At 71.5% G+C, this 115,343-nt stretch carries 92 protein-coding genes and 1 pseudogene; 35 read left to right on the top strand and 58 right to left on the bottom strand.

Annotated elements, in window-relative coordinates; all coding sequences use genetic code 11:
- The first annotated feature begins 128 nt into the window (after positions 1-128).
- The 3 genes from ACLQ29_RS19645 (at position 129) to ACLQ29_RS19635 (ending at position 4,326) form a co-directional block, all read left to right on the top strand.
- Positions 129-1,487: a hypothetical protein gene (locus tag ACLQ29_RS19645; protein ID WP_425772957.1), complete on the top strand. Its 1,359-nt coding sequence runs from the start codon at positions 129-131 to the stop codon at positions 1,485-1,487.
- 41 nt (positions 1,488-1,528) lie between these two features.
- Positions 1,529-2,065, top strand: coding sequence for an NUDIX domain-containing protein (locus tag ACLQ29_RS19640; protein ID WP_425772956.1), 537 nt, complete (start codon positions 1,529-1,531; stop codon positions 2,063-2,065).
- A gap of 446 nt (positions 2,066-2,511) precedes the next feature.
- Positions 2,512-4,326: a hypothetical protein gene (locus tag ACLQ29_RS19635; RefSeq protein WP_425772955.1), complete on the top strand. Its 1,815-nt coding sequence runs from the start codon at positions 2,512-2,514 to the stop codon at positions 4,324-4,326.
- A 511-nt stretch (positions 4,327-4,837) separates the two neighbouring features.
- On the opposite strand, the gene ACLQ29_RS19630 is transcribed toward ACLQ29_RS19635, so the two are convergent.
- The 4 genes from ACLQ29_RS19630 to ACLQ29_RS19615 all read right to left on the bottom strand — a co-directional run bounded on the left by ACLQ29_RS19630 (position 4,838) and on the right by ACLQ29_RS19615 (position 10,973).
- On the bottom strand, positions 4,838-7,225 hold the full coding sequence (locus ACLQ29_RS19630; protein ID WP_425772954.1) for a discoidin domain-containing protein: 2,388 nt from the start codon (positions 7,223-7,225) through the stop codon (positions 4,838-4,840).
- Between the two features lie 159 nt (positions 7,226-7,384).
- On the bottom strand, positions 7,385-8,626 hold the full coding sequence (locus ACLQ29_RS19625; RefSeq protein ID WP_425772953.1) for a YeiH family protein: 1,242 nt from the start codon (positions 8,624-8,626) through the stop codon (positions 7,385-7,387).
- Positions 8,626-8,772, bottom strand: a complete 147-nt coding sequence (locus ACLQ29_RS19620; protein ID WP_354822298.1) for a hypothetical protein — start codon at positions 8,770-8,772, stop codon at positions 8,626-8,628. The genes ACLQ29_RS19625 and ACLQ29_RS19620 overlap by 1 nt, the downstream gene beginning before the upstream one ends.
- Positions 8,773-9,119: 347 nt before the next feature.
- The gene (locus ACLQ29_RS19615; RefSeq protein ID WP_425772952.1) at positions 9,120-10,973 is read right to left on the bottom strand and encodes an adenylyl cyclase; all 1,854 of its coding nucleotides are present in this window, start codon (positions 10,971-10,973) and stop codon (positions 9,120-9,122) included.
- A 230-nt stretch (positions 10,974-11,203) separates the two neighbouring features.
- Between ACLQ29_RS19615 and ACLQ29_RS19610 the strand changes: the two genes are divergently transcribed.
- Positions 11,204-12,154 (top strand): hypothetical protein, encoded by a 951-nt coding sequence (locus tag ACLQ29_RS19610; RefSeq protein WP_425772951.1) that lies wholly within the window; start codon positions 11,204-11,206, stop codon positions 12,152-12,154.
- A 39-nt stretch (positions 12,155-12,193) separates the two neighbouring features.
- Positions 12,194-12,751 (top strand): hypothetical protein, encoded by a 558-nt coding sequence (locus ACLQ29_RS19605; RefSeq protein ID WP_425772950.1) that lies wholly within the window; start codon positions 12,194-12,196, stop codon positions 12,749-12,751.
- A 46-nt stretch (positions 12,752-12,797) separates the two neighbouring features.
- On the opposite strand, the gene ACLQ29_RS19600 is transcribed toward ACLQ29_RS19605, so the two are convergent.
- Entirely contained in the window at positions 12,798-13,532 is a 735-nt protein-coding gene (locus ACLQ29_RS19600; protein WP_425772949.1) for an AfsR/SARP family transcriptional regulator, read from the bottom strand.
- A 190-nt stretch (positions 13,533-13,722) separates the two neighbouring features.
- Here ACLQ29_RS19600 and ACLQ29_RS19595 point away from each other — a divergent pair, with 190 nt between their 5' ends.
- On the top strand, positions 13,723-16,791 hold the full coding sequence (locus ACLQ29_RS19595) for a BTAD domain-containing putative transcriptional regulator (RefSeq protein ID WP_425772948.1): 3,069 nt from the start codon (positions 13,723-13,725) through the stop codon (positions 16,789-16,791).
- A gap of 26 nt (positions 16,792-16,817) precedes the next feature.
- Here ACLQ29_RS19595 and ACLQ29_RS19590 read toward each other — a convergent pair whose 3' ends face one another.
- Positions 16,818-17,087 carry a hypothetical protein gene (locus tag ACLQ29_RS19590; protein ID WP_425772947.1) on the bottom strand — a complete coding sequence of 90 codons (270 nt, stop codon included), beginning with the start codon at positions 17,085-17,087 and terminating at the stop codon, positions 16,818-16,820.
- Between the two features lie 154 nt (positions 17,088-17,241).
- Positions 17,242-18,009: an alpha/beta fold hydrolase gene (locus tag ACLQ29_RS19585; protein ID WP_425772946.1), complete on the bottom strand. Its 768-nt coding sequence runs from the start codon at positions 18,007-18,009 to the stop codon at positions 17,242-17,244.
- A 59-nt stretch (positions 18,010-18,068) separates the two neighbouring features.
- Between ACLQ29_RS19585 and ACLQ29_RS19580 the strand changes: the two genes are divergently transcribed.
- Positions 18,069-21,110 (top strand): BTAD domain-containing putative transcriptional regulator, encoded by a 3,042-nt coding sequence (locus ACLQ29_RS19580; protein WP_425772945.1) that lies wholly within the window; start codon positions 18,069-18,071, stop codon positions 21,108-21,110.
- A 7-nt stretch (positions 21,111-21,117) separates the two neighbouring features.
- On the opposite strand, the gene ACLQ29_RS19575 is transcribed toward ACLQ29_RS19580, so the two are convergent.
- The 5 genes from ACLQ29_RS19575 to ACLQ29_RS19555 all read right to left on the bottom strand — a co-directional run bounded on the left by ACLQ29_RS19575 (position 21,118) and on the right by ACLQ29_RS19555 (position 28,750).
- On the bottom strand, positions 21,118-21,672 hold the full coding sequence (locus ACLQ29_RS19575; protein WP_425772944.1) for a dihydrofolate reductase family protein: 555 nt from the start codon (positions 21,670-21,672) through the stop codon (positions 21,118-21,120).
- Between the two features lie 73 nt (positions 21,673-21,745).
- On the bottom strand, positions 21,746-22,300 hold the full coding sequence (locus tag ACLQ29_RS19570) for a hypothetical protein (protein ID WP_425772943.1): 555 nt from the start codon (positions 22,298-22,300) through the stop codon (positions 21,746-21,748).
- A 60-nt stretch (positions 22,301-22,360) separates the two neighbouring features.
- Positions 22,361-24,202 carry a S9 family peptidase gene (locus ACLQ29_RS19565; protein WP_425772942.1) on the bottom strand — a complete coding sequence of 614 codons (1,842 nt, stop codon included), beginning with the start codon at positions 24,200-24,202 and terminating at the stop codon, positions 22,361-22,363.
- Complete coding sequence (locus ACLQ29_RS19560; protein ID WP_425772941.1) at positions 24,203-25,981, bottom strand: N-acetylglutaminylglutamine amidotransferase; 1,779 nt, start codon at positions 25,979-25,981, stop codon at positions 24,203-24,205. It abuts the gene before it with no gap.
- Positions 25,982-26,080: 99 nt separating this feature from the next.
- Positions 26,081-28,750 carry a glutamate--cysteine ligase gene (locus ACLQ29_RS19555; RefSeq protein WP_425772940.1) on the bottom strand — a complete coding sequence of 890 codons (2,670 nt, stop codon included), beginning with the start codon at positions 28,748-28,750 and terminating at the stop codon, positions 26,081-26,083.
- A gap of 154 nt (positions 28,751-28,904) precedes the next feature.
- On the opposite strand from ACLQ29_RS19555, the gene ACLQ29_RS19550 reads away from it, so the two are divergent.
- Positions 28,905-29,744 carry a DUF4253 domain-containing protein gene (locus ACLQ29_RS19550; protein ID WP_425772939.1) on the top strand — a complete coding sequence of 280 codons (840 nt, stop codon included), beginning with the start codon at positions 28,905-28,907 and terminating at the stop codon, positions 29,742-29,744.
- A 128-nt stretch (positions 29,745-29,872) separates the two neighbouring features.
- Here the strand turns inward: ACLQ29_RS19550 and ACLQ29_RS19545 are convergent, their stop codons facing one another.
- The 6 genes from ACLQ29_RS19545 to ACLQ29_RS19520 form a co-directional block, all read right to left on the bottom strand.
- Entirely contained in the window at positions 29,873-31,252 is a 1,380-nt protein-coding gene (locus ACLQ29_RS19545; protein WP_425772938.1) for a cellulase family glycosylhydrolase, read from the bottom strand.
- 172 nt (positions 31,253-31,424) lie between these two features.
- Positions 31,425-32,657, bottom strand: a complete 1,233-nt coding sequence (locus ACLQ29_RS19540; RefSeq protein ID WP_425772937.1) for a DUF2201 family putative metallopeptidase — start codon at positions 32,655-32,657, stop codon at positions 31,425-31,427.
- Positions 32,654-33,880 carry an AAA family ATPase gene (locus tag ACLQ29_RS19535; protein ID WP_425772936.1) on the bottom strand — a complete coding sequence of 409 codons (1,227 nt, stop codon included), beginning with the start codon at positions 33,878-33,880 and terminating at the stop codon, positions 32,654-32,656. The genes ACLQ29_RS19540 and ACLQ29_RS19535 overlap by 4 nt, the downstream gene beginning before the upstream one ends.
- A gap of 57 nt (positions 33,881-33,937) precedes the next feature.
- A complete protein-coding gene (locus ACLQ29_RS19530; protein ID WP_425772935.1) occupies positions 33,938-35,329 on the bottom strand; it encodes a hypothetical protein in 1,392 nt (463 codons plus the stop codon).
- Positions 35,330-35,504: 175 nt separating this feature from the next.
- Complete coding sequence (locus ACLQ29_RS19525) at positions 35,505-36,107, bottom strand: dihydrofolate reductase family protein (protein ID WP_425772934.1); 603 nt, start codon at positions 36,105-36,107, stop codon at positions 35,505-35,507.
- Between the two features lie 163 nt (positions 36,108-36,270).
- A complete protein-coding gene (locus tag ACLQ29_RS19520) occupies positions 36,271-37,536 on the bottom strand; it encodes a GDSL-type esterase/lipase family protein (protein WP_425772933.1) in 1,266 nt (421 codons plus the stop codon).
- Positions 37,537-37,722: 186 nt separating this feature from the next.
- Here ACLQ29_RS19520 and ACLQ29_RS19515 point away from each other — a divergent pair, with 186 nt between their 5' ends.
- Entirely contained in the window at positions 37,723-38,700 is a 978-nt protein-coding gene (locus ACLQ29_RS19515) for an aldo/keto reductase (RefSeq protein ID WP_425772932.1), read from the top strand.
- Here ACLQ29_RS19515 and ACLQ29_RS19510 read toward each other — a convergent pair.
- The 3 genes from ACLQ29_RS19510 to ACLQ29_RS19500 are packed head-to-tail and all read right to left on the bottom strand — an operon-like array spanning position 38,694 to position 41,783.
- Entirely contained in the window at positions 38,694-39,458 is a 765-nt protein-coding gene (locus tag ACLQ29_RS19510) for a YqjF family protein (RefSeq protein ID WP_425772931.1), read from the bottom strand. The two genes, ACLQ29_RS19515 and ACLQ29_RS19510, sit on opposite strands and share 7 nt — an antisense overlap.
- A gap of 37 nt (positions 39,459-39,495) precedes the next feature.
- Complete coding sequence (locus ACLQ29_RS19505) at positions 39,496-40,653, bottom strand: winged helix DNA-binding domain-containing protein (RefSeq protein WP_425772930.1); 1,158 nt, start codon at positions 40,651-40,653, stop codon at positions 39,496-39,498.
- Complete coding sequence (locus ACLQ29_RS19500) at positions 40,650-41,783, bottom strand: epoxide hydrolase family protein (protein WP_425772929.1); 1,134 nt, start codon at positions 41,781-41,783, stop codon at positions 40,650-40,652. Before ACLQ29_RS19500 ends, ACLQ29_RS19505 begins: the two co-directional genes overlap by 4 nt.
- A gap of 62 nt (positions 41,784-41,845) precedes the next feature.
- Here ACLQ29_RS19500 and ACLQ29_RS19495 point away from each other — a divergent pair, with 62 nt between their 5' ends.
- From ACLQ29_RS19495 to ACLQ29_RS19480, 4 genes are all read left to right on the top strand, one after another.
- Positions 41,846-42,814: a helix-turn-helix transcriptional regulator gene (locus tag ACLQ29_RS19495; RefSeq protein ID WP_425772928.1), complete on the top strand. Its 969-nt coding sequence runs from the start codon at positions 41,846-41,848 to the stop codon at positions 42,812-42,814.
- A gap of 94 nt (positions 42,815-42,908) precedes the next feature.
- Positions 42,909-43,832 (top strand): RNA polymerase sigma factor, encoded by a 924-nt coding sequence (locus tag ACLQ29_RS19490; RefSeq protein ID WP_425772927.1) that lies wholly within the window; start codon positions 42,909-42,911, stop codon positions 43,830-43,832.
- A 113-nt stretch (positions 43,833-43,945) separates the two neighbouring features.
- A complete protein-coding gene (locus tag ACLQ29_RS19485; RefSeq protein ID WP_425772926.1) occupies positions 43,946-44,830 on the top strand; it encodes an alpha/beta fold hydrolase in 885 nt (294 codons plus the stop codon).
- A 111-nt stretch (positions 44,831-44,941) separates the two neighbouring features.
- Positions 44,942-45,403, top strand: a complete 462-nt coding sequence (locus tag ACLQ29_RS19480) for a DUF5709 domain-containing protein (protein ID WP_425772925.1) — start codon at positions 44,942-44,944, stop codon at positions 45,401-45,403.
- 60 nt (positions 45,404-45,463) lie between these two features.
- On the opposite strand, the gene ACLQ29_RS19475 is transcribed toward ACLQ29_RS19480, so the two are convergent.
- A complete protein-coding gene (locus tag ACLQ29_RS19475) occupies positions 45,464-47,044 on the bottom strand; it encodes a DHA2 family efflux MFS transporter permease subunit (RefSeq protein ID WP_425772924.1) in 1,581 nt (526 codons plus the stop codon).
- A gap of 517 nt (positions 47,045-47,561) precedes the next feature.
- On the opposite strand from ACLQ29_RS19475, the gene ACLQ29_RS19470 reads away from it, so the two are divergent.
- Together ACLQ29_RS19470 and ACLQ29_RS19465 are read left to right on the top strand one after the other, a co-directional pair.
- Positions 47,562-48,200 (top strand): SDR family NAD(P)-dependent oxidoreductase, encoded by a 639-nt coding sequence (locus ACLQ29_RS19470; RefSeq protein ID WP_425772923.1) that lies wholly within the window; start codon positions 47,562-47,564, stop codon positions 48,198-48,200.
- Positions 48,098-48,904, top strand: coding sequence for a helix-turn-helix transcriptional regulator (locus ACLQ29_RS19465; RefSeq protein WP_425773094.1), 807 nt, complete (start codon positions 48,098-48,100; stop codon positions 48,902-48,904). The genes ACLQ29_RS19470 and ACLQ29_RS19465 overlap by 103 nt, the downstream gene beginning before the upstream one ends.
- A gap of 5 nt (positions 48,905-48,909) precedes the next feature.
- On the opposite strand, the gene ACLQ29_RS19460 is transcribed toward ACLQ29_RS19465, so the two are convergent.
- Positions 48,910-49,740, bottom strand: a complete 831-nt coding sequence (locus tag ACLQ29_RS19460; RefSeq protein WP_425772922.1) for an AraC family ligand binding domain-containing protein — start codon at positions 49,738-49,740, stop codon at positions 48,910-48,912.
- A gap of 50 nt (positions 49,741-49,790) precedes the next feature.
- Here ACLQ29_RS19460 and ACLQ29_RS19455 point away from each other — a divergent pair, with 50 nt between their 5' ends.
- Together ACLQ29_RS19455 and ACLQ29_RS19450 are read left to right on the top strand one after the other, a co-directional pair.
- A complete protein-coding gene (locus ACLQ29_RS19455; RefSeq protein WP_425772921.1) occupies positions 49,791-50,213 on the top strand; it encodes a DUF2000 family protein in 423 nt (140 codons plus the stop codon).
- Positions 50,214-50,355: 142 nt separating this feature from the next.
- On the top strand, positions 50,356-51,969 hold the full coding sequence (locus tag ACLQ29_RS19450) for a ricin-type beta-trefoil lectin domain protein (RefSeq protein WP_425772920.1): 1,614 nt from the start codon (positions 50,356-50,358) through the stop codon (positions 51,967-51,969).
- A gap of 51 nt (positions 51,970-52,020) precedes the next feature.
- Here the strand turns inward: ACLQ29_RS19450 and ACLQ29_RS19445 are convergent, their stop codons facing one another.
- Entirely contained in the window at positions 52,021-54,552 is a 2,532-nt protein-coding gene (locus tag ACLQ29_RS19445) for an FtsX-like permease family protein (protein WP_425772919.1), read from the bottom strand.
- Positions 54,549-55,307 (bottom strand): ABC transporter ATP-binding protein, encoded by a 759-nt coding sequence (locus ACLQ29_RS19440; protein WP_425772918.1) that lies wholly within the window; start codon positions 55,305-55,307, stop codon positions 54,549-54,551. The genes ACLQ29_RS19445 and ACLQ29_RS19440 overlap by 4 nt, the downstream gene beginning before the upstream one ends.
- Positions 55,308-55,453: 146 nt before the next feature.
- Between ACLQ29_RS19440 and ACLQ29_RS19435 the strand changes: the two genes are divergently transcribed.
- From ACLQ29_RS19435 to sthA, 4 genes are all read left to right on the top strand, one after another.
- Complete coding sequence (locus tag ACLQ29_RS19435; RefSeq protein ID WP_425772917.1) at positions 55,454-56,647, top strand: sensor histidine kinase; 1,194 nt, start codon at positions 55,454-55,456, stop codon at positions 56,645-56,647.
- Positions 56,644-57,282, top strand: a complete 639-nt coding sequence (locus tag ACLQ29_RS19430; protein WP_425772916.1) for a response regulator — start codon at positions 56,644-56,646, stop codon at positions 57,280-57,282. Before ACLQ29_RS19435 ends, ACLQ29_RS19430 begins: the two co-directional genes overlap by 4 nt.
- A gap of 90 nt (positions 57,283-57,372) precedes the next feature.
- Positions 57,373-58,398 carry a fibronectin type III domain-containing protein gene (locus ACLQ29_RS19425; RefSeq protein WP_425772915.1) on the top strand — a complete coding sequence of 342 codons (1,026 nt, stop codon included), beginning with the start codon at positions 57,373-57,375 and terminating at the stop codon, positions 58,396-58,398.
- Between the two features lie 53 nt (positions 58,399-58,451).
- Positions 58,452-59,855: a Si-specific NAD(P)(+) transhydrogenase gene (gene sthA, locus ACLQ29_RS19420; RefSeq protein WP_393371468.1), complete on the top strand. Its 1,404-nt coding sequence runs from the start codon at positions 58,452-58,454 to the stop codon at positions 59,853-59,855.
- Positions 59,856-59,861: 6 nt separating this feature from the next.
- Here the strand turns inward: sthA and ACLQ29_RS19415 are convergent, their stop codons facing one another.
- The 5 genes from ACLQ29_RS19415 to ACLQ29_RS19395 all read right to left on the bottom strand — a co-directional run bounded on the left by ACLQ29_RS19415 (position 59,862) and on the right by ACLQ29_RS19395 (position 64,855).
- Entirely contained in the window at positions 59,862-60,893 is a 1,032-nt protein-coding gene (locus ACLQ29_RS19415) for a CU044_5270 family protein (protein ID WP_425772914.1), read from the bottom strand.
- A 1-nt stretch (position 60,894) separates the two neighbouring features.
- Entirely contained in the window at positions 60,895-61,440 is a 546-nt protein-coding gene (locus ACLQ29_RS19410; RefSeq protein ID WP_425772913.1) for an RNA polymerase sigma factor, read from the bottom strand.
- A 197-nt stretch (positions 61,441-61,637) separates the two neighbouring features.
- The gene (locus ACLQ29_RS19405) at positions 61,638-61,901 is read right to left on the bottom strand and encodes a MerR family DNA-binding protein (RefSeq protein ID WP_425772912.1); all 264 of its coding nucleotides are present in this window, start codon (positions 61,899-61,901) and stop codon (positions 61,638-61,640) included.
- A 136-nt stretch (positions 61,902-62,037) separates the two neighbouring features.
- Positions 62,038-63,435, bottom strand: coding sequence for an endo-1,4-beta-xylanase (locus ACLQ29_RS19400; protein ID WP_425772911.1), 1,398 nt, complete (start codon positions 63,433-63,435; stop codon positions 62,038-62,040).
- 34 nt (positions 63,436-63,469) lie between these two features.
- On the bottom strand, positions 63,470-64,855 hold the full coding sequence (locus tag ACLQ29_RS19395) for an extracellular catalytic domain type 1 short-chain-length polyhydroxyalkanoate depolymerase (protein WP_425772910.1): 1,386 nt from the start codon (positions 64,853-64,855) through the stop codon (positions 63,470-63,472).
- Positions 64,856-65,171: 316 nt separating this feature from the next.
- Between ACLQ29_RS19395 and manD the strand changes: the two genes are divergently transcribed.
- Positions 65,172-66,380 (top strand): D-mannonate dehydratase ManD, encoded by a 1,209-nt coding sequence (manD, locus tag ACLQ29_RS19390; RefSeq protein WP_425772909.1) that lies wholly within the window; start codon positions 65,172-65,174, stop codon positions 66,378-66,380.
- Positions 66,381-66,416: 36 nt separating this feature from the next.
- On the opposite strand, the gene ACLQ29_RS19385 is transcribed toward manD, so the two are convergent.
- From ACLQ29_RS19385 to ACLQ29_RS19360, 6 genes are all read right to left on the bottom strand, one after another.
- Positions 66,417-68,531 (bottom strand): alpha-glucuronidase, encoded by a 2,115-nt coding sequence (locus ACLQ29_RS19385; protein WP_425772908.1) that lies wholly within the window; start codon positions 68,529-68,531, stop codon positions 66,417-66,419.
- Positions 68,532-68,624: 93 nt separating this feature from the next.
- Positions 68,625-69,311, bottom strand: a complete 687-nt coding sequence (locus ACLQ29_RS19380) for a DUF624 domain-containing protein (RefSeq protein ID WP_425772907.1) — start codon at positions 69,309-69,311, stop codon at positions 68,625-68,627.
- 148 nt (positions 69,312-69,459) lie between these two features.
- Positions 69,460-71,097 carry an extracellular solute-binding protein gene (locus tag ACLQ29_RS19375; protein WP_425772906.1) on the bottom strand — a complete coding sequence of 546 codons (1,638 nt, stop codon included), beginning with the start codon at positions 71,095-71,097 and terminating at the stop codon, positions 69,460-69,462.
- 53 nt (positions 71,098-71,150) lie between these two features.
- The gene (locus tag ACLQ29_RS19370) at positions 71,151-72,059 is read right to left on the bottom strand and encodes a carbohydrate ABC transporter permease (protein ID WP_425772905.1); all 909 of its coding nucleotides are present in this window, start codon (positions 72,057-72,059) and stop codon (positions 71,151-71,153) included.
- A complete protein-coding gene (locus ACLQ29_RS19365; protein ID WP_425772904.1) occupies positions 72,056-73,045 on the bottom strand; it encodes an ABC transporter permease in 990 nt (329 codons plus the stop codon). Before ACLQ29_RS19365 ends, ACLQ29_RS19370 begins: the two co-directional genes overlap by 4 nt.
- Before the next feature lie 12 nt (positions 73,046-73,057).
- On the bottom strand, positions 73,058-75,433 hold the full coding sequence (locus ACLQ29_RS19360) for a glycoside hydrolase family 3 N-terminal domain-containing protein (protein ID WP_425772903.1): 2,376 nt from the start codon (positions 75,431-75,433) through the stop codon (positions 73,058-73,060).
- 317 nt (positions 75,434-75,750) lie between these two features.
- Between ACLQ29_RS19360 and ACLQ29_RS19355 the strand changes: the two genes are divergently transcribed.
- The 5 genes from ACLQ29_RS19355 to ACLQ29_RS19335 all read left to right on the top strand — a co-directional run bounded on the left by ACLQ29_RS19355 (position 75,751) and on the right by ACLQ29_RS19335 (position 81,053).
- Positions 75,751-76,788 (top strand): LacI family DNA-binding transcriptional regulator, encoded by a 1,038-nt coding sequence (locus tag ACLQ29_RS19355; protein ID WP_425772902.1) that lies wholly within the window; start codon positions 75,751-75,753, stop codon positions 76,786-76,788.
- 21 nt (positions 76,789-76,809) lie between these two features.
- Positions 76,810-77,826 (top strand): acetylxylan esterase, encoded by a 1,017-nt coding sequence (locus tag ACLQ29_RS19350; RefSeq protein WP_425772901.1) that lies wholly within the window; start codon positions 76,810-76,812, stop codon positions 77,824-77,826.
- 256 nt (positions 77,827-78,082) lie between these two features.
- Positions 78,083-79,267: a cellulose binding domain-containing protein gene (locus tag ACLQ29_RS19345; RefSeq protein ID WP_425772900.1), complete on the top strand. Its 1,185-nt coding sequence runs from the start codon at positions 78,083-78,085 to the stop codon at positions 79,265-79,267.
- Positions 79,268-79,419: 152 nt separating this feature from the next.
- Complete coding sequence (locus ACLQ29_RS19340; protein WP_425772899.1) at positions 79,420-79,833, top strand: YciI family protein; 414 nt, start codon at positions 79,420-79,422, stop codon at positions 79,831-79,833.
- Positions 79,833-81,053, top strand: a complete 1,221-nt coding sequence (locus tag ACLQ29_RS19335; protein ID WP_425772898.1) for an RNA polymerase sigma factor — start codon at positions 79,833-79,835, stop codon at positions 81,051-81,053. The genes ACLQ29_RS19340 and ACLQ29_RS19335 overlap by 1 nt, the downstream gene beginning before the upstream one ends.
- Before the next feature lie 105 nt (positions 81,054-81,158).
- Here the strand turns inward: ACLQ29_RS19335 and ACLQ29_RS19330 are convergent, their stop codons facing one another.
- The 12 genes from ACLQ29_RS19330 to ACLQ29_RS19275 all read right to left on the bottom strand — a co-directional run bounded on the left by ACLQ29_RS19330 (position 81,159) and on the right by ACLQ29_RS19275 (position 94,493).
- The gene (locus ACLQ29_RS19330) at positions 81,159-82,601 is read right to left on the bottom strand and encodes an endo-1,4-beta-xylanase (RefSeq protein WP_425772897.1); all 1,443 of its coding nucleotides are present in this window, start codon (positions 82,599-82,601) and stop codon (positions 81,159-81,161) included.
- 368 nt (positions 82,602-82,969) lie between these two features.
- Positions 82,970-83,431, bottom strand: coding sequence for a MaoC family dehydratase (locus tag ACLQ29_RS19325; RefSeq protein ID WP_425772896.1), 462 nt, complete (start codon positions 83,429-83,431; stop codon positions 82,970-82,972).
- Positions 83,432-83,448: 17 nt separating this feature from the next.
- Entirely contained in the window at positions 83,449-84,597 is a 1,149-nt protein-coding gene (locus ACLQ29_RS19320) for an acyl-CoA dehydrogenase family protein (RefSeq protein ID WP_425772895.1), read from the bottom strand.
- A gap of 50 nt (positions 84,598-84,647) precedes the next feature.
- Complete coding sequence (locus ACLQ29_RS19315) at positions 84,648-87,434, bottom strand: AAA family ATPase (protein WP_425772894.1); 2,787 nt, start codon at positions 87,432-87,434, stop codon at positions 84,648-84,650.
- A 63-nt stretch (positions 87,435-87,497) separates the two neighbouring features.
- On the bottom strand, positions 87,498-88,109 hold the full coding sequence (locus ACLQ29_RS19310; protein ID WP_425773093.1) for a TetR/AcrR family transcriptional regulator: 612 nt from the start codon (positions 88,107-88,109) through the stop codon (positions 87,498-87,500).
- A gap of 94 nt (positions 88,110-88,203) precedes the next feature.
- Positions 88,204-88,338 carry a hypothetical protein gene (locus ACLQ29_RS19305; protein WP_425772893.1) on the bottom strand — a complete coding sequence of 45 codons (135 nt, stop codon included), beginning with the start codon at positions 88,336-88,338 and terminating at the stop codon, positions 88,204-88,206.
- Positions 88,339-88,589: 251 nt separating this feature from the next.
- The gene (locus ACLQ29_RS19300; protein WP_425772892.1) at positions 88,590-89,876 is read right to left on the bottom strand and encodes an ABC transporter substrate-binding protein; all 1,287 of its coding nucleotides are present in this window, start codon (positions 89,874-89,876) and stop codon (positions 88,590-88,592) included.
- Positions 89,877-89,958: 82 nt separating this feature from the next.
- Positions 89,959-91,056, bottom strand: coding sequence for a branched-chain amino acid ABC transporter permease (locus tag ACLQ29_RS19295; protein ID WP_425772891.1), 1,098 nt, complete (start codon positions 91,054-91,056; stop codon positions 89,959-89,961).
- Positions 91,053-91,931, bottom strand: coding sequence for a branched-chain amino acid ABC transporter permease (locus ACLQ29_RS19290; RefSeq protein ID WP_425772890.1), 879 nt, complete (start codon positions 91,929-91,931; stop codon positions 91,053-91,055). Before ACLQ29_RS19290 ends, ACLQ29_RS19295 begins: the two co-directional genes overlap by 4 nt.
- Positions 91,932-91,960: 29 nt before the next feature.
- Positions 91,961-92,683 carry an ABC transporter ATP-binding protein gene (locus tag ACLQ29_RS19285; protein WP_425772889.1) on the bottom strand — a complete coding sequence of 241 codons (723 nt, stop codon included), beginning with the start codon at positions 92,681-92,683 and terminating at the stop codon, positions 91,961-91,963.
- Positions 92,680-93,465 carry an ABC transporter ATP-binding protein gene (locus ACLQ29_RS19280; protein WP_425772888.1) on the bottom strand — a complete coding sequence of 262 codons (786 nt, stop codon included), beginning with the start codon at positions 93,463-93,465 and terminating at the stop codon, positions 92,680-92,682. Before ACLQ29_RS19280 ends, ACLQ29_RS19285 begins: the two co-directional genes overlap by 4 nt.
- Positions 93,466-93,602: 137 nt before the next feature.
- On the bottom strand, positions 93,603-94,493 hold the full coding sequence (locus tag ACLQ29_RS19275) for an alpha/beta hydrolase family protein (RefSeq protein WP_425772887.1): 891 nt from the start codon (positions 94,491-94,493) through the stop codon (positions 93,603-93,605).
- Between the two features lie 184 nt (positions 94,494-94,677).
- Between ACLQ29_RS19275 and ACLQ29_RS19270 the strand changes: the two genes are divergently transcribed.
- Positions 94,678-96,933: a catalase gene (locus tag ACLQ29_RS19270; RefSeq protein ID WP_425772886.1), complete on the top strand. Its 2,256-nt coding sequence runs from the start codon at positions 94,678-94,680 to the stop codon at positions 96,931-96,933.
- A 139-nt stretch (positions 96,934-97,072) separates the two neighbouring features.
- Here the strand turns inward: ACLQ29_RS19270 and ACLQ29_RS19265 are convergent, their stop codons facing one another.
- Positions 97,073-97,210 carry a hypothetical protein gene (locus ACLQ29_RS19265; protein WP_425772885.1) on the bottom strand — a complete coding sequence of 46 codons (138 nt, stop codon included), beginning with the start codon at positions 97,208-97,210 and terminating at the stop codon, positions 97,073-97,075.
- A gap of 198 nt (positions 97,211-97,408) precedes the next feature.
- Here ACLQ29_RS19265 and ACLQ29_RS19260 point away from each other — a divergent pair, with 198 nt between their 5' ends.
- Positions 97,409-97,801 (top strand): hypothetical protein, encoded by a 393-nt coding sequence (locus ACLQ29_RS19260; RefSeq protein WP_425772884.1) that lies wholly within the window; start codon positions 97,409-97,411, stop codon positions 97,799-97,801.
- Between the two features lie 301 nt (positions 97,802-98,102).
- Here the strand turns inward: ACLQ29_RS19260 and ACLQ29_RS19255 are convergent, their stop codons facing one another.
- Positions 98,103-98,975 carry an LLM class F420-dependent oxidoreductase gene (locus ACLQ29_RS19255; protein WP_425772883.1) on the bottom strand — a complete coding sequence of 291 codons (873 nt, stop codon included), beginning with the start codon at positions 98,973-98,975 and terminating at the stop codon, positions 98,103-98,105.
- Between the two features lie 112 nt (positions 98,976-99,087).
- Here ACLQ29_RS19255 and ACLQ29_RS19250 point away from each other — a divergent pair, with 112 nt between their 5' ends.
- From ACLQ29_RS19250 to ACLQ29_RS19240, 3 genes are read left to right on the top strand one after another with little or no spacing between them, the layout of a single operon-like run.
- A complete protein-coding gene (locus tag ACLQ29_RS19250; RefSeq protein ID WP_425772882.1) occupies positions 99,088-100,236 on the top strand; it encodes an acyltransferase family protein in 1,149 nt (382 codons plus the stop codon).
- Entirely contained in the window at positions 100,233-101,375 is a 1,143-nt protein-coding gene (alr, locus tag ACLQ29_RS19245) for an alanine racemase (protein WP_425772881.1), read from the top strand. Before ACLQ29_RS19250 ends, alr begins: the two co-directional genes overlap by 4 nt.
- Complete coding sequence (locus tag ACLQ29_RS19240) at positions 101,372-102,421, top strand: D-alanine--D-alanine ligase family protein (RefSeq protein WP_425772880.1); 1,050 nt, start codon at positions 101,372-101,374, stop codon at positions 102,419-102,421. The genes alr and ACLQ29_RS19240 overlap by 4 nt, the downstream gene beginning before the upstream one ends.
- Here the strand turns inward: ACLQ29_RS19240 and ACLQ29_RS19235 are convergent.
- From ACLQ29_RS19235 to ACLQ29_RS19220, 4 genes are read right to left on the bottom strand one after another with little or no spacing between them, the layout of a single operon-like run.
- Positions 102,414-102,908 carry a hypothetical protein gene (locus ACLQ29_RS19235; protein ID WP_425772879.1) on the bottom strand — a complete coding sequence of 165 codons (495 nt, stop codon included), beginning with the start codon at positions 102,906-102,908 and terminating at the stop codon, positions 102,414-102,416. The genes ACLQ29_RS19240 and ACLQ29_RS19235 overlap by 8 nt on opposite strands.
- On the bottom strand, positions 102,905-104,359 hold the full coding sequence (locus tag ACLQ29_RS19230; protein WP_425772878.1) for an ATP-binding protein: 1,455 nt from the start codon (positions 104,357-104,359) through the stop codon (positions 102,905-102,907). Before ACLQ29_RS19230 ends, ACLQ29_RS19235 begins: the two co-directional genes overlap by 4 nt.
- Positions 104,356-105,051 (bottom strand): response regulator, encoded by a 696-nt coding sequence (locus ACLQ29_RS19225; RefSeq protein WP_425760828.1) that lies wholly within the window; start codon positions 105,049-105,051, stop codon positions 104,356-104,358. Before ACLQ29_RS19225 ends, ACLQ29_RS19230 begins: the two co-directional genes overlap by 4 nt.
- Before the next feature lie 16 nt (positions 105,052-105,067).
- Entirely contained in the window at positions 105,068-106,039 is a 972-nt protein-coding gene (locus ACLQ29_RS19220) for a phosphatase PAP2 family protein (RefSeq protein WP_425772877.1), read from the bottom strand.
- Between the two features lie 251 nt (positions 106,040-106,290).
- Between ACLQ29_RS19220 and ACLQ29_RS19215 the strand changes: the two genes are divergently transcribed.
- Positions 106,291-106,797 (top strand): winged helix-turn-helix domain-containing protein, encoded by a 507-nt coding sequence (locus tag ACLQ29_RS19215; protein ID WP_425772876.1) that lies wholly within the window; start codon positions 106,291-106,293, stop codon positions 106,795-106,797.
- 71 nt (positions 106,798-106,868) lie between these two features.
- Here ACLQ29_RS19215 and ACLQ29_RS19210 read toward each other — a convergent pair whose 3' ends face one another.
- On the bottom strand, positions 106,869-111,191 hold the full coding sequence (locus ACLQ29_RS19210; protein WP_425772875.1) for a S8 family serine peptidase: 4,323 nt from the start codon (positions 111,189-111,191) through the stop codon (positions 106,869-106,871).
- 366 nt (positions 111,192-111,557) lie between these two features.
- Between ACLQ29_RS19210 and ACLQ29_RS19205 the strand changes: the two genes are divergently transcribed.
- Together ACLQ29_RS19205 and ACLQ29_RS19200 are read left to right on the top strand one after the other, a co-directional pair.
- Positions 111,558-112,094: a winged helix-turn-helix domain-containing protein gene (locus tag ACLQ29_RS19205; RefSeq protein WP_425760831.1), complete on the top strand. Its 537-nt coding sequence runs from the start codon at positions 111,558-111,560 to the stop codon at positions 112,092-112,094.
- Positions 112,095-112,243: 149 nt separating this feature from the next.
- Positions 112,244-112,747 (top strand): VOC family protein, encoded by a 504-nt coding sequence (locus ACLQ29_RS19200; RefSeq protein WP_425772874.1) that lies wholly within the window; start codon positions 112,244-112,246, stop codon positions 112,745-112,747.
- Positions 112,748-112,812: 65 nt separating this feature from the next.
- Here the strand turns inward: ACLQ29_RS19200 and ACLQ29_RS19195 are convergent, their stop codons facing one another.
- From ACLQ29_RS19195 to ACLQ29_RS19185, 3 genes and pseudogenes are all read right to left on the bottom strand, one after another.
- Entirely contained in the window at positions 112,813-114,096 is a 1,284-nt protein-coding gene (locus ACLQ29_RS19195) for an L-lactate MFS transporter (RefSeq protein ID WP_425772873.1), read from the bottom strand.
- Between the two features lie 50 nt (positions 114,097-114,146).
- The gene (gene nrfD / locus ACLQ29_RS19190) at positions 114,147-115,223 is read right to left on the bottom strand and encodes an NrfD/PsrC family molybdoenzyme membrane anchor subunit (RefSeq protein ID WP_425772872.1); all 1,077 of its coding nucleotides are present in this window, start codon (positions 115,221-115,223) and stop codon (positions 114,147-114,149) included.
- A pseudogene (locus tag ACLQ29_RS19185) lies at positions 115,220-115,343 on the bottom strand (4Fe-4S dicluster domain-containing protein); the annotation flags it as partial. The gene nrfD and the pseudogene ACLQ29_RS19185, both read right to left, overlap by 4 nt.

Genomic DNA, 115,343 nt, shown 5'->3' with positions numbered 1-115,343 from the left:
GGCAAGCGATGCGTGCCATTGCGCTGCTCAGGGCGTGGGTTGTGCCGGGTTGCGCCGGTCCCCAGAGGACCGAATCAACCCATAGGCTCGTCACCGGACGTAGTTGGCTGATGCTTGGAGGTGGAACCATGGCGCGACCGGTGAAGAACATGGCGTTCGAAGGGCTGCTGCTTGCCGCCTGCTACGGCAACGCCCACGCCGCATTCGCTCGCCAGCTCAATCACGCCGGTCGCGACCAGGGTGCTTGGCGGTACGACGCGGCCAGCGTCTACTGGTGGTTGCGCGGTCGCCGGCCCGGCGAGCACGTTCAGGCCGCCATGGCGGAAATACTTGCCCGCAAGCTCGGCCGCTCGGTCGCCACCACTGAGTTGGGCTTCGGGGCGTCCGACAACGTCGGAGCATACGTCTACCCCGCATCCGTCGATGGCGCGATCGACGCCGCCGAGCAGATCTGGACGACGCTGGCCAAGCACCTCAACCAGCAAGCCAACCGCCCGTTCGACAGCGGCAAGGCCCTACAGGCAGCGTTCGCTTGGCGATACGACCTGCGCGACGAGACGGTCGCCCGGAGCGGCCGACAAACAGTCAGCCCCACCGACGTTCAGTCGCTGTACGCGTTGGCCGATCACTTCACCGCACTCGACCGACGTCATGGCAGCGGCTCACCGCGCACCCGGACGCTCATGGCCGACTTCCTCGTACGTCAGGTCACTCTCATGATGCACGGCACCTACACCGAAGCCGTGGGCCGCGACCTCATGCGCGCGGCCGCGACGCTCTGCGGTCAACTCGCTTTCATGTCCTACGACGCGGGTGACCACGCCAGCGCCCAACAACACGTGACCATCGCCCTGCGGCTCGCAAAGGCCGCCGATGACCGCCTGTACGGCGCTCACCTACTGGCGAACCTCGCCACCCAGGCCGTGCACCTGGGCCACTCCCGGGACGCGGCCCGCCTCGCTGAAGCGGCCATCGACGGTGCAGGGCGTGCGCCAGCCGCCGTGTTCGCTCGGCTGCACGCGACCGCCGCCACCGCATACGGCCAGTTAGGTGAGCGACGTGCCTGCCAACTGGCGCTCGCCAGAGCCGAGCGTGCTCTCGACCGCACAGGGGCAGAACCTGGCCCACGCTGGGTCACCTACTTCAGCCCTGCCCACCTCGCCGGAGCCGCACTGAGGTGCCTGGGTGACCTACATCTGTATGCACAGGCCCTTGGCCACGCTCCGGACGCTCTGACCCTGGCCAGCGGGAACACCCGTACCCGTGCCCTGCACACCGCGCTAGTCGCCGTGACTCATGCCCGCGCTGGAGACACCGACGGCGCCTGCAAATGGGCCCGGGAGTTGGCACAGCACGCCGCGCGCATCCAGTCGGCGCGTGTTCAACAGCGTGTCCGCGAGATCACCACCATGCTCAGCCCGCAGCGGGCATCGCCCCAGGTCAACGAAGTCCTCCACATCCTCGCGACCATGCCAACGGCCGCATAGCGCGAGAGCCCCACCTCGGCCGATCCGCTAGCGTCAGGGAGGTGACCTGGACGGAGCCCGCCACCTGGTACGCCAACCTGGCTTCCTTCTACGCCGCTGCCGCAGCCTTCATCACCGATCCCGACGGCAACGTGCTGCTCGTCAAGCCCACGTACCGCGACCACTGGGCCTTTCCGGGCGGCTATGTCGACGAGGGCGAATACCCGCATGACGCCTGCGCCCGAGAGATCCGGGAGGAGCTGGGGATCTCGGCAGTGGTGGGCAACCTACTCCTTGTCGACTGGGCACCGCCTGCCGGGCAGCGGCCACGCGCGATCATCAGCTTCACGTTCGACTGCGGGTCGTTCGACAACCTCGACGGCTTCGATCTGCCGGGACAGGAGTTGGAGAACGTCGCCTTCTTCTCCCGCCGAGAGGCCGAGCAGCGCCTTCCCGACAACGTCGCCACACGTGTCCAAGCAGCGATGAGCGCGCGTGACCTTGACGCACCGCTGTACCTTGCTAGCGGCTCGGTCGTCCCACTGCCCACCGTCAACGGAGTGCAACACGAAGCAGGGCCTCGGTCACACACTACATAAACGCTAATCCGGCGTACGGGGACAATCCATCCGCCGCCTACCAACTCAGAAACCCACGGATGTCCGGCTTCACGCCCACAACGAGCGACTAATCGCCACGCTCAAGGCCCGGAAGCTCCTGGTCAAGCTGCGTTGCTAACTCCGCCGAACGATCGTGATCGCGCCGGCCATGATCGGCCCGCCCCACATCTAGGCCAGCTACTGCTCAGCACAAATGAATCAAGGGAACGGTCGACACCATCACCGGTGGAGGGCCCTCGTCGTAGTCAAGCTTCGTGCGGCCCGGAGTCAACCCGCAATGAGCTGACGTCGCTTGCCGCAACCGATGACCATGTCGGCTCAGCCGTCGCGAGCCATGCCTGCATACTGGCTGACATGCTGCCTTCAGAGGAGTCCCGTTTTCCCCGACTAGCGTTGACGAGCTTGCTGAGGCTGCGGAATGGGCGTTGCCTTCGGACGATGAAGCATGGAGCACCAAGGACGTTGTCGATCTTGTCCTTGCGGTGTCCGAAGCACACGCTTGGGTCTTGCGGCCGTACAATCATACGTTTCACAGACAGCCGTGGGAGTCAGCGTTCGAGGACCTTAAGATGGCGATCAGTCGTTGTGGTCCGAATCTCACGGCAGCGCTTGGCACGCACTTGAGCGATGTCGTGGCCGCAATTCACGGGACACCGCAGCAACTTGCTAACTCCCGCGTGGCGATCGACACCGCTTTAAAGAAGCTTCGGACCCAGTGGGCGGCCCCACCCATCACCGTCGCGGCATGGCTCGACTTGGCGGACGCTTGCCAAGATCTTGGAATTAGTTCAGCCGTGCTGGCATACCGCCGGGACCTTTTTATGGCTCTCGTGCGAACTGGCGGACGAAGTCCAAGAAGCACCGGGCAGAAACTCGCTTACATCCTCGCAGACAAGGCCGCGGGTGTCACTGAGGCTAAGATTACTGTCGGAGACATCGACCAGAACGATATCGAAACATGGCCGAGGTGGGGCGATGCCGCAGGGCTCAATGACCTGCAACGGCTCGCGTTGTGCAAACGCCTGCTAAGCGCGCCACCCCGCCATGGACACCACGTCGTGTGGCTCGCTTTCGATCAAGCACGCATTCACGCGCAACCTCAAGTCGTGGGTCCGATCACGTTCTACGAGTCGCAGTGGGTCAGCTCCGTCTTGACAAATGGCGGTCCATGGCGCCACGAGCTGCCGACGGAACTGACAAACCCAGCGTCTTGGTTAATCGACCTTCCAGAATCGCCCGACGTGGTCATCGCCCGGGTCGACCTTGGCGCCGGGGCTATTGCCGACCCCGTTGGCCGGGCGACGGATCTAGCATATGCTGCTGTGGCTTGGGCCAAGTTCCATACTAAGACGAAGAATTGGAAGGCGATGGATGGGTACTTGCAAGCAATTGACGGACGGGTGCTAGGTTTCATCCCATTTGCTCCCTCATTTAACATGCCCGGCGTGGCGGTCTACCTTGATGGCACCGGAGATGAGCTCGCACGGCTTGGCCCCGACCTAGGCTCACACCTACTGGCAGCCGACCGCGACCTCCATGAAGCGATCGAGATGCTGCACTGGTGGCACGAGGCGGGCAACCAATCCCCACTCCCCGCAATTCTTCTTGACGTCCGGATCATCGAATTTGTAGCCGCCCGGACAGGCGACAAGAGGTGGTACGAATATCTCGATAGAAACTGGAAGAACGCCTGGATTCGTAGCACCGCCATAAACCGCCTATTGAACACCTGCATAGATGCTGCGAGAAATTTTAATATTGCCACTGAAGGAGACAAAGAGGAGCTGAAATCGATTTATTACGCAATCGTTCGTCACGCCAGTAGAGGGAGGACCCTCCATGCTGACGAAGCCCTGAAGGCTCTTCCAATGCTGCGGATGATCTACCCGGTTCACAGCCGTCTGGGACGCCTTTTAGCGTCCACGAGCGACCAGCTCAGCAATTGCGCCAGTCTAGGGTCATGGTCGGATGAGTTAGAGCGTGAATGGAAGGCGCAGCGAGAGCGCCTTCAGCGCATCCGCAATGCGCTGGCGCACAGTTCGCCAGTCACCGAAGACGCTGCAAAGACCGTGGCCCCTTTCTGCCGACAAATGGCCTCGTGGGCACTAGACGCCGCCATGTGCGGCATCCTGGACCGTCGGGGAGTACAGGCAGCGCACGACGAGGTGCGAAGCAAAGCGCTCCATTGGCGGGCGAATTTGTCAGGCGGGTCAGATGTGGCGGTGGCATTGTTTCGATAGCGTCGCCTGGCTGCGCCCTGTCTAGCGTTGGATCATCTCATCCTAATTTGCGGGTGGCGCGGCTGTGATGTAGAAGAAGGATGGCCTGCACGATCACGCCTGCACGCGGGGTGGCAACCCAGTGACCAGGACCTTCGAGATCTTGAGCGTGGCGATTGCTCGCTCCGCGCGCAGCCGGGCATGATGGGCAGCCATATTCTCCGCCGAACGCGCCGAAGGGGATGCGCAAAGCTCGGCAGGTCAGCGCCTGCTGGCGCGGCTCGCACGCAGAACCGGTACGCAAACCGCGCCAGCAAATCGCCGCAACCCGCTCGCCAACTGACGCTCTTATCGACCAACACAACGCAACACTCTGTCGGCCCTAAAACTTGGCGCAACAGACAGTCACTGCGATCACGCCACCCGTCACACGAACAGTCTCAACACCTTCAGCTACGCGGCAGTGCCTGCCGGGCATCGATCACGCTGATGAATTTCCGAAAGTCCAGATTGGGCAGGTGCGGCCGGATCGTCAGCTCGCGTACACCTCCAGGCCCGACAACTGCCCGGCCGGCCAGCCGGTATTACCGGTCACGGTGATCCGCACGTACCGCGTCTGCGCGGCACTGAAGGTGACCGTCACCTGGTTGCCGGACGCCGGGTCGAACGTCCGCCCCGCCGAACCCGACAACGTCCCGAAGCTCCCCCCGTCCACACTCCCCTGCACGGCGATGGTCTGCGTCCGGCTTCCCCAGGCCGACGACGGCGGCAGCTTCAGCACCACCCGCCCGACCGTGCGCGAGGAACCCAGATCGACCTGCACCCACTGCGGAAACGCGCTGTTGGCGCTCTCCCAGTAGCTGTTCGCGTCGCCGTCGACCACGTTGCCCGACCCGTAGCTCTGGACGTGGCTGCTCTCCGAGGTGGAGCGGCCCCGCGCGAGGTCCGCGTTGGCCGGGGCGTCGGTGGTGACCGTGACCGCGGAGGACGCGCTGGAGCTGTTGCCGGCCGCGTCGCGCGCGGTCACCGTGAACGTGTACGCGGTGGACGCGCTCAGCCCACTCACGGTCGCCGTGGTGCCCGTGACAGTGGCGACCACGGTGCCGCCCTGCCGCACCTGGTAACCGGTCACCCCGTTGTCGTCAGTGGACGCCGTCCAGGCCAGGGACACGCTCGTCGACGTCTTGCCGGTCACGGTGAGGCCGCTCGGCGTGCTCGGCGGGTTGTCCGTGGTACCGCCTGAGGCGTACACCTCGACCTGGGCGAGTTGCGCGGCCGGCCAGCCGGTGTTGGCGCCGATGCTGAGACGGACGTAGCGGGTCGTGGTGGTCGGCAGCGTGCGGGTGACGGTGTTGCCGGTGGCCGGGTCGAAGGTGAACGCCGAGGCCCCGGCGATGGTGCTGAACGATCCGCCGTCGACGCTGCCCTGCACGGTGATGGTCTGGGTCCGCGCGCCCCAGCCGGCGGGCAGCCGTACGACGAGTTTGTTGACCTGGTGGCTGGCGCCGAGGTCGACCTGCCACCAGTGCGGGAATGCGCCGCCGCTGCTCTCCCAGTAGCTGCCGGCGTTGGAGTCCACCGCGTTGCCCGACGGGAACCCACTGCCCTGGCTGCTCGCCGAGGTTGACTTGCCGGCGGCCAGGTTCCCGGTGGCCGGCGGCGGGGTGCCGGTCGTCGGTGGTGTCGGACGGACCGCGGTGAGCGCGAGTTGACCCTTGAGCATCCGGCCGCCGTCGGCGGTGATCCGCAGGTAGTAGTCGGAGGAGCAGGCCACGCCGTCCTCGTCCAGGGCGCGGATGTTCGCGCCGGCCGGGGTGGTGGCCTGGGTCTCGGACGTCTTGGCGATCTGGTTGCCCTCGTTGTACTCGTCGAACATGGACACGTACAGGCCCTGGGAGCCGAGCCGGACCATGTTGTAGATGTGCCGCCAGTAGAAGTCGCCGTGGCGGCGGTGCCCACCGGCGAGGTCACCGGGCATCACGCAGGGCAGGTAGTCGATGCCGCGCGCCGCGCAGTCGGCCATGTCGCCGATGTTGACGTTGTTGTAGTACGAGTCGAGCCCCTCCAGGGTGTCGGTCCGGTAGACCATCCAGGGCGAGATCGCGTTGAAGGCGTGGTAGACGTCGAGGAAGCCGGGGCGGGAGTCCTCCCGGCCGAGTCGCCACCAGGTGGGCACGCCGCCGATCACGTAGCAGCCCTGGGCCTTGAACCAGTTGATGACCTCCAGGCAGGGCCCGGGGGTGAAGGGTCGACTCGATTCGCTGAAGCCGAAGCCCCAGATGCAGACGACCGGCTTGCCATTCTGCCGGGCGTACGCGCTGGACGCGGTGTGCGTGGACATCTTCGTCGTCCAGTCGGTCTTGATGTCCGACTGCATGGTCAGCCAGTCGGTGACGTCGTACATGATGTAGAACTTGCGGTTGTGGCGTTCGGCCGCCGAGCGGACCTTCAGCGTCATCGCGTCGCGGGTCGGCCCCTCGTCGCCGGTCGGGTTGAAGCGTTGCAGGGCGGCGGTGTCGCAGCCATACTCCTGCATCCACCGGAAGTGGGTGTCCACCGTCTGCTGGTCGTAGGAGGAGAAGAGGGTGGCCGGCGATCCGTTGCCCAGGTTGGGGTACGCGGTCGGGTAGCTGCGCGTGTACTCGCGCATGTCCGGCCAGGACACGATCGTGGTGTTCGCGGGCGAGGGCGGCTGGAACCGGTCGCGGCTCCAGTGCCACCAGCCGCCGATCGGCGCGGAGTCGCCGGGGGCGCTGAACCAGCCCTGGTAGCCGACGGTCACCTTGCCGACCACGTCCCCGGGGGGACTTGCGGCGGAGGCGGGGCTGGCCAGGGCGGTGAGCAGCTCGGTGGTGGAGGCGGCGGCGAGGGCGGACCCGCCCAGCACCGACGTGACGAACCTGCGGCGGGAGACCGCCATGAGGACCACTCCTTCGGGACGGAAGGCATTGACGGCCATCGTGGCAGGAGTGGTTGCCGCCCCGCAAGAGTACGACTGATCGATGAAATTCTTCGCCAGCGAAGCGGAAGTAGTTGAGCGCCCCGCCCCTGGGACGTCGAGGGGCGGGGCGCGAGCCGTTCAGGCCGAGAAGTTGCGGAACAACAGCGACGCCAGGCCGAGCGCCAACGCGAGGTTGAAGACTGTGGCACTGGCGAACACGGCCACCGGCCGCCACCCGGCCTCCCGCAGGGACGCGACCCGGACCTCCAGGCCGATGCTGACGAACGCCAGGATCAGGAACCAGACGCGCAGGTCGTTGACGATCGCGATGCTGGCCTTGCCATCCGCGCCGGCCCCGTCGAGATACCAGGTGGCGATGACCGAGGCGGCGATGAAACCCAGGACGAACTTCGGAAACCGGATCCACAGCTCGCGCAGGCCCGGCCGTTCCGCGCCGGGCCGCCGCTCCACCCGCAAGGTGAAGTACGCGGTGAGCGCGACCGCGACCACGCCCATCAGCGCGTTCTGGGTGACCTTGACGATGCTGGCGATCTGGAGCGCCTCCTCACCGGCGATCGCCCCGGCGGCGGTGACCGCGGCGGTGGTGTCGATGTTGCCGCCGATCCAGGCGCCGGCCACCGCGTCGGACAGCCCGAACACGTCGGCCAGCCAGGGCAGGATGAAGATCGACGGCAGCGCGAAGATGATGACCAGGCTCGCCGTGTAGGCCAACTGTTCCCGACGCGCCCGGACCGCGCCGGCGGCGGCGATCGCCGCGCTGACCCCGCAGATCGACACCGCCGACGCGAGCAACGCGCGCAGCTTGTCGTCGAGGCCGAACCGGCCGGCCAGCCACCAGGTGAAGAAGAAGACCCCGCTGATCAGCAGGATCGCCTGGGCGATGGCCGGGCCGGCGGCACTGGCGATGACGGCGAGGTTGATCGAGGCCCCGAGCAGCACGAGGCCGGTCTTGATGAAGAACTCGGTCCGGAACGCGGCGGCGATCCGGTCCCGCCACCCGAGCAGCGTGACGGCGACGTTGCCCAGCAGGCCCAGCAGGATGGCGTAGACCGGGTACTCGACCGCCGCCCCGACATCCTCGACCGCGGTGCCCTCGGCCCACCCGGGAACGTTCTGCTCCAGATAGCGGGTGAACGCCGCGAGACCGACCACGATCACCACGCCGAGTGCCGTCCAGGCCCAGAACGTGCCGTCCCGCGCCGTGCCGACGGGACCGGCCGGGTCGACGGTCGTCGGTGGCCCACTGACCGGCACGGGCTCCACCGTGCGGGTCTCGTCCACCGTGCGGGTCACGTCAGTCGTGCTGGGTTCGACAGGCGTCGCGGCCGGGTCGGCCGTGCGAGTCTCGTCTGCGGCCATCAGGGCACCAGCCCGGCAGGAATGGCACCGAGCAGGACCAGGGCGAGCAGGGCGAGGCCGAGAATCGTCGCCACCCAGTCCTCGTTGAACGCGAGCCGGGACTCCCCGGCGGTTGGCGGGGTGGGCGGTGGCTGATCGGTTGTCATGGCGTACCTCCATGGGGGTGGACCGATCCGGCCGGGCCGGATCGGTGGGACAGCGCGGTGACGGGTGTGCGGAGCGACGGCCGCGACCAGCTGGCTCGGGGGTCGGCGCGACACGCCAGCGGGCAAGCCGAGGGAGCGGGCGCTCAGCCGAGGGTCGGCGAACCCGGACAGAGCCCGGAGGCGACCCGCATCAGGTCCACGACCCGACGGGCCGTGAGGAGCGGACCAATCGACACAGGCCAAGTTTCCTACCCGGTCGATAGGAATTCAAGGGTGTACGCGTGGCGGGGACGGCAGCGGGGGCCGGAGCCTCTCGGCTCCGACCCCCGTCCGTCACGCCAGAGCCGTTACGGGATCGGGTACCGCTCGAGGTAGACCGGCGCGCCGACCTTTGTCATGTCGGCCGGCGCACCCACCCCGTTGACCACGTGGTCGATCGTGCCGGCACTGAGGTTGACGGTCATGATGTGGTGCAGCCGCACACCCGGACGGTTCGGGACCTCGAAGCCGTTCTCGGTGTGGATCGACGGGTTGTTCTGGTTGAAGACGTACACCCCGCCGCCGTGCAGGGTGTGGTGCCGCACCCGGTCACCCACCTTGTAACCGGCCCACCCCTCGACCGTGCCGTTCATCCAGTCGGCAGGCGTCGGCGGGTCGTACGGCAGCTCGTTCTGGTACAGGATCGTGGTGCCGTGCTCGCCGTTCCAGACCGTGTTGTACCGCTGGAAGTGCTCGACGAAGAGGCCGGTGGCGGTCACGTGGTCGCCGTTGATGACGGCGCCGTAGCGACCGGTGTTGGTGCGCCACCGGTCGGTGTCCCCGTTGACGCCCTCGGTGAAGCCCTCCACGCCGTGGTCCCCGCGCCAGACCCAGGTGTGGTCGATCAGCACGTTGTCGCTGTTGACCTCCAGCGCGGTGTTCGTCCGCCCGATGTGCGGGCCGCCGACCCGGAAGTACACGTCGGACAGGGTGGTCGGGTTGGTCGGGCTGCTGGCGTTGTGGCCGTGCTGGCGACCCACCCGCAACAGGACCGGCGACTCGACGAGGCCCGCGTCGATCGTGACGCCCGCGACGATCACGCCCGGGACGCCGGCGACGTCCAGCGGGATGGCGCCGTTGACCGCGGTGAGGGTGGCGTGCCCGATGCCGAGCACCACGGTGCCGGGCCGTCGGACCTCGATGCTGCGGGCGATGTCGTACGTGCCGGGCGTGAGCAGCAGGTGCTTGCCGCGCGCGAGCTGGCTGTTGATGACGCGCACCGAGTCGGTCGGCTTGGCGATGAAGAAGTCACCGATGTCGAGGGTCCGCCCCGGTGTCAGGCCGTCGGCCCAGGAGACGCCCCGACTGTCGCGCTGCGCGGCGGGCACCCGCACGTGGTAGCGACCCTTGCCGTCGACGAAGAGGTACGGCTTCTCCCGACTGAGCGGGGTCGTCTCCAGGGTGGTGTAGGGCGGGTCGGGGAACGTGGCGTCGTCCGGCGCGCCCTCGACGCCGGCGAAGACCTGGTTCCACACCGCGTTTGACCAGCCGCCGACCTCGCTGTTGCGGGTCAGCCACTGCTGTTGCGAGCCGTTCGTGGTGGCCGGCAACCGCGAGTCGGCGATGAACCCGCCACTGGCGTACTGCGGGCCGGCGGTGCAGTAGTCCATCAGCGACAGACCACCGCCACTGATGTTCAACCGGCGCATCGACACCGCCTGGGACACCGCCCAGAAGTTCGCCGTCGACCGGCAGTCGTCCTGGCCGGCGGCGTTGATGGTGAGCGACAGGTTGGACAGGGTGCGCCAGAAGTTGACAAGGGCGAGGCAGTTGCCCGTGCCGCCGTCGGCCAGGCAGCGGTTGTAGACCTCGAGTTTGCCGTTGACGGCGACGTCGGTGGGTGCGGCGCCCAGACCGGAGACCTCGGTGTAGTAGCCGACCCTGGCCTGTAACGGCTGCTCGGCAGTGCCGTACGTGCCCGGCTTGAACAGGTAGGCGTGCCGCTCGGCGCCCATCTCGTTGTCGACCTGTCGGGCGTGCGCCGCGTCCAGGGTCTGCTGGATCTCGCCGACCGGCAAGCTCGGGTCGAAGATCGTCACGTTGGGCCCGAAGTCGGGTGCGCCGTGCGTGGGGCGTCCGGCGGTGGCGGCCGTGCTCGTCGTCACGACCGCGGTGGTCACCACAAGGGCAAGCAGAAGGGTACGTCGGGACGGGTTGGTCATGCGGTTCGTCCTCTCCGCTGGCCGGAGGCGTGCTCCCGGCACAGCTGGGGCGGTGAGAGCGCTCTCTGACCCCTCCGGCCGAGGCTGGGGCCGGGACGCAGGGGTTGACATGTTTCTACCCGCTCAATCGACCGCATGCCATCAGCCGCGCACCGCGAATATCGACGCGGACCGTGCTCGCGGTACGTCGACGGTACGGAAAAGGAACACGGCGCTGGTCTGCTCGGGTCATGCGAGAACGCCTGACACCTGGAGCACTCCGGCCGCCACGGCGGGCAGTCGTCGCGGTCATCGCCGTCGTCGCCGTCGCACTGCCGCTGGCCGCGTCGTCGATCGCGGGAGCCTGGCCCGGCTCGACCCGGGCCGCACCGGTGTCGGCCCGCACGGCCCCGGGTGACCCGGCCCCGGCCAGACCCGTCACGGCCGAGGAACGACAGCTCCTGAGCCACGCCGAGTCGCTTCTCACCCGAGACTGCATGACCCGCGCGGGATTCCAGATGTGGCTGGACGCGTCACCGCCGGCCGACGAGCTGCGCACCTTCCCGTACATCGTCGACGACCTCGCCTGGGCGCGCCGGCACGGTTTCGGCTTGGACCTGGTGGACGCGGTGGACGCCCGCCGGCTCGCCGACCCCAACCAGCGCTACGTCAGTGGCCTCTCCCCCGAGCGCAGGGGAGCGCTGCTGGCGGCGCTCAACGGCCCCCGACCGGAGGGCCTGGAGGCACGGCTCCCCTCCGGCGGGGTGATGCGGCGCAGCGCCGAGGGGTGCACGTCCGAGGCGCAGCGTCAGCTCTACGGCGACCTCACCGAGTGGTACCGGGCGAACAAGGTGGTCGCCGACCTGACCTACCTGCGGCAACGCCGGGTCCTCGCCGATCCCGCCTGGACGGCCGCGCTGCGGCCGTGGGCGCGGTGCCTGCGGCAGCAGGGGTACGCCGCCGACAGCCCGCAACGACTGCGGGAGAGCGTCGGCGACCGCGACCGGGCGGCCGAGATCGCCGCCGCCGTCGCCGAGGCACGGTGCGCCGAGGACGGCCTCGCCGCGACGGTCCGGGAGCTGGACGCCCGCCACGGCGACGAGCTGGCGGCGGCGTACCACCAGGACGTGGCGACCAGGAACCGGCTGGAGCACGAGGCGATCCCTCGGGCCCGAGCCGTGGTCGCCGCCGAACAGGAATGAACGCCGAGGCGATGGTCGCCCGGCGAGAAGGAGGAAGAGATGAGACGTATCCACCTGGTCATGGCGGGGGGCGCGATGCTCGCCATGCTGCTGTCCGGCGCACCGGCGGCCGCATCCCCCGCGCAACCCGGCCCGGTCGGGTCGGCCGGTCAGGCCGCACCGGTCGACCGGGACGGCCGCGCCGAGCGGGTCGACCTGCCCCGGAGAGCCCCGGCGGACAACGCACGGACCGCCGCCGCGACGGGCAACGGTTACTTCTACGCCTACGAGCACGCCTACTGGGGCGGCGGCTGGTGCGCGTGGGCGGGCAACGCGAAGAACTGGATCAACCCGGGCGGCGCCGGGACGAGCGGTCAGTGGGGCTGCGGCGGTGACTACGGCTTCGACAACATCGCCACGTCGGTGTGGAACAACGGGGTCCAGCACACGTACGACTCGGTCCGGATGCACGTCGGGACGTTCTACAGCGGCGGCAGCATGTGCCTGTCCCGCGGCGACTCCTGGGCCGACTTCACCCTGGGGTGGCAGGTCTTCAACGACGGCACCGCCGCCGACAACCAGATCAGCTCGCACTACTGGGGCGTCTCCTGCCTGTGACGCCAGCCGGGCGGGGGCATCCAGCCCCCGCCCGGCACCACCACGCTCAGCAGGGGACATCCCCGGACAGCAGCGCGCGGTGCAGGTCACGCAGCTCCCGCCCCGGCTCGATGGCGAGCTGCGCCTTCAGCTCGGCCCGCCAGTCCCGATACACCCCCAGCCCGTCAGCGGTACGTCCACTGTGGTGCAGGGCCAGCATCAACTGACCACGTAGTCGCTCCCGGTACGGGTGCCGGCGTACCAGCGTGGCCAGCTCCCCGACAACCTGCGGGTGGTGGCCCAGCGCCAACCGCGCGGTCACCCGCTGCTCGACGGCGGCGAGCCGTGCCTCCTCCAGGCGCGGCGCCTCGGCCTCGGTCAGCTCTTCGGTGCCGTCGGCCAACGCCGGCCCGCGCCACCACGCGAGACCCGCGGTCAGCGCGGTCGATGCCTCGGCCGCCCGCCCCGCACCCAGCAGCAGGTCGGCTCGCCGCACCTCGTCGAGGAACCGGTCGAGGTCCAGCTCACCCGGTGCCACGCGCAGCGCGTATCCGTCCCGCCAGGACCGGATGCGGTCGGCACCGAGCACGGCGCGCAGCTCGCTGATCCGCTTGCGCAGCTGGGTACGCGCCGTCGCGGGCGGTTGCTCTGCCCAGAGCAGGCGTACCAGCCGATCCACCGACACCATCCGGCCGCGCGCGAGCAGCAGCGCGGCCAGTACCGAGCGCTGCTGCGGGCCAGCCAGACGCACCGGCCGACCCGCCCGGACGGCCCCGATCGGCCCCAGGATGCGAAAGTCCATCTGCGTCACCTGTTCCTCCTCGTCACCGAGCAAACGGTCGCAGCGGGCGTCGTCGAAGCGCTGTCATCGCGCTGTCACGGGCCCGCCCCCGGGCGATCACCGTGCGTCGCGGTCGCGCCGCCGTGTCGGACCGTCGTGTTACCGTCGCTCTCGGTCGGCGGCGTCTGGTCGTCCCGACGCTGGGGGCTTCGTGGAGTGGGATTTCGCCGTGCTCGGCACGCTTCGCGTCACCCGGCACGACCGCACGATCCCCGTCCCGGCCAACCGGCAGCGGGCACTGCTGGCCACGCTGCTGCTCAACCGGGGTGAGACGGTTGGCGTCCCCACCCTCGTCGACCGGGTCTGGGGCACGCGGGCACCCGCCCACGCGCGAGCCGCACTGCACTCACTGGTCCGGCGGCTGCGCAGCACCCTGACCATCGAGGACCATCCGGGCGAGCTGATCGCGACGCGGGTCAGCGGCTACGTCCTCGACCTGCCCCCGGCCGCCCTCGACCTCTCGCGCTTCGACACGCTCGTGGCGGCCGGTCTGGCCGCCGACCCGCAACGCCGTGCCGACCTGCTGCGCGACGCCCTGGCGCTGTGGCGCGGTGACCCGTTGGCAGACGTCGACTCCGAGGTGCTGCACCGCGAGGAGGTGCCGGCGCTGACCGAGCGGCGGGCGCGCGCCACCGAGGTCTTCTTCGACACCGAGCTGACCCTCGGCCGGCACACCGAGATCGTCGCGGAGCTGCGACAGGCGACCCGGCGCAGCCCGCTGCGCGAAGGGCTGTGGGCACAGCTGATGCTCGCGCTGTATCGCAGCGGGCGGCAGGCCGAAGCCCTCGACGCCTTCCACCGCCTCGCCGCGATCCTCGCCGAGGAGCTGGGCGTCGACCCGGGGCCTGCGGTGCGGCAACTGCGCGATGGCGTGCTCCGCGCTGACCCCGCGCTGAGCTGGCGACCACCGGCGGTGCCGCCCACGGTCACCCTCGCCGCGCCACCGATGTTCCAACTGCCGGCCGACGCCGGCGGGCTGCGCGGTCGCGCCGCGACGATCGCTGACATCCGGCGGTCCATCGGCGCCGCCGTCAGCGGGGGGCGTCTACCCCTGGTGTCCATCTCGGGCGCCCCGGGCGTCGGCAAGACCGCCCTCGCCGTCCACCTCGGCCACCAGCTCGCCGACGATTTCCCCGACGGCCAGTGGTATGTCCGGCTGCGCGGCCAGCAGCAGGACCATGCTCCTCCGCTCGACGTCCTCGCCGAGCTGCTCACCTACTCGGGCGTACGCGGTGCGGCCCAACCCGCCACGGCTGACGCGCGCGCCACCGCGCTGCGGGCGGCTCTCGCCGGCCGCCGCATCCTCATCGTCCTGGACGACGCCGCCTCGGCGGAACAGGTCGAGCCACTGCTGCCCGGCGCCGGCGGCTGCGCGGTGATCGTGACCAGCCGCAGCACGCTCGGCGCGCTGGTGGCGCTGCACGGTGGCCGGGCCATCGGTCTGGACCCGCTCAGTCCGCAGGACGCGGTCGACCTGCTCACCGCGGTGTTCCAGGAGCACGGGTTCACCGTGGCGCCGGACGTCGTACGCGAGCTGGCCGCGCTCTGCGACAATCTCCCGCTGGCACTGCGGATCGTGGCGGCCAACCTGGCCACGGCCGGCCCGACCGACGCGCACGCGTACGTGCGACGACTGCGCGACGGCGACCGACTCGGCGGCCTCTCGGTGCCCGGCGATCCGCGAGTGACGCTGCGCGCCGCGATCGCGCCGTCCTACCAGCGGCTCGGTAAAGCGGAGCGGCGGGCGCTGCGCCTGCTCGGGTCGACGCCCACCGACTGCTTCACCGTCGACGACCTCGCGGCTCTCACCGACGTCGACTGGCCCGTCGCGGACGCGCTGCTGCGCACCCTGACCAGCAGTCATCTGGTCCGCCCCACCCGGGGCGGTCGGTTCGCCACCCACGACCTGATCCGCCTGTACGCCGCCGAGCAGTCCCACCTCGAGGACACCGCCGACCAGCGCGCCGAAGCCCTCAGCCGGCTGTTCCACGGTTACCTGGCCACCGCCGACGCGCTGGCGCGGCACAGCTATCCCCGGATGGCGTTCCTCCCGCAACCCGCCGGGCCGGTCCGACGGACGGCGGCAGCGGCGCCCCCGGAGCAACCGGGTTGGTTCCGCGCCGAGTACGCCAACCTGCTCGCCGCGATCCGCCACCTGGCGCAGTACGGCCCGCGGGAGATCGCCTGGCACCTCGCCGACCGGATGCGCGGCTATCTCCAGGAGACCGGGGCGCATGGCGAGTGGCGGTCGGTCGCCGAGCTGGGTCTGGCCCAGGCCCACCATGAGGGCGACGACGCGGGGGTCGCCGCGATGCAGGCGAGCCTGGCGACGCTGAGCGCCAGCCGGGCTGACTACGCCGACGCGCGGCGGCGGTTCACCACGGCACTGACCATCCAGCTCCGTCTGGGCAACCGGGTCGGGCAGGCGTCCATCCTCAACAACCTCGGCATCGTGCACCGGGAGGAGGGCCAGCTGACCGAGGCCGGTGAGTGCTACGCGCAGGCGCTGCGGCTCTACCGCGAGCTGGGCAACCGGTACGCCGAGTGGAGTTGCCTGGGCAACCTCGGTGTCGTCCAGTTGGAGTTGGACCAGGTGCCCGAGGCGGTCCGGGCGCAGCAGGCGGCGCTCGACGGATACACGTCCCTGGCCGTCGCCGAGCAGCCGCTCAACGACATCGCCAACGTGCTGCACAATCTCGCCGTCGGCCTGCGCGCGCTCGGTCGGCCCAGCCTGGCGGTGCTGCACCTCACCCGCGCCCTGGTGATCCGTCGGCAGGTGGGCAACCACTACGGTGCCGCCACGGATCTGGATCAGCTCGCCGCCGCGTACGTCGACCTCGGCTACCACGCCAAGGCGCAGCGCCTCGCCGAGGAGTGCCTGCGCATCGCCCGTGCGATCGGTCGACGCCGCGTCGAGGCGGAGGCTCTGGCCACCCTGGGCACCGCCGCGCTCGGCCTGCACGACCCGGCGGCGGCGCTCGACCTGCTGCACCAGGCGTTGCGGCTGGGTCGCGAGATCGGTTACCGCCGCGCCGAGGTCAACGCCCATCTGGGCCTGGCCGGCGCGTACCGGGCGGCCGACCGGCACCAGGAGGCGGCGAGTCACGCCCGGATGGGCGAACAACTCGCCCACGCGGCCCAACACCACCTGCTGGCCCGGCAGGCCCGGGCGCTGCGCGGGCCGGGCGAGCCCGAGGCGCTGCTCCGGACGGCCTGCTGAGCGCCACCACCGCCGGGCTGCCAGCATCAGCATGATCGATCGAGCACGTAACCCTCGCTATGAGCAGTCGCAGAACCGGTCGCCTGGACGATGTCCGCGACTTTCACGGTGACCGTCGGCGTCTCCGCGACGAGTCCGACGGCCTTCGCCATGTCGTCGGACCAGACGATGAGGTCATCGGCTCCGGGCGTCGCCCGGACGGCGGAGGTCGTGAGAATCGCCTTGATCTGGAACGTAGCGTTGACGGGCGGCTTTTGGACGTAGGCCAGAGCGACCCAGTAAACAACCGCGGGCATGGTAAACGGTACGACCCGGCCACGGGATCTGCCGGTCGCGGGTCGGCCGGTGAGGCGCTGGCGTAAACGACGCTGGTACTGCCCGACGACTCTCCGCCGCCACCGCGGGCACCTCAACCCCGCCCAACTTCGGACAGCACTTTTGACACACGGCCTACGCGTCCGGCCCGGCCTCGGTCAGGAACTCGTCGATCATCGGGGCCAGCCAGTCGGCGCGCTGCGGGATCGAGGTGTGCGTGGTGCCGGGCAGGATGGCCAGCCGGCAGGCCGGCAGACCGGTCAGGTCACCGGGCACCGCGCCGCCGAGCAGTCGGAACATCAGCACCGCGTGCTCCGGCTGGACGATGTCCGAGTCGGCAAGCACGATCATTGTCGGTGCGGCCAGCGCACGGATCTGCTCGGGCGTCCACTGCGGCAGGTTCGCGTCCAGCGCCTTCATCTTGGTGACCAGGTTGGCCCACCCGGCCGGGTCCGGCGCGGTCCGCAGGTACTCCTCGTGGAACTCCGAGCCGTGCAGGTGCTCGGGTTGCAGGTCCTGGATTCCGTCCAGGAGCCCGGGGTGCAGGCCATCGTCGTCGAAGCTCACCGAGGCGAGCACCAGCCGCCCGACCCGGTCGGGGTGATCGGTGCCGAGGCGCAGGGCGACCGCCGCGCCCATGCTCCAGCCGAACACGTCGGCCCGCGCGATGCCCAGCCGGTCGAGCAGTGCCACCACGTCGGCGGCGAAGTGCTCCACGGTCAGCGGGCGGTCGAGGTCCGGAGTGCGGCCGTGGGCCTGCAACTCGACGGCGAGCACCTGTCGGGTCTTCGCCAGCAACGGCAGGATCGTGCCGAACGAGGTGCCGATGCCGGAGAGCGCTCCGTGGATCAGCACCAGGGGGCGACCGGGTCCATTGCCGTGTGCTTCGTGGTAGATGTCCATGGCCACACGGTGCGCCCACGCGCTTACGGTTGGCTTCCGGTCGCCTTACCAACGCTAGGATGTCCGCCGTGCAGTTCGGGGTGCTCGGGCCGCTCGCCGTGGCCACCGACGACGGCGAGCCGGTGGTGGTGCCCGGCGCGAAGGTGCGCGCGTTGTTGGCCGACCTGCTGGCCAACCGCAACCAGGTCGTCTCGGCGGACCGCCTCGTCGACGACCTGTGGGGTGAGGACTCCCCGGCCAACCCCCTGGGCGCCCTTCAGGTGCGGGTGTCCCAGTTACGCAAGGCGCTCAACGACGCCGAGCCGGGCGCCCGCGAGTTGGTCGAGTCCCGGCCCCCCGGCTACCTGCTGCGCACCGCCACCGTCGACGCCGACAGGTTCGCCGAGTTGGCCCGCAGCAACGACGCCGGCCGGTTGACCGAGGCGCTCGGGCTGTGGCGCGGCGAGGCGTACGCCGATGTGGCCGACGCCGAGTTCGTCCGCGCCGAGGCGACCCGTCTCACCGAGCAGCGCCTCGCCGTGCACGAGCGGCTGGCCGAGGCCCGCCTGGCCCGCGGTGAACACGACCTGGTCGCCGCCGACCTCGCCGAGTTGGTCGCCCGGCATCCGCTGCGCGAGGGCCTGCGGGCCGTGCAGCTACGCGCGCTGTACGCGGCCGGCCGCCAGTCCGAGGCGTTGGACAGCTACGCCGACCTGCGCGAGCGGCTCGCCGAGGAGTTGGGCCTCGACCCGGGCCCGGAGCTGGTCGCCCTGCACCGCCGGATCCTCGACCAGGACGCCGGCCTGAGCGCACCGCCGAAGGCCGCGCTCATCCGCAACAGCCTGCCGGCCCAGCTCGACGAACTGGTCGGCAGGGCCGAGGCGCTGGCCGAGCTGCGGGCGCTGCTGCCCCGGCAACGGCTTGTCACACTTGTCGGGCCGGGTGGGGTCGGCAAGACCCGACTGGCCACCGAGACGGCCCGCACCCAGTCCTTTCCGGACGGCGTCCAACTGGTGGAGCTGGCCCCGCTGTCGACCGGCGAGCCGCGCGTCGCCGAGCAGGTGCTCGCGGTGCTGGGTGCCCATGAGGTCGCCGGCACGAGTCTGTCGGCCAGCGACCGCCTGGTCACGGCCCTGCGACACCGGCACCTGCTCCTCGTACTGGACAACTGCGAACACGTGATCGAGCCGGCCGCCGAGCTGGTCGCCCGACTGCTGCGCGACGTGCCCGGGGTGAGCGTGCTGGCCACCAGCAGGGAGCCGCTCGGGTTGACCGGCGAGCTGCTCTGGGACGTACCCCCGCTGCCCGTGCCGGCCAACGGTGACCTGGACGCGGTCCGGCGCTCGGCGGCGGCCCGGTTGTTCGCCGCCCGCGCCGCCGCGCAGCAGCGCGGCTTCCGGCTCGACGAGCAGACCGCGCCGGCGGTGGCGCAGCTCTGCCGCCGCCTCGACGGGTTGCCGCTGGCCCTGGAGTTGGCCGCGACCCGGGTCCGCGCCCTCGGTGTGCGGGGCGTGGTGGACCGGCTCGACGACCGTTTCCGGTTGCTGACCACCGCGCAACGGGACGTGCCGACCCGGCAGCGGACACTGACCGCGGTGATCGGCTGGAGCTGGGACCTCCTCGACCCGGCCGACCGGGAGGTGCTGGCCCGGTTGGCGGTGTTCCCCGACGGCTGCACCCCGCAGGCCGCCGAGCACGTCTGCCGCACCGACCTGGACACCCTCGCGCGGCTGGTGGACCGGTCGCTCGTGGTGCTCGACGACTCCGGCGCCGAGCCGCGCTACCGGCTGCTCGAATCGGTCGCCGCGTTCGGCCTGGGCCGGCTGACCGACGCCGACGAGGTACGCGCGCGACACGCCACCTACTTCACCGAGCTGGCCGAACGCGCCGACCCCGAGCTGCGCGGCGCCGACCAGCAACGGTGGCTGGCGCTGCTGGACGCGGAGACGGCGAACCTGCGATCGGCGCTCGTCAACGGTGGCGGGCTGCGGTTGGCCGTCGCGCTGAGCTGGTACTGGTATCTGCGCGGCCGGCTCACCGAGGCGCGACAGGCCCTGGCCGTGCCCGGTGACCCGGGACAGGAGACCCGTGCGGCGCCCTGGCGGGTCGGTTTCGCCCTGTCGCAGGGCGAGGCGGTCGCACCTGACGACGTACGCGCCGCGGTGGCTGTCGACCCGGACGGCCACGCGGCCTGGTTCGCGGCCAACGCCGTGATCGAGCACGGTGACCTGGCCCTGGCCGCGGAGCTGCTGCCCACGAACGTCGTCGACGCCTGGACCGAGGCGGCGGTGCTCGCCTCCCGGGCACACCTCGCGCACGCCAACGGTGACCAGGCCACCCTGGAGCAAACCGCGACCCGCAGCGCGGCAATCTTCGCCGACCTCGGCGACCGGTGGGGACGGCTCCGGGCGACCGAGTGGGTGGGTGGGCTCGCCGACATGCGCGGCGAGCACGAGCGCGCCGTCGCGCTGCACCGGGAGGGCCTGCGCTGGGCCGAGGAGTTGGCGCTCTGGCCGCAGGTCTGCGCCGAGCTGTCCTGGTTGGCCTGGATCGCCGTGCAGACCCGCGACTACGCCCAGGGCCGGGAACTCGCCGAACGCGCGTACGACCTGGCGGTGGAGCAGGGCTCCCCCGGTGCGCTGATCTTCGCGGAGATGAGCCTCGGGTTGGCCGCCCGCCGCGACGGCAAGCTCGACCTGGCCGTCACCCACCTCACCCGTCTCGCCGACCTGGGCCGCGGCGAGAGCCAACCCGCGCTCTATCTGCCGATGGTCCTGGTGGAGCTGGGCTACGCGGTCGAGCAGGGTGGCGACCCGGACGCGGCGTTGGCCCTGCACGTCGAGGCGTTCGAGGCCGCCGAGGCGATGGCGACGATGCGCGACGCGGTCGGCCCCCTGGAGGGGATGGCGTCGGCGGTGCGCTCCCCCGAGGTGGCCGCCCGGCTGCTGGGCGCCGCGGCTGCCGCCCGACTCGCCACGCGGTCCCCCGCCGCGCCGGCCGAACGCGACGACACCGACCGGACGACCGCGCGACTGCGCGCCGAACTCGGGCCGGAACGGTTCGACGCGCTGCTCGCCGAGGGCGCGAAGCTGAGCCCGGGCGAGGCCCGGGCTCAGCTCTGACCGACGCTCAGGCGGTCGCTTTCGGCGCGTACGAGGCGACGATCACGCCGCTCTTGTGCACCCGGGTGTCGACCAGGTCGAACGAGGCCTTGAAATCGGTGAGCGCCGTCGTCAGGTTGGCGCCACCCTGCAACACCGGGTGGATCCAGAACCGGACCTCGTCCACCAGGCCCGCCTTGATCAGTTCGGCGGTGACCGTGCCGAAGCCGTACTGGATGATGTTCTTGCCCTCCTGGGCCTTGAGCGCGGTGACCGCCTCGACCAGGTCGCCCTGGAGCACCTCGGTGTTCTTCCAGGTGGGGTTGGCCAGGGTGGTCGAGGCGACGTACTTCTTGACGTTGTTGAAGAACGCGGCGCCCGTGGTCGGGTCGCTCTCGTCCATGTTCGGCCAGGCGGAGGAGAAGCCGTCGTAGGTGGCCCGTCCCATCAGCATCGCGTCGGCCTCGGTGGTCAGCGCCCCGGCGAGGCTGGCGGCCTCCTCGTCGAAGTACGGCATGGTCCACATCGGGTTCTCGATGACGCCGTCGAGGGTGAGGTAGGTCGAGTTGATGAGCTTGCGCATCGGAATCTCCTGGGTTTTCGTCGTGTTCTCCGGTGACACCCAGAACTCTGCCGGCACCCACTTACGATTCGCTTCAGACGCCCTTACCGTCGCCCGTGTCCGGGTCGGTCAGGGGGATGGGCAGCGCCTGCGCGGCCGCCGTGCCACCGCCCGTCGAGTGCGCCGGCGCGGGGAGGTCCCCGGTGCGGCTGTGCAGCCGCCCGCGCCCGGCGGGCCCGGCCCGCCGGGTCACCTCGACGGTCACCATCCGCACCGGTGGCGGCGGCGCGGTGAACCGCCCGACACCCCACCGCACCCAGAGTGGGATGCGACCGGCGTCCGCCTCGGCACGCAGCTTCTGCACCGTACGGGCCCGGTCGGTGTGGTCGACCTCCACCACGACCGGCGGGCCGTCCGGGCGGGCACACGCCACATCGAGGACCGAGTGCCGCTGCTCCATCGGCGGCGGCAACGGCAGCACGCTCGGCGCCCGCCGGTAGACCCGCCAGCCCCGCGCCTCGGCCCACCGCACCACCGAGTCGATCACCCGGGCGGTGACCGCGTCGGTGTCCAGGTCGACGAAGGTCAGCTCGGCCAACCAGCGACCCAGGTCCGCGGCCAACCGCTCGCCCTGCGTCGTGACCTCCACCGGCGCAGGATAACGCCTCAGCCGACGGAGGCCGCGGTCGCGGCGAGGTGCCGGGTCAGCTCAGCCGACGGAGGCCGCGGTCGCGGCGAGGTGCCGGGTCAGCCAGGCGGTGGTGGCCGTACGGGCCGCCTCCTGGTTGGCCCGCGCCAGGAAGTCGTGCCCCTCGCCGGTGAGCACCAGGTGCCCGTGCGGCACGCCCCGGGCGGCCAGGGCCCGCGCCACCTGCGCCGACTCGCCGGCCGGCACGTTCGTGTCGTTCGCGCCGTGGATGAGCAGCACCGGCACGTCCAGCCGGTCGATGTGGGTCAGCGGCGACAGGTCACGCAGCAGCTCCGCGTCCCGCTGCGGGTCGCCGTACTTGCTGACGGCGGCGGCGGCGATCCACGGCTCGGTGCCGGCGTAGAAGGTGTGGAAGTCGGAGATGCCGCACTCGGCGACCCCGGCGGCGAACAGCCCGGGGAAGTTCACGAGCACCGCGAGGACGAGGTAACCGCCGTAGGAACGGCCCAGACAGCCGAGCTGACCGGGCCGGGCGACACCGGCGTCGACGAGGTACTCGGCGCAGGCCGCCACGTCGGCGATCGCACCGTAGCGGCCGGCGAGGTTGTCGGCGGCGACGAAGGAGCGGCCGAACCCGGACGACCCGCGGACGTTCGGCGCGAACACCGCGACACCCTGCGCCACGAGGGCCTGGAACAGCGGGTTGTAGCCGGGGCGTTCCTGCGCCTCCGGGCCGCCGTGCAGGCTGATCGCGGTCGGCCAGGGGCCTGGCCCGGCCGGGCGGTAGAGCCAGCCGGAGAGCGGCAACCCGTCCGGGGCGCGCAGGTCGACAAGTTGTGGCGCGACGCCGTCGATCGTGGCGGTGGTCGGGGTGCTCGGCCGCAGCGGGCGCAGCGCGCCGGTCGGTGGGTCGACGAGCCAGACCTCCCGGGGCTGCACCGGCCCCTGCGCGGTCAGGCAGAGCAGGTCGCCACCGGCGGCGAAGACGGCGTCGTCGAGCACCTCCCCGGGGGCGGCGACGGCCCGCTGCACGCCGTCGGTGAGGTCGAGCAGGCTCAGCTCGCTGCGCCCGCCGTAGGTGTTCCACAGCAGCGCGGCACGACGCCCGTCCGCGCTCGGCGCCACCTGCTCCAACTCGGCGTCCGATCGCCCGGCCAGCCGCGTCGGCGTCCGCTCCGGTCGGGTCAGGTCGACACGTACCAGCGCGGCCAACTCCGAGAACGCGTCGGTGCGGGCCAGCACCGTCGTGCCGTCCGGGCCGAACCAGCCCTGGTCGGTGCTGCCCCGACCGGTGTCCGGCAACAACCGCCGCCGGACGCCCGTCGCCACGTCGAGCAGCTCCAGCCAGCGGGCGTTTCGGGGGCCCCGGCGCAGCAGCGCCGCGCCGGCGTCCGGGGTCACGTCCAGGAGCGTGAGCAGATCACCCTCGGCGAGGACCCGCCGGTGCCCGGTGCCCGCGTCGACCAGGACGGCCCGGCCCTGCTCGTCGGTCTCGGTGACCATCAGGACCGCGCCGTCGGGCAGCCAGCCGGCCAGCGCGGCGCTGCGCCTGCCGAACCCGGCGACCTGCCGGCGTCGTGAGCCGTCCGGGCGCAGCACCCACAGCTCGGTGCGGGGCGCGCCACCGGGGGCGACGACGCAGGCCAGCCACCGCCCGTCCGGGGACCAGCTCAGCGCCAGCACCGGCTCGTCGCCGGTGGGCAGCGCGACGGCCTCGGCGGCGTCGATGTCGCGAACCCAGACGCGCGGGCTGCCGCCCTGGTCGGAGAGGTACGCCACCCGGCGGCCGTCGGGCGACGGCGCTGGACGGTAGTCCTCGCCCACGGGCACCGGCAGCGCCGGCCGAGGGCTGGCGGGTCGGGTCCGCAGGACGGTACGCGGCACCTCGGTCCGTACGATCATCTAAACCCCGATCCGCTGCAACCAGAGCTCCAGCAGCCCGAGCTGCCAGAGCGCGTTGGAGCCCAGCGTGGTCCGCCGGGCGTTTGGCGCGTCCAGCAACTCCTCCAGGTAGTCCTTGCGGAACAGGCCCCGCTCGCGCGCCGGCTGGGCGGTCAGCGCGTCCCGGACGTCGTCGAGCAGTGGGCCGGAGAGGTGCCGGATGGCGGGCACCGGGAAGTAGCCCTTCGGCCGGTCGATCACCTCGTCCGGGACGATGCCCCGGCTCGCCGCCTTGAGCACGCCCTTGCCACCCTGGGCCAGCTTCAGCGCGGGTGGGCAGGCGGCGGCCAGCTCGACCACCTCGTGGTCGAGGAACGGCACGCGGGCCTCCAACCCCCAGGCCATCGTCATGTTGTCGACCCGTTTGACCGGGTCGTCGACGAGCATCACCAGGCTGTCCTGGCGCAGCGCCGCGTCCAGCGCGGTGTCCGCGCCGGGTGCGCCGAAGTGGGCGGCGACGAACTCCAGGCTGGCGTCGTGGTCGAGCATCCACTCGGGCGCCAGGTGCCCGGCGAGCGCGTCGTGCCGACGGTCGAAGAACACCCGGGCGTACGCCTCGACGGCGTCCGCGCGGGCCACGTTCGCCATCGGCGGGTACCAGTCGTAGCCGGCCAGGATCTCGTCGGCGCCCTGCCCGGACTGCACCACCGTGATGCGCTGCGAGACCTCCTCGGAGAGCAGGTGGAACGCGACGCAGTCGTGGCTGACCATCGGCTCGCTCATGGCCGCGATGGCCTCGTGCACGGCGGGGACGAACCGGCTGGCGCCGATGCGGATCTGCTGGTGGTCGGTGCCGTAGTGGCGGGCCACCAGGTCGGAGTAGTGGAACTCGTCGCCGCTCTCCCCCGCCGCCGCCTCGAACCCGATGCTGAAGGTGGCCAGCCCGGTCTGGCCCTGCTCGGCCAGCAGCGCGACGATCAGGCTGGAGTCGAGCCCGCCGGAGAGCAGCACCCCGACCGGCACGTCGGCGACCATCCGTCGGCGTACGGCGGTGCGCAACGCCGCCATGAGTCGCTCCTGCCACTCGTCGGCGGACATCGGGTCGGCCGCGGCACGGTTGAACTCCGGCTTCCAGTAGAGCGTGTCGGTGCTCCGGCCGTCCGCGGTGATCACCCGTACGGTGGCCGGTGGGAGCTTGCGGACTCCGGCGAGGATCGTGCGCGGCGGGGGCACCACCGAGTGGAAGGTCATGTAGTGGTGCAGGGCCACCGGGTCGAGGTCGGTGTCCACGTCACCGGCGGCGAGCAGCGCGGGCAGGGTCGAGGCGAAGCGGACCCGGCCCGGCCCCTCGGCCAGGTAGAGCGGCTTGATGCCGAGCCGGTCACGGGCCAGCACGAGGGTGTGCGTGGCCAGCTCGACCAGGGCGAACGCGAACATCCCGTAGAACCGTTCGACGCAGGCCGTCCCCCACCTGTGGTACGCCTTGAGGATCACCTCGGTGTCGGAGGTCGACCGGAAGGAGTAGCCGAGGCCGATCAGCTCGTCGCGCAGCTCCCGGTAGTTGTAGATGCAGCCGTTGAAGACCATCGCCAGGCCCAGCTCGGGGTCGACCATCGGCTGGGCGCCGGCGTCGGAGAGGTCGATGATGCGCAAGCGGCGGTGCACCAGGGCCACCGGGCCGTGCTGCCACCGCCCCTCACCGTCCGGGCCTCGGGAGTTCAGGGCGGGGAGCATCCGCTCGACGGCGGCCAGGTCCGATGGCGCCCCGTCGAGGCGTAACTCGCCTCCGATACCGCACATGGCACTCACCTCTCATCGGCTCGGATCCGCTCGGGCCGCTGACCGGTCCAGGTTTGGCGGACCGGGTTGCGTACCGATGACGGGTAGGTCAACCGTGCGTTACACCGAATTCTGCTCGCTTCCACCGAGTAGCCAGGTGTCCTTCGACCCACCGCCTCGCGACGAGTTGACGATCATGCTGCCGGCGGGCGCCACCCGGGTCAGCGCCACCGGCGCGACCTCGGCCCGCTCGCCGAGGAACACGAAGGCCCGCAGGTCGACGTGGCGGGGAGCGAGAGCCGTGCCGTCGAAGACCGGGTGGGTGGTGAGCGAGACCATCTCCTGGGCGATCCACCGGTGCGGGGCGGCGAGGATCTGCTCCCGGACGGCGTCCAACTCCTCCGCCTCGGCCCGCGGGCCGATCACCACGCGGTCGCCGCCGTACCCGTCGACGGGCTTGAGCACCAACTCGTCGAGCCGGTCCAGCACCTCGGCCCGCTGCTCGGGCAGCCCGCACAGGTACGTCGGCACATCCCCCAGCAGGGGCTTCTCGCCCAGGTAGTACTCGATGAGTCGGGGCACGTACGCGTACAGCGCCTTGTCGTCGCCGACGCCGTTGCCCAGCGCGTTGGCGAGCGTGAGCCGCCCGGCGTGCACCGCGGCGAGCAACGGCCAGCCCAGCGGCACCCCGTCGGCGCCGGGCGCGTGCAACAGCGCCTCCTCGTCCATCCGCAGGTAGATCACGTCGACCCGGCTGCGGGTGCCGGCCCGGACCAGCCAGACCCGCCCCTCCTCCACCAGCAGGTCGCTGGTCTCGGTCAGCGGCACCGCCATCTCGTCGGCGAGCAACCGGTGCTCGAACCACGCCGGGTCACCCGGACCGCTGCTGAGCACCACCACGGCGGGATCGTCGGCCGCGGGGGGCGCGGCGGCGATCAGCGCCCGGTGAAGCATCGCCGGCGTCTCGTCGGCGGGCAGCAGGTCGTCGGGCACCGGCAGCTCCGGGAGCACCGCCTGGGTCAGCCGGCGGTTCTGCACCGCGTAGCCGATCCCGGAGGGCACCCGCAGGTTGTCCTCCAGGACGTACCAGCCGCCGTCCGGGTCGCGGACGAGGTCGGTCCCGGACACCTGGGCGCGGGTGCCGCGCCGGCCCATCAGCGCGCCGGTCGGGCGCAACCCGGGTGAGGACTCCACCACCCACGCCGGCACCACACCGTCGGCCACCACGGCCCGGTCACCGTAGACGTCCCGCAGGAACGCGTCGAGGGCGCGGGCGCGTTGCACCAGGCCGGTGCGCAGGGTCCGCCAGTCGGCGGCGGGCACCACGCGGGGCACCAGGTCGACCGGGAAGAGCCGGGTGCTCGCCTCGCCGGCCACGCTGAACGTCACGCCTCGCGCGCGCTGCTCCTCGTCCCGGTCGTGCTCGCGCTGACGCAGGGCGCCGGCACCAAGGTGGCGCAGGGCCGCCAGGATCGGGGCGTACGCCGGATCCGGCCCGGCCGCTCCGAAGACCTCGTCGCCGGCATCGGCGTACGTGGGCAGCGCCGGCGGTGTGTGGGCACCGGCCAGCGTCTCGCGGACCCGGCCCCGGGTCTCGTCGAGGAGTAGGTCCACGACGTCGGCCAGCCGGCCACGACGCTCGAACGCCCGGCGCTGCCGCGCGGCGGAGCTGCCGCGCTCCAGGACGTGCCGGGTCAGCTCCCGGATCTGCTCCCAGTCACCTGTCGCCTCCAACTGGGGGCGTAGGTCGGTCACCAGGCGGCGGACCGCCTCGGCGGCCGGTACCGGCCGGGCCGAGCGGGGCAGGTCGAGCAGGTCGCCCTCCAGCCCGGAGCGGGCCGCCCGCCACACGGCGGCGCGCAGAACCGGGGGCCGCACGGCGGTGCGCTCCACCCCGGCGCGCAGGGCGGCGACCTCCCGCCGGACCAACCCCCGGAACAGCCCGGTGAGCAGGACGATGGTCTCCACGTCGGCGTTGGCGTCGGTGATCCGCAGTTCCACTGTGGGCACGTGCGCCGACGGCCGGACATCGAAGTAGATCATGGCAGGGTCGGTGATCGTGCCGGAGGAGATCAGCTCGGCCACCAGCGCCTCATGATCTGCCGCGCTGGTCACCTCGCCCGGGTCGCCGGCCGTGGGCCAGCGCTGCCAGACCAGCGACCGGACGCTCGCGTAGCCGCTGTCCTGACCCATCCAGTACGGCGAGCTCGTCGACAGGGCGAGCAGCACCGGCAGCCACGGCTGGACCCGGCGGGTGACCGCGACGGCCAGGTCCCGGTCGGACACCCCGACGTGCACCTGCGCACCGCAGATCAGCTGCTCCCGCGCGAGCAGTTGGTACTCGTCGAGCATCCGCCGGTAACGGGAGGTGGGGGTGACGCTCGGGTCGCCGTCGGCGCGCAACGGCACCGTGCCGGCCGCCACGATGCCCAGCCCGGCCCGGTCGGCGACCTGGACGGCAAGCTGGCGCAGCCGGGTCAGCTCGGCGCGGATCTCGTCCAGGGTGCGGCAGACCGCGGTGTTGGTCTCCACCACGCTGCGGTGCAACTCCGCGGTGAACGAGTCGGCCGGCAGCCGGTCGAGCAACTCCCCCGCCCGGGGCACCAGCTCCCGGGTGTGCAGGTCGACGACGTGGAACTCCTCCTCCACACCGATCGTGGCGAGATCCGCCGGGTCGCCGTCGTCGAGGGTCGCGGCCCCGTGGGCGCGTGGCGTGGGCACTGCCCGGCCGTTGCCCGACCGGCTGATCGGTCCGTCGAACGTCGGCGCGTTCGTGGTGTTGTCGGCCATGGTCACCCCGGTTCACGTGTCGGTGGTCGTGGCTGTCCGACGAGCGTTCCCAGGTTTGGTACCGGGCGTGTTTCCGGTGCGTTAAGGTGGCGGACCGTTCTCCCCAGGGCCGCGACTCTCCAGGTTGTCGGCCCATGGCGCTACTGTCGCTGCCGTGACCGAGCTGATGACCACCCCTCGGCTGATCGCGACGGCGTTACGGGGGACGGCGCTTGCGGGCCATCCGGTCGAGGAGGGCCTGGGAGGCACCATTCTCGTCGGCGACGTCGACCCGACGCGGTTGCGGGAGGCCTGGCAGGCCGCCCACTCGGTGCTACCGGTCACCGGGCGATGGCCGGTGTTCACCCTGCCCGGCGGCCTGGACCACGAGCCCGACGCCGCCGAGATCGACGAGCTGGACCGGGCGTCGCGCACTGTCGATCCGTGGTCGGTCTACCGGCGGTACGTCGACGAGGAGCCGTTGGACCGGAAGCGCGTCGAGTACAGCGTGCGGGCAGCGCCGGGTGACGAGTTCGTGGCAACGGCCCTCGATCAGCTCGGGGACACGATCACCGCGGCAGCGCTGGACCGGTGGACCTACGACGCCCTGCTGGCCGACCCGTCCCTCGCCGCGCGTGCCGCTCGCTACCACGAGAATCTGGCGGGAGTGGGGAGCTGGCACACCTTCGATCGGGTGCAACTGGTGCTGCTACCCACGGCGTCGCAGTGGCTGGCGCCGGCCTGGGTCGGCTACCACGGGGCGGGAGGCGACGGCTGGGACGCAGCCTGGGCGGCGGCGATGCGCGAGTGGGACCAGCGTTGGGGGGCTGGGCTCGTGGCAGCGTGGGGGACGATGCTGCAGTTCGTCGTCGACCGTCCGCCGAGGCCCGGCCAACAGGCGTGGGAGCTGGCCGGACAACTCCTGGCCGTCGGGGGCAGCCTGCAGTACCAGCAGTGGCAGTTGGCTCTGGCCGTGGCCGGCAGCGACGCGTGGTTCCTGCACGACCGCCCGTGACGGGTCGTCCGAGTGGCGTCGTCCATGCGTGCTCGACACCGGATCGGCGATGTCGGGGTGTCCCGTTGACCCGGACACCCCGACATCACTGAATCTTGAGGTGCGCAAGGCCGAGGATCGGCCGGGGGTCACCTCATGTTGGCCACCACGAACGGCGCGTGGCCGTGCAGGTAGTTGGTCCACCCGCCGGTCACCGGCGCGCCGGGGCTGAGCAGGTTCGTGGTGTCGGTGCCGACGTCGAGCTTCCACGCCGTCCAGGAGATGCCGTTCGCCCTCATCCAGTCGATCCAGGCCTGCGCCTCCGGCAGGCAGGACCGGCCGTCGAGGCCGCCGTCGGCGTTGCTGGCGCCCCACTCGGTGACGAAGAGCGCGAGGCCGGCACGGATCGCCGCGTCACCCTTGGCCCGCAGCGACGCGCCGTGGGTGCACGAGTAGAAGTGCAGGGTGTACATCAGGTTGGTGCCGGTCACCGGGCTGGCCGCCGCCGCGTCCACGTCCTGCGACCAGGTCGGGGTGCCGAGCACGACGATGTTGTCCGGGTCGGCGGCGCGGATCGCGGAGACCACCGCCTGGTGGTACGGCTTGATGACGCCGGTCCAGCTCACCTGCAACGGCTCGTTGTACGGCTCCCAGATGACGTTGGGCAGGTGGCCGTAGCGGCGGGCCAGGTCACCGAAGAACGCCACCGCCTGGGACGTGTTGTTCTGCGCCTCGTGCGCGTGCCAGTCGACGATCACGTACACCCCGGCGGTGACCGCGTTGTTGATGATGGTCTCCACCTGCGCCCGCGCCCTGTTCGGGTCACTCAGGTACGCCCCGGCCGGCTCCACGCCCATGGCCGCGCGGATCACCTGGAGGTTCCAGTTGTCCCGCATCCACCTCAGCGCGGACAGGTTCTCGGCGTACGGGGCGGTCTCCCAGTTGAGCCACATGCTGCTGACGCCGCGCAACTGCACCCGCGCGCCGGACCTGTCGCACATCGTGGTGCCGCAGACCCGGAGCTGCCCGTGCCGCTCGACGGGCGTGCCGGTGGTCGGTGGCGGGGTGGTGGGCGGTGGGGTGGTGGGCGGTGGAGTGGTCGGTTGCCCAGTGGTCGGGGGCGGGGACGTCGGTGGCGTGCCGCCGGTGCAGGACCCGCCGTTGACCGTGCAGTTGAGCGGAGTGCCGGAGCCGTTGACGAGGAAGCCGAACGAGGTCGACGCGCCGGCGGCAAGCGCCCCGTTCCAGGACACGTTCGTGAACGTGTAGTGGCTGCCGGACGTCGTCTGCTGCGCGTTCCACGACTGGCTGACGCTCGTGCCGGCCGGCAGGTCGAACTCGACGCGCCAACCGCTGATCTGGGTGGAGGTGTCGTTGGTGACGGTGACCTGCCCCTGGTAGCCACTGCCCCAGGTGTTGGTCACGGAGAACACGGCGGTCGCCGCGCTGGCCGGTGTGGCGAGCATCGCCACCGCACCGGCGAGCAGGCCGGCGACGGCCAGAGTCGTGACAAGTCTCAGTGCGCGCATGCTGAACCCGCTTCGGTCGATCGACGGTGATGGCCTGGGGCGGGGCGGCGCCTGCGGCAGACAATATCGATCATCCGCTATGCATTTCAAGGTCGGCCCGCCGATTTTCCCGCTGGCCGGGCGTCGGCCGTAGGGGCGGGGCGTCGGCCGTAGGGGCGGCCGCTCGTCGGACTCAGTGCGGCCCGATGGTCACCACCCGCGCCCACTCCGGTGGCCTGAGCGGCACGCGGTCCGCGTCCTCGCTCCACGACCCCCGGCCCCGGGGAAAGAGGCCCACCACCGTGCGCGCCACCGGACGGGCGCTCGGCCAGGGCGTCTGCCCGTCGGTAAGCGCCACGATGACGTCCGGCCGCACCCGCTGCGCACGGGTGAAGCCGGTCCGCAGATCCGTGCCTCCACCGCCGATCAGCGGGATCTCCTCCGCGCGACACAGGGCGTGGACGACTCGGGCCGCCGCGTCGCACGGCAACACACTGACCAGATCGCGTCGACCGCCCAGGGCCCGGGATATCGCCGCCACCTCGAGCAGCGCGCTGCCCAGCTCGGCGTCGCTGACCGACCCGGACGTGTCGACGATGACGCAGACCGTCGGAGGTCGGCGGCGCAGGCTGGGCAGAATCACGCCCGGCAGGCCGTGGGATCGCCGGGACGGCCGGCCGTAGGTGTGGTCCGTACCGGTCCCGGCCGCCACCGCCGCCGAGCGGACCGCCGCCCCCAGCAGGTCACGCCACGGCTGCGGTGGGTGGAACGCCTGCTCCGCCCACCGTCGCCACCCCCGGGGCACGGATCCCGGGTGGCCGGTGATGCCCTCCGCCACCCGGAACCGGACCGCGTCGCGCTCCTGCTCGCTGAGGCCGTGCGCGCCGTCCGGTCCCAGGTCCCACTCCCGCTCCAACCCGTCCGCGCCACTGCCGCAGTCCAACCAGACCAGACCCTGGGTACGTGGACCCAGCCCGAACTGACGCAGGTAGTCCTCCATCAACTCCCCGGGGGCGAGGCCCAGCGACGCCGGCTCGACGGCGCCCTCGGGCATCGTCAGCCCGTCACCGAAGGCGTCGTCGTTGATCTCGCAGTCCGCGGCGATGTTGATGCGCAGCCGCTCCCCCGGGCCGTTCAGCCCTCGATCCCGGGCGACCCGGTCACCGCGGCCATGGTGGTCGCGCAGCAGATGCGACACCTCGTGCACCCACACCCCGGCAAGCCGCTCCACAGGGGTGCGGTCCACGAACGTCGGCGAGACGTAGCAGCGCCAGTGCCGGTCCACCGCCATCGTCGGCACCTGCCGCGACGCCACCGGGTGCAGGGCGAACAACGCGGTCGCCAGGTAGGGGCGCACCCGGGCGGCGTGCAGGCGGGCGGAGTACAGCTTGTCGACGTCGAGCGTTGTCGGGAGGCCCCCGTTCATCGCCCGGCCCCGGCGGCGGCCGCGATCCGGGTCGCCGCCTCGTCGGCTCGCCGGGACAGCGACACCACCCCGGCGAGGCCTTCGATCATGGCGGGCACGTCCCAGTCCTCGCGGCGCAGGCTGGCGAGAGTGGTCGCGGGGACCACCACCAGATCCGGAGCGCCCGTCTCCACGGCCCGCGCCAACAACACCCACGCCGCGTCCCACCGGGACCGCTCCGGGCGGTTGCGGACCGCCGCCACCACGGCGTCCAACACGGCCTGCCGCAGATCACCCCGTTCGGGCAGCGTCGCCGCAGCCGGGTCAGCCAGCAGGTCTTCCGGGTCGGGCAGGTCCATCCGATCCATACTGGCCAGCAGTTCCAGCCCGGGGCCGTCGCCGACCGTGCCCCGGACCAGGAGCGACAGCACCTCCCGGGAGACACCCGCCGCCGTCGCGAAGGCGGTCAGGCGCAGCGCCATCTCCCAGCTCCGGGGGGACGGCCACGGCCCACCCCGGGCGGCGTCGGTGGTGGGCAGCCGGTGCACGAGATCCGGACGGACGGACAGCAGACCACACACCGCCCGGCGGGCGAAGGCGACGGCCTCCGGCAGCAGGTCCGGGTCGAGCCGGGGCAGCGCCGCCCGCGGCCAGGTGCCGCCGAGTCCGCGTACGACGATCCCGTGGTCGTGGGTCCACTGGAGATGGACGAAGCGGTTGGCCAGCGGCGGACTCAGCTCCCATCCCTCGGCGGCCGACGACCGTGGGTTGGCGGCGGCGACGATCCGTACGCCGGGTGGCAGCCGCAGGGCGCCGACGCGGCGCTCCAGGACCAGGCGCAGCAGGGCGGCCTGGACGGCGGGGGGCGCGGTGGACAACTCGTCGAGGAACAGCAGGCCGCGACCCGCCCGGACCAGGCGGACCGCCCAGTCCGGCGGGGCCATCGGGACACCCTGGGTCGCCGGGTCGTCGCCGACGATCGGCAGTCCGGAGAAGTCGGATGGCTCGTGGACGCTGGCGACGACAGTCGTCAGTGGCAGGTCCAGGGTTGCGGCCAGGTGGGTCAGGGCCGCCGTCTTGCCGATGCCGGGCGCCCCCCAGAGCAGGACGGGCAGGTCGGCCGCCACGGTCAGGGTCAGGGCCGACAACTGGGTGTCGGTGCGGGGTTCGGTGGTGGTCGCGCCGAGCAGGGCGAGCAGGTCGTCGGCGACGTCGAGCTGAGGACTGGACGTGGGCATGGTCATCACCTTTGGGTTCGCGTGGGGTGCGGCGGGAGCCGTACCGGGGGGAGGGGTCCTCGGTCAGCCGCTTGTCGCGTGCCGCGTGCGTTGGCGGCGGCCGCCCGAGCGGCGGGGTTTCTCGGCGGTGGGGCCACGCCCCGCCTCGATCAGTCCGGCCCGGAACAGGCCGTGGGTGAGCCGCCGCTCTACGGCGGCCTCGAGTTCGTCGCGCAGGGCACCGTCGCGCAGCAGCGCCTCGGGGCCGAGCAGGGCCTCGACGGTGGCCAGCGCGGCGGCGGTGTCGCCGTGGTCGAGCCGCGCCCGCACGTCGGGTAGGCACTCCGGTTGTCGGTGCGCCTCGTCGATGGCCCGCAGGCAGGGCAGCGGGGTCCCGGTGAGCGCGGCCAGCAGCTCCTCCCGCCGGATCTCGGCCGGGCCGTGGTCCAGCGCGGTGAGCACCCCGTCGACCAGGCCGACGCGATGGGCAGCGCCTCGGCAGGGCACCAGGCGCGCCGCCGGGGTCCGATCCGACGCCGCCGGGCGGGTGGGCGCCTGACCTTCGGGCACCAGTGCCGCCGCGACCAGGGGATGCAGTCCGGCGGGCTCGATCAGGCCGGCACGCAGCAGCGCCAGATCGGGAGGTACCCAGGTCGCCGCGTCGGGCAGCACCGGCGGACGCGTCCCGCCCGCCGGCGGGCCGACCCGCGCCACGACCGACCGGCTGCCGTCCCCGCCCGAGGTCACCCCCGCTCGATCGCCGACCCGCAGGACCAGCCGGCGTCCGGTGCCGAGCCGCACCGCGACGGCCCCGCTGGTCCGGCCCTCGGCCCCGAGCAGGAGCGCCGCCTCGGCCGGCCACCTGTCGGTCGCGTACCGGTCCCGGTGCGCGCCAACAGTCGTCCCCAGCTCGTCGGGTGGAGCGGGGGCGAAGGCCCGGCCCGCACCTGATCGCGCCCGCAACTCTCCGGTCCGGCGCGCGTCGAACAGGTGGCGGTGCAGGTCGAGGCGGAAGCGCTGGTCGGGGTGGGGATGCGGGCCGGACCCGCGACGGGACTCGTCCCACAGCCCGAGGCTGATCCGTTGCCCGGCGTCGGCCCAGGCCGGTGGAGTGCGGGCCACCAGGTGCACCGCGCCGGCGGTGGGCTGCTCCGGGTCGTACCGGATCAGTGAGATGGTCAGGCCCGGACGCAGCAGACCATCGGGGGCGACCCTTGGCAGGTGCCAGCGCAGCAGGTCAGGGGCCAGGTGACGGAGGTCGGCCCGCAGCCGTGCCGCCAGCTCTCGACCGTGGCGGTGGGCGACCGCGCGCAGGCTGATATCGGCATCGACGCGCGCGGCGGCGCATGCCCCGCCCCAGTCACCGACCTGACGGCGAGCAGTCGCTAGCTCGATCATGGACGGCGGCACGGCGAACTCGCGTACGCGCCGCCAGAAGGACAGTCGAGGATCCGCATCCGCGGCCCGGGAATGCATCAGCACTCACCGTTCGCGGAATGGACCCCCAATCTGGAATGAGAGGAAGTGATCATCGCCGCGGAGCATACCGCCTGGCGCCCCGTGCCCGCCAGAGCCGGCGGTGGCGCGGAGAGCAGCGGACCGACGTCAGGTCGAGCGGGGACCGACCCGACCGGGCCGGTCCCCGAGGCGCTCAGGCCGTGGGGCGTACCCGGTAGGCCAGGTGGGTGACGCCGTCGCCCTCGACGACCCGCAGGGGGCCGTCGAGCTGAAGTGGGGCGATCCGCAGGTCGGCGAAGAGGGGAATGCCGCCGCCGAGCACCACCGGGACGAGATCGACGTGCACCTCGTCGAGCAGGCCGGCCTCGACGACCTGGGCTGCGATGGTGCCACCGTTGACGCCGACCTCCTTGTCACCGGCGAGCGCCTTCGCCCGGTCGATGGCGCTGGCGATGCCGTCGGTGACGAACACGAAGGACTCGTTCTCCGGCTCCCAGCCCTCCGGCACGCTGTGCGTGACGACCACGACGGGCACGTCCATCGGGTGCCGGCCGCCCCACCCCTTCGTCATGTCGAACAGTCGCCGGCCGACGACCAGCACGCCGGTCCGCTCGTTGAGGTCCCGCAGGTGCCGGGCGCTCGCCGCGGACGTCCGGAACGTCATCTCGGGGTTGGCCGTCGGCGTCTCGACGTCGCCGTTGCTGTACCACTGGAAGAGGTACTCGAAGCCACCGTGGGACGCGTTCGCGATGTAGCCGTCCAACGACATCGTCGCCCCGGTCGTCACCTTCGTCATCGATCCACTCCTTGGTCCGGGCCGTGTCAGCCTTCGGGTGGGACCGAGTTCTCCCCGGCCCTCACCCAGTGGTCGAAGCCGGCGCCGCCGCTCTCGACACGTTGCCCTGATTATTTTCTGACCTCGCTCCGACCGGAGCCCGCCGCCCGAGGGGCGATCGGGTTCAGCGGATCCGGGCGGCGACGGCGGCAGCGGCGACGCTCGCCCCGGCGTCGTTGAGGTGCAGGTGGTCGCCGTGGTCGTACGCGGGCCGCAGGGCGTCGGTGTCGGCCGGGTCGGCGAGGATCCGGTCGAGGTCGACGACGGCGTCGTACGCGCCGCTGGTGCGGATCCACGTGTTCATCTCGTCGCGGACCGCCTCGTTGCCCGGGGTGTCGTAGCCGGTCGCGTTCTTGATCGGCGGCACCGTGGCGCCGATGATGGTGATCCGGTGGGCGTGGGCGGCCCGGATCAGCGCCCGATGACCGTCGATGAGCTGCGCGGCGGTCACCACGGGCGACGCGCCACAGCCGAAGTCGGGAAAGCCGCCGCCACCGATGTCGTTGATGCCGATCAGGACGACAGCCGACCGCACGCCCGGCTGCCCGAGCACGTCGTGACGGAACCGGGTGACGCCCCGCTCACCGAAGCACGGCGAGTCGGCGAGCAGCTTGTTGCCGCCGATCCCGGCGTTCGCCACGGCCAGCGGACGGCCGGTGGCGACCAGGCGTTCGGCCAACTGGTCCGGGTAACGGTTGTCGGCACCCGGGGTGGAACCGTAGCCGTCGGTCAGCGAGTCACCGAACGTCACGACCGTGCCCCGGGTAGGGGGCGACCCGGCGACGTCCACCCCGGCCAGGTGGTACCACGACTGGCTGGTCTCGCCGGAGAACGCGGCGGCGCGGTGGTCGAAGCGGTGATCACCGGTCGCGCGGTACGTGCTGGTGAGTCCGTCCTGGTGGTAGGTCGCCGGGCCGGTGGCGTCGGCGAAGTACAGCGTCACGGTCAGCGCCTCCAACGCCCGTACCGGCAGGAGCACCGGGTCGGAGGTGGTCTCGGCGCCGACCGGCACGGTGGTCGAGCGCTGCCTGTCGAACGTGACCGGCAGCAGGGTGCCGGGCCGCACCGCCGCGCCGGCGTCCGGACGTCCCACGGTGGCGCCGGTCAGCCGCAGCGGTTGGCTGCCGTACCTGTTGGACACCCGGATCCGGATCAGGGAACCGGCGGCGCTGACCCGGACCACCTGCCGAACCGACTCGTTGGCGAAGCCGGGCACGGACCAGTTCGCGCCGAACCAGTCGTTGCCCGGTACGGGGTGGTGGTGGGCGACCGACCAGGCCGCCGACCAGGTGGCCGGCTGGTCGCGGCCGGCGCTCGCGGCGTTCGCCGGGGCGGCCGACGCGAACAGGAGCAGAGCGGTGAGTACGGGGAGGAGGCGACCTGTCGACATCGACACGGGATTGTCCCTTCGGGAAACCGCGGTGGGTGAACGGCCGCTCGCCGCGACCGATGTGGTTCACCCTGCGCCGCCCGCCTTACCGTTCGCTTACGGTGCTCTACCGAGCCACCACGGCCTACCGAGCCGCCCCGGCACGTCGGGTGCGCACCGCCCGTGCCGGGTCGTAGCGTGGGACGCATGCGAACCACCACGCTGGGCAGCGCAGGCCCCGAGGTCGGCGTCATCGGCCTCGGCTGCATGGGCATGACCCACGCCTACGACATCACCGGCCCGCGCGACGACGACACGTCGATCGCGGTCATCCACCAGGCACTCGACCTGGGCGCCACGCTCATCGACACGTCGGACGTGTACGGGCCGTACACGAACGAGGAGCTGGTCGGGCGGGCGCTGGCCGGCGGTCACCGCGAGCGTGCCGTCCTGGCGACGAAGGCCGGCCTGGTGGCCACCTCCCCCACCGGCGGTCCCGGCAACTCCCCCAGGATCGGCAACAACGGCCGCCCCGAGCACATCCGCGCCGCGATCGACGACAGCCTACGGCGGCTCGGCACCGACCACGTCGACCTCTACCAACTGCACCGCGTCGACCCGGAGGTGCCCATCGAGGAGTCCTGGGGCGCGATGGCGGAGATCGTCGCGGCAGGCAAGGCGCGGCAGATCGGGCTGTCCGAGGTGACGGTGAGCCAGATCGTGCGGGCCCAGGCGGTGCACCCGGTGGCGTCGGTGCAGTCCGAGCTGTCGCTGTGGACCCGCGACCCGCTCACCGAGGTGCTGCCGTACTGCGTCGAGCAGGGCATCGCCTTCCTGCCGTTCTCCCCGCTCGGTCGCGGTTTCCTGGCCGGCCGGTTCGCCTCGTACGACGATCTGCCCGCCGACGACTTCCGCCGTGGCCTGCCCCGTTTCCAGCAGGACGCGCTGCGCGCCAACCTCGCCATCGTCGCCCGGGTCCGGGAGATCGCCGACCGGGCCGGGGTCAGCCCCGCGCAGGTCGCCCTCGCCTGGGTGGTCGCGCAGGGTGACCAGGTCATCCCGATCCCGGGCACCAAGACCCCGAAGTACCTGGTGGACAACTGCGCCGCCGGCGACGTGCGGCTCGCCGCCGAGGACCTGGCCGACCTGGACGCGCTGCCGGCGCCGGAGGGCGGTCGTTACTGAGGCCGCGGCGGCCCGGCACCCCACGGCCGGGCCGCCACCGGCGGGCCGAACCTGACCCCGACACCGGGCGAGTAGAGAACGCTGACCGGCGGTCCGACCGGTGCCGGCAACCCGGCGGCGGCGACCAACTCGTCGTCCAGGTGCAGCAGCTCGGCCCGGTGCAGCGGCCAGCGCGGATGCCAGTTCGGCAGGTGCAGCGTGCGCCCGTGTGCCCGGGTGTGCAGGCCCCAGCGCGCGGTGACGAAGTGTTCCATCGGGGTCGGGTCGGCGATCGGCTCCGCCACCCGCACCACCATGCGGCTCGTCGTACCCGCCGGGCCCGGCCAGCGTCGCCGGCAGCGGTAGGTGCGGCGGTCGCCGTCGCGGGTCAACCGCATCGACGACCAGAGGTACGGCAGGCGCAGTGTCGCCCGCGCCACCAGCACCGGCACCAGGCGGGACGCGTCGAGCGAGCGGAACACCACCGCCCGCCGGCCGGTGTCGTCGACCGAGTAGAGCCGGACGTTTGTCTCGTCGAACGTGCCGAAATAGGGCACACCCGGACCGCGGCCGAAGCCGAGCCCGACCATCCGGAAGCCGATCAGGCCGACGAAGCTCATCCCGTCCATCGTGTCCGGACGGGTGCCGGCCGGCAGCAACGGCGCGACGATGTCCGGGGCGACGGCCCAGTGCAGGAAGGTGAGGTCCTCCCAGCGCTGCCGCAGGATCGCCCAGGGAAACGCCCGCCGGGGCGAGTGGTCGACCGGTTCGGGGTGCACGCCCTCATCCTGACGCAGGCGGTGGCCCGACGGGACCTCAGGCGTGCGGACCGACACTAACGGTGCCGATGGCCAGCGAAGCTGCGCCCTCCAGGATCTCGCCAACCCGTTCGGCCTCCTCCCCCAGCGCCCGCTGCCGGGCGGCACCGAGCGGCCGCAGCGGCTCGACGGTGACGTGGATCGAACGGCCGGAGCGCCGTTGATGCCACACGCCGGCGACCACCCCGTCCACCAGCAACACCGGATAGTTGCCGGCCTGGCCACCGGCGAGCGCCCGCTCTGCGGCGGCACCGGGAAAGAGCCGCTCGCGGGGATGGCAGCCGACCGCGTACGCGTCGAAGTAGGGCAGCAGCCGCAACCCGGACGGCCGGTCGTCGGGGAACCCGGTGTCGTCGGCGGCCACCCAGGCCCGGGTGCCCTGCACCGTCACCTCGGTCAGGTCCAGCGAGTCGAACAGCGACGTCGCCCACCCCGGCGGCACCGCCAGCCACCGCGCGAACTGTGCCGGGGTGGCTGGCCCGTACGCGTACAGGTAACTGCGGACGAGTGCGGCCAGGGCAGCCGGACCGGGCATCGGCGCGAAGTCGGGTAACCACCGGGTCGGGCTGGTGTACGTGGTGGCCCGACCACGGTTCGGGCCGAAGCAGATCACTCCGTCCCGGGTGGCGGCGGTCATCGCGGCGACCCACCGGGGCCATTTGTCCTGGAACGCCTCCATGACCAGGTCGCCCGCCCACGGGCCGGTACGGGCGACGATCTCCTCGGTCAGCTCCTTGGTGGTCAGGTCGGCCTCGGCGACCGCGTCAGCGATGGCCGCGAGGACCTGCTCGGTCTGCCGGGGCGTCAACAGGGCAGCGCTGCGCTCCCGCGTCGGAGCCGGCAACGCACTCAGCGCGCCGACCCACATCGGCAGGTCCGCCGCGGCGAGCAGGTGCACGGTTCCGCGCGGCCCACGGGTCTTGACCAGCGTGCGATCGGTCCACAGTGACCGGCGGACCAGGGCGCGGGTCGCGCCCGGCACCCGCAGCCCGATGGACAGCTCGGCGGCCGACGCGATCTGGGCGTGCGCACCGCACATTGCCGACACCACGTCGGCGATGCGGCCGGTGGGCGGTGCCGCGTCCGCCGCCGGTGCGGCGAGCCGGTGTCGCCGAAGACGTCGGGCGGACACCTGGGCCCAGCTCAGCTCGATCATCGCAGCCCCCTGAAGAACGTGCGGATGTCCGCGGCGTGCGCCAGCGGCTCGTCCATGGCCACGAAGTGGCTACCCGGGTTACCCTGCGGCCAGTGGACGATGGTGTTGTCCCGCTCGGCGATGCGGCGCATCAACGCGGACCCGCCACCATACACACCGGACGGCACCCGTCGCTGGCCGGTGGGCCAGGCGAAACTGCCATCCTCGGTGACGGTGAGCCGCTCGTACATGGGCCACGACGACGTTCCCGATGTGCCGGTGAACCAGTAGAGGCTCACATTGCTGAGCAGATGGTCCCGGTCGATGGCCAGCTCCGGCGTCGGCACCGTCATGGTGAACTCCTTGAACTTCTGCATCATCCAGGCCAGCAAGCCGACCGGCGAGTCGTTCCAGGCGTACGAGAAGGTCTGCGGCGCTGCTCGCAACAGGGCGTGATGGTCCACGCCACCGCTCATCCACAGTTGCATCTGCTCCCACTCGGCGCGTTCCGCCGCGCTCATGTCCGGCACGTCGGCGGCGGTCGGGAAGCCGAACCCACCGTCGACGTGCACGCCGACGACCTGCTCCGGTGCCACCGCCGCCACCCGCGGCGCAATGTACGCGCCGAGGTCACCGCCCTGGGTGCCGTAGCGGTGGTAGCCGAGGCGGGCCATCAGCTCCGCCCACATCCGGGCGAGCTGGTCGATCGTGAACCCGGCCGGCGGCGCCTGGGAGAAACCGTAGCCGGGCACCGACGGCACCACCACGTGAAACGCCTGGGTGGGATCCCCGCCGTGGGCACGCGGGTCGGACAGCGGGCCGACCAGATCGGTGAACTCCACCACGGAGTTCGGCCAGCCGTGCGTCAGCAGCAACGGCAGCGCGTCCGGCTCCGGTGAGCGGACGTGCAGCAGGTGCACGTCCAAGCCGTCGATCTCGGTGATGAGCTGGGGAAGGTCGTTCAGCCGCGCCTCGTGCGCGCGCCAGTCGTAGCCGTTCGCCCAGTAGTCGGTCAGGTCGCGCAGGTAGTCCACCGGCACCCCACGGCTCCAGCCGGTGCCGGGCAACGAGCGGGGCCACCGGGTGCGGGCGAGCCGGTCACGCAGGTCGTCGAGGTCCGACTGCGGGATGTCGATGCGGAATGGCGTCATGTCGGAAACGCTACGGCCCATATAGGACAGGTTCTGGCACACATGACTGGCATTCTGGAACCATGTCCGACACCCCCGGCCGGCTGCTGGGCCTGCTGTCACTGCTGCAGACCCCCCGCGAGTGGCCCGGCAGCGAACTGGCCACCCGGCTCGGCGTCAGCCTGCGCACCATCCGCCGCGACGTGGAGCGACTACGCGACCTCGGCTATCCGGTGCGGGCCACGATGGGCGCGATCGGCGGATACCGCCTTGTCGCCGGCAAGGCGATGCCACCACTGTTGCTCGACGACGACGAGGCGGTGGCGATCGCGATCGGTCTGCGCACCGCCGCCGGTCACGCGGTGTCCGGTATCGAGGATGCCTCGGTACGGGCTCTGGCGAAGCTCGAACAGGTGCTGCCGGCCCGGCTGCGTCACCGCGTCAGCGTGCTCGGGGCGGCCACCGAACCGCTGCTCACCTGGGGCCGTCCAACGGTCGACCCGGCGCACCTGAGCGCACTGGCCGCCGCCGTCAACGATCGGGAGCAACTGCGGTTCACCTACCGCCGTCGCGACGGAGTGGACACCGAACGGCTCGTCGAGCCGTACAAGCTGGTGTCGGCGGGCCGGCGCTGGTATCTGGTGGGCTATGACAACGACCGCGACGACTGGCGGATCTACCGGGTCGACCGGATCACCGACCTACGGCCGACCCGGACCCGGGTCGCCGTCCGGCAACTGCCGGCGTCCGACGCCGCCTCGTTCATGACGGAGAAGCTGCTGGAGCTGACACCCGTCTACCGGGCGGTGGTGACGCTGCACGCGCCGGTCGAGCGGATGGCGGGTCCGCTCAGTGGCACCGCCGTCGATCTGGAAGCGATCGACGCGACCTCGTGCCGGCTACGCAGCAACGCCGACACGTTGGAGTGGCTGGCGTGGCGCCTGCTGACCCTCGGTTGCGACATGGAGGTACACGAGCCGCCTGAGTTGATCGCGCACCTGCGGCAGATCGGCATCCGGGCGACCCGCGCCGCCAGCTCATCCGCAGCGTAGGACGGCCAACCGCCTGGGACATCGGCACGCCGGACCGCCGTACGCTTGATCGAGCACAAGCGTACGGAACAGGAGTTTCGGGGAGGAACTGGGCGTGGCGCAGAGCGACGCGGAGCTGGTGATGCTCGCGCAGCTGGGTGACGCGGCGGCGCTCGGTGCGCTGCTGGCCCGGCACGAGGCCGAGATGCGGGCCGTGGCGCTCAGCGTCCTCGGCTACGGACCGGACGCCGAGGACGCCGTGCAGGACGCGATGGTGGTGGCGTTGCGGCGCATCGGCGAGGTCCGCGACCCGGCCGCCGTCGGCCCGTGGTTGCGCGCCATCGTCCGCAACAACAGTCGGATGACGCTTCGCGGACCCAGGGCCGTCCCGGTCGCCGAGCCGGACTGGTTCGCCGGCCCCGCCGACACACCCACCCCGGAGGAGGCACTGGACCGGGGCGCGATGCGCGACTGGGTGTGGCACGCCGTCGGGCGGTTGTCCGAGGCGGACCGGCTGGTCACGCTGCTGCGCTACTTCAGTGACGCGTCCTCGTACGAGCAGATCGCGGCCGTGTGCGGCCTGCCGGTCGGCACCGTCCGCAGCCGCCTCAGCCACGCCCGCCGTGCGCTCGCCGGCGGCCTGCGCACGGCGGCGAGCGCCGCGCACGCCGACGTCGCCGCGTCGAGCGCGTCGCGGTGGCGGGAGGGCCGCGACATGATCGCCACCGCGATGGGTGGCGACTTCGACCGGGTCGTACGCGAGAGCTGGTGGCCGGACGCCGAGATGATCGTGCCGGGTGGCCCGCGCGGCGGCCGTGACCTGGCGGTCACCGGCATGAACCGCGACCTGACCGCCGGCGTACGCCAGCGGCTGCGCAACGTGGTGGCCAGCGGCGACGTGCTGATCTGGGAGACCGACCTGATCAGCCCGCCGGACGACCCGGAGCACTGTCCGCCCGCGGCGCTGTGGTTGCAGGTGCTGCGCGAGGGGCGGGTGCGCCAGCTCACCCTCTTCCACCCCGTGCCCGCGCTGCGCTGAAAGAAATTTCCCGCCCGAGCGAACTTTCCCGTCGACCCACGCATCTGGTCCGCGTCATGCACCAGTTGCCGTGCCGGCACACGCCGCGCGGATCTCGGATCGGGAGACAACTCATGGGTTCCACACGCCACGACGTCAGCGCCCTCGCACCGGGTGCCCACACCTTCACCGTCGACGGCGTCCGGCAGGTCTACCACGTCGCCGGCACCGGCCCGGTGTGCGTGGCGCACTCCGGCGGCCCCGGCATCGAGTGGGCCTACCTGCGGACGCCGGGCCTGGAAGAGCACTTCACGATGGTGTACGTCGAGCCGGTGGGGACGGGCGCCTCGGGGCGGCTCGACGATCCCAGCGACTACCGTCTCGACACCTATGTCCGGTTCCTCGACGCCGTCGTCGCGCACCTCGGCGAACCCCGGGTGTATCTCCTCGGGCACTCGCACGGCGGTTTCGTCATCCAGCGGTACGCGCTCGCACACCCGGACCGGGTCGCCGGTCTCGCCCTGTACGACACCTCGCCCGTCACCGGCGCCGAGTTCTGGGCCGAGGCGATGGCCGGGCTCGCCGCGTACCCGCAGCGGCACCCGGACCGGCCGGAGGCGGCGGCGATCCCGGCCGCCTTCGGGCAGATCGGCGCCGCCACCGACGACGAGTCGTTGGCGACCGCCCTGCGCGCCGCGCTTCCGGTCTACTTCGCGGACTTCTGGGGCCGACAGGACGAATTCGTACCGTTTCAGTCGGCTGTCCGGATTTCGTTGGCGCCGGCGAGCGCGCAGGACCCGGCGCCCTTCGACGTGCGGGAGAACCTGGCGGAGATCACCGCGCCGGCCGTGGTGATCGTCGGCGCGTACGACTTCATCTGCCCCCCGCGTCGCGCCGAGGAACTGCACGCGGGCCTCAAGGACTCGCGGCTGGTGCTGCTGGAGCAGAGCGGGCACTTCGCCCACATCGAGCAGCCGGCGCAGTTCACCGAGGCCGTGGTGGGGCTGCTCGCGCGCTGAACCGGCGCGACCCGAGGTCGGTTCGTCACAGCGGGCAGGCCGCGGCGTTCGCTGGCGTTGCACGGTCATAGGCTGGGCACTTTGGTGCACCGTGACGAAGAGGAGACCGCCGTGAGCCAGACCGAGCGGATGGATTCCGTCGACGAGTGGAACGTGGCCGAGGACGACGGCGTCCTGGACGCCTCCGACACCCTCGACGACGACCGGGTCGGCGACCCCCTCGACACCGGCATCGTCGCCGAGGACCACTGGACCGCTGCCAACCGGTTCGGCACGACGCCGGCCGAGGAGCGAGCGGGTGAGTCCCTGGCGCAGCACCTCGCCCAGGAAGTGCCGGATGTCGACCCCTACGCCGAGGGCGGCGACGACGAGGACGAGCTGACCCGCCGGGGGTACGAGAGCGAGGCCCGCGCTGGTCGCCTCGTCGCCTACGACGAGGGCGTCCGTGAGGACGACGAGGCCGAGTCGGTGGCCTGGGACGCCGGCATCGACGCGGGTGGGGCAAGCGCCGAGGAGGCCGCGATCCACGTGGTCGAGGACCCGGACGGGCCCGGCGACGGCCCGCTGCGCTGACGCACCGCGCCCGCCGCGCTCGCCACCCGAGGAGGTGCTGAGCGCGGCGGGCGCGTCGTTTCAGTGGATGACGACGGGCGTCCGGACCTGCTCGCCCTGCGGGTCGTCGAGTTTCGCCGGCTCACGTCGGCGCGGCAGCAGCGCGGCCGGGACGAGCGTGAGCACGACAAGCGCGAACGCGACCCAGAACGTGTTGGCGAACGACGTCGCGGCGAAGTCGAGCCCGCGCTGGATGAGCGACGGGTCCACCGGCATCTGCTGAAGCAGCTCCGGCCGCTGCTGGGAGGCGATGGCCAGCCCGGCCTCGGTGATCGGCTTGCCACTCGGATCCACCAGGCCGGGGATCGGCTTGGAGCCGTTCAGCTCGTTGGTGAGGATCACCGACATGACGGCGGCGCCGACGGAGCCGCCGATCTGTTGGAGGATGTTGACAAGCGTGGAGCCGCGCGCCACGTCGTTTGCCGACAACGTCCGCAGCGCCGAGGTCATGATCGGCATCATCGTGCCGCCCATGCCCAGGCCCATCACGAACAACGACCCGCCGAGCAGCCAGTACGAGGTCTGCGGGTCGACCTGGGTGAAGCCGAAGAACCCGACGACGATGAGCACCAGCGCGAACGGGACGGTACGCCCGATCGGCACCCGGTCGGCCAACGTGCCGGCGATCGGCATGGTGAGCATCGCACCGATGCCCTGCGGGGCCATCAGCAGACCGGCGGCAAGCGTCGTCTCGCCGCGCACCTGGAGGAAGTAGCTCGGGAACAGCAGGCCGGCGCCCATGAACGCGATGATGAACACGAACAGCGTCACCGACGCGATGGTCAGGCTGCGGTTGCGGAACAGCCGCAGGTCGAGCAGCGGGTGCCGGGGCTTGAACGAGTAGAGCACGAACGCCACCACAAGCGCCCCACCGACCAGCATCGGGGCCCACACCTTGGTCGCGGCGAAGGTGCCCGCCTCCGGCAGCGACGACACGCCGTAGAGGAAGAGCGCGAGGCCCGGCGAGAGCATCAGCATGCCGACGAAGTCGAACGACTCGGACGGCTCGGGGGCGTCCTTCGGCAGCGCCATCTGCGCGTAGATCAGGGCGACGACGCCGATCGGCAGGTTGATCAGGAAGATCCAGTGCCAGCTCGCGGTGTCGATCAGCCAGCCGCCGAGGATCGGGCCGCCGATCGGCCCGAGCAGCATCGGGATGCCGAGGACGGCCATCAGTCGGCCGATCCGGTGCGGCCCCGCCGCGCGGGTCATGATGGTCATGCCCAGCGGCATGAGCATGCCGCCGCCGAGACCCTGGAGCACGCGGTAGCCGATCAGCTCGCCGATCGTGTCGGCCGTGGCGCAGAGCCCCGACCCGATGGTGAACAGGGCCAACGCCACCATGTAGAGCCGTTTGGTGCCGAACCGGTCGGCCGCCCAGCCGCTGAGCGGGATCACGGTGGCGAGCGCGAGGGTGTAGGCGGTCATCGTCCACGCGACGCGGGCGTACGTCGCGTCGAACTCGCTCTGGAATGTGGGCAGCGCCACACTGACCACCGTCACGTCGAGGATCGACATGATCGCACCGAGGACGACGACGCCTGCCACCTTGAGCACCGCGGCGTCGAGTTTGTCCGATGTCGCGATGGATTGCTGTGTCACTAACTCTCCTGAAGTCTTCGATTGAGCGCCGGATGATGGGTGGTGGCGAGGTGCCGCGCCTGCACCGGCGCGTGACGCGACGTGCCGAGGCGACGACGCGCTGGCAGACTAACCGTCGGTTGTGACGGTTCGCTGCCGGGTTTTGTGACCGTTCGGAGGGCGCAATCCGATCGGTCATCCCATTGGAGCCGGATGTCGGGGTGTCGATCAGCGAGTAGCACTACTAGCTAGAGGCGGATCGCGGTCCGGATCAGCCCGGCGAGGGCCAGCGATCGACTGTGCGGTGGCCACGCGATCACCGTCGTCACGGGTGGCGCGTCCAGCACCGGCACGGCGACGAGATCGCGGCGCAGGTCGGCCCGGCACGACTCGGGCAGGACCGCCGACGTTCGGCCGAGCGCGATCAGCTGGTACAGCTGCGCGCCACCGATTCGCCTTGCCCGCCGATACCTGGAAGGTATCGACGCCCACCCAGGCGGTGTTGGCGGTCCATTGGGGCGCGGACCGGATCGGACGCATGAGCCAAACGACAATCGCGCTGGTCACCGGCGCGAACAAGGGAATCGGATACGAGATCGCGGCCGGCCTGGGCGCCCTCGGGTGGAGCGTCGGGGTCGGTGCGCGGAACGACTCGCGCCGAGAAGCCGCGGTGGAGAAGTTGCGGGTCGCCGGCGTCGACGCGTTCGGTGTGCCACTGGACGTGACCGACGACGCGAGCGTGGCCGCCGCCGTCCGGCTGGTCGACAAACATGCCGGCGGCCTCGACGTACTCGTCAACAACGCGGCGTCACCGGCGGTGTGCCCCAGGAGCTGGGCCCGGCGCGACCCTCGGCGAGGCGATCTCCACCCACGCCGGACCGCGCATCTCTACGGGTCGTGGCGTTGGCCACCGGGCGGCCCGGAACGCGCCGGTGGTCCAGGCTGTCCGCCGGCGGAACATCGCACCCGTGCCCGCCTGTTGCACCTGATGTGCCGGCTACCGCCGGCGTCCACCACATCCGACTCCGGGTGGAAGGATGAGACACCGTGGACCGCGCCCCGCTCGCCAGTTTTCTGCGCACCCGCCGCGAGGCCCTTCAGCCCGAGGACGTCGGATTGCCCCGAGGCCCACGTCGGCGCACCGGTGGGCTACGCCGCGAAGAAGTCGCCTTGTTGAGCGGGATGTCCACCGACTACTACAGCCGGTTGGAGCAGCAGCGGGGGCCGCGCCCGTCGGAGCAGATGCTCGCCGCCCTGGCCCGTGGCCTGCGGCTCACCCTGGCCGAACGGGACCACCTGTTCCAACTCGTCGGCCACGCCATCCCGCACCGGGCGGTGCGGGCCGACCACGTCAATCCGGGAATGATGCGGATCCTCGACCGGATGCCCGACACACCGGCCCAGGTGGTGAACCACCTCGGCGAGACCCTGGCCCAGACCGCCCCCGCCGTCGCCCTGCTCGGCGACGAGACCCGGCACACCGGGCTGGCCCGCAGCGCGCACCACCGCTGGTTCACCGACCCGTCGGCACGGCGGATGCGCCCGGCGGAGGACCACCACACGCAGAGCCGTCTGCTCGTGGCGAGCCTGCACGCCTCGTACACCCGCGACGGCCGGGGGTCACGGGCGGCGGCCCTGGTCGACGATCTGCTGGCCAGGAGCCCGGAGTTCGCCCAGCTCTGGCGGGAACACCCGGTGCCGGCCGACTCCTGCCCGTCGAAGCGCTTCCTGCACCCGGAGGTCGGGGCGTTGGAGTTGCACTGTCAGACCCTGGTGGACCCCGACGAGTCCCAGACGTTGCTGGTCTTCACCGCCGTGCCCGGCTCGGAGAGCGACGAGAAACTGCGGCTGCTCACCGTCGTCGGCGGCCAGCTCGTCTGATCGCGTCAGCCCTCGCCGGAGCGCTGGGCCGGTCGCCGCGTGCTCGGGAAACGCGCCGGGCTGACGCCCAGGTGACGCCGGAAGTGGCGGGTCAGGTGCGCCTGGTCGAAGAAGCCGGCCGCGACGGCGACCGCGGCGGGCCGCTCCCCGGTGAGGAGCAGGCGGCGCGCCAGCTCGACCCGGCGACCGGTCAGGTACGAGTGGGGTGGCACCCCGTGCACGTGGGTGAACGTACGGACCAGGTGGGTCGGGTGGGCGTGCAGCAGCTCGGCGGCCTCCCCCAGCGTGACGCCCTCGACGGTCCGGGCGTCCAGCAGCTCCCGCAGTCGGGCCGCGAGGCCACCCGCGGGCGGTGCGAGACTGACCGGGGTACGCCGGTGGAGCTGCCCGCGCAGCCGGTCCAGGATGAGCGCGAGCCGACTCTCGGCCTCGAACTCGTCACCGGGTGCGGCGAGCACCCGGTGCAGATGGTCGATCCGGTCGCGCAGCTGCGGGTCGGCCAGGTCCGGCTCGTCGACCGCCCGGCCGACCAGCTCGGCCCCGAGCGCCGAGGTGTCGAGGTACAGGACCCGTTTGCGGAAGCCGTTCGCGGTGGCGGAGCGGCCGTCGTGCGGCACGTACGGCGGCAGCAGGGTGACCGAGGTGCGCAGCGCGCCGTGCCGGTGTCGGTCGAGGTCGAAGCGGACCGCGCCGTCGTCGACGATCAGCAGCGTCCACACGTCGTGGACGTGCCGGGGATACGCGTGGTCCACGAAATGGGCGTGGAAGACCTCGGCGACCCCGGCTACCGCGGGTCGCCACGCGCTGACGTGCGAGCCCGGCGGGCGGGTGGCCACGCTAAGAACGTACAAGACCGGTAGGTGTCGCGGCGGGCAGGCTCGACGCCATGAGCGAACCCATCCGATTCCCCACCAAGATCGCGGTGCTGCTGCGCGACGACCTGGCGAGCTGGCAGCGGCTCAACGTCACGGCCTTTCTGGTCAGTGGCATCGCGAACGCCGTGCCGGAGCTGCTCGGCGAGGAGTACCGCGACGCGGACGGGACCGCCTACCTGCCGATGTTCGGCCAGCCGGTGCTGGTCTTCGCCGGTGACCGGGCGACGCTTGTCGGCGCACACTCGCGCGCCCTGGCCCGTGGGTTGCGGATGGCGGTCTTCACGTCGGAGTTGTTCGCCACCGGCAACGACCGGGACAACCGGGCCGCCGTGCGAGCCGTCGGCCGGGACAAGCTCGACCTGGTCGGCGTGGCGCTGCACGCCCCGCGCAACGTGGTGGACAAGGTGCTCAAGGGCGCGTCCATGCACCCTTAGGGCGTGTGTCAAAGCCCCTGGCCGGGGACTTTGACACACGCCCCAACAGCATCCGGGGCGACGAAGACATTGATATCGGTGTGTATGGCTGTAATGATTAACACACTTTACAGTTGTTTCGCCGCCCCGGAAGGACCCCCACATGGCGCGACGATTGGCCGGGCCCGCGCCCCGCCGCCCCCGCATCAGACTGACCTCCGCGCTCACCGCGGCCCTGCTCGCCGTACCGATCGGCCTGCTGGTCGCCGTCGCGCCGGCCGCCGCGGCCGCGACAGGCGCCATCACCGGGTACGGCGGCACGTGCGTCGACGTGGCCGCCGCGAACCCGGCCAACGCCACAGCCGTCCAGCTCTACACCTGCAACGGCTCGACCGCGCAACAGTGGACGGTCGGCGACGACGGCACGATCCGGGCGCTGGGCAAGTGCCTGGACATCGCCGCCGCCAGCACCGCCAACGGCGCGCGGGTGCAGATCTACGACTGCAACGGCACCGGGGCGCAGCAGTGGTCGTCCACCGCCGGGCAGGTGGTCAACCCCACCTCCGGCAAGTGCCTCGACGCGACCGGCCAGAGCGCCGCCGACGGCACCCCGCTACAGATCTGGAGTTGCACGGGCACCGCCAACCAGACCTGGACGCCGCCCACCGGCGGTGGCACCACGCCACCCCCGTCCGGTGGTTTCACGCACCCCGGCGTGCTGGTCAGCCGGGGGCAGCTCGACTTCGTCCGCTCTCGGGTGCAGTCCGGCGCGCAGCCGTGGGCGTCGGCCTACAGCCAGATGATGGGCAGCCGGTACGCCTCCCTCTCGCGCACCCCGGCTCCCCGCTCGGTGGTCGAGTGCGGGTCCTACTCCAACCCGAACAACGGCTGCACCGACGAGCGGGAGGACGCGATCGCCGCGTACACCGACGCGCTCGCCTGGTATGTCACCGGAGACGCCAGGTACGCGCAGAAGTCGATCCAGATCATGGACGCGTGGTCGGCGACGATCACCGCGCACACCGGCAGCAACGGCCCGTTGCAGACCGGCTGGGCCGCCTCGGTCTGGCCCCGGGCCGCCGAGATCATCAAGTACACGTACACGAGCTGGCCCAACGCCAACCGGTTCGCCACCATGCTGCGCACCGTCTACCTGCCGGTGGTGCGCAACGGCTCGAACAGCAACGGCAACTGGGAGCTGACGATGATGGAGGCGGCCGTCGGCATCGCCGTCTTCCTGGACGACCGCAGCGCCTACGACGCGGCGGTCACCCGCTTCCTCAACCGCACCCGGGCCTTCGTCTACCTGCCCGGCGACGGCGCGCTGCCGTACACGATGCCGGGCAGCGGCCTGGACACCAGTTCGGAGATCATCGGCTACTGGCAGGGTCAGTCCACATTCGTCGCCGGCCTCGCCCAGGAGACGTGCCGCGACTTCGTGCACACCGGATACGGGATCTCCGCCATCTCGCACGTCGCGGAGACCTCCCGCATCCAGGGACGGGACCTCTACCCACAGATCGGTGAGCGGCTGCGGCAGGCGCTCGGCTTCCACTCGCGATACCAGCTCGGCGAGGCGGCGCCCTCCTGGCTCTGCGGCGGCAGCCTCACCCGGGGCCTCGGCCCGATCACCGAGGTCGGCTTCAACGCGATGAGCAACCGGCTGGGCAACGTCATGACCAACACGCAGACGCTCACGCTGCAACAACGGCCGGCCGGCACCAACAACCTGTTCGTCGCCTGGGAGACGCTCACCCACGCCGACAATCCCAACTGACCAGGTCGCCGTGGGCCGGCACCACGAACCGGTGCCGGCCCACGGGGGTGCTCAGGTGTCGGCCCCCAGCGCCACCACCGGGCTGACCCGCGACGCCCGCCGGGCCGGCAGCACCCCGGCCAACGCGGTCAGCCCGACCAGCACCACGAACAGCCCGGCCAGCGGCAGCAGCGGCGCGGTCAGCGGCGCCTCGATCCCGAGGGCCCGCACCGCCAACCAGGCGTACGGGATGCCGAGCACCAGGCCGATCGTCGCGCCGATCACCCCGTACAGGCCGGACTCGACGGTCAGCATCGTGCGAAGGCCGGTCCGGGACAGGCCGATCGCGCGGAGCAGCCCGGACTCGCGGATCCGCTCCACCACCGACAGCGCGGTCGTGGAGCCCACGCCGACGACCGCGATCAACACGGTCAGGCCGACCAGGCCCACCGCGATCCAGACCAGGGTGCGCACCAACGCGTCGTTGCGGTCCCGTTCGTCGGCGAGCACGGTGAGGCCCACCCCGTCGCTGCCCCCGATGGCCTGGCGCAGCGCCCGCACGCCGGCGGTGCGACCGTCCTCGCCGGCGCCGGCCGCGTCGGCCAGCAGACCCGTGTACGCGGCCGGCACGCCGATCCGGTCCAGGTCGGCCGGATCGGCGAGGATGCCCGCGTGCAGCGGGCCGTCGCCGGGCAGGACGGCGGCCACCCGCACCTCGACCCGGCCAGCGGCGACGGCGAGCGTGACGGTGTCGCCGGCCCGCAGACCCGCGTCCCGGGCGACCCAACTGTTGAGCACGATCCGACCGGGGCCACGATCGGCCAGGGCGCCCTGGGCCACGTCCAGGTCACCGGTGCTCGGCAGCGCCGCCAGGTCCAGGTCGCTCGTCGGGTAACCGGAGTCGACGTCGCCGAGCTTGTCGGCGCCGCGCAGCAGCGTGGCGTCGCCGACCATCCGGTACGGCACCACCCGGGCCAGCGCGCCGCGCGCCGCCTCGGCCCGGGTCACCACGTCCGGCGGCAGCGTCTGACCGTTGCCGGTGACCTCGAAGTCGGTAGGCGCCGAGAGCGCCATCTCGCGGTCGGCGAGGATCTGCAACGACGCGCCGCCGATGACCACCCCGGAGATCAGGGTCACGCCCAGCGCGACCACGACGGAGACCGCGGCCGCCCGGCGCGGCGCCCCGCCGATCCCACCGACCGACATCCGCCCGAGCGGCCCGAGTTGGCGCAGCGGCCAACCCACCACGGCCAGCACCGGGCGCACCAGCAGCGGACCGAGGGCCACCAGCGCGAAGAACGCGAACGCGCCGGACGCGACGAGCAGCAGCAGTGGCCTCGACGGGTCGTAGGTCGACTGGTCCGGTTTCGGCAACCGGCTGATCGTGGCGACCGCCGCCAGGACCGCGCCGACGGCCAGGAGCAGCCCGAAGACCAGACGCGGCAGCTTGATGCCGCGCCGGCCGGCGGTGACGCTCGCCGTCCGCAGCGCCTCCAGCGGGGAGACCCGGGCGGCCGAGAGCGCCGGGGCCAGCACGGCCAGCACGGTGATCACCACAGCGCCGATCACCACCGCGACCGCCGCCGCCAGCGGCAGGCCGGGCGAGGACACCTCGTGGCCGGTGGCGCGCAGGATCACCGGCAGCGCGTACCCGAGGGTGAGAGCGCTGGCGACCCCGACGACCCCGGCGACCAGGCCGGTCAGGGCGCCCTCGGCGGTCAACGCGCCGACCAGGGTGCCCCGACTCGCGCCGACGGCCCGCAGAAGCGCGAGCTGCCGCATCCGCTGGGCGAAGACGATGCGGAAGGTCGAGGTGACCACGAGCGCCGCCGCGACGACCGCGATGGAGACGAACATGCCGACCAGGACGAAGAGCTTCCCGACCTGTTGCGCCGCCGCGTTGGCCTCGGCGTCGCGCACCTGCGCGCCGGAGCGGATCGGCTGGCCGGGGACCGCTGCGGTCACCCGTTGCCGGACGTCCTCCGTCGAGGTGCCGGGGGCCACGCGGACGTCGACGCGCTCCACCGTCGTCAGGTGCGCCCAGCCGATCACGGCGCTCTCCGGGGCGTACGCGTCGTAGCCGGCGTCGGCGGCGACGTCCACCACACCGGTCACGGTGAGCGGGGCGGGCGTGGTGAGTTCGCCGCCCGTACCGCTGGTGGTGGTGCCGACCGAGAGCCCGAGCCGCTCGGCGGTACGCGGGGTGATCGCGATCTCGCCCGGTTGGTCCGGGTAGCGTCCCTCGGTCACCCGGACCGTGGTCAGCGGGCCGGTGCCCGGATCGGACTGGAGGTTGAGGTACCCCTCGCCGATGGAGACCCCGGTCGCGACCCGGGGCACCGCCTCGGCCACCCCGGGTACTGCCCGGATCTTCCGCAGGTCCGTCACGGTGGGTGGCGGCACGTCGACGCGGCCGATCACCAGGTCGGTGACGGCCGGGGTGCCGCTGAGGTTGTCCCGCACGGTCCGCTCGGTGATCTGCTGCACCAGCACGGTGCCGAAGACGACGAAGGAGGCGACCAGGATCGCCAGGCCGGTCAGGATCAGCCGGCCGGGCCGTCGGGCGGCGGCGGTCGTCTGCGTACGCAGCACCGTCGCCCTCATGCGCGGGCCGCCAGCTCACGCAGCGCGTCGGTGACCGACACCTGGTCCGGCCTGTCGACCTCACCGGCGACCCGGCCGTCGGCGAGCAGCACCACCCGGTCGGCGTACGCGGCGGCGATCGGGTCGTGGGTGACCATGACGACGGTCTGGCCGAGGTCGCGTACCGAGTCGCGCAGGATGGTGAGCACCTCCGCACCGGAGCGGGAGTCGAGGTTGCCGGTCGGCTCGTCGGCGAAGACCACCTCGGGTCGCGCCACCAGGGCACGGGCCAACGCGACCCGCTGCTGCTGGCCGCCGGAGAGTTCGCTGGGCCGGTGGTTGAGCCGGTCAGCGAGGCCCAGCACCCGCACCAGGTGCGCGAGGAGTTCGGCGTCGGGGTGGCGGCCGGCGAGGTCCAGCGGCAGGGTGATGTTCTGTGCGGCGGTGAGCTGCGGCAGCAGGTTGAAGGACTGGAACACGAAGCCGATCCGCTCCCGGCGGACCCGGGTCAGCGTCCGGTCCGACTGGCCGGTCAGCTCCGTGCCGCCGAGCAGGACGCGGCCGGAGGTGGCGGTGTCGAGACCGGCGAGGCAGTGCATGAGCGTCGACTTGCCGGACCCGGACGAGCCCATGATGGCGGTGAACTCGGCCCGGCCGAAGCCGACCGAGACCCCGTCCAGGGCACGGACGGCGGTGTCGCCGCTGCCGTACACCTTCACCAGGTCGACCGCGGCGACCGCGGCGTGGCTGGTCTCCGGCGGGGCGTGGGTTGTCATTGTTCCTCCAGTGGCGTGCGATGTGGCCCGGAAAGCGTCGCCGCCACCGGCGGGTGGGCGCATCGGCCCGTGGCCGGGTATCGCCGGCGCCGGGTCTGTCTTTCGGCCGATCTGCGCGCGCCGCCCGCTGGCTACGCTGGGTCACCATGAGCACGCCGGATCTTCGACGTTTGTGGGTACGCCTGGCCCAGGCCGCCGGCCTGGTGACCATGGGGCTGCTCGCCCTCTTCGACCTCCGGTTCGGCGCGCCGGAGAGCAGGGCCGCTCTGCTGCTCCTGCTGGTGCGGATGGGGCTGGCGGTGGCGACGGTGCCGCTCTGGCTGCCGGTGCACCGGCCGGGTTCGCGGGTGGTGCCGCTGGCCGCGTTGGCGCTCGCCGGCGCCTCGCTGGCCGTGACCACGGCCGTCGTGTTCCTCTACGGCAGCAGTTACCTGATCGGCGGCAGTTGGGGGCTCGCCGAGTCGGCCGGGCTGATCGGGGTGGTCTTCGTGGTCACCCGCTGGGGCGCGCCCCGGCTCGCCCCGTGGGCGGCGGCGGCCGTCGGGCTGGCCGTCGCCGCGTTGCCGCTGCGCGCCGGCACCGAGAACCTGCTGGTGATCTTCGGGCTGCTCCAGGTGCTCGCCGCAGCCGGCGCCGCCGGGGTGGGGCTCTACCTGCGGATCATGGCGGCCGGTCGGGACCGGGCGATCGCGCTGGTACGGGCCGAACAGCGCGCGGAGTTCGCCCGTGACCTGCACGACTTCATCGCCCACCACGTGACCGGCATCGTGGTGCAGGCGCAGGGAGCCCGGTTCGTCGCCGAACAGGACCCGCAACGGGTGATCGTCGCGCTGGAGCAGATCGAGCGGGCCGGCACGGAGACGATGGCCTCGATGCGCCGGATGGTGGGGATCCTGCGTAACCCGGACACCCCGCCGGACGCGCCGTTGGCCCCGCTGGCGGGCGTGGCCGAGTTGCCGCCGCTGCTGGCGGGCTTCAACGGCACGGCGAGCGCCCCGGCACGCCTGCACGTCGACGGCGACCTGGACGGACTGCCGGTGGAGGTCTCGACCTCGGCGTACCGGGTGGTGATGGAGGGTCTGACGAACACCCGCCAGCACGCGCCGGACGCCCGTTCCGTCGACGTCGCCGTGCGCCGTACCCAGGACTGGTTGCTGGTCCGGGTCGCCGACGACGGTGCGGCCGGGCGCACCGCGCCCGCCCGGGGGCACGGCTTCGGCCTGATCGGCCTGACCGAGCGGGTACGCGCCCTCGGCGGCACGATCACCGCCGGGCCCGGCGTCGCCGGCGGCTGGGTGCTCGACGCGGCGTTTCCGCTGCGGACGGCGGTGGGGCGATGATCCGGGTGTTGGTCGCCGACGACCAGGCGATGGTCCGGACCGGTTTCGGCATGATCATCGGGGCCCAGCCGGACATGGAGGTGGTCGGCGAGGCCGCCGACGGGGTGGTCGCCGTGGAGTTGGCCCGGCGGCTACGCCCGGACGTCGTGCTGCTGGACATCCGGATGCCCCGTCTCGACGGGCTCGAAGCACTGCGGCTGATCGCCGGGCCGGGCGTCGCCGACCCGATCCGGGTGGTCGTGGTGACGACCTTCGACCTCGACGAGTACGTGCACACCGCGCTCGCCAACGGCGCGTGCGGTTTCCTGCTCAAGGACTCCGGCCCGACGCTGCTGGTGGAGGCGGTCCGCGCGGCCGTGTCGGGTGACGCGCTGATCAGCCCCTCCATCACGGTACGGCTGCTGGAGCACCTCAGCTCGCCCGCCCCGGCGCGCGGCGACACCGGGCTGTCACCACGGGAACTCGACGTCGTGAAGCTCGTCGCCCGGGGCCTGACAAACGCCGAGATCGCCGCCGGGCTCTTCATCGCCGTCGGCACCGTCAAGACCCACCTGGCCAGCGTGCAGATGAAGCTCAAGGCCCGCAACCGGGTGGAGATCGCCGCGTGGGCCTGGGAACGCCGCCTCGTCGGCTGAGGGGGACAGCGACGCGACCGCCACTGGCCTACCATCGTCATCAGTCGATGACTGGTCCGCTGCGGTCACCCGAAAGCGAGGCGATCAACCATGCGCGATCATCTGTGGCGCGGCGTCCGGTCCAGGGCCGCCGCACTGGCCGCCTGCACGCTCACGGCGGTCCTGGTGGCGACGGGCGCGACCCCGGCACTCGCGGCTGCCGCCGACACCGAGCCTCCCACCACCCCAGGCCCGATCACCGTCGCCGCCATCGACGCCACCTGGGTCGAGCTGACCTGGGCTGCCTCGACCGACAACGTGGGGGTGGTCAGTTACCCGGTCTCCGCGCAGTTCGAGGACAACGGCAGGACCTGGTCGACCGACACCAACAGCATTCGGCTCACCGACCTGCAGCCGTCACGCACGTACACCTTCTTCGTGAGGGCGCTGGACGCGGCCGGCAACAGCTCAGCGTCGACCGGGCCCCTGCGGTTCACCATGTCACCGGGGGACGACCAACCGCCGGGCGCGCCGGGTCAACCGGTGGCGCTCGACGTCACCGCCACCTGGGTTCGGCTGCGCTGGGCGCACTCGGTGGAGAACGGGGCGGTCGAACGGTACGAGGTGTTCCGGGTGGACGCCGGCGGCGCTCTCACCCTGGTCCGCGATGTTTCCCAGTACCCGCCCGTCAACAGTGCCCAGATCAGCGGGTTGACGCCGAACACCACGTACACCTTCGTGGTGCGGGCGCGCGACGAGGTCGGACTCCTGTCCCCACTGTCGGCCCCGGTCACCGTCACCACCCTGCCACCACCGCCGAGCTGCGAAGTCCGGTCCGTGGTGCGGCAGTGGTCGGACGGCTTCGTGGCGCACCTCGCCGTCAAGAACACCGGCACCACTGCGGTCAACGGGTGGACGATGACGTGGCGGTTCTCGGCCAGCCAGAAGGTCCACGGCATCTGGGGCGCGAAGGTCGTCGACCGCCCCAACTACGGCCTCCTGCGGGTGGGCAACACCGGCCGCAACACGGTGATCCCGCCGGGCGGCACGGTGTCGCTGGGGCTCGTCGCCTCCGGCACGCAACTGCCGCAGGAGATCACGCTCAACGGTGGCCTCTGCGTGGTGGCAGACGAATAACGCTCGGCTCCGGGGTCTGGCGCCAGTCGCGACATCTTGCGACGCTAGCGGTTGTGTATGACTACGACCTGTTGGTGCTGGGCTCCGGACCCAGCGGTCAGAAGGCCGCGATCGCTGCCGCCAAGCTCGGCAGGCGCGTCGGCATCGTCGACCGCCGCGACATGATCGGTGGGGTGTGCATCAACACCGGCACCGTCCCCTCCAAGACGCTGCGCGAGGCCGTCCTCTATCTGACCGGGCTGAGCCAGCGAGACCTCTACGGCAGCAACTACCGGGTCAAGGAAGAGATCACGGTCAGCGACCTGGCCGCCCGGACCCAGCACGTGATCAGCCGGCAGACCGACGTCATCCGCAACCAACTGGCCCGCAACCGGGTCGTGATGATCACCGGCACCGGCCGCTTCGCGGACGCGCACTCGATCTGGGTCGACGGCGGCTCCGGCCGCGAGTCGAAGGTGACCTTCGACAAGATCGTCATCGCGGCGGGCACCCGCCCGGCCCGCCCGGACAGCGTCGACTTCGACGACCGGACGATCGTGGACTCCGACGGCGTCATCAACCTCCAGGCCGTCCCGCGCAGCATGGTCGTGGTCGGCGCCGGTGTGATCGGCATGGAGTATGCGTCGATGTTCGCCGCGCTCGGCACCAAGGTGACAGTCGTGGAGCGCCGCGAGCGGATGCTCGACTTCTGCGACGACGAAGTGATCGAGTCGCTCAAATACCATCTGCGCGACCTGTCGGTGGCGTTCCGCTTCGGCGAGGAGGTCGCCGCCGTGGAGAAGCACCAGACCGCCGCGCTGTGCATCCTCAAGAGCGGTAAGAAGATCGTCGCGGACACGGTCATGTACTCGGCCGGCCGGCAGGGGCAGACCGACGACCTGGCCCTGGAGGCCGCCGGGTTGGAGGCGGACCGCCGCGGCCGGATCAAGGTGGACGCCAACTACCGCACGGCGGTGGACCACATCTACGCCGTCGGCGACGTGATCGGCTTTCCCGCGCTCGCGTCCACCTCGATGGAGCAGGGTCGACTGGCGGCCCAGCACGCCTGCGGCGAACCGATCCGGGAGATGCACGGCCTTCAACCGATCGGCATCTACACCATCCCGGAGATCAGCTTCGTCGGGCAGACCGAGGCGCAGCTCACCGACGCCTCGACTCCGTTCGAGGTCGGCGTCGCGCGTTATCGGGAGCTGGCTCGCGGCCAGATCGTCGGTGACTCCTACGGCATGCTCAAGCTGCTCGTCTCCCCCGACGACGGCCGGCTACTCGGCGTGCACGTGTTCGGCACCGCCGCCACCGAGATCGTCCACATCGGGCAGGCGGTGATGGGCTGCGGCGGCACGATCGACTACCTCATCGACGCCGTGTTCAACTATCCGACGCTGGCCGAGGCGTACAAGGTGGCCGCCCTGGACGCGTCCAACAAGATCCGCAACATCACCCGCATCGACGGCTGACCCCGTTCAGCCTGGCCACGGGGCATACTCCGCGACCAGATACGTTCGGTAGGTGATCACCGCGGGGATCGTCACGTTCAACCTGCCCGCCGTCGTGGTCAGCACCTCCTCGTAGCCGAGCGGCACACCCGAGTCGGGGTCGACGATGACCGTGTACTGGGCGGGCAGCCCATGGGCGTCGGAGGTGATCGAGTACGCCTCACCGGCGCGGCCGGCCCGGTCGGTGACGGTCCCGGTCACGGTGATGCCCGGGAGGTCGGCCAGCAGGCGCAGCACCGTGGCCCGCTGCGCCGGGTTCAGCAGCCGCACCCCGGTCAGGTGGGCGACGTCCTCCAGATATTGCACCGGCTCCTCGGGTGGGCTGCCCGCGTCCAACCACTCCCGCAGCGTCGCGACGTCCGTCGGCACCGGGCCCGGCCAGCCCGGGGTGAACTCACCAGCGGCGTAGTCGGTCGTCTCCCGTGACGAGTCGACCCGGCCGCCCCGCCGCTGCCACTCCTTCCGGTCGGCATCGGAGCGGAAGACCGGCGGCAGCTCCTTCCGCACCATCCGGCCGGCGTCGTCGTCGGTGCGCCACGACCGCCACTGCTGCGGTACGACGGCGGACGTCGTCCGGCCGCCGGAGATCGAGGAGTTGAGGAACCAGTTCGCCGACTCCAGGTGCTCCACCGTGCCCGCCGGCCTCGGTGGCGCCGGCTGTGCGGCCGCCACCTCGGCCAGGCGGCGCAGCCGGACGTCGGCCCGTTCCGTGGTCGACGCCGGGCCGTAGGTCAGCATCGCCGGGGTGACCGCCCACACCGGCTGCGGCTCCCGCACCGCCTCGAGCGTGACGACCCCGGCTGCCAACGCCAGCGCCGCCGCGCCGGCCGCCAGCACGAAACGGCGTCGCGGGAGGACACGACGACCGGCGGACGGCGCACGATCCGTGGCGAGGATTCGGGCGAGGTCCGCAGCCCGACGCCGCTCGTCGGCGGGAACAAGGTCGCGTGCCGGGTCGAGGTCGCCCAACAACCGGCGTACGTCATCGAGGGTCTTCATCTCACCCACCCACGGTCATCGACGGCGTCTCGGCCGATGGCTGGCTCGTCCCGTCAGCTGTCACATCCAACCGCGCCCGCAGCCGACGGCGGGCACGCATCAACCGCATCGCGAACGTCGCTCTCGTGCACCCGAGCACCACCGCCGCCTCGGTCGGGGTCAGCCGCTCCCAGGCCACCAACCGCAGGATCTCCTGGTCGGCATCGGACACCTGAGCGAAGGCGGTCACGACGTCCCGCTGGCTGATCACCTCGTCGGCGTGGTCGTCCTGCACCGACCGGCCCGGCTCGGCCGCGACCCGCAGCGTCAACTCCCGCCACCGCTGTCGCCCCCTCGCCTCGTTCGCCAACACCAGCCGGGCCACGCCGTAGAGCCACGGCAGCACCGAGGCGGGCGGCACGTCGGCCAGGCGACGCCACGCCACCAGGAACACCTCGGCGACCACGTCACCGACGTCGGGCCCGATGACCCGACGCGCCACGTACCGCCGCACGTCGTCGTGATGACGCCTGTACAACTCGGTGAACCGCTCCTCCACCACGTCCACAGCACCCCCTATCGGGCTTATGTCCGGGACCAGCCAGGACATCACACCTGATCAGGGCGGCCGTGCGGGTTGGGCGCGACAAACGCCGCGCGCACGTCAGGGTCGCGATGTCGGTGCTGCCCGCCACCGTGCCGGCACTGTGGGGACCTGGAGGAAAGAGGCAGCGGGGGGCGCATCCGGATGGAACACTCCGGCGACTAGGACCTGCCCCCGACCTCCACCAGCTCCGCCAACTGGCTCCGGTAGTTCGGGCAGGTCGTGACGTCCTCGTGTGAGCAGTTCAGCCCGGCCTCCAACAGGTCGAGCGCCGACCGCAGGGCCGCCATCCTGGCCCGCAGCGCGCCGTGGTTGCGGCGCAGCACGTCCTTGCGAACGGCGGGGTTCCCTGCGGCGAGGAACGCCCGGATGTCCGGCAGCGACAGGCCGGCCTGCTTCGCGCGCTGTCCGCTCCGCCACAGCACCGGGTGATCATGAGGTTAGCGTCCTGACACGCCGCTTGTGGGGGCAATAACCTCATGATCAACGAGGGCTGGGGTGGGGCCGGTGCGGGGGGCGGGAGAGTGGGTGGGTCGCCCTCCGCACCGGCCGGTAATTCCTCTAGCTGGCCGCGCAGGTGGGGCTCAGGCTGCCGGCGGTGCCGGTGCCCTGGAAACCGAACTCGGTGGACTGCCCGGCGCCGACCTGGCCGTTGTAGGACACGTTCGTCCAGTTGGTCGTGCCAGTGTTACCGCTGGGGTTGGCACTCCAGGCGTTGGTGACCGTCGCGCCGGACGGCAGGGTGGTCGTCACGGTCCAGCCGTTGAGAGCCGACGAGCCGGCTGTCACCCGGACGTTCGCCACGAAGCCGCCGGTCCACTGGTTCACCGTCACCGTGGCGGTGCAGCCACCCTGCCCCGGCGGCGGAGTGGTGGGCGGCGCGGTGGTGGGCGGCGCGGTGGTCGGCGGGACGCTTGTGGGCGGGGCCGTCGTGGGCGGCGGGGTGCCGTTGTTCAGTGCGGCGAGCACCGCGTCGTAGGCGGCCTTCTTGGAGCCGTTGCTGTTGAACAGCAGCGGCGTCTGCGAGGCCCGCCACGAGTCATTGTCGCGGATGCCCCACACCGTGATGCCGTTGCACCGGGCCACGGCCAGGCAGTCCTCGACGACACTGCGGTACGTGTTCGCCGACGCGCCCTGGATGTCCAGCTCGGTGATCTGCACGTCCACACCCAGAGCCGCGAAGCTCGACAACGTCGTGCGGTAGTTGCTGGCGTACGGCGAGTCGTTGTTGAAGTGTGACTGGAAACCGACGCAGTCGATCGGCACGCCACGGGCCTTGAAGTCCCGCACCATGTTGTAGACGCCCTGCGTCTTGGCCCAGGTCCAGTTGTCGGTGTTGTAGTCGTTGTAGCAGAGCTTCGCGCCCGGGTCCGCCGCGCGCGCGGCGCGGAACGCCGCCTCGATCCAGTCGTTGCCGGTGCGCTGCAGGTTCGAGTCCCGACGACCACCGGAGTTGCCGTCGGCGAACGCCTCGTTCACCACGTCCCAGGAATAGATCTGTCCCTTGAAGTGGGTCGCCACCTGCGTGATGTGGTTGAGCATCGCGTTGCGCAGCGCGGTGCCCTCCATGGCTTGCATCCACCCCGGCTGCTGGCCGTGCCAGGCCAGGGTGTGGCCGCGTACCTGCATCCCGTGGCTGCGGGCGTGGTTGACGATCTGCTCGGAATTGGCGTAACTGAACCGACCCTGCTGCGGCTCGGTGGCGTCGATCTTCATTTCGTTCTCGGGCGTCACCATGGTGAACTCACGGTTCAAGATCGTGGTGTACGCGTTTTCCGAGAGCTTGTACGCGGCAACCGCCGTCCCGAAGTAGCGACCCTTCTCCGCGGCGGACGCACCCAGGGTGGTGCCGGCGGAGGCGGGCGTCACCAGGACCAGTGCCATGCCGGCGGCGAGGGCGCCCGCGCCGGTCAGCGCGAGGGCGACTCTCGACGCCGCCCTCCATGTCACGTTTCTCATCTCGTACGACTCCGTTCTCGGTGGTGGTGCTCGATCAGGAGACCGAGCAGGTGGCCCCGTTGAGGGCGAACGACGAGGGTTTGCCGGTGCCGCCCGCGTGCGTGGCCTGGAAGCCGATCTCGACCGACGCGTTCGGGGCGATGGTGGCGTTGTAGGAGACGTTGCGGGCGGTCACCGCGCCGCTCGTCGGTGAGTACTGCGCGTTCCAGCCACCTGTGATGACCTGCCCGCTGGGCAGCGTGAAGGCCAGCGCCCACCCGTTCACGGCGGCCGTGCCGGTGTTGGTGATGGCCACGCTCGCGGTGAGTCCGTTGTTCCAGGCGTTGACCGTGTAGCCGACCCGGCAGGCGCCCGCGCCGGGCGGCGGCGTGGTCGGTGGCGGAGTCGTCGGGGGCGGGGTGGTCGGCGGCGGAGTCGTCGGGGGCGGCGTGGTCGGCGGCGGAGTCGTCGGGGGCGGCGGAGTCGTGGGCGGCGGCGTGGTTGGGGGCGGCGTGGTCGGCGTGGCGCCGTCCAGGCCGAAGAAGCGGATGACCTGCGCGGCGTCGACCGGCAGGTTGTGCGTGACGCCCTGCATGCTGATCGCCTCGACCGGCGCCGTCGTGCCGCTGCCGCCGTACCGGGTGCGGGTGTGGCCGGACTGCGGCGAGTCGGTGTACGTCGGGGTCTGACTCAACCCGTGCACGTTCGTCCACTGCTTGACCTGCTCGCCGAAGTTCGGGTATCGCAGCGTCTCGTCGTTGGTGCCGTGCCAGATCTGCATGCGTGGTCGCTGGCCGGTGTAGCCCGGGTACGCCCCACGGACCAAATCTCCCCACTGCTGTGGGGTCTTGATGAGCTGCCCGTTCGCGCACTCGCTGTTCCACTCGGAGCTGCCCCCGGTGGCGAAGCAGCCGAACGGCACACCGGCGAAGGAAGCGCCCGCCGCGAACACGTCCGGGTAGTCGCCCAGCATGACGTTCGTCATCATCGCTCCGGAGGAGGTGCCGGTGGCGAAGATCCGCGCCGGGTCGGCGGCGTAGCGCTGCCGCACGTAGTCGACCATCGCCATGAGCCCGACCGGGTCGCTGCCTCCGCCACGGCGAAGGGCCTGCGGCGAGGCCACGTCCCAGCACTTGCTGCTGCGGGTCACCGAAGGGTAGATCACGATGAATCCGTAGCGGTCCGCGAGGGACGCGTACTGGGTGCCGGAGTGGAATGCCGGACCCGAGCCGGTGCAGTAGTGCAGGGCCAGCAGGATCCCCGGTCGGGTGGCCACCCGGTCCGGGACGTACAGGTGCATCTGGAGGTTTGTGGGGTTGGTGCCGAAGCCGGGCACCTGGGTCAGCGTCGCCGCCGACGCCGGGGCGGCGAAGGTCAGCGCGGCGGCGGCCATCGTCAGGGCCGCCATGGCGGCGCCGAGCAGCCGTGTCTTGAGTGTCATCGATCGCGATCCCTCGGGAGATAGGCGCGTGGAAGGGGACTGAAGTCGAGGACTGCCCTTCGCCCGACCCTTGACCGCGGCTCGCGTGACGAAGTCAGCTTCAATCGAGGACACTCGATTGTCAAGACTTCCGGAAACCTTTCGCTGCAACGGATTCCGGGCCCACCTGCACGACCGGGGACACCGGTGGGCCCGGCCGCCGGTGGCCGCTCGCGGGCTATTATCGGGATGTTCTCGAAACGTGCCGGACGTTCACATCCCTCCCGCCCCTCGGTGTGCGTCAGTAGACGACACCCCCGGGCACGAAGGAGATCACGTGAAGATCGTCGATGCCCGGGTCATCCTGACCTGTCCGGGCCGCAATTTCGTCACTCTCAAGATCGTTACCGACGAGGGGGTGACCGGGGTCGGGGACGCCACCCTCAACGGCCGGGAGCTGGCCGTCGCGTCGTACCTGCGTGACCACGTGGCGCCCCTGCTCATCGGCCGGGATCCGGCCCGCATCGAGGACACCTGGCAGTACCTGTACCAGGGGGCGTACTGGCGACGCGGCCCGGTCACGATGAGCGCCATCGCCGCCGTGGACACGGCGCTGTGGGATATCAAGGGCAAGGTCGCCGGCCTGCCGGTCTACCAGCTGCTCGGCGGTCGGTCCCGCGAGGGCGTCACCGTGTACGGCCACGCCAACGGCGAGACCGTCGAGGAGGTGCTGGTGGAGGTCGCCCGCTACGTCGACCTCGGCTACCGGGCCGTCCGGGTGCAGTGTGGGGTGCCGGGCCTGCCCAAGACGTACGGGGTCAGCACCGACAAGTTCTTCTACGAGCCGGCGGACGCGGCGTTGCCCAGCGAGGCGACCTGGTCGACCCCGCGTTACCTGGCGCACGTGCCGAAGGTGTTCGCCCAGGTACGCGACGAGTTCGGCCCGACCCTGCGGCTGCTGCACGACGTGCACCACCGACTCACCCCGATCGAGGCGGCCCGGCTCGGTCGCAGCCTGGAGCCCTACGCGCTGACCTGGATGGAGGACCCGGTCCCCGCCGACCTCCAGGAGGGCTTCCGGCTGATCCGGCAGCACACCACCACCCCGATCGCCGTCGGGGAGGTGTTCAACAGCATCTTCGACGCGGCCCAGCTCATCCGGGAACAGCTCATCGACTACATCCGGGCCACAGTGGTGCACGCCGGCGGGATCACCCACCTACGCCGCATCTTCGACCTCGCGGCGTTGCACCAGGTCCGCAGCGGATCGCACGGCGCCACCGACCTCTCCCCCGTCTGCATGGCCGCCGCGTTGCAGCTCGACATCTCCATCCCCAACTTCGGCCTCCAGGAATACATGCGGCACACCGAGCAGACCGACGAGGTGTTCCCGCACGGCTACCACTTCGCCGACGGCTACCTGCACCCGGCCGAGACTCCCGGGCTCGGCGTGGACATCGACGAGGAGGCGGCGGCGCGTTACCCGTACTCGCCGGCGTACCTGCCGGTGAACCGGCTGGAGGACGGCACGGTCCACCCCTGGTGACCGCGACACCGCCGCCCGGCCGGCCGGCCGGCCGGTTCAGTAGATGCGCCGCCCCCGCTCGTCCGGCACCCCGGACTTGCGGAAGAAGTACGTGTTGATCTGGTCGCGCCACTCGGTGGCGGACCGCACCTGCTCGTCGAGCAGTTCGGCCACCCGCTCGTACACGGCCGGGTCGATCATCCCGTTCAGCGTCTGCCACCTCCGGCGCATCGCCGCCACCTCCTCGACACCGGCGAAGTGCGTGTCGTAGATGTGCTGGATGACAGTCGATCCACTGTGCAGCACGTGCTGGTACGGCACATGGTGGAAGAAGAGCAGCAGCTCGTCGGGGCAACTCCCCGGCGTCTCGTACACCTCGGCCCAGTACGGCGGGTACTGGCCGGCGAAGCCGGTGCCCGACGCGCGGCTGCGGTCCACGCCCACGCCGTCGCGGTCGGCGAAGTGGTAGGTGCCCCATCGCGAGTACTCGTACCCGTCGACGCCGGGACCGTAGTGGCCGTCGGGGTTGACCATGAAGCCAACGCCCAACGGGGCGGTGTACCGCTCGTAGGTGCGCCACGACTCGTCCATGATCTCGTGCAGCGTCCGCCGGACCAGGTCCGGGTCTGCGGTCGCCGACGGCGGGAAGGTGAGCGTCATCCACTCGTCGAGGACCGCCGTCGGGTCCAGCCCCGGGTTCCAGGCGAGCCGCCCGAACGAGTACAGGTTGGCCTGCGCCAACGGATGCCCGGTCCAGAACCTGTCGTCGCCGGTGTTGGCGACCGCGACGAGGCCACCACCGGCGCCCGCCGCCCCCGCCACCACGTCGGCCACCGAGCGTCCGCCCGGCCCCCAGGGGGTGAACCGCAGCACCTCGCTCCACAGCGGACCGAGGTGGCAGACGTGCCGCTGCTGGCCCGTGTATTCCTGGGTGACCTGCAACTCGACGGCCAGTCGGGTGGCGGGCATCGCGGCGATCACCGGGGAGACCGGCTCCCGGGGCTGGAAGTCCACCGGGCCGTACTTCACCTGCAGGACCACGTTTGTGCGGAACCGCCCGTCGAGTGGGGCGAAATGGTCGTACGCGGCGCGGGCCCGGTCGGTCGAGCGGTCCCGCCAGTCCTGGTGGTGGTTGTAGACGAACGCCCGCCAGTGCACCACTCCCCCGCGCGGAGCGAGCGCGTCGGCCAGCAGGTTCGCCCCGTCGGCGTGGTCGCGGCCGTAGCTGAACGGGCCGGGCTGCCCCTCCGAGTCGGCCTTCACCACGTAGCCGCCGAAGTCGGGAATGCGGTCGTAGACGTCGCGGGTGGTCTCCGCCCACCACGCCCGCACCTCCTCGTCGAGCGGGTCGGCCGTCGGCAGGCCGCCGAGGACCAGCGGCGCGGCGAAGGTGACCGAGAGGTGCACCCGGATGCCATACGGGCGCAGCACGTCGGCGATCTCGGCCACGTCGCCGAGCCGCTCGGTGAGCAGGAGCGCCTCGGTTCGGGCGACGTTGACGTTGTTCACCGAGATGGCGTTGACGCCGCTCGCGGCCAGCAGTCGTCCGTACTCGCGGATCCGCGCGAGGTCGCCGCGCGTCCGGCCGTCCTGCCAGAAGATGGAGCCGCCCGCGTACCCTCGTTCGACCTGGCCCATCACCGGGTGCACGGCGACGTTGTCCCAGTGGTTGAGCATCCGCCGGCGCAGCGCGGGCCGGTGCCGCTCGGGCGGGCGGGTCGGCTCGAAGGCCGCCGCGCAGAGCCGGACCACGTGGAAGAGCCCGTACAGCAGGCCGGCGGGCGCGTCGGCCAGCACCACTGTCACCGGACCGGCGTGGGTGAGCAGGAAGCCCTCCTTGCCGAGCGTCCCGTCGCCGACCTCGTCACCTGCCGCCTCCACCGCCGGGCCGGGCAGCTCGCCCACGCCACGCACGGCGAGCACCAGGTCGACGTCGACGTCCCAGGAGGGGTTGTGCCACACCCGCCCGCCGTAGCGCGCGCAGGCCCGCGACACCTCGTCGAGCACGGTGTCGACGAGCAACCCGTCACCGTGGACGAGAACGCGGCGCGCGCCGAGGGTCCGGAACGCCTCGGGCGGCAGCCAGGCCGGGTGTAAGCCCGGCTCGTCCGTGCCCAGCGGCTCCTCGACGAACATCAGTTGCTCCAGATCCACCCACTCTTCGGCGTTCATCAATCCTCCCCTAGCAGAAGGACACCGTACGCCTGCTCGCACACGTCCGGTTGTCGTCGCCCCCGAGGGGCGCCGTGCCGCTGCCGGGCGGGCTCATCGGAGGAACTCCTTCTGGATCAGCCGGACCATCGGGTCGCTGACGCGCAGGAGCGCCAGGACCGCGACCGAACCGAGCATCGCCAGCACCGCCTCGGAGAAGACCGTCGTGACCGCGGCCGCCGCGGCCACCAGCAGCGCGTTGCCGACGGTGACACCCGGGGTACGCACGAGGAAGTGCACGGCCAGTCGGAGCACGTCCCGCGTGCGGAAGTCGAACAGCGAGGTGATCACCAGGGCGTTCGCCGCACCGAGCGTCACGCCCACCGCGAGCAGGACCAGCGGCACCGCCCACCAACCCGGCAGTCCCACCGCGCCCCGGTAGGCGAGGTTCACGGCGAGCACGGTCAGCCACAGCAGAGTCGGCACCCAGACGCGCAGCACGCCGGCCAGGTTGGCCCGGTAGCCGCGCCAGAACACGGCGGCGGGCCGCAGGTCGGTCAGGTCGGCGCGCTGGTGGCGCAGGGCGTACAGGGCTGCCGAGAGGGCCGGGCCGACGGGCACCAGCCCGACGGCGGCCAGCGGCAGGTTGCTCGCGTCGCGGCCCAGCAGCAGCATCGGCAGCAGGCCGGGCAGGGTGGTGAGCAGCATCAGCAGCTCGACCACGAGCAGGATGTAGACCCGGGAGGTGATCCGCGACAGTGGCCCGTCGCCGAACTGTCGCCAGGTGCGCGCGGCGCTCAAGGCTGTCCCCTCCGGTCGCAACTGCGCATTGCCGCCCTCTGGTCGTCCGGCCCGCGGGCGAGCGGGTCGACGCACGCCCCGGGCCGGTGGTCGCCGGGGAGTCCGGTCGGTTGGGCCTGCTGGACCGCCCGACCGGACTCCCCGCTGATCAGCCGTTGTTCTTCTGGAACCGCTCGTACGCCTTGTTGACCAGGTCGATGTACTGCTCGGAGTTCTTGGCCTTCAGCTCGGCCACGTAGGCGTCCCACTCGCTGAGGGGCCGCTGGCCGAGGGCGAACTTGAGCGTGTTCTGGGTGACGAAGTCCTTCAGCGGGGTCTCCCAGAGCGACACCTGCTCGCGTTCCTCGTCGGTGAACGGACGCGGCGGGGGGACCTCCCTCGGCTTGCGCGCGTCCATCACCTTCTGGAACTCCAGCTCCTCCGGGGAGAAGAACCCACGGACCAGGTCGGGCGCGCCGCCGTAGGCGAAGACGCCGTTCTGGAAGCCGAAGTCCTTCTGCAGGTGCTTGGACGCCTTCGGGTTGAGCCCCAGGAAGCTGACGTCAGGGACGAGCGTGCGCTTGCCGGACGCGTCCTTGGTGAAGGTGGTGCCCTCGACGCCCCAGCGGGCGAACTCCAAACCTGCGTCCGAATACCACAGCCAGTCGATGAACTGCATCATGGCCACGAAGTTCTTGCTCTCCCGCGCCTTCGAGGAGATCATGATGCCGTTCTCCAGCCGGGGGAACGGGTTGACCTCGCCGGCTGGGCCGATCGGCAGCGGGATCTTTGCCATCTTCGCGTTCGGCAGGGTCTTGGCCAGGTCGGGCCGGTGGTTGTTGACAAGCGTCTGCGCGTTGCCGGTGACCACGAAGGACTTGCCGTTGGCGAGCTTCTGGCGGGCCTGGTCGTCGGTCTGGGTGAAGCTCTCCGGGTCGAGCAGACCCTCGGCGACGAGCTTGTGCAGGAACGTGACCATCTGCTTGTACTGCTCGGACGAACCGGTGTAGGTGAACTTCTTCTCCGCCGGGTTCCAGGTGGCGTGCTGGTAGTCCCAGCCGGCGTAGGTGCCGTGGGACGAGCCGAGGAGGTTCAGCAGGGCGCCGGTCGGGTTGGGCTTGCTGAAGAGATCGGAGTACGGGTAGACGTTCGGGTACTTGGCCTTCATCGCCTTGAGCACCGTGTAGAGGTCGTCCCAGGTCTTCGGGACGGGAAGGTTGAGCTCCTGCATGATGTCGGTGCGCACCAGCACCGTGTAGTCCTGCGTGGGCTTCTCGTGCAGGCCGGGCAGCAGGTAGAACTTACCGTCGGCCTGTCGCAGGTTGTCGATCTCCGGCTTGAGGTTCCACTTGGCGATCTTGTCCTTGAGGTTGGGCATCAGATCCAGGTAGTCGCTCACCGGAAGGATCGCCCCGGACGACACGAACGCGTCCTCCTGCGGGTGGTACGTCTTGGGGATGATCAGCGGGGCGTCCCCGGCGCCGATCAGCAGGCTGCGCTTCTGCTCGTAGTCGCTGAGCGGCACGGCGACCGGGTCGATCTTGACGTTGGTCCGCTTGGTCAGCTCCGACCAGAACGCCCAGTCTTCCTTGAGCGGATAGAACGTGTGGTTGTTGTAGAGGGTGGAGAAGGAGAGCGCCTCGGTGGCCTTGAACTGGTCGCCGACGCCGTAGGTGGCCATCGCCCCGACCTTGTTCTCCGAGAGGTCCGTCGACTCGCCGGGGTCCTCGGAACAGGCGGTGCTGAGGGTGAGCGCGAGCAGACCCGCGGTGGCTATCGCCACCCGGCGCCACGTCTTGTGGAGCATGGCTCGTCCTTTCGGTGGTGGGAATTCGAATGTGGATCGGTGTGGCGTCGGCGTCACCCCTTGACCGCGCCGAGCATCACGCCGCGGACGAAGTACCGTTGGACGAAGGGGTAGACCGCCAGGATCGGCAGGGTGGTCAGCACGATCGTCACGGCCTCGAGGGTGGCTGCGGCCTGGACCTTGTCGGCGTCGGCGGCGGCGGACTCGGCGCTGGTGGCGCCCGCGATGAGGTTGCGCAGGTAGACCGTGACCGGCAGCAGGTCCTGCTGGTCCATGTAGAGGAACGCGGCGAACCACGAGTTCCAGAAGGACACCGCGTAGAAGAGCACCATCGTGGCGATGATCGCCTTCGACAGCGGCAACACGATCCGCAGCAGGATGCCGTACGTGTTCAGCCCGTCGACGGCCGCGGCCTCCTCCAGCTCGCTGGGCAGGCTCTCGAAGAACGCCTTCATGACCAGCAGGTTGAACACGCTTATGGCGTTGGGGACCACGACCGCCCAGATGGTGTTCTTCATCCCCAGGCTGGTGACCAGCACGTAGTTGGGGATCAGGCCGCCGGAGAAGAACATGGTGAACAGCGCGATGCCGACCAGGACGCCGCGTCCCTTGAGCTGCGGCTTCGACAGCACGTACGCGTAACAGGTGGTCAGCACGATCGAGATGAGCGTGGCGACCACCGTGTACACCACCGTGTTGCGGTAGTTCGTCCAGAACAACCCGTCGGACATCAACAGCTTGTACGCGGTCAGGTCGAACCCGCGCGGGACGATGCTCACCTCCCCGGCGATGATGTACGCCTCCTCGCTGAGCGAGCGGGCCACGATGTTGAGGAACGGGAACAGCGTCACGATCACGACGCCGACCAGGACGACCGTGTTGACGATCCGGAAGATCCGGTAGCCACGACTGTCCACCGGGCCCCGCGTCTTCGGGGCGTCGCTCTTCGTACCGAGGATCACCACAGGCTCGTCCCCACCGTGCGCCGGGAGATGAGGTTCGCCGTCAGGACCAGGATCAGCCCGATCACCGCCTCGAAGAGGCCGATGGCGGCGGCGTAGCTGAAGTTGCTGGACTGGAAGCCCATCCGGAACAGGTAGGTGGAGACCACGTCCGCGGTCGGGTACGTCAGCGGGTTGTAGAGCAGCAGGATCTTCTCGAACCCGACCGCCAGGAAGCTGCCGATGTTGAGGATCAGCAACGTCATCATCGTCGGCCGGATCCCCGGCAACGTCACGTGCCAGGTCTGCCGCCACCGGTTGGCGCCGTCGATCCGGGCCGCCTCGTACAGGTCCTCGTCGACCGTGGTGAGGGCGGCGAGGTAGAGGATCGTCCCCCAACCGACGGTCTGCCAGACCTCGGACGAGACGTAGATGGTGCGGAACCACTCCGATTTCTGCAGGAAGGCCACCGGCTCCCCGCCGAACAGGCCGACGAGCTGGTTGGCCGCGCCACCGACCGAGGTCAGTTGCATGACCATCGCCGCCACGATCACGATCGACAGGAAGTGGGGCAGGTAGGACACCGACTGGACGAAGCGCTTGAATCGGCGGGCGCGTACCTCGTTGAGCATCAGCGCCAGCACGATCGGCAACGGGAAGCAGAACAGCAGGGTCAGCGTCCCGAGCACGAGCGTGTTGGTGAAGACCTCCCAGAACGTCGGGTCGCTCAGGAACATCCGGAAGTACCGCAGGCCGACCCAGTACTCACCGAAGACGTTGCCGCCGGGCTTGAACCGGCGGAACGCGATCACGTTCCCGAGCATCGGCAGGTAGCGGAAGACCAGGAAGAACAGCAGCGGCAGGACGGCGAGGGAGTAGAGCTGCCAGTCCCGGCGCAGCGCCTGCCGCCAGCTCCGGCGGCGTCGCGGCGACCGCGGGGCGGGGCTGGCCGCCTCCGCCGGTGACCGGGGTGGCGCCGGCGGCGGTGGCCGCAAGGTCGATGTCATCCTCGGCCTCTCCTAGGCGGGATGCGGGACGGCCACGAGGGGCTCCACCCGCACCGACGTGAGCAGGTCCCGCTGGTGGCCGACCTGGCGCTCGACGCCGGTCAGCCGCAGCGGCAGGGTCGCCACCGCGTCGCCGCTGGACCGGCCGAAGCGCAGCTCCACCTCGCCGGGCTCGACGACCCGCCGACCGGACAACCCGGCGAACGAGGCCAGGTCGGCCGGTACGCCGAACGTCACGTGCGCCGCCTCGCCGGGCTCCAGCGGCAGTCGGGTGTAGCCGACCAGCCGGACCACCGGGCGGGTGGTCTGCGCGACCGGGTCGTGCAGGTAGAGCTGCACCACCTCGGTGCCGGCGCGGTCACCGGTGTTGGTGACGGTGATCCGCACCCGCACCTCGCCGTCGACCGGCCAGGCCGCCGGGGAATCCGGCGTCTCGTCGGCCGGATCGACCACACCGGCGTCGGACCACTCGAAGGTGGTGTAGCTCAGCCCGTGGCCGAACGGGTACGCCGGGGTCGGGTCGACCGAGGAGACCTTGGTGCGGCGCCCGAGCGGCGGCGACAGGTAGGTGCCCGGCAGTCCGCCGGCAGCACGGGGAACGCTTACCGGCAACCGCCCGGACGGGTTCACCGCGCCGGTGAGCACCTCGGCGAGCGCCTGCCCGCCGAGCTGCCCGAGGAAGAACGCCTGCACCACGGCCGCGGCGGTGTCGAACTCCGGGCCGAGCGCGTAGGGGCGGCCGGTCATCAGCACCAGGACGACCGGGGTGCCGGTGGCGAGGACGGCACGGACCAGTTCCGCCTGGACGCCGGGCAGCCGCAGATCGACGGCGTCGCAGCCCTCGCCGGAGGTGCCCCGGCCGAACATCCCCGCGCGGTCACCGACGGCGAGCACACACACGTCGGCGGCGGCCGCCGCGGCGACCGCGGCCGGGATGCCCGCGGTGTCCTCGCCGGTGATGGCGCAGCCCGGCTCGTGGCTGAGCATCCGGACGCGTCGGGCCAGCTCGTCGCGCAGCGAGGGGATCTCCAGGCCGAGCCCGTGCTCGCTGTGGTGGATGCCGACGTGGTTGGGGAACGAGTAGCAGCCCAGCATGGCCATCGGGTCGTCGGCGACCGGGCCGATCAGGGCGACCCGGCAGCCGACGGGCAGCGGGAGGACGCCGCTGTTGCGCAGCAGGACGACGGACTCCCGGGCCAGTCGGACGGCCACGTCCTGGCTGACCTCGTCGTCGAGTCGCAGGTTCGCCACGTCGTCGGGCAGCTCCTGCCAGTCCTCGTCGAGCAGGCCGATCTCGATCTTCTGGATCAGCACCCGTCGCAGCGCCCGGTCGATGAGCGCCTCGTCGACGTCGCCGCTGCGGACCGCCTCGACCAGCGGGGCGCCGAAGGCGTCCACCGTGGGCAGCTCGACGTCGATCCCGGCCCGCAGGGCGAGCCGGGCCGCGTCGGCGGCGTCGCCGGCGACACCGTGCAGGGTCTGCAGGAAACGGATGGCGAAGTAGTCGGCGACCACGATGCCGGTGAAGCCCCACTCGTCGCGGAGAAGGCCGGTCAGCAGCTCCTCGTCGGCGGCGGCGGGCAGGCCGTCGACCTCGGCGTAGGAGTTCATCACCGAGCGCGCGCCGCCGAGGCGAAGGGCCATCTCGAACGGCGGCAGGATCACGTCGGTCAGCTCCCGACGACCCATCGGCACCGGCGCGTGGTTGCGCCCGCCCCGGGAGGCGGAGTAGCCGGCGAAGTGCTTGAGGGTGGCGACGATTCCGGCGCCCTCCAGCCCCCGCACATACGCGGCGCCTGTCGTCCCCACCAGGTAGGGGTCTTCGCCGATCGTCTCCTCGGTGCGGCCCCAGCGGTAGTCGCGGGTGACGTCGAGGACCGGCGCGAGCCCCTGGTGCACGCCTGCCGCGCGCATGGAGCGCCCGATTCGATCGGCCATCGCCTCGACCAGCTCGGGGTCGAAGGACGCGCCCCAGCTCAGCGGGGTCGGGTAGACGGTGGCCCGCCAGGCCGCGAACCCGGTGAGGCACTCCTCGTGCACCTGGGCCGGGATGCCGAACCGGCTGGCGGCGACGATCTGCGCCTGGGAGGCGGCGAGCGACCGGGCGCCGAGCACCGGGTCGACAGGCGCGGTGCCGAAGGGACGGGTAAGCTGGCCCAACCCGTACTGGATGAGGCTGTTCCACGGTGGAAGCTCGGTGATCATGTCGGACTGGTGGGGGGCGACGCCCTCGCCGGAGGCGTTCGCGCCGACCCAGACCCCGATGAGTTGCGCGACCTTCTCCTCGAGTGTCATCAACGGCAGGAGCGCCTCGGCCCGTTCGGTCGGCGACAGCCGCGGATCACGCCACGGCGCGGCGTCGCTGTGCACGGGCAACTGACTTCTCATGCCTTGACCCCTTAGCTCCGGCCACATCCCCGTGTCCTGGTGGAACCAGTTCCGTGGCGGACGTCCACGCGATCCGAAACTTTCCGGAAGCCTGCGCAACCTTTTCGGCAACCTAAGTGTCCCATCGATGAGTGTCAAGGGTCTCAGCTGGACTCCGGCGGCCACTTCCTGCACACGGTGACTCCGCCATCGGCACTCCGTCGCGAATTCTCCGCGAAACGGCCCGCGAACGGCCCGGACGACCGCCGCAACGGCTGGCGTGATCGGCCAATCGTGTTAAGGTCTCCCGAAAATTTCGGATGCTGTCTGGGGCTGCGATGACAGAGCACCGTCCGCTCGATCCACCCGCGTCCACCACCATCGCGACAATCGCCCACGACGTCGGCGTCTCGGTCGCCACGGTGTCGAAGGTCCTCAACGGACGCGGCGACGTCGCCCCCGGCACCAGAGCGCGGGTGGAGGCGAGCCTCGACCGCCACCAGTACCAGCGCCGGACCCGGCGGCCCTCGACCAGCGGCGGGCGGATCGATCTCGTGTTCCACGAGTTCGACACCGGGTGGGCCATGGAGATCCTGCGCGGCGTCGAGGCGGTGACCGCCGCGGCCGGCATCGGGTTGTCGGTGGCCCAGCTCAACGGCGCGCACCGCCCCCCGGCCCGCTGGCTGGACGCGATCCTCGCCGACCGCCCGTTGGGCGTGGTGTTCGTCCTCTCCCATCTGGCCGAGGCGCAACAGCAGCACCTGCGGCGTCAGGGCATCCCGTTCGTCGTCGTCGACACCGACAGCGCGACCTCGGCCTCCGTACCCACTGTTGGTTCGAACAACTGGAACGGTGGCCTGCTGGCCGCCCGGCACCTCCTGGAGTTGGGCCACCGGCGGATCGCCATCATCTCCGGGCCGCCCGACGTGCTCTGCAGCCGGGCCCGCGCGGCCGGCTTCCAGTCGGCCCACGAGGAAGCCGGGCTCGTGGTGGACCGCGAGCTGATCCGCTACGGCAGTTTCTCCGCCGGCGCCGGGCACGCCCACGGGCTCGAACTGCTCCGCCTGCCGTCCCGACCGACGGCCATCTTCGCCGGTTCCGACACCCAGGCCATGGGGGTGTTCCGGGCCGCCCGTCAGTGCGGCCTGCGAGTGCCCGAGGACCTGTCGGTGATCGGGTACGACAACCTGCCGGTCTCCACCTGGACCGACCCGGCCCTCACCACGATCAACCAGCCGTTGCGCGACATGGCGGGCATCGCCACCCAGATGCTGCTCGACCTGACCAGGGGCAACGAGCCGGCGACCAGCCGGATCGACCTGGTGACCGAGTTGGTCGTCCGGGAGAGCACCGCGCCCCCCGCCAGCCCGCACTGACCCGAGCCCCTGCGAGGACCCGTGCCCCACGCCGCCGCCCTGCTCGACGAACTCCAGCGGTACGCGCCGGAGCTCGTCGAACCCGACGACTTCGACACGTTCTGGCGCGACACCCTCGCCGAGGCGACCGCCCGGCCGGTCCTCGTCGACGTCCGTCCAGAGCCCACCGACCTGCGGCTGCTCGACACCTGGGACGTCACGTTCGCGGGCTTCGGCGGCGACCCGGTCCGGGCCTGGTACACCCGCCCCGCCGGGGCGTCGGGGCCACTTCCCGCCGTCGTCGAGTACGCCGGCTACGGCCGTGGTCGCGGCCTGCCCCACGAGCGTCTGACCTGGCCCACGGCCGGGTACGCCCACCTGCTGATGGACAACCGGGGCCAGGCCGGCCAGTACGGCGCCGGGGACACCCCCGACCCGCACGGCGCACCCGGCGGGCCCTGGCCGGTCACCTGGGGGATCCTCGACCCGCGCCATTATCACTACCGGCGTCTGATCACCGACGCGGTCCGGGCGGTCGAGGCGGTCCGCGCGCTGCCGGGGGTCGACGGCGCCCGGGTCGCCGTGGTCGGCAACAGCCAGGGCGGCGGACTGGCGCTGGCGGTGGCCGGCCTGGTCGGCGACCTTCGCGCGGTGCTGACCACCGCCCCGTTCCTGTGCGACATGCGGCGGGCCGTCCAGCTCAGCGAACCCGCGCCGTACGGCGAGATCGCCCGCTACCTGGCCGTGCACCGGGAGGCCGAGGAGGCGGTGTGGCGCACCCTGTCCTACGTCGACGGGGTGAGCTTCGCCAGGCGTGCGACCGCCCCGGCGCACTTCGGGATCGGGCTGCGGGACACCGTCTGCCCGCCCAGCACCGGCTTCGCCGCCTACAACCAGTACGCCGCGGCGGCTCGGCCGCCGGTGCCGCCCGCGCGGGAGATGCACGTCTACCCGTTCAACGGTCACGAGGGCGGCGAGGCCGTGCACGTCCGACGTCAGCTGCGCTGGCTCGGCTCGATGCTGCGCCCGGCCGGACGGCTGCCGACCCACAACTCATAGTCGGACACCGATCTATTGCCGGTGTTAGCGATAACACGTTAAGGTGCGTCAGGCGAGGTGCAGGGCACACTTCCGCCACTCATCGGTCTGTCTCCTCCGACCACCGATGACACGTGTCAGCGCCACGACCACCAGTGCGGATGTCCGGGTTCTCTGTCGTTTCCCGCAGCCCACTCCCCCGCGTACCGCGTCCTGGCGGCGACCGTCTTCCCGGTGGCCGCCGTCGTCGCGCACCCTCACCACCAGAGGAAGTCCCATGAGCAGTGCAACGCTCGGCCACCCCGTCCCTCCGCCACCCACCGCCACCGCGACGACGCCGAGGCCCCGACGAGCCCGCCTGTGGTGGGCGGCCCTGGCCGCCGTCGCGGCCGTGGCCGCGGCCGTACCGATCGCGACCACTCCGGCCAACGCGGAATCCAACGGCGGCGTACGCGTCATGCCCCTCGGCGACTCGATCACCGACGGGTTCAACGTCCCGGGTGGATACCGGATCGAGCTCTGGCAGCGGTTCACGGCCGGTGGTTACCGGATCGACTTCGTCGGCTCCCAGTTCAACGGCCCCGCCAGCCTTGGCGACCACGACCACCAGGGCCACTCCGGATGGACCATCGCCCAGATCGACGCCAACGTCGTCAACTGGCTGCGGGCCACGAATCCCCGGACCGTGCTGCTGCACATCGGCACCAACGACATGTACGGCGACACCTCCGGCGCCCCGGGCCGGCTGGCCACCCTCGTCGACCGGATCACCACCACCGCCCCGAACGCGGACGTGTTCGTCGCGACGATCATCCCGAAGTCGGGCGCGGACAACGTGGTCCGCGGGTACAACGCGGCGATCCCGGGGATCGTGCAGACCAGGGCCGCCGCCGGCAAACGCGTCCACCTGGTCGACATGTACCGCGCCCTGACGCTCAGCGACCTGGCCGACGGGGTGCACCCCAACGCCACCGGCTACCGCAAGATGGCCGTGGCCTGGTACGACGCGCTCCGGTCGGTGCCCGGCAGCATCGGCGGCGACACGCCGCCGACCACCGCACCACCGACCACCGCGCCACCCACCACCGCGCCACCCACGACGCCGCCGCCCACCACGCCGCCACCGACCACCCCGCCCCCCTCCGGCGCGTGCCGTGTCACCTACTCGGTCAACGCCTGGGGCAACGGGCTCACCGCGTCCGTCTCGGTGGCCAACACGGGCAGCACTCCGGTCAACGGTTGGGCGCTGGCGTTCACGCTGCCGAGCGGGCAGACCATCACCAACGGCTGGAATGCCAGCTACTCCCCGTCGAGCGGGGAGGTGACCGCGCGTAACGTCTCCTACAACGCGACGATCGCGCCGAGCACCTCGGTCGACGTCGGCTTCCAGGCCACCCACACCGGCAACGCGGGCCGGCCGTCCGCGTTCACCCTCAACGGCACCGCCTGCGCCCTCGCCTGATGATGCTGTCGCGGGGGGGGGGGGGCCCCCCCCCCCCCCCCCCCCCCCGCCGCGGCGAGAGATCATTGGGGCGCCGTGTCGATCCGCGGGCCGCTCGTTCGACATGGAGGTGCGAGGGCCGGGAGGCGGCCCCGCCGGACGAGGAGAACGCGATGTCGAAGTACATGCTCATCATGCGGGGCACCGACGAGACGAACGCGGCCATGATGGCCAACATCGACGAGGCGATGGCCGCGACCGGCCGGTTCATCGAGGAGATGATGGAGGCCGGTGTTCTCGTCGCGGCCGAAGGGCTGGACGATCCGGGCCGGGGCGTCGTGGTCGACTTCAGCGGCGAGGCCCCGGTGGTCACGGACGGGCCGTACGGCGAGACCAGGGAACTGTTCGGCGGCTACTTCCTGCTCGATGTCGCCACCCAACAGGAGGCGGTCGAGTGGGCCAAGCGGTTCCCGGCGCTCGAGTGGGCGAAGCGGTTCCCGGCGGGCCGCGGGTCCAAGATCGAGGTCCGGCGGGTGGCCGAGCCCGACGAGGTCCCGCACGGCAGCGAGAGCAACGGCCAGATCTGATGGGTACGGCCGACGTCGAGGCCGTCTGGCGGGTCGAGTCGGCCCGGATCGTCGCCGCGCTGACCCGGTTCACCGGCGATTTCGGGCTGGCCGAGGACGCCGCGCAGGAGGCGGTGGCCGAGGCGCTGGTGTCGTGGCCGCGCGCCTCTCCGGCCAACCCGGCCGGCTGGCTGATGGCCACGGCCCGGCGGCGGGCGATCGACGCGATCCGCCGCCGGGTCGCCCTCCAGGACCGCTACGCCCTGCTGGCGGCAGACCCGACTGTCGACTCGACGGTCGACGACAACGTTGATCCCGACCGGATCGACGACGACGTCCTGGCGTTGATGTTCGTCAGCTGCCACCCGGTGCTCTCCCCCGAGGCCCGGGTGGCGCTGACCCTGCGCGTGGTCGCCGGCCTGTCCAGCGAGGAGGTCGCCCGCGCGTTCCTGGTGTCCGTGCCGACCGTGCAGGCCCGCATCACCCGGGCCAAGAAGACGATCGCGGCGGCCGGGGTGCCGTTCGAGCTGCCGCCGGCCGGTGAGCGTCGACAACGCCTGGGCGGCGTGCTCCGCGTCCTCTACGTGATCTTCACCGAAGGGTCGACAGCCACGTCGGGCGAGCGGCTGTTGCGCCCCGACGTCGCGTACGAGGCGGTCCGGCTGACCCGTACGCTCGCGGCGCTGCAACCGGACGAACCGGAGGTGCACGGCCTCCTCGCGTTGTGCGAGCTGACGGCCGCGCGCTTCCCGGCCCGGACCGGCCCGGACGGCGCGCCGGTCCTGCTCGCGGATCAGGACCGCAGGTTGTGGGACACCTCGGCAATCCGCCGCGGGCTGGCCGCGCTGGCCCGGGCATCGACGCGCGGCCCGTACGGCGTGCAGGCCGCGATCGCCGCCACCCACGCGGCGGCACCCTCGGTCGAGGAGACCGACTGGGACCGGATCGTGGTGCTCTACGAGGCACTCGGCCGGGCCGCGCCCTCGCCGGTGGTCGAGCTCAACCGGGCCGTCGCCGTGGCCATGGCCTCGGGTCCGGCGCAGGCCCTGGCCATCGTGGACGAGCTGGTCGCCGCGAACCGGCTCCCCGGCTCCCATCTGCTCCCGACCGTACGCGGTGAGCTACTGACCCGCCTCGGCCGCCGACCGGAAGCGCGTACCGAGTGGGAGCTGGCGGCCCGGCTCTGCGCCAACAACCGCGAACGCTCGGTGCTCCTGGCCAAGGCCGCCGCGCTGAGCTGACGTCTCCCACCTGGCGGGCCGTTGGACCCACCGATCCGGTTTCGGCCTGGGCGGACGAAGGCGGCGACGAGTTGCGTCGCCGCCTTCGTCCGCGTGTGGTGCCGCTCAGGAGGCGGTGCAGGAAAGCACCTGTGGGCGCGTCCAGTTGCCGTTGGCCATCGTGGTGAAGCCGAAGACGTTGCCGCTGCCGTTCGACCGCATCGTCATGACGTTGCCGCTGCCGTCCCAGCTGGGGCTGCCGTTCCAGGTGGCGGACACCTTCTGTGGCGGGGTGACGGCCACCACGACGCTCCAGTTGCTCGCCCCGCTGACGGTCACCTGACTGTTGAACCGGTCGCCCCATCGGGTGCTGTCCTGCAGCGTCGCGCTGCAACCGCCGCCGGGCGGAGGCGTGGTGGGCGGAGCGGTGGTCGGCGGGGCCGTGGTCGGCGGGGCCGTGGTCGGCGGAGCGGTGGTCGGCGGCGCCGTGGTCGGCGGGACACTTGTCGGCGGGGCCGTCGTCGGCACCGCGGGGCCGTTGTTCAGCGCGGCGAGCACCGCGTCATAGGCGGCCTTCTTGGAACCGTTGCTGTTGAACAGCAACGGCGTCTGCGAGGCCAGCCACGAGTCACTGTCGCGGATGCCCCACACCGTGATCCCGTTGCAGCGGGGCACGGCCATGCAGTCCTCCACCACGCTGCGGTAGGTGTTCGCCGGAGCGCCCTGGATGTCCAGCTCGGTGATCTGCACGTCCACACCCAGAGCGGCGAAGCTCGACAACGTGGTGCGGTAGTTGCTCACGTACGGCGAGTTGTTGTTGAAGTGCGACTGGAAACCCACGCAGTCGATCGGCACGCCACGGGCCTTGAAGTCCCGCACCATGTTGTAGACACCCTGGGTCTTCGCGTGCGTCCAGTTGTCGGTGTTGTAGTCGTTGTAACAGAGCTTCGCGTTCGGATCCGCCGCGTCCGCCGCCCGGAACGCCGCCTCGATCCAGTCGTTGCCCGTGCGCTGCAGGTTCGAGTCGCGGCGACCCCCCGAACTGCCGTCGGCGAACGCCTCGTTCACCACATCCCACGCGACCACCTGACCCCGGAAGTGCGTGGCCACCTGCGTCACGTGGTTGAGCATCGCCTGTCGCAACGCGCTGCCACTCATGCTCTCCATCCAGCCCGGCTGCTGCGAGTGCCACGCCAGGGTGTGACCCCGCACGCTCATGCCCCGGCTGCGCGCGTGGTTGACGATCTGCTCCGCCGCGCCGTAGCTGAACCGACCCTGCTGCGGCTCGGTCGCGTTCATCTTCATCTCGTTCTCGGCCGTGACCATGTTGAACTCACGGTTCAAGATCGTGGTGTACGCGTTGTCGCTCAACCGGCTCGCGGCCACCGCGGTGCCAAAGTAGCGACCCTTCTCGGCGGCGGACGCGCCAAGTGTGGTTCCGGCGCTCGCCGTGGTCGGCAGGAACGCGGCACTTGTCGCGGCGAGTAGCGCCGCGGCGGCGAGGACGATAGCCGTACGCGCTCGTGGGCCCGCCGGTGGGCGGGTGTCCCCGTGGCACCTCTCGGTCATGTCTCTTCCTTCCGGTGGGACCCGGGATGGGGCGTCTGACGCCGCACCCCGGCGGGTGGTGGGGTATCGGGTCGAGACCACGCACGCCGGGGCGCCTGGGAAGAGGCGCGAGCCCTCGATCATTGACTCCGATGGATGTGGAGTATGTCAGCGCCGCTGATCGACGAGCAACAGTTTCCGGAAGTTTTACGAGACCTTCAGGGTGCCGTTCATCTGCCGAGAAGACAGCCGTCCAGGTGGGCGGCCATTCGGCCGGAACGCGATGTGGTGAGCCGACGAGTAAGGCGGAGCGGCGGAGATGGGAGAGCCGCAAGTTCCGGAACTTCTCCGCAAGGCAGAGCCCGCCGCAACGACGAGCTAGGCGATCATCAACTCGTCGCGCGGTAGAGCCGGCTGACGGTCTCCGCCACACAGACGGGCTTGCCGCCGCTGTCGCTCTCCACGGTGACCGTCGCGACCACCTGCACGCCGCCGGCCACCGGGGACACCTCGGCGATGGTGGCCGCGGCCCGGACGGCGGCGCCGACGCGCACCGGAGCGGGGAAACGCACCCGGTTCAGCCCGTAGTTGACACCCATCGCCACCCCCTCCACCCGGTAGAGTCGGCCGGCCAGCGCCGGCAGCAGCGACAGCGTCAGGTACCCGTGGGCGACGGTCCCGCCGAACGGCCCCGCCGCGGCCCGGACCGGATCGAGGTGGATCCACTGGTGGTCGTCGGTGGCGTCGGCGAAGAGGTCGACCCGGCTCTGCTCGATCCGCTCCCACGGACCGGGCCCGAGGGTCTCGCCGACCGCGCTGGCCAGTTCCTCGAACGAGCTGAAGACTCTCATGGCAGGTCTCCCGGAGACTAGAAGGCGTTGACGCCGGTGAGCGCGCGTCCGATGAGGAGTTGCTGGATCTGGCTGGTGCCCTCGTAGAGGGTGGCGACCCGCGCGTCACGCAGGTACTTGCCGACCGGATATTCGTCGATGTAGCCGTACCCGCCGAAGACCTGGACCGCGTTGTTGGCCGCGCGGACGGCGGCCTCGCTGGCGAAGAGCTTGGCCATCGACGCCTCGGCGGCGAACGGCTGGTCCCGGTCGATCAGGTCGGCCACCTGCCACACCAGCAGCCGGGCGGCGGCGGTGTCCACGGCGATGGCGGCGAGCAGTTGTTGGACGAGCTGGTGCCCCGCGATGGGCTTGCCGAACTGGGTGCGCTGCCCGGCGTAGCCGACCGCCGCGTCGAGGCAGCCCTGGGCGATGCCGACGCACCCGGCCGCCACCGACATCCGGCCCTTGGCGAGGGTGGCCAGGGCCAGCCGGAACCCGCCGCCCTCGGCGCCGAGGCGGGCGGTGTCGGGCACGCGTACCTCGTCGAAGCCCAGCTCGCCGGTGGCCTGACCGCGCAGGCCCAGCTTGCCGTGGATCTCCCGGCGGACCAGCCCCGGGCTGTCGGTGGGCACCAGAAACGCGGTGATGCCGCGGTGCCCGGGGCCGCCGGTGCGGGCGAAGACCAGCGCGACGTCGGCGGTGGTGCCGTTGGTGATGAACGTCTTCGTGCCGGTGAGCAGCCAGTCGGTGCCGTCGCGGACCGCGCGGGTCCGCAGCGCGGCCGCGTCCGAGCCGCTGTCCGGCTCGGTCAGCGCGAAACAGCCGAGTGCGGTGCCGGCGCAGAGTCGGGGCAGCCACTCGGCCCGCTGCTCGGGCGAGCCGTGGGCGGCGATCGACTTCGCGACCAGGCCGAGCGAGACCGAGACGATGCCGCGCACCGCCGAGTCGCCCCGGCCGAGCTCCTCCAGGACCAGGCAGTACGCGAGGTGGTCGCCGCCCGAACCGCCGTCGTCCTCGGCGATGGTCAGCCCCAGGAAGCCCAGGTCGCCGAGCATGCCGACGATGGCGGGGTCGACCGACTCCCGCCGGTCCCAGACAGCGGCGTGCGGCACCAGCTCACGGTCGGCGAATTCGGCGGCCACCTGGCGGACCGCGGCCTGCTCGGTGGAGAGGGTGAGGTCCATGGCCATCAAACTAGCGGTGATAGTTTAGGCCGTCCAGAGCGGACCCCCGGTCATCGGTCGGAGGCCAGCCCGGCGTGCCGCTCGCCCGCGAACGCGCGGGCCAACTCGGTCCGCGAGCGGATGCCGAGGCGGTGGAACACGTTGCGCAGGTGATGGTCGACCGTGCGGATCGAGAGAAACATCCGGGCGGCGATCTCCCGGTTGGTGGCGCCCTCCGCGACCAGCTCCGCGATCCGCAGTTGCTGGCCGGTCAGCAGCCGCGCCGCCGGCAGGTCCGGCGGGCCGACCGACTCCCCGGCGGCCCGCAGCTCGGTGGTGGCCCGCTCGGCCCAGCACGCCACCCCGAGCAGACTGAACATCTCCCGGGCCTGGTGCAGATGCGTACGCGCGTCGCGCGGGCGTCGGCTGCGCCGCAACTCCTGGCCGAAGAGCAGCTCGGTACGGGCCAGCTCGAACGTGCCGGCCTCCGCCGGGTGCAGCCGCAGCGCCACCTGGAAATGGTGTTCCGCCTCGACACTGCCCCGGGGTGCGAGCAGCGCGTGACACCGGGCGGACAGGGCCCGGCGCAGCGGGCTCGCCGTGCCGCTGGCCCATCTGTCGAACACGGTGAGCGCCGCCGCGGCCGCCGGTCGGTGTGCCAGGTGCGCCGCCGCCTCCACCAGATACGGCGTCGCCATCACCTGCACCAGGACCTGACCGCGACCGGTGCCGAGCCGAGCCAGCGACGCCAGCCGGTCGGCGGCCTCGGCGTGCCGTCCATCGATGAGGTCCAGCACCGCAAGTGCCCACCCGGCGAGCGCGTGCGGACGGCTGCCCGGCGTCGGCGACTCACCGATCTCACGGATCTGCCGCAGACTGGTGTCGCGGTCGGCCCTTATCGCGGCGAGCACGGCGAGCATGCCCAGGTGGATGTTGGCGCAGTTGACCTGAGCCGTGGCGCGGGCGACCCGCAACCCGTCGCGGGAGGTCTCCGCCGCCGCCTCGTGCCGGCCCTGCCAGTACTCGGCGACCGCCCGCAACTCCAGCGCCCGGGGCAGTGTGGACACCTCGCCCCGATCCCGGGCCAGCGCGACGGCACGCTCGGCGAGCCGGTGCGCCGCGCCGTCCACGGCGACCACCAGGCCGGCCGCCGCCGCACAGGTGAGCGCCGTGGGGGTCAGCGCCGGCCCGTTCAACCGGGCTCCCAGGACGACGGCGCGGCGTAGCGTGGGGCCGGCCCGCTCGTGGTCGCCCCGCAGGGTCGCCGCCACCCCGGCGACAAAGCTGCCCATCAGCTCCATCGCCGGCGGGTCGGTCGGCCGCCGCAGGGCCAGCGCCCGCCGGCCGACCTCGGCGTACCGGTACTGGTCGCCGGCGAAGCAGACGGCCTCGCCGGCGCGTACCAGCCCGGACAGCGCCAGGGCACGGTCGGTGTCGGCCACCGCCGTGGCCGCGGCCAGCAGTCGGGCCGAGGCATCCGACGCCGCACCGCACCGCAGCTCCAACTCCCCGCGCAGCAGGTCGGCGCGGGCCCGCACCTCCGGGTCCGTGGACACCGCGCGGAGGCGGTCGAGCAGCAGCCGGGCCGTCTCGGGTTGCCCGCCGACCCAGGCATAGTGGGCGGCGCTCAGCAGTCGGGCAGCCGTCTGGGTCGGATGATCGCTGAGTTCGGCGGCCCAACGCAGGGCCGCCGAGGCGGCGGCCCAGCCGCCGGTCCCGCCCGAGGCCGCCTCCTCCAGCTCCACGGCCAGCGCCGGATCGGTGCCTGCCGCGGCGGCGGCGAGGTGCATCGCCCGGCGCAGCCGCTGCCCGTCGGCGACCAGCACCGCGGCGAGCAGCCGGTGTGCGGCGCGGCGCGCGGCGAGTGGCGCACCGGCCGCGATCATCGTGCGGACCAGCGGCTGGGGGAAGGTGACGCCCTGTGGCTCGACGCGGACCAGGCCGGCGACCTCCGCCGGGGCGAGCGCCTCGATCTCGGTGCCGGCGGCCGCGGCGGCCCGGATCAGCGTGCCCGGCGCGCCGTCCTGGTCGAGCGCGGCGAGCAGCAGCATCCGCCTGGTGTCCGGCGGCAACCGGTCCAGCCGGGCCCGGTACGCGCGGCCCAGCGCGCCGTCCTCCGGCGGCGCGGCGGGCAGCGGCTCCTCGCCCCGCCACTGTGCCGGGCTGAGCACCTCGGCGAGGTCCACCAGGGCCTGCGGATTGCCGCCGCCGATCGCGGCCAGGGCGGTCACCACCGACGCGGCCGGCTGCTCGGGTAGCCGGTCGGTGAGGATGGCGACGCTGCTGCGCGTGTCGAGCGGCCGGAGGCGGTGCGCCGGTATCCCGTCGACAGTGACCGCGACGTCCGCGGTGAGCAGGACGACGACCGGTAGCTGCCGCAGCCGGCGGGCCACGAAGGCCAGCACCTGCGCGGTCAGGGGGTCACCCCGGTCGACGTCGTCCATGGTGACGAGCAGCGGGCGGTCCCGTGCCGCCTCGGCGAGCATCCCGAGCACCGCCATCGACAGGGCCAGCCGACGGTTGTCCGGGCAACCGTCCCCGCCCAGTGCCCGCCGGAGCAGGTCGCGTTGCGGCGTCGGCAGGGCCGTGGCGTGGTGTGGCAGCGGGTCGAGCAGCCGTTGCAGACCCGCGTACGGCAGCGCGGCCTCCTCGGCCAGCCCGCTCGCGGCGAGCACCGTGCAGCCCTCGGCGTGGCGGTGGGCGTAGCCGACAAGCGCGGTGCGGCCCGAGCCCGGTTCGCCGTGCAGCAGCAGGGCACCGCCGCCGTTGGTCACGCCGTCGAGCAGGCGCCGGACAGCGCGGCATTCGTCGTCCCGGCCACGCAGCACGGTTAGTTGCACTCTCGATGCAGTAACCATGCATGAAGTGTCACCTATTGGTAACCGAATGGAAAGAGTTGGCGAAATCGGGCCGAGCCGGAATCAGCCGGCCGCGACCTCGGCCAGCAGGGCGCCCACCGTCCGGGTCATCACGGCGCGCGCCTGGTCCACGCCCAGCCCGAGGCCGTAGCGCAGCATCGACCAGGCCTGCCACGTGCTCGCCGCCACCAGGGCGTTGCGCAACTGCTCCCGCTCCGGCCCGGCCGCGTCCAGCTCGACGGCGAAGAGCTCCTCGACCTCGTCGCGGACCCGTTGGATGTGCTTGAGGCGGTTGCGGTGCAACTGCTCGGAGACCGGCTCGCGCATCTGGGCGGCCCGCGCCGACGCCGCGATGAGCTGGAGCAACCGGGCCCGCTGCCGGCAGTACGCGTCGACCCGCTTCGCCAGCGGCAGCCCGGGAGAGATCGGCCGATGGGCGGCGTCCTGCTGCCGGAGCACCTCCGCGCCGCTGGCCTCGAAGAGCGTCTCCATGTCCTTGAAGTTGGTCCAGAGCGTCCGCAGCGAGATGCCGGCCCGCTCGGCGATGCGTTCCCCGGTCGGGCGCAGGTCCCCCTCGCCGATGAGCGCGAGGTGAGCCTCGACGATGGCCGCGCGGGTGCGCTCGGCCCGAGCGGTGCGCCCGTCGACCCGGCTCGCGACCTCGACCCCGTCCATCCGCCCCCGCCCTCTCACCGCCACGGCGTCTCCTGACGCACCGACAATTCTAGACAGGCGGTGATCAGCGGCCCCGGACCGACCGCCGGCGCGCTCATCCGGCTCGGCCGGTGCGCGAGACGCCACCGCCACCGACGACGACGCCGGTGACGATGGCGCTGCCGGTGACGATGGCGCTGCCGGTGACGATGGCGACGCGGCCCGCAAGCCGAACAAAATATGCATTCACAGTGCAGATATTAGGAGCGCTCAATGGCATCGGTCAACGCCTCGAAGACACCACGAAGCCGGCCGGGCGTGGTCACGCGCAACCACGCCCGGCCGGACACCCCTAGTGCCGATCTTGCAGTTTCGGTTGTCGATATGGTTGGAATGCCCCTTCTGCCGGGACAGAAAGTGCAAGATCGCGGGAGTACGGCGGTGCGGTACGGCGGTGCGGTACGGCGGCGCGGTACGGAGGCGCGGTACGGAGGCGTGGGCTCAGGAGACCGTGGGCACCCCGTTCGCCGGTGGCGCGGCCGGGGTGGCGGTGTACTCGTTGACCGGTCCGTCCGCCTCGTCGGTCTCGTACGCCGGCCCGAAGTAGCTCTGCACTCCCCCGCTCACCCGGCTCAGCCGATGACCGCCGTACCCGGAGTGGTCCTTGGTGGAGAAGCGCAGCGGCACCAGCCCGGGGCCCTGGAAGCCGCCCTTCTGCACGGCGTCCAGCACCTTCTCCCGGCTGAGGTCCTTGCCGGCGGCGAGCAACGTCTGCACGAAGAGGTAGCCGACCGACATGCCGTAGACGGTGTTGCCGTCGAACGGCGCGTCCCCGTTGTGCTCCTTGTTGATCTTCGTGAAGAGCTGGATCCACGGGTTCGCGGTGTCGTTCTGCATCGGCAGGTAGTTGGTGCCGACCATGCCCTCCAGGATCGGCGCGGCGGAACCGAGCTGCTTGGCCAGGGTCGGATAGTCGGCGCCGACGTTGGAGACCAGCCACTGCGCCTTGAAGCCCAGCCGCGCGGCGGTGCCGATCGACAGCGCGGTGAAGCCGGGCACGGTGGCGAGCACGATGACCTTGCACCCGGCCGCCTTGAACGCGCCGATCTGCGGCGCCACGTTCGTGTTGCTGGTGACGTACGTCTGCTTGACCGCCACCGTCCCGGCGCCGAGCACCTTCTCCACGCCGACCAGGCTGTCCCGGCCGAAGTCGTCGTCCTGCCCGAGGAAGCAGACCTTCTGGCCGGCCAGGTTCGCCTTCGCGTAGGTGGCCAGGATCTTGCCCTCGACCGTGTAGTCCGGGTTGAACCCGAACGTGCCCGGATACTTGTCCGGCTGGTCCCACGTGCGGCTGCCGGAGGCGACGAAGAGGTCCGGCACGCGGTTGCTCTTGAGGAAGTCGAGCACTCCGCTGTGCGTGGGCGTGCCGAGACCGTTGAGGACGGCGAAGACCTTGTCCTGGAGGACGAGCTGACGGACCACCTGCTGGGTGTTGGCCGGGTTGTAGCCGTCGTCCATGATCTTGTAGGTGATCTTCCGGCCGTGCACGCCACCGTTGGCGTTCACGTAGTCGAAGTACGCCTTCGTCGCCGGGGCGATCTTCGAGTAGCCGGCCGACGCCGGCCCGGTGAGCGGCATGTGGGTGCCGACGACGACCTCGGTGTCGGTGACGCCCGGCACCGACGCCCCGCCGGGACCGGAGCCGTCGTCACCACCGCAACCGGCGGCGGCGGCCAACAGGGCGATGGTGCTGGCGATCGCGAGACCACGTTGTGCCAAACGGTGCATGGAGAACACCGACCTTTCTCGGTCCGGTTCGGGGAACGGTGTGGGTGGTGGTGCGCCCGACCGGGGCCGGGCGTGGAGCAGCTCAGGAACGCCGGGCCCGCAGGCGCCGACCAAGACGCGACAGCAGCCCCTGGATGCCACCGGGTGCGGCGATCATGACGACGATCAGGGTGAGGCCGAAGATCGCCAGCGGCAGGTTTCCCTCCAGCCGCTGCGCCACCGCGGGCGAGAGCGTGAGCAACTCGGTCGCGGAGTGGGTGAGGTCGGGCAGGGCGACCAGCAGGATGGCCCCCCAGAGCGCGCCGGTGAGCCGACCCAGGCCGCCGATCACCACCGCCATCAGCAGGAACAGCGACAGGGTCAGCGAGAACGCCCCGGGTGAGACGCTCTGCGCGAGCACCGCCAGCAGCGCCCCGCCGAGTCCGGCGGTGGCGGCGCTGACCACGAATGCGAGGACCTGGGTACGGGCCACGTGGATGCCGGCCAGGCGGGCCGCCACCTCGTCGTCCCGAACCGCCCGGAAGGTACGCCCGTACCGGCTGCGGGTCAGGTTGGCCAGCAGCAGCAACGCGAGCAGGGTGGCCGCGCCGGCGAGCCAGAGCTGCCACCGCTCGTAGGGGAAGTACGGGCCGAGCGACAGCGGCGGCGGCTCCACCGGCACCGACAGCCCCTGCTCGCCGTTGAAGACGCCGTCGAAGGTGACGGCCAGCGCTGGCACGACGACGGCCACCGCGAGGGTCACCCCGGCCAGGTAGGGACCGCGCAGCCGGGCCGCCGTAACCCCGACCACCGCCCCGACCGCGACAGTGCTGACGATCGCCGCGCCCAACGAGAGCGGCAGCAGCCAGCCGCCGGTCATCCCCCGGTCCGCGAACGCGTTCTGGCACAGCGCCAGGGTGTACGCCCCGGTGGCCATCAACGCGCCGTGGCCGAGCGACAGTTGACCGTTGAGTCCGGTGAGGACGGTCAGCCCGGCGGTCGCGCAGAGGTAGGCGGCCACGGTGGCGAGCTGGAAGTTACGGAACGGCTCGACGGCGTAGCTGACCCCGACCAGCAGGAGCCCGACGACGAGCACGATCGCGAGGTGGCGCAGCAGGGTCGAGCCGCGTCGCCGGTCGACGGTGCGGCCCACGTCGACGAGCTGCTGTTTCGGCGGCGCCGCCGCCCTCGTGGCGCTCACACCCGCCTCGCCGCGACCGGGGCGAACAGCCCACCGGGCCGGACCAGCAGCACCGCCAGCAGCAGGACCAGCACCGCGAGCGGCGTGAGGTCGCTGCCGGCGTAACCGCTCACGTAGGAGAGCAGCAGACCCACCACCAGGCCGCCGACCACCGCGCCCGGCGGGCTGTCCAGCCCACCGACCACCGCCGCGGTGAACGCCGAGACGAACACGAGGTCCATCGCGTGCGGGTGCAGGCCCAACTCGGTCGGCAGGACCAGCATGGCGGCCAGCGCGCCCACCCCGGAGGCGAGTGCCCAGCCGAGGGTCAACATGCCACCGACGTTGACCCCGAGCAGCCGGGACACCTCCGGGGCGAAGGCCGCCGCACGCATCCGCAACCCCACCGGGGTACGCGCGAACATCCAGGCCAGGCCGCTGACCACCACCGCGATCGTGGCGAAGACGAACAGGTCGAACGGCGACAGCACGGCCACCCCGCCGACGGTGAGCGCGGACCTACCGAACGGCGCCTCGGCGGGACGGAACTCGTTGCCGTACACCATGCCCAGCACGGCCTGGATCAACAGCACCAGCCCGAGCGCGACGATCACGGGGTTGAGCGGTGAGGTGTGGTCGACGTGCCGCATCACGACGCGGTCCACGAGCGCGCCGAGCAGCAGGCCGGCGACGATCGCGACCACGAAGCCCAGCCAGTAGGAGCCGGTCGTGGCGCTGACCGTGTAGGCGACGTACGCGGCGGCGACGGCCATCGCCCCCTGGGCGAAGTTGACGACCCGCGCCGCCCGCCAGATGAGCACCAGGGCCAGCGCGAACGCGGCGTACACCGCGCCCCGGGACAGGCCGTCGATGGTGAGGAAGACGAAGCGGTCCAACAGTCCTCCTTCCGGGGACGAGGTGGTGGTCAGAAACCGAGGTACGCGTGGCGCAGGTCGACGTCGTCACGCAGTTGCTCCGCCGGTGCGGCGATCACCACCCGGCCGAGGGACATCACGACGCCCTGGTCGGCGACGGCGAGCGCGCTGCGCACGTTCTGTTCGACGAGCAGGACGGTCAGGCCGGTGCGGTCGCGTAGCTGGCGGAGCAGGGCCATGGTCCGGGCGACCACCCGCGGCGCCAGGCCGAGTGACGGCTCGTCGAGCAGCAGCAGGCGGGGTCGGCCGACCAGGGCCCGGCCGAGCGCGAGCATCTGCCGCTCACCGCCGGAGAGTTGGTGGCCGAGGTGCCGGCGGCGTCGGGCCAGCGGTTCGAAGAGGTCGTAGACCTCGTCGAGGGCACGCCGCGCGTCGGCCCGGTCACGGCGCCACAATCCGCCGAGGCGCAGGTTCTCGTCGACAGTCAGCTCACTGATCACGCCCCGCCCCTCCGGGACGTGCGCCATGCCGCGTCGGACGAGCTGCTCCACAGGCGTGCCGCGTAGGTCCTCCCCGGCGAGCAGCACCTGGCCGGCGGCCGGGCGGATCATGCCGGAGAGCGCACGCAGCAGGGTGGTCTTGCCGGCGCCGTTGGCGCCGACGACAGCGGCGATGGTGCCGGCCGGGACGGTGAGGTCGATGGCCCGCAGCACGGGCGCGGCGCCGTAACCGGCGACCAGCCCCCGCACGACCAGCAGGTCGGTGGCGGTCATGGGGAAACCTCCTCGACGGTGGCGCCGAGGTACGCGTCGGTGACCGCCGGGTCGTCGCGGATCTCGTCCGGGGTGCCGGCGGCGATGACCTTGCCGAAGTCGAGCACCACGAGCTCGTCGCAGACCGCCATCACCAGGTCCATGTGGTGCTCGACGAGCAGCACCGCACACGGGTCGTCGTCGCGCCGGGGCAGCTGCCGGACCAGCTCGGCCAACTCGGCGATGTCGTCGGCGCCGAGGCCACCGGCGGGCTCGTCGAGCAGCAGCAGCCGGGGCCGGGCGGCGAGCGCGCGGGCCAGGGCGACGCGCTGGCGTACCGCGAAGGGAAGCGTGGTCGGCGCGGCCTCGGCGTGCTCGGCGATGCCCAGGTCGTCGAGGATGTCCAGGGCGTGCCGACGCAGTCGGCGCTCGTCGCGGTCGCTCGCCGGCAGCCCGAGCAGCGCCGGGACGAAGCCCGCCCGGGCGGTGTGCGACGCGCCGGTCAGCACGTTCTCCAGCACGGTCAGACCGGCGAAGAGGCCGGTGCCCTGGAGGGTCCGGGCGATGCCGAGCCGGGTCAGCCGGTGCGGCCGGGGTCGCAGCGGCCGGCCGTCGAGGGTGAGCGAGCCCGTCTCCGGCGCGACGAACCCGCAGATCACGTTGAACAGCGTGGTCTTGCCGGCGCCGTTGGGCCCGATCACGCCCACCACCCGGTTGGGTGGGACCCGCAGCGAGACGTCGTCGAGGGCGGTGAGGCCGCCGAAACGGACGCCGATGTGGTGCAGTTCGAGGCCTCGCTCCATCACCCATCCCTCTGTCGTGGCGGGTGTTTATTTACACTCGCAGTGTACGTTTCTCGGGTATCGCGTCAAGACCTTCTATGGCCCTCGTCCGCACGCCGACGGGGCGGCCGCCACCGGCGACCGCCCCGCGACCACGCTCAGGAGCTGGGACAGGTGTTGCGGTACTCCTCGATCTGCGAGCCGCTCGGGCCGGGGCAGAGGAACTGCTCGTAGCGGGTGTCGTCGTCGACGAACCGCTTCAACCAGGCCACCATCTGCCGGGCGGTGGGCGTGTTCGTCGTCTGCGGGAAGAAGTGGCTCGCCCCGTTCAGCTCCAGGTACGCCTTCTCGGCCGAGGCCGGGATGCTGTTGTAGAACGGCACCGAGTGCGACGACACCGGCGCCACGGTGTCACTCTCCCCGCCGATGATCAGTGTGGGCACCCGCAGCTCGGACCAACTCTTGTCGGTGTTCCACGGTGCCAGCGGCACGGCGGCCTGCAACGACGGCCGCGACGAGGCCGCCTCCAGGGTGCCCCCGCCACCCATCGAGTGCCCGGCCACCGCGAGTCGACTGCTGTCGATCCGGGTACGCACCGAGCTGCGCTGGGTGAGGTAGTCGAGCGCGGCGAGAAGCTGCCGGCCCCGGCTGTCCGGCTGGTCCAGCCGGGTGTTGGTCTCGATGCCGATCACCACGAAGCCGTGCGAGGCGATGCGCGGTCCGAGCCAGCTGATGCTGGACCAGGCCGCGGTGTAACCGGGCGAGATGGCGATGGCGCCGAAGGTGCCCTCGCTGGTGCTTGTCGGGTAGTAGATGACGCCGCCGCCGAAGCCGGTGACGCTCAGCGACGACACGCTCTGCGACGCCGTGGCGAACGGGCCGCGGCTGGCCTCCAGGATCGAGGTGGTCGGGGCCGGGCCCCGCTCGTACGGGCCGGCGGCCTGCGCGGCGCCGGTCGGGCCGGAGAGAACGCCGCCGGCGACCAGGACGGCGGTCACCGCGAGCCGAGCTGCGACGGAACGGGGACGGGTGGTGGTTGGTGAGGACACGTCGGGCACTCCCTAGGGTCGAGGGAAATCGACGTACATGAGTTTTGGCCGGTCCGCCGGTCCGCGCATCGGCGAAATCACCAGTTCCGGCGCAGGTTGCCGGGATCGATGGTGTTTCGACCCTCTGACCAGGGGTAGCAGGGCTCTCGCCTGCCCGCACACGCTCCCTGGAGGGGTTCGTCACGTGGAAACAAGCAAGCCCGCCAAGGCGGTCAAGAACGCCGTGAAGACGGCCTCCGGCAAGATCGCCGACGCCCTCACCCCGGATGTCCCCGGCGCGCCGGGTAGCGCGCCACCGAGCGTCGAGGAGCCGACGACGCCACACGACCCGCTACCACCGAAGCCGGCGCAGGGGGCACCGCAGACGGGTACGCCGACCGGCGCCGAGACCGGCGTTCCGGCGACCGCGAAGGGGCAGCAGGGCGCCTACCTGACGACCGCGAACGGAGCGCGGCTGCGCGACACGGACCACTCGCTCAAGGCCGGGCCGCGCGGCCCGGTGCTGCTGCAGGACCACCACCTACGCGAGAAGATCACGCACTTCGACCACGAGCGCATCCCGGAGCGCGTGGTGCACGCGCGGGGCGCCGGCGCCCACGGGGTGTTCACCGCGTACGGCACCGCCGAGGCGGTCACCAGGGCCGGCTTCCTCAAGAAGGGGCGCGAGACCGACGTCTTCGTGCGCTTCTCCACAGTGCTCGGCTCGCGGGGTTCGGCCGACACGGTCCGCGACACCCGCGGCTTCGCGACCAAGTTCTACACCGACGAGGGCACCTTCGACCTGGTCGGCAACAACATGCCGGTCTTCTTCATCCAGGACGCGATCAAGTTCCCGGACATCATCCACGCCGGCAAGCCGCACCCGGACCGGGAGATCCCCCAGGCGCAGAGCGCCCACGACACCTTCTGGGACTTCGTGTCGCTGCACACCGAGGCGCAGCACCACACCATCTGGAACATGTCCGACCGGGGCATCCCGCGCTCGTACCGGACGATGGAGGGCTTCGGTGTGCACACCTTCCGCCTCGTCAACGAGGCCGGGGAGACGGTGCTGGCGAAGTTCCACTGGAAGCCCAAGCTGGGAGTGCACTCGCTGACCTGGGAGGAGGCGCAGCTGCTCGGGGGCATGGACCCGGACTTCCACAGGCGCGACCTCTACGACGCGATCGAGGCCGGCGCGTACCCCGAGTGGGAGCTGGGCATCCAGGTCTTCCCCGACACCCCGGAGGAGACCTTCGCCGGCGTCGACCTGCTGGACCCGACGAAGATCGTGCCGGAGGAGCTGGCCGAGGTACAGCCGATCGGGCGGCTGGTGCTCAACCGGACGCCGACGAACTTCTTCGCCGAGACCGAGCAGGTCGCCTTCCACCTGGGCCACCTGCCGCAGGGCATCGACGTGACGAACGACCCGCTGTTGCAGGGCCGGCTCTTCTCCTACGTCGACACGCAGCTCACCCGACTGGGCGGACCCAACTTCACCCAGATCCCGATCAACCGCCCGCACGCCGCCGTGAACGACATGCTGCGCGACGGCTTCCACCAGCACGCCGTGCACGCCGGCGTGGCACCGTACCGGCCGAACTCGCTCGACGGCGGCAACCCGTTCCCGGCCGGCGACGCCGAGCACGCCTTCGTCGACGTGCCGGTCACGGTGGCGCAGGCGCCGAAGGTACGGGCCAACCCCGCCTCGTTCGACGACCACTACAGCCAGGTACGCCTGTTCTGGTCGAGCATGTCGCCGGTGGAGAAGGACCACATCATCCGGGCGTACACCTTCGAGCTGGGCAAGTGCTACCACCAGGCGATCAAGGAGCGTCAGCTCCAGTGCCTGGCCAACATCGACCCGGTGCTCTGCGAGCAGGTCGCCACCGGGCTGGGTCTGCCCGCCCCGCAGCCGACGGAGCCGCTCGCCGACGTCACGCCCAGCCCGGCGCTGTCACAGGTCGGCCGGGAGTGGCCGAGTGACGGTCGGATGGTCGGCATCGTCGTCGACCCCGACGGCGACCTGGACGGCGTCGACGAGGTCCGGCGGGCCGTGTTCGCGGCCGGCATGGTGCCGCTGCTGATCGCCCCGCACGCTGGCGTGGTGGGCGGTATGCCGGTGCAGCGCACCTTCGCCACCGGCCGGTCCGTCGAGTTCGACGCGGTCCTGCTGGCCGGAGCGCCGGCACCCGCGCCGGATGCCGTCCCGGCCCGCGACGCCACGGCGGGTACGCCGGCCACCGTCGATCCCCGCGTGCTGCTCCTCGTCGAGGAGTCCTGGCGGCACGCCAAGGCCGTGGGCGCCTGGGGCGCCGGCGTCACGGTGCTGGAGCAGGCCGGTGTGGCCGGCACGCCCGGCGTCGTGACGGCGGGTTCCGGTCCGGAGGCGCTGGCGGCGGTGCAGCAGTTGATGGCCGCGCACCGGGTGTGGGAGCGGTTCCCCGCCACTGTCGCCTGACCCGTCACCAAGTTGCCTGTTCGATCACGGCGAGGGCTGTTCTCCGCAGTACGGGAGGACAGCCCTCGGCCGTGCTCAGGCTGTCGTCTCCGGTTCCACCGCAGGTGGTCCGTGCCGGCGCCACAGCCCCGCTGCTCGATCAGCGCCCGCGGTACCGCTCGCCGGCGGCCAGGCGGCCCAGCTCGACCGCCGGGTCGGTGGGCGGCGAGTCGGTCTGGCTGACGACAAGCGTTTCCACAGTGGCGCCGTCGGGTGAGAGCACGGTCGGTGCCACCATGGGCGGTGGTCGGATGCTGGCAGGCCGTGGTGCCATCCGACAGATACCACCCTGAAACTACCTCAATCGTCATCAGACACAGGTGGACGCCGGCTTCCGATTGACCCGCCGGACTACGTCGTTTCAGTGCTTGACGTGTCAATTTTCCACCGGTAGCTTAAATCGCATCTACAAATATCTATCTAAAGCAGGTGAACCGTGCTCTTGAAATCCATCGCCATCGCCATCGCCGCGTCCGTCGCAGGCGTGCTGGCCGCCGCCCCCACCGCCTCGGCGGCAGCACCCGGAGTGTCGATACAAAGCTGGGGGTCCGGGAACTGCCCGCAGGGCATGCTCTGCATCTGGCCCAACTGGAACCACCCGCCGCAGGGTCCCGTGGAGACGCCGTCTCTGACGACCAACAGCGAGTGGACCGGCAGCATCCAGGGATTCAACTTCTACAACGGCACAGGTCGCGACGCCGTGATATCCGGGTTCACTTTCGGCTCGTCGATTCCCTTCAAAAACTGCGCTCCTGCCGGCGGGACCGGGGGCGACCTGTATATACCGGTCAAGGTGACGAAGGTGACCTGGCAGCTGACCCCCTGCTGATCCTCCACCGGGCCCTTCCGAGCAAGGACTTGGAGTAGCTGACTCGATCGGCGGTCCGGACGCGCCCGGATCCGTTGCGGTGCAACGAGAAGACGCAGAACCCCGGTATGAAGGTGGTCCTTCCCGGAATCACCGTCATCGAGGTTCTGCGTCGCTACAAGCGACACACATGCCGCCATCCTGCCCGTACGCGAGGCGACCGTGTCGTTCTGTCCGGCCTCCTGCACGCCGAACGGCAACGGCTCGGCACGGACTCCGGACCGCGGACAGCCCCACGACCACCGAATTTCGCGCAGCGGGATCAGCCGATGTCGGCCAACCGCGGCAGCACCTCGTCGCCGAGCCGCGTGGCGAACTCGACCGGGTGCCGATCCGGCGTCACCTGCACCTCGCTCACACCGAGCGCGGCGTAGTCGGACACCTCGGCGAGGAACGCGTCGGTGTCGTCCAGCGGCGACCGGGAGGCCACCACCGTCTTCTCGATGGTGTCGTAGTCGCGGCCCTCGGAGGCACAGTGCCCGCGCAGCACGTCCAGCTTGCGCGCCACGTCGTCGACGCCGGCACGGCCGAACAGGTTGCAGGCGTCGGCATAGCGCGCCACCAGCAGCAGCGTCTTCTTCTCGCCCCCGCCACCGATCATGATGGGCGGGCGCGGGCGGCTCAACGGCTGCGGCGAGTTGATGGTCTCGGCGAGCTGGTAGTGCTTGCCGTTGAACGGCCCGTCGTCGGCACTCCACATCTGCAGGCAGATGCGCAGCGTCTCCTCCAACCGCTCGAACCGCTCGGCCACCGGGACGACAGGCACACCCAGCCCGAGCTGCTCCCGCTCGTACCAGGAGGCGCCGATGCCCAGGCGGGCCCGGCCGCCGGAGAGCACGTCGAGGGTCGTCACGGTCTTGGCCAGCAACCCCGGGTACCGGTACATCACACCGGTGACCAGCACACCCAGCGTCATCCGCTGGGTCTTCGCCGCGACGTAGCCCAGCGTGGTGTACGCCTCCAGCATCGGCTCCTCGGCCGCGAACACCGCGTCCATCTGGAAGAAGTGGTCCATCACGGTGAACGACGCGACGCCGGCCTGCTCGGCGGTGGTGGCCGCCTGTGCCAGGGTGGGCGCGATCGCGGTCGGGTCGGCCGGGGTCGAGTAGTTCCAGTAGTGCAGCCCAAGCTTCATGTGGCACCTCCGCAACGAGCCTAGGGGACGTGTCGAGGGCTGGCCGCGTCCATTACCAGATCATGACAATTCGTGGATCACGCGCGGATATCCGGCTGGCAGCTTCTGCTGAGTGATCCAACAGTTGTCTCCCACCGAGTCCCGGCCCGTCGACACGCGGCCCGAGGCGACGCGCGTCCGGTTCCGCCACCGGTACTGGACCCGGACGGTCCCCGCCGACCGACAGTCACACCGGGCGCGGTGGGCCGACGCGGCGAAGGGCGTCTGCATCGTCCTCGTCGTTCTGTGGCACGTCGTAGTCAAGGATTACCTGCAGATCGACTGGCACGTCGGCGTACCGGTGCCGGGCCTGTGGGGAACGCTCGGCGAGCAGTTCCTGCCGCTGCGGATGCCGCTGTTCTTCACCATCTCGGGCGTCTTCGCGGCGAACGCCGCCCAGCGGCCGTGGCGGGTCGTCGCCCGCGGCCGCATCGCCGGTTTCCTCTACCTGTATGTCGTCTGGCTGCTGATCCATACCGCGGTCCTCGCCGCCGCCCCGCAACTGCCGACCGACCGTGCCACCTCCGCCCTGGGCCTGCTGGAGCAGCTCACCATCACGCCGTCGAACCTCTGGTACCTGTACGCGCTGGCGCTGTACTTCACAGTCGCCAAGGCGACCCGCCGGGTGCCCCGGGCGCTGGTCCTCGTGCCCGCCGCGGCGTTGTCCGCGATCGCCGCCGCCGGCCTGCTCGACACCCCCGGCAATCGGGCCGGCCTCTATCAGAACCTGGTCTTCTTCCTCGCCGGCCTGTCCCTGCGACCGCAGATCGAGCGGTGGGCGGCCACCGCCAGCAGGCGTCGGCTCGTGCTGACCTCGGGCGCCTACGCGCTCGCGCTCGCCGCGATGGCGGCGGCCGGCGCCCAGCAGTGGTTCGGCGTATGGACGGCGGTCTCCGCGGTCGCAGTGATCTTCGGCATAACCGCCGCTGCCCGGCTGGCCCGGTGGTCGGCGATCAGCGATCCGCTGGCTAGGCTCGGCCGCATCACACTGCCGATCTACGTCATCCACATGCCGGTCCTGGCCCTGCTGCACCGGCTGTTGCTCGTACCGGTTTCCGGGCTGGACCGGTCCGCCCAGGGCCTGATCGTGCTCGGTTATCCGATTCTGCTGAGCGGGCTGGTGATCGGTCTGAGCCTGGCCGTCCACCGCGGGCTGGTGGCGGTGCACGCGCGCTGGCTGTTCGCGCTCCCCGGTCCCCGCCGGGGAGGGGCGGCCGGATGAGCGCCCTGGCCGAGGCGGTGGTCGACCTCGGGGCGATCGCCGACAACGTGCGGGCCATCACGTCGCTCACCGGCACCGACCTGATGGCCGTGGTGAAGGCGGACGGGTTCGGTCACGGCGCGGTGCAGGTGGCCCGTGCCGCGCTGCACGCCGGCGCCCGTTGGCTGGGGGTGACCTCGGCGGCCGAGGCGCTGGCCCTGCGTACGGCGGGGGTGACCGCGCCCACGTTGAGCTGGCTGCACCGGCCGAACGACGACTTCGGGGCGTTGATCACCGCGGGCGTCGACGTCGGGGTGTCCACCACCACGCACCTGCACGCCGTCGTCGACGCGGCCCACCTGCTCGGCGTACCGGCGATGGTGCAGCTCAAGGCGGACACCGGCCTGTCCCGCAACGGGGCCGCCGGGGACGACTGGCCGGAATTGGTGCGGTGGGCCCGCAAGTACGAGCGGGAGGGCGCGATCCGGGTACGCGGGGTGTGGTCCCACCTCATCGACGCGGACCTGCCGGGCGCACCCGAGCTGGGTCGGCAGGTGGCGGCCTTCGAGGAGGCGTTGCGGGCGACCCGCTCGGCCGGCCTCGACCCGGACCTGGTGCACCTGGCCAACTCGGCGGCCGCGCTGTCCGCACCGCGGACGCGCTACGACCTCTGCCGGATCGGGATCGCGCTGTACGGCGTGGACCCCTTCGGGGCGAGCGGTCCGGGCGAGTTCGGGCTGACCCCGGCGATGACGGTGCGCACGAGTGTGGTCAACGTCAAGCGGGTGCCCGCCGGCACGAGCGTCTCCTACGGGCCCGACCACGTCACCGGCGCGCCGACCACGCTGGCGCTGCTGCCGCTCGGCTACGCCGACGGGCTGCCCCGCGTCACCGGCGGTCGCGCCGAGGTGTGGCTCGGCGGCCGACGGTGCCCCGTCGTCGGGCGCGTCGCCATGGACCAGTGCGTGGTCGACGCCGGAGACCAACCGGTGACGATCGGCGACCCGGTGGTGGTCTTCGGCCCCGGCGAGGGTGACCAGGCCCCACCGACTGTCGTCGAGTGGGCGCGCTGGGCCGACACCAACCCGCACGAGATCTTGACCGGGATCGGGCCCCGGGTGGCCCGCGACCACCTCCACGAAAGGGCACGGAATTCATGACAACCCGACTGGCAGTGCTGTACGGCGGGCAGAGTGGCGAGCACGAGGTGTCCTGCCGCTCGGCGGCGAGCATCCTCGCCAACCTGGACCGGGAGCGGTACGAGGTCACCGAGGTGCTCATCGACCGTGCCGGCGGGTGGCACGTGGGCGGCCGCCCGACGACGCTCCCCCAGGCGCTGCGCGTGCTGCGTACCCAGGATGTGGTGTTCCCGGCCCTGCACGGCCCGTACGGCGAGGACGGCACTGTGGCGTCGCTGCTGGAGTGGCTCGGCGTGCCGTACGTCGGCAACGGTGTCTTCGCCAGCGCCGCCGGCATGGACAAGGGTGTCACCAAGCGACTCCTCGCGGCGGAGGGCCTGCGGGTCAGCCCGGGGGTGACCCTGCGTCCCGGCGAGGAGTTGTCGTCCACCGACCGGCAACGGCTGGACCTGCCAGTCTTCGTCAAGCCGGCGCGGGCCGGTTCCAGCCTGGGCGTGGTCAAGGTGGACGAGTGGGCGGGTGTGCCCGCCGCGCTGGAGCAGGCCCGTCAGGTCGACCCGAAGGTGCTCGTCGAGCAGGGGGCGCGCGGGCGGGAGATCGACGTGGCCGTCCTCGAGCACCCGGACGGGCGGGTGCAGGCCGGCCCGCCGCTGGAGATCCGGGTGACCGGTCCCGGTTTCTTCGACTACGACGCCAAGTACGACGGCGGGGCGGCCTTCCAGATCCCCGCCCCGCTCGACGCGGAGACCACCGAGGTGCTCCAGGACCGGGCGATCCGCGCCTTCCGCGCCCTGGACTGCCGGGGCCTGCTCCGGGTCGACTTCTTCCTGCCCGCCGAGGGGTCCCCCGAGCCCATCGTGAACGAGGTCAACACGTTCCCCGGTTTCACCGCCGCCTCGCAGTTCCCGCAGATCTGGGCGCAGGCCGGTCTCGGGTTCGCCGCGCTCATCGACATCCTGATCGCCGGCGCGCTCGTCGACGCGGACCGGGGCCGCCACACCGGGTTGCCCCGGCAGGCGCGACCTGTCGACCTGGCGCGCAGCGGTGGTCGGCATCCGGTCAGCTGAGCGGGCACGGCCGGGCCGGTCGGGCGCCGTCGGACCCCACGATGGCGACCGGTGTGGAGTTCCCCGCCAGGCCGACCTGGGCCGCGGCGTAGGCCACCGTGCAGATGATCTGGTCGGCCGCCCTGGACGACAGGGACCGGGCCGCGCCGGTCGTACGCACGGTGAGGTCACCGGACCCGTTGGCCCCCGACGTCAGTGTGACCGGGTCGAGACCGGCCGGCACCTCGCTGGTGAGGCCCTGGCCGCGTTCGTATCCCAGCGGACCGGCCGCGAGCAGGGCGAGCGCGTTGGCGGGCGAGGCGTCCGCCGACGCCGGGCGCAGGACCAGCACGAGTTCGCCCTCCGCGAGCAGGTAGAGCCCGATGCCCCGGGACGGGCCACTGACCGCGGGCCGACCGGTGATGACCTCGCTGGGCCGTACTCCGCAGCCGCCGGTGGCGAGAAGCGTGAGCAGAACGCCACCGGCGAGCAGCGCGCGCCTGGTCACCGGGCACCTCGGTCGTCCGCCGGGTCGCGGGGCAGGCGGAGGGTGAACACCGCGCCGCCACCGGGGGCGTTGCCCGCGACGAGGCTCCCCCGCCGGTCGCCGTGGTGGTGCAGGCGCGCGTTCTCCCAGGAGATGGCGAGGCCGAGGCCGCTGCCCTCGGAGCGGGTCCGCGCGGTGTCGGCCTTGTAGAAGCGGTCGAACACGTGCGGCAGGACCGCCGGGTCCAGCCCCGGACCCTGGTCGGCGACCTCGATGGTGACCCAGTCCGCGTCCGCGCGCAGGCGTACCGACACCGGCTCGGCGCCGTGCCGGAAGGCATTGCCGACCAGGTTGGCGACGATGACGTCGAGCCGGCGGGGATCCAGCCGGGCCACGACTCCCGGTGGCAGGTCGGCGCGTAGCCGGTCGACCCAGCCCCGGATCCGCAGGGTCGCGGTCACCGCCGCGGCCACGTCCACGTCGTCCAGGGCGAGCCGCGCGGTGCCGGAGTCGAACCTGCTGACCTCGATGAGGTCGTTGACCAGGTGGGTGAGGTTCTGCGTCTCCCGGCTGACCAGCCGGGCGGCCCGGCCCGCGTCGCCGGGCAGGTGGTCCGCCTCCTCGTCGAGCACGTCGGTCACCGCCGTCATCGCCGCCAGCGGCGTACGGAGTTCGTGCGAGACGTCGGCCACGAAGCGGCGGGCGTCGGACTCCATCCGCCGCAGCTCCCCGACCTGCCGTTCCAGCGTTCCGGCGGTGTCGTTGAAGGTCTGCGCCACATCGGCCAGCTCGTCGGCGCCCCGGACGGTCAGCCGGGTGCTCAGGTCGCCCTCGCCGAGGCGGCGGGCCGCCCGGCCCAGGTCGCGGACGGGTCGCAGGACGCCGCGGGCGGCCAGCAGGGCCAGCAGGACGGCGAGGACCAGGGACAGTCCGCCGGTCTGCCACGCCCGGGTGGCGAGCCGGTTGATGCTCTGCTGCTCGGGGACGAGGTTGCGCACCGAGTAGACCTCCAGCCCGGACGACCGGGACGTGCCGTCGGACTCCTCGAGCGCCAACTGGGTGCCGATGAGCAGCCAGGGCTGTCCGTCGTGCGAGACACGCTGCCAGGCGATCCGGCCGTCACCGACCTCCCGGCGCAGCTCGGGGGTGAGCGGGTCGGCGATCTCCGTACCGCCCTGTGACCGCATGTTCCGGTAGACGACCACCGCGAAGCCCTGCCGGTCGGAGAGCCGCTGGGCCAGCAGGTCGAGGTCGGCCTGGGTCGGCGGGAGCTGGACGATCGGGTAGACCTTCGCGAGTTGGTCGGTGAGCGACATCACGGCGGCGTCCTGCGCCTGTTGCAGGATGACGGTCCGGGCCTGGACGTAGCTGCCACTGGCCACGACCGCCGTCGTGGTCACGCCCAGCAGCGCGAAGGTCAGGAGCAGCCGCACCCGCAGGCCCAGGATCCGGGCACTGGCCCAGCGGGTCACAACGGCCCGAACCGGTATCCGAAACCGCGCACGGTCTGGATGAAGACCGGCGCCGACGAGTCGACTTCGATCTTGGCGCGCAGTCGCTGGACGCACGCGTCCACGAGCCGCGAGTCCCCGAGATATCCGTGCTCCCACACGGCCTCCAGCAGTTGCTGGCGGCTGAGCACCTGGCCGGGCGTGTGCGAGAGTTCGAGCAGCAGGCGCAGCTCGGTCGGCGCCAGGCCGACAGGCGTCCCGTCCCTGCTGACCACGAGCGCGGCCCGGTCGATTGTCAGCGGGCCGTACTCCTCCACGCCGGCGCGCTCACCGGCGGGACGTCGGGACTCGCCACCGGTCCGTCTGAGCACCGCGCGGATGCGCGCCTCGAGCACCCGGGCCTGCACGGGTTTGACCACGTAGTCGTCGGCGCCGGCCTCCAGGCCGGCCACCACGTCCATGTCGTCGTTGCGGGCGGTGAGCATGATGATCGGCAGATCGCCGAGCTGCCGGATGCGGCGGCAGACCTCGAACCCGTCCATCCCGGGCAGCATGAGGTCGAGGACCACGACGTCGGACGAGGTCGTGCGCAGCAGGTCCAACCCCTGCTCACCGGTCCCCACGGCGTGCACGGTGTGGCCCTGCCGGGTGAGCGCCAGCTGCAGCCCGTCGCGCACCGTCTGGTGGTCTTCGATCAGCAGCACCTGGGACATGTCGCCAAGTATCCCATCATGAGATCTTTTGGTATCCGGTCGATGGTCGTGACCGCGTGGGACGCGGACCGGCGAGATCAGTGGCGCGTACCAGGAACACCACGGAGCCCACCAGGACCATCGTCACCAAGCCGACCACCACGATGGCGACGAGCGCACCGCGCCGCACCGACGTGGCCAGGTCGGGCACGACCACCGCGAGCGCCCCGACCAGCACGACCAGGCCGGCCGCCCCCTCGGCCAGCCCGCGCCACGGGCCGCCGCCACCCGGTCGGCCGTCCCCGCCCTGGTCCCCGCGCCAGACCACCAGGGCCGCCGCGGCCAGGCAGAACAACGCCACCCCCAGCAGTACGCCGCCGAGCGCGTCGCTGAACCGGTGCCAGCCCGCGATCATCGTGGCCGCCGCGATGAGGGCGACACCCGCCGCGCCCGGCACCACCAGCCACCGCCGGGCCCACCCGGGGAGGACCAGCATGAACGCCAGCAGCAGCGCCGTGGCCGCCGTGACGTGACCGCTGGGGAAACTGTTGTGGGTGGTCGAACTCTCGATCTGGAGGTCCGGACGGGGCAGCGCCGACTTCACCGCGCCGGCCACCACCACCGCGCACAGGACCAGGCCCACGCCGACCACGCCCGCCGCCAGCCGCCGCCGGAGCGCACCCACCACCAGCACCGCGCCGAGCAGGGCGGCGAGGAGTGTCGGGCTACCGAAGGCGGCAAGTACGGTCTTGGCCGGACCCACAAGCACTGTCTGCTGCTCGTAGCCCCCACCCCGCTCGGCGCGCGGCAGGAGCGCGCCGTCCCACCACTGACCGGGGTACGTGCGCACGAAGACGGCCGCGGTGAGGGTCAGGGCGAGCAGGCCGCACAGCGACGCCGCGAACAGCCGGAGACCCAGCGGCACGGCCGCGCGGGCGTGCCGCAGGGGTCGCGCCGGCTGCGGGCCGGGCGTCGACCGCCCGACGGGGTACGACGATCCGATGGACATGGCGACAATGCTCGCCCCGGCAGGTCCGTACGCCGTGCGCGGATTGTCTTGGTTCTGTCACAACTGCTTCCGGACCGCCGGAGACCGGCTGACGACCACCGCGACGTGGTCGAATTCATCTGCTTGCATCGACGATGTTTTACCCGGCCGAGATCAGCCGCCACTAGGGTCAGGACGCCGATCGATGTTTCGCGTCGACGGTGCGAAAAATCCATCCGGAGTGAGTTGGGGAACCGGAAGGGGTTGGGGGAATGCAGGGAAACTCTGTCGACAGCCTGGTCATCGGCATCGCGTCGTCACCGGCCGAACGCCGACAGCTGGCCCGACTACTCGGCGGAAGCGACGCCTTCCTGATCGTCTCGACAGTCGACCAGGCGCGGGAGTTCCTCGGGGTGGTCGAGACACCTCCCGTTCCGACTCCCCCGGTCACGGGCGTGCTCGCCGACGTCGCGCCGAGTCCACCGCCGCCGCCACCGGACCTGACCGTCGACTCCGACCGGCGGGTGCTGCGGTGGCGCGACCAGGAGATCGACCTGACCCGCCTGGAGCACGACGTCCTGCTCTGCCTGGTGCACGCGCCCGGGCAGGTCTGGACCTACGAGCGCCTGCACCTCGAAGTCTGGGGCAACCGGCACCTCGGCCGTGGCTCCGACATGCACTCGGTGGTCCGCCGGGTGCGCGGCAAGCTCGCCAGGCTGAACGCCGCGGCGACGATCCACTCGGTACGCGGGGTCGGCTTCCGGCTCGTCCCGGTCTGATCCGCCGGACCCGGTCCGGCCCGCCTGGTCGGACACCAGGCGGGCCGGACGTGATCGCTACCGTTCGGGCGTCAGCACCGGATCGGCGCCAACCCGAAGTCCTCCACGGTCGGAGTGGTGCTGTTGATCTTCGTCTGACGGGTCTGCGGCTTCCAGCCGTCCTTGGCGACGATCATCGTGATCGGGTTGTTGCGGCGGTCCACCCAGTAGGCGTACTTGCCCTCGGCGTCGGTCGCGAAGGTCCACGACGACGCCCACGAGTCGACCTGCACGACCGCGCCGGTGAGCGGCGAGGTCGCACCCTGGCAGCTGGTGCCGGTGACCGTACCCATGAGCTTGCCCCAGGTCTTCGGGGGGTTCGCGGTCATGGTCACCGCGACCGGCGCGACCGAGTACGGCGTGTTCTCCGCGATCGCGACCGCGCCGGAGTAGGTGCCCGGCTGGTCCACGTTCGCCGTCATCGTGACGGTGACCGTGACCTTCGCCCCCGGCGCGAGGGTGACCGCCGACTTGTCGATGGCCATCCAGCTCACGTCGGCCGCCGACTCGGCGCAGCCCTCGAAGCCGGGCAGCGCCTCGCTGTCCGGGGCCGCGTCGAAGTTGCCGGACGAGCCGCCGATCTTGTAGAAGCCGCACGCCGCCCCGCCGCGGTAACGCGCCGTGTTGGCGTTCGGCAGGTTCGACCACGAACCGGTGCCCGGGTCGAAGGCGAAGCCCGCGTTGCTGATGGCCCCACCCTGCGAACCACCGACGACGAGGAGCTTGCCGTTGGCGACGGCGTACGAGCTGGCCCAGTTGTCGGTCGGCGCGTCGGCGACCGTGCTCCAGGTGTTGGCGCCCGGGTCGTAGGCGTAGCTGGACTTCAGCGCGGCGGCCCCGTCGTTGCCGCCGGTGCAGTAGACGATGCCGTCGATGCCGCCGCAGGAGGCGAAGGCCACCGACTTCGGGTAGTTGGCAAGCGTCGTCCAGGTGTCAGTGGCCGGGTCGTACCGGACCACACTGTTCGACATCGGCGTGCAGGCGGCGGTGGTGCAGCCACCGATGGCGTACAGCTTGCCGTCCACGACGGCCTGACCGGCCGCCGATCGCGGCGCCGGGTTGTCGGCCAGCTCCGTCCAGGTGTTGGCCCCCGGGTCGTACGACCAGGTGGCCGAGTCCGGCCCCGAGTCACCCCAGCCGCCGCTGACGATGATCTTCCCCTCCACGACGCCCGCGGTCGGGGCGTTGCGGGCACCGGGAAGGTCGGCGATCGCCGTCCAGGTCTGCGCGACCGGGTCGTAGGCGTAGTTCTTGGTGGTGGAGGTGCTCCCGTCGCCACCGCCGAGCGAGTAGACCTTGCCGGCCAGGTTCACCACCCGGTTGTCCATGATGGTGGACGGGTAGTTGGCGATGTCGGTCCACGGCGCCGCCTGCGGGCCAACCCCCGCGGTGCCCGCCTTGGCCGCCTTGCCGGACGCCTTCGCGGCGAAGGACGTCGCGGCGGTGAGCCGCTGCTCCGGCGCGCCGGAGCCACCGAGCACCTGCTGCCGGGTGACCTTGGACCCGTCCGCCCGGAGGAGTTCGAACCCGTTGTCCCGCTCAGCGAACTTGACCTCGACCGGCGCGCCACCGGTGTTGGTCACCGTGAACGTCTTGCTGGCCTTGCCGCTGGGCATCTGGAGCGTGGCGCTCACCTGCGTCGGCGTCACCGACAGCCGGCCGGCCGCGAGCTGGAAGTTCGCGACGGTCGCCCAGTCGGCCTCGACGTCGACCTGCTTGGTCTGGCTGACGTAGTTGCCGGCCGTCGCCGTGAACGGGTGCGTGCCGGTGAGCGTCGAGTAGATCCAGTAGAAGCCGTCGGCCAACTCCGGGTCGTCCGGGGTCGCCACGGTGACGGCCTTCTCGGCCGGCCGGTCCTTGCTGGTGACGGTCGCGCCGTTGACGTAGCTGTTGTCGTTCTTGTCGCGGACGTTGCCGACGACCAGCCCGCCGTCGACCGGCACGCAGGTGATCTGGCTACCGATCAGGACGTTGTCGACCTCCCACCACCACTCGTAGGACGCGTCGTAGTAGTGGAACCGGACCTGCACCTGCGCCTGACCGGCCGCCTGCGGGATCGGGATCTCGGTCAGCTTCGGGCCCCGGACGTCGGTCTCCTGCCGGAGCACGTTCGTCCAGGTGGCACCGCCGTCGATGCTGAGGTCCACGTCGGCGGTGTCGTCGTTGAGCTGGTTGAAGTCCTGGTTGAACCGGATGACCGGGGCCGTGACGCTGGTCAGGTCGACCACCGGGCTGACCAGGGAGGTGTCCTGGCTGGTGCCGGCACCGTAGTTGTCGCTGTCGATCATCGCGAAGTTGCCGGCGCCGCCGGTCAGGTTGCCCCGGTCGCCGTCGTCGGTGAACGTCCAGACCTGACCGCTGCCCGCGTTGTCCACGACGGTCCAGCCGGCCGGCGTGGTCGTGGCGTCGAAGGTCTCGTACTCACCGTCGGAGCCGGTCGTGTAGCCGGGCGCGGTGGTGCAGACGGTGCTGTCCACCGGCACCGCGACGTTGGCGGTGGCGTTGCCCGAGCCGACCACGACCTGCTTGGTGACGGTCTGGTAGCCCGGGTACTGCGACTCGTACGTCAGGGTGTAGGTCTGCCCGGCCGGCAGCTTGAGGCTGTACCGGCCGTTCGACGGCGTGGTGTAGTCGTAGACGCCGGCCACCCCGGTGACCGTCACCTTCGCGTACAACGGCCAGCCGTGGCCGGAGCCGTCGGTGACCGCCCCGGTGACGTTGACACTCGCCACAGGCGTCAGCGCGACGTTGAGCGTGGTGGTCGTGGCCTTGGTGACAGTCGCCGGCTTCGTGGTGCTGCCGTAGCCGAAGGCCGCCACGGTGACCTGGTAGTCGCCGGTCGGGAGCTGGGTCGAGTAGGTGCCGGTGGCGCCGGTGGTCACCTCACGGGTGGTCGGACCGGTGAGCGTCACTGTCGCGCCGGCGATCGGGGCGCCGGTGGCCGCGTCGGTGACGGTGCCGGCCAGGGTGCCGATGTCGCCGGTCGGCGCGGCGGTGAGCAACGCGAGGGCGTCCAGCCGGCCTTCGCCGTAGACGTTGTTGTCGGCCGCGGTGCCGCCGCACTGGGCGTCGGCCTTGTCGATCGCGGTGCCGTTGAGCAGCGCACGGGTCGCGTCGATGTCGCCGATGAGCGACGGGGCCGCCGAGTACAGCAGCGCGATCGCGCCCGCGAGGTGCGGTGCGGCCATCGAGGTGCCGCTGCTGCTGCCGTAGGCGTTGCCCGGGATGCTCGAGCGGACGTTCACGCCGGGGGCCGAGATGTTGGGCTTGATCTCACCGTCCTGCCCGGTGCCCCGGGCGGAGAAGCCGGCGATGTTGTTGTTGACGTCGTACGCGCCGGTCGAGTAGTTGTCGGCGAGGCTGCCGGGCGAGCCGCTGGTCTGGCATGCCGGCCCGCTGTTGCCGTTGGACCAGACGCCGAAGATCCCGGACGCGGCCCAGGCGTCCGTCACGTCCGTCATGAAGGGCTCGTTGGACGGTTCCCGGGTGCCCCACGAGTTGTTGATGACGTTGGGTCGCTTGCTCGCGTCGGCGTTCTGGCCGTTGAGGTCGAGCGGTTCGAGCATCCACTGCCCGGACTCGATGAGAGCGGCGTCGCTGGGGCAGCAACCGTTCGCCGCGATCCACTTGACCCCGGGGGCGACACCGATCTGGTTCGCGCCGTCGGAGCCGGCCATGGTGCCCATCGTGTGCGTACCGTGGCCGTCGTCGTCGCAGGGGCCGGTCTCGCAGGTGCCGGCGGCGTCGAACCAGTTGTAGTTGTGGTCGAACGTCCCGTCGCCGTTGTTGCCGCGGTAGGAGTTCACGAGCGCCGGGTGGTCGAACTGGACCCCGCTGTCGATGCTCGCGATGGTGATGCCCTCGCCCTTGACGCCGAACTGGGACCAGACGTCGTCGGCGTTGATGTTGGCGATGCCCCACTCCAGGGCGTTCACGGTCTTCTCGTCGGTGCCCTTGATCGTCTCGGGCACCTTGTAGGTGACCGGGGCGTAGAGGCCCTCGACCTCGGCGTGGTTGGCGAACGTCTGCGCCATCGCCAGGGAGCCGCTGTTCACCTTTATCGCGTTGGTGACCCAGAAGGTCTGGTACTTCGCACCCGAGCTGTCGAGTTCGGCCCGGATCTTGCCCTGGCTCGCCGCGGCGGTCTTGCGCAGAGCGTCCGCGACCGCCGTGCCGCGCTTCGACCAGTCCTTGATGGCGCTGGCCTTGCTCAGGTCCGCCCGGTCCTTGAACCGGATCCAGAAGTCCCCTTCACTCTTGGCCTGGAGCTGCTGTGCGAGCTCCGGTCGGATCTTGTCTCCCGCCCCCACCGCGCCGCCCGGCGCGGCCTGCGCGCCGGATCCGATGGTGACCAAGCATGTGGCGGCGAGGATCGTCGCCGCCCCGGCGCTGACCAGTGATCTGGCCGCGCGCCCCCATTGTGGACGTCTGAACATTGGTGCTGCCTCCCTCAGAACGACCCAGGGTGTCAATGGGCCATGGTGAGGGTGCGGGAGGATCGTCTCGGCGGGCCGAGAGATCGAACCCCCATGCCTTCCCATGCACCGCGCGGGTCACGCCGGTTGCCCGACTGGACACTATGATCGAGAAGAACGGACGATCAAGAACTTGCCGTGAGCAACTTGTCGCTAAGAGTTGCCCCGCTGGCGACGCGCTTGCCAATCATTGTCAGGACCATGACGATAGCTGGGCAGGGATGCCCATCGATCCCGGGCGGTGCTGTGGCCGAGGACGACGAGGCGACGTTGGATCGGGGCGATCCGGCCGACGAGCCGTTCCCGCTGTTGATCGCGGTGACCTCGTCGCCGGCCGAACGGATCCGGCTCGCCGAACGCCTCGACGGCATCGCGCCGCTGCTGCTGGTGGCCGACCTCGACGAGCTACGCCGACTGATCGCCGCGCCGCAGCAGCCGTCCACCACCTCGTCCGGGCCGACGCCCGCCGCCAACACCGCCCTGGTGATCGACTCCGCCCGGTCCGTCGCCCGCTACCGGGATCGCGAGGTCGACCTCACCCGACTGGAGCACGACCTGCTGATCTGCCTGACCACCGAGCCGGTCCGGGTCTGGAGCTACGCCGACCTGCACCGGTCGGTCTGGCGGGACGAGGGGCGCGAGCGCAGGGCGGACGTGCAGTCCCTGGTGAAGCGGCTACGACGCAAGCTGCACGAGCTTGACACCGGGGCCAGCATCGAAGCCGTCCGGGGCGTCGGGCTGCGGCTGACCGACCGTCGCCACCCACGCATCGAAAGAGCCTGACGCCTGCCTGATGTGGGCAGGCGGGGCGTGTGCGGCCGGACACGTCGCCGCATGAATCGGTCCCACGGGGGTAACGAGACCAAGATCAGCAACACCAAGGCGGATCAGCAACACCAAGGCGACGAAGAACGCCGGTAAGGAGAGTCAGCATGGCATTCCCGAATCCCTCGACGGTGTCCATCGGCCTCACGTCGGCCGCGCACGTCGGCATCGCGGTGAGTGACCTTGACCGCTCGGTCGCGTTCTACCAGGCTCTGCTCGGCGCGGAGCCGGTCGTGCGGGACGAGAGCATGCACGGCGCCGGGTTCGCGCAGTCGCAGGGGCTGCCGACGACGAAGCTGCGGTACGCCACGTTCAACCTCGACAACCTCGGGATCGACCTGATCCAGTTCCAGGAGCCGGTCGGTGACGCCGCCCAGGTCGCCGCCAACCGGCCCGGCTCGATGCACCTGTGTTTCCAGGTCGACGACGTACGGTCGGTCTTCGACCGGATGAGCGCGGCCGGGATCGAGTTCCTCGGGCAGCCGTACACGTTCGCGCCCGGCGAGGTGAACCCGCCGGCCGCCGTCGGCACCGAGGTCGCGTACTTCAACGACCCCGACGGCACCAACCTGGAGATCATCGCGCCCAAGGGCGGGTTCTCCCGCGAGTGATGTCGACGTGGGGGGGGGGGGGGGGGGCCGCCCCCCCCCCCCCCACGTCGCTCTCGCCGGCCGGCTCAGCGGCCCGCGCCGCCCGGTGACCCGGGTAGCCCTGGCTCGGAGGGCATTCGGGTGATCGGCGGTAGGACCAGGGCGATCAGGGCGACGATCGCGATGACCGTGAACGGCAGCGTGTAGCTCTTGCCGCTCGCCTCGTAGAGCAGCGACGTGACTAGCGGGCCGACCACGCCGCCGATGCTCCAGGCCACGATCATCGCACCGTAGATGGCGCCGCCGTTGGGCGTGCCGAAGTAGTCGGCAGCGGTGGCGGGCATCGTGCCGAATCCACCGCCGTAGGCGAGGTAGACCAGGGCGGCCAGGACCGCGAAGAGCGCCAGGGACGCGGCGTGCGGCAGGATGAAGAAGCAGATCGCCTGGAGCAGCAGCATCCCGAGGAACGCCGGCATCCGCCCGGTGCGGTCGGACAACCACGCCCAGGCCACCCGCCCGGCGCCGTTGAACAGGCCGAGGACGCCGACGAGCGTGGCGGCGGCCGCCGCGCTCGCCCCGGTGATGACCTGGGCGGCATCGGACGCCTGGGAGATCAGTGCGATGCCGCAGGCCACGTTGAGCGCGAGGATCCCGGTGAGCAGGTACCACTGTCGGGTGCGCAGGGCCTCCCGCAGGGTGTAGACGCGGGTGCCGGCGAGGGCGCGACCAGCGGTCTTCGGAGTGAACCCGGGCACCTGGTAACCAGCCGGCGGGTTACGGAAGAAGGACGCCCCGAGCAGGATCGCGATCAGGTAGGCGACGCCCAGCGGGAAGAACACGTCGGTGGGATCGTCGGTGCCGTTGAGCAGCCTCTTCGCCACCGGCGCGACGATCACGGCGCCGAAGCCGAAGCCGGCGACCGCGATGCCGGTGATCAGGCCGCGCCGGTCCGGGAACCACTTGGCGAGCATCGCGATCGGGGTGATGTACGCGGCCCCCAGGCCGATTCCCCCCAGCACGCCGTAGGTGAGCACCAGCAGCCACAGGTCGTCCTCCGACGACGTGAGCGAGGCCAGCATGTTGCCGACCGCGTAGAGCACGCCACCGCCGAGCGCGACGGGTCGTGGGCCGCGCCGGTCCTGGATGCGCCCGCCGATCAGGCTGCCGATGAAGATCGTGCCGATCGCCACCTCGAACGGCAGCACGGCCTCCCACTTGGCCCAACCGAATTCGTCCTGCAGCGGCTTGTTGAACACGCTCCACGCGTACACCGCGCCGAGCGCGAGTTGGACGAGCACCGCGGCGACGACGAGACCCCATCGGCCCCGCGTCGGCGCGGATCTTCCTTGATCGGTTGCGGTGTGTGCCATGAGCTGAGTCCCCCGTCTGCTGGCTCATTGGCTGGCGCCTGTTGGTCGAGCTATGTCCCCTTCTCGGCCGGCGACCGGCCCTCCCTGCGGTCGCGCCGTTCCCGTTGCGGCACGACCGTGTACTTGGGGTCGCGCGCCGACGCCATCCCGGCCTCGAAGACGCCGAACCGGGTGGCGACCGACGACGCGACAAGCGCGGCGCCGGAGAGCGCGGACAGCATCCGGCTACGCCGGCTGAACAACGCGGCGACGGTGCCCACGCCCAGCAGCACCCGCCCGGCCCGGATCAGTCGGCCGCTACGACCCTGCGTGTAGGGCTCCCCGGTCAGGCCCATCCGCTCCAGCCGGCGACCGCCGACCACCTCGGTGGTCGCCGCGGCGAGGGCGAGTCGCCGCAGCGGGGCGGTCTCCACGGCGGGCGCCGCGATCAGTCCGACCCCAGCCGCGGCGGCGAGCGCGCTGCCGGCGAAGACGAACGGCAACGACGGGTACGCGTCGTGCCAGGACGGTACGGCGGTGTCGGCGAGCAGCACCCCGGTGTAGGTGGCGAGCGCCGGGGCGGTGGCCGCGGCGGCCAGGCCGGCGACGTTGCCGACCGGGGGCATCAGCCGGCGGGCGAGGCCGAGCACGCCGTGTTGCGGCAGCCGCGGCGCCAGTTCGGTGATCGCGGCGACACCGGCGAGTGGTCCGAACACGGTGAGGATCCAGGTGCCGACCGACATCGGCGAGGTCAGCTTGGCGACCCGGAGCATGTGGTGGAACCGGGCGGGGCGCCCGAGGTCGTGCACCAGCAGGTACGCGCTGGCGGTGACGCCGCCGAGGGCGGTCCACCGCCCCACCTGACGCAGGCCGGGGCGGCCGGTCAGTTGGGCGCCCGCGCCGATCAGCGCGCCGCCGGCGGCGAGGCCTCCGGTGAACAGGTAGCCGGCGATGTCGTGTTTCCACACCGGCGGTTTGAGGATCGGGCGGCCGTAATAGGAGGTGAAGTCGGCCACCGGCACGGTCAGTTGCTCGCCGTCGTGACCGCGACCCCGGCCGCCCCGGCGCTGCCCGACGGCCTGGTCGACGCGGTCCTGGAACTCGCGGAACCGGGCGCCGGCCGGCTCGTTCGGTGGACTGTCGGTCATCGTCGACCGCCGACGAACGCGAACACGGTGGCGGCCGTCATGACGAGGGCGGCGAGGCCCGCGCGTTTCCACATGGCCGGCAGGTCACGGGTGGTCACGACCGGGTCGGGTGGCAACCCG

It is taken from the genome of Micromonospora sp. DT228 (assembly GCF_049841595.1).
In the GTDB taxonomy this organism is placed as follows: Bacteria; Actinomycetota; Actinomycetes; order Mycobacteriales; family Micromonosporaceae; genus Micromonospora.
This window is presented reverse-complemented; position numbering and strand designations above follow the sequence as displayed.

Bases quoted from the DNA above. Each gene is read 5' to 3' on its own strand.
- ACLQ29_RS19280 (WP_425772888.1), bottom strand. From the start codon at position 93,465: ATGGAGCGAGGCCTCGAACTGCACCACATCGGCGTCCGTTTCGGCGGC.
- ACLQ29_RS19495 (WP_425772928.1), top strand. From the start codon at position 41,846: ATGTCCGACACCCCCGGCCGGCTGCTGGGCCTGCTGTCACTGCTGCAG.
- ACLQ29_RS19315 (WP_425772894.1), bottom strand. From the start codon at position 87,434: ATGGTTACTGCATCGAGAGTGCAACTAACCGTGCTGCGTGGCCGGGAC.
- ACLQ29_RS19430 (WP_425772916.1), top strand. From the start codon at position 56,644: ATGATCCGGGTGTTGGTCGCCGACGACCAGGCGATGGTCCGGACCGGT.
- ACLQ29_RS19195 (WP_425772873.1), bottom strand. From the start codon at position 114,096: ATGGCACACACCGCAACCGATCAAGGAAGATCCGCGCCGACGCGGGGC.
- ACLQ29_RS19385 (WP_425772908.1), bottom strand. From the start codon at position 68,531: ATGAACGCCGAAGAGTGGGTGGATCTGGAGCAACTGATGTTCGTCGAG.
- ACLQ29_RS19450 (WP_425772920.1), top strand. From the start codon at position 50,356: ATGGCGCGACGATTGGCCGGGCCCGCGCCCCGCCGCCCCCGCATCAGA.
- ACLQ29_RS19415 (WP_425772914.1), bottom strand. From the start codon at position 60,893: ATGAAGACCCTCGATGACGTACGCCGGTTGTTGGGCGACCTCGACCCG.
- ACLQ29_RS19200 (WP_425772874.1), top strand. From the start codon at position 112,244: ATGGCATTCCCGAATCCCTCGACGGTGTCCATCGGCCTCACGTCGGCC.
- ACLQ29_RS19585 (WP_425772946.1), bottom strand. From the start codon at position 18,009: ATGGACATCTACCACGAAGCACACGGCAATGGACCCGGTCGCCCCCTG.
- ACLQ29_RS19355 (WP_425772902.1), top strand. From the start codon at position 75,751: ATGACAGAGCACCGTCCGCTCGATCCACCCGCGTCCACCACCATCGCG.
- ACLQ29_RS19630 (WP_425772954.1), bottom strand. From the start codon at position 7,225: ATGGCGGTCTCCCGCCGCAGGTTCGTCACGTCGGTGCTGGGCGGGTCC.
- ACLQ29_RS19580 (WP_425772945.1), top strand. From the start codon at position 18,069: ATGTCCGCCGTGCAGTTCGGGGTGCTCGGGCCGCTCGCCGTGGCCACC.
- ACLQ29_RS19515 (WP_425772932.1), top strand. From the start codon at position 37,723: ATGCGAACCACCACGCTGGGCAGCGCAGGCCCCGAGGTCGGCGTCATC.
- ACLQ29_RS19345 (WP_425772900.1), top strand. From the start codon at position 78,083: ATGAGCAGTGCAACGCTCGGCCACCCCGTCCCTCCGCCACCCACCGCC.
- ACLQ29_RS19535 (WP_425772936.1), bottom strand. From the start codon at position 33,880: ATGACCATGCCCACGTCCAGTCCTCAGCTCGACGTCGCCGACGACCTG.
- ACLQ29_RS19360 (WP_425772903.1), bottom strand. From the start codon at position 75,433: ATGAGAAGTCAGTTGCCCGTGCACAGCGACGCCGCGCCGTGGCGTGAT.
- ACLQ29_RS19365 (WP_425772904.1), bottom strand. From the start codon at position 73,045: ATGACATCGACCTTGCGGCCACCGCCGCCGGCGCCACCCCGGTCACCG.
- ACLQ29_RS19440 (WP_425772918.1), bottom strand. From the start codon at position 55,307: ATGACAACCCACGCCCCGCCGGAGACCAGCCACGCCGCGGTCGCCGCG.
- ACLQ29_RS19645 (WP_425772957.1), top strand. From the start codon at position 129: ATGGCGCGACCGGTGAAGAACATGGCGTTCGAAGGGCTGCTGCTTGCC.
- ACLQ29_RS19620 (WP_354822298.1), bottom strand. From the start codon at position 8,772: ATGACAACCGATCAGCCACCGCCCACCCCGCCAACCGCCGGGGAGTCC.
- ACLQ29_RS19540 (WP_425772937.1), bottom strand. From the start codon at position 32,657: ATGAACGGGGGCCTCCCGACAACGCTCGACGTCGACAAGCTGTACTCC.
- ACLQ29_RS19560 (WP_425772941.1), bottom strand. From the start codon at position 25,981: ATGTGCGGTATCGGAGGCGAGTTACGCCTCGACGGGGCGCCATCGGAC.
- ACLQ29_RS19505 (WP_425772930.1), bottom strand. From the start codon at position 40,653: ATGATCGAGCTGAGCTGGGCCCAGGTGTCCGCCCGACGTCTTCGGCGA.
- ACLQ29_RS19610 (WP_425772951.1), top strand. From the start codon at position 11,204: ATGCGAGAACGCCTGACACCTGGAGCACTCCGGCCGCCACGGCGGGCA.
- ACLQ29_RS19375 (WP_425772906.1), bottom strand. From the start codon at position 71,097: ATGCTCCACAAGACGTGGCGCCGGGTGGCGATAGCCACCGCGGGTCTG.
- ACLQ29_RS19400 (WP_425772911.1), bottom strand. From the start codon at position 63,435: ATGAGAAACGTGACATGGAGGGCGGCGTCGAGAGTCGCCCTCGCGCTG.
- ACLQ29_RS19300 (WP_425772892.1), bottom strand. From the start codon at position 89,876: ATGCACCGTTTGGCACAACGTGGTCTCGCGATCGCCAGCACCATCGCC.
- ACLQ29_RS19435 (WP_425772917.1), top strand. From the start codon at position 55,454: ATGAGCACGCCGGATCTTCGACGTTTGTGGGTACGCCTGGCCCAGGCC.
- ACLQ29_RS19615 (WP_425772952.1), bottom strand. From the start codon at position 10,973: ATGACCAACCCGTCCCGACGTACCCTTCTGCTTGCCCTTGTGGTGACC.
- ACLQ29_RS19565 (WP_425772942.1), bottom strand. From the start codon at position 24,202: ATGATCGTACGGACCGAGGTGCCGCGTACCGTCCTGCGGACCCGACCC.
- ACLQ29_RS19325 (WP_425772896.1), bottom strand. From the start codon at position 83,431: ATGAGAGTCTTCAGCTCGTTCGAGGAACTGGCCAGCGCGGTCGGCGAG.
- ACLQ29_RS19255 (WP_425772883.1), bottom strand. From the start codon at position 98,975: ATGAAGCTTGGGCTGCACTACTGGAACTACTCGACCCCGGCCGACCCG.
- ACLQ29_RS19575 (WP_425772944.1), bottom strand. From the start codon at position 21,672: ATGCGCAAGCTCATCAACTCGACCTACCTCACCCTCGACGGCGTCATC.
- ACLQ29_RS19530 (WP_425772935.1), bottom strand. From the start codon at position 35,329: ATGCATTCCCGGGCCGCGGATGCGGATCCTCGACTGTCCTTCTGGCGG.
- ACLQ29_RS19310 (WP_425773093.1), bottom strand. From the start codon at position 88,109: ATGGACGGGGTCGAGGTCGCGAGCCGGGTCGACGGGCGCACCGCTCGG.
- ACLQ29_RS19335 (WP_425772898.1), top strand. From the start codon at position 79,833: ATGGGTACGGCCGACGTCGAGGCCGTCTGGCGGGTCGAGTCGGCCCGG.
- ACLQ29_RS19215 (WP_425772876.1), top strand. From the start codon at position 106,291: ATGCAGGGAAACTCTGTCGACAGCCTGGTCATCGGCATCGCGTCGTCA.
- ACLQ29_RS19470 (WP_425772923.1), top strand. From the start codon at position 47,562: ATGAGCCAAACGACAATCGCGCTGGTCACCGGCGCGAACAAGGGAATC.
- ACLQ29_RS19590 (WP_425772947.1), bottom strand. From the start codon at position 17,087: ATGCCCGCGGTTGTTTACTGGGTCGCTCTGGCCTACGTCCAAAAGCCG.
- ACLQ29_RS19485 (WP_425772926.1), top strand. From the start codon at position 43,946: ATGGGTTCCACACGCCACGACGTCAGCGCCCTCGCACCGGGTGCCCAC.
- ACLQ29_RS19625 (WP_425772953.1), bottom strand. From the start codon at position 8,626: ATGGCCGCAGACGAGACTCGCACGGCCGACCCGGCCGCGACGCCTGTC.
- ACLQ29_RS19500 (WP_425772929.1), bottom strand. From the start codon at position 41,783: ATGACGCCATTCCGCATCGACATCCCGCAGTCGGACCTCGACGACCTG.
- ACLQ29_RS19555 (WP_425772940.1), bottom strand. From the start codon at position 28,750: ATGGCCGACAACACCACGAACGCGCCGACGTTCGACGGACCGATCAGC.
- alr (WP_425772881.1), top strand. From the start codon at position 100,233: ATGAGCGCCCTGGCCGAGGCGGTGGTCGACCTCGGGGCGATCGCCGAC.
- ACLQ29_RS19600 (WP_425772949.1), bottom strand. From the start codon at position 13,532: ATGGACTTTCGCATCCTGGGGCCGATCGGGGCCGTCCGGGCGGGTCGG.
- nrfD (WP_425772872.1), bottom strand. From the start codon at position 115,223: ATGACCGACAGTCCACCGAACGAGCCGGCCGGCGCCCGGTTCCGCGAG.
- ACLQ29_RS19525 (WP_425772934.1), bottom strand. From the start codon at position 36,107: ATGACGAAGGTGACGACCGGGGCGACGATGTCGTTGGACGGCTACATC.
- ACLQ29_RS19425 (WP_425772915.1), top strand. From the start codon at position 57,373: ATGCGCGATCATCTGTGGCGCGGCGTCCGGTCCAGGGCCGCCGCACTG.
- ACLQ29_RS19445 (WP_425772919.1), bottom strand. From the start codon at position 54,552: ATGAGGGCGACGGTGCTGCGTACGCAGACGACCGCCGCCGCCCGACGG.
- ACLQ29_RS19265 (WP_425772885.1), bottom strand. From the start codon at position 97,210: ATGGTGGCACCGACCGTGCTCTCACCCGACGGCGCCACTGTGGAAACG.
- ACLQ29_RS19285 (WP_425772889.1), bottom strand. From the start codon at position 92,683: ATGACCGCCACCGACCTGCTGGTCGTGCGGGGGCTGGTCGCCGGTTAC.
- ACLQ29_RS19330 (WP_425772897.1), bottom strand. From the start codon at position 82,601: ATGACCGAGAGGTGCCACGGGGACACCCGCCCACCGGCGGGCCCACGA.
- ACLQ29_RS19320 (WP_425772895.1), bottom strand. From the start codon at position 84,597: ATGGACCTCACCCTCTCCACCGAGCAGGCCGCGGTCCGCCAGGTGGCC.
- ACLQ29_RS19605 (WP_425772950.1), top strand. From the start codon at position 12,194: ATGAGACGTATCCACCTGGTCATGGCGGGGGGCGCGATGCTCGCCATG.
- ACLQ29_RS19395 (WP_425772910.1), bottom strand. From the start codon at position 64,855: ATGACACTCAAGACACGGCTGCTCGGCGCCGCCATGGCGGCCCTGACG.
- ACLQ29_RS19520 (WP_425772933.1), bottom strand. From the start codon at position 37,536: ATGTCGACAGGTCGCCTCCTCCCCGTACTCACCGCTCTGCTCCTGTTC.
- ACLQ29_RS19240 (WP_425772880.1), top strand. From the start codon at position 101,372: ATGACAACCCGACTGGCAGTGCTGTACGGCGGGCAGAGTGGCGAGCAC.
- ACLQ29_RS19455 (WP_425772921.1), top strand. From the start codon at position 49,791: ATGAGCGAACCCATCCGATTCCCCACCAAGATCGCGGTGCTGCTGCGC.
- ACLQ29_RS19220 (WP_425772877.1), bottom strand. From the start codon at position 106,039: ATGTCCATCGGATCGTCGTACCCCGTCGGGCGGTCGACGCCCGGCCCG.
- ACLQ29_RS19545 (WP_425772938.1), bottom strand. From the start codon at position 31,252: ATGCGCGCACTGAGACTTGTCACGACTCTGGCCGTCGCCGGCCTGCTC.
- ACLQ29_RS19225 (WP_425760828.1), bottom strand. From the start codon at position 105,051: ATGTCCCAGGTGCTGCTGATCGAAGACCACCAGACGGTGCGCGACGGG.
- ACLQ29_RS19340 (WP_425772899.1), top strand. From the start codon at position 79,420: ATGTCGAAGTACATGCTCATCATGCGGGGCACCGACGAGACGAACGCG.